Origin of the sequence: Planctomicrobium aquicomposti, from assembly GCF_051466325.1 — a bacterium.
GTDB lineage: Bacteria > Planctomycetota > Planctomycetia > Planctomycetales > Planctomycetaceae > Planctomicrobium.
On record NZ_CP195792.1, the window covers coordinates 1,933,873 to 2,049,215 of the forward strand.

Consider the following 115,343-nt stretch of genomic DNA (forward strand, 5'->3'; position numbering starts at 1 on the left):
GTGGCCTGAAGATCTGCATGTCGACAGTGTCGGCCGCCCGGCTGATTCGGAAGAGTCGAGGCCCGTCTTCGAAGAGTGGAAAGCTGACGGCGGGGTCTCCATCGCCACGATCTCTGCACAGGAAGAAGTTCTGGCAGAGGCAATGCCGACAACGCGACACAACCTCACCAGCTTCCTCCTCCACTATGACCCGCCGGGTGAACCGGTTGTTCCCGCCTACGACAGCGGAGAAGAGAGTGAGTTTGACCGGGAAGGCCAGATTTCCTTCGCCGGAAAGATCGTGGGCCTCATGTGGCGCGACCAGACACTGGCCGCGACTGATGCTGTTGCGGGAGCGGTCCACACGGCCTATTGCACGGGAATGGGGCTGCACCGCAGCCTGAGTAAAGGGAGCACGATCGAAGTGTCGCCGGACCAACGCACACTGAAGTTCAAATTCCTCTCCCGCAAGGAATCACGAATTGCCCTCAAAGGGATTGATGAACTGAGGATTCTCATCGAGATGGACTCTGATGCTGTCAATCAGAGTCCGGTATCGCCCTCGTCATAACGATTACCGAGTTCGCTGGACCCCTCCCCTGAACGGGAGAAGTTCGGCTGAAAGACGCACTGCGACACAGCCCAGACCGCGCCAGAGCTGCGCTCACGTGGATGCGGACTGTCGCCAAGCTGTCACCACATTTCTTGATCCACTTCACGATCTGTTCGCATTCTGCGGAGTTATTGCCATTTTGTGTTCCGGAGAGTTTAAATGAAGCCCCTCAATCGTCAGCGCTTAGGTTTTACCCTCATCGAACTTCTAGTGGTCATCGCGATCATTGCCGTGCTGATCGCCTTGCTCCTGCCGGCGGTACAGCAGGCGCGAGAAGCAGCCCGCCGCTCGCAGTGCAAAAACAACCTGAAACAGATCGGGTTGGCCATGCACAACTACCATGACGTGTTCAACCTGTTTCCACCTGGCCTGATCATGCAACGGGCCGACCCGGACTACACCGACGGGGGAAATGACAAGAACGTGGAAAGCTGGGCCTGGGGCGCGTTTTTGCTTCCCTATGTGGAGCAGGGAGCGTTGTACAACCAGCTGGGAATTGGGAACGGGACCCGTCTCGACACGATCATCAACAACACGGATCTGGAAAACACGCCGCTTGCCGTCTACCGCTGTCCGTCTGATATCGGTCCGGCAATTCGTGAGTATTCGGGTTATGCCCAGTGGGCCACCTCGAACTACAAGGCTTGCACCGGACACCGTCGCGATGCGCTGACCCTCAGTGTCGTGCCGGAAGCCCGGAGTGGAATCTTCTGGCAGGACAGCAAGATCGGTATCCGCGATGTGACGGACGGAACGAGCAATACCATTCTTGTGGGTGAGATCGCTTACCAGCGAGGAGTTCTCCTGCCCCGGGCCGCGGTGTGGATCGGTTCGCTGCGGGCCTGTGGAGGCAATTCCGCCAAGGACGTGTTTGCCAACGCTCGTGGTGCCATCAATCACTCCAACAATGTTTCAAATGAGCTGAACGAAAGCTTCAGCAGCGTGCATACCGGCGGAGCCCAGTTTGTCTTCGGAGACGGCTCGGTCCGGTTTATCTCCGAGAACATTCACTATGTGACCAACGGCTCGAACAACACCAGCGTCGTCGACAGCACGTATGAGCGATTGACGGCTCGCGAAGATGGCCAGCCTGTCGGCGACTTCTAGTGCAGGCGGCATGGTGTTTTTCCCCGGACTGCGCGACTGATCGCTGCGCAGTTCCGAATCAGAAGGAAACAGAGGACGGTGCCGGAGTGCAGTACGTGCATGTCCGGCACGGCCACCTCGATTCTCCGGATCTGGGTGGAACTCGGTATCCGGAGGGCCCCTGTCTGAAGGGCGCAAGGGAAGACATGACGGGCATCGCCCGCTTACGGAGCGATGCCTTTGAGAGCAGATTGCTCTTCACCCTTTCCCCCGCAGTGGTCGTCCCGGTTGTTCAGGAGCCCGACTCGCCCCGGTGGAAGCGGGCAGGCAAATATCAAGTGCAATGGAAATGTTGGGGAGGTGCCAAGGTGTTCAAGGTTCACGGAATCCGTCGCCTGCTGGCGAGCGTCATGCTGCTGGCACTGGTGGGGTGCGGCAGGGGAGATGCCCCTGATGTCGCTTCAGTCGAAGGAACGGTCACACTGGACGGTCGCCCGCTGGAAAGAGCGACGGTGACATTCCAGCCCGAAGGGGGGCGACCTTCCTTCGGGACTACCGATGCCGCGGGCAAGTACCGCATGGTCTATACCATGGATAAGAGCGGAGTGATGCTCGGCCCGAACAAAGTCTATATCCGGACCCGGTTCGAAGATGACAACGGCCGAGTTGTTCAGCAGGAATTTCTGCCGGCCAAATATCATGACCGATCGGAACTCACCGCCAATGTGGAAAACAAACCGAACGTGATTGATTTCGCCTTGACCAGTAAATGATCCCGCACTGGTTCAATCGCTGAACCAGATTCTATCTTGTCTCGAACTCGCCGAGAGAAAGTGAGTCTCCTATGTCGAAGGCACCCCTGACGCCTGATCGCCGCCAGTTTTTGCAGACCCTGACCGCCGGTGCGGCGCTCAGTCCTTCATTGCTGCTCTGGAATCAGCAGGCCCGGGCAGACAAGCCGACTTCGCACCTCGTCACGGGTGACATCGTGCGAACGAGCGGAGAGCTCTCCGCAGACGGTTCGAAGCTGATCGAGTCGCAACGGGAAATTCCCGTCGCGGGAACGACCGACGTCATCGTCTGTGGCGGTGGACCGGCCGGAATCGGTGCTGCCCTGGGTGCTGCGCGGGCCGGCGCCAGCGTGCGACTCATTGAGATGGCGGGCTGTCTGGGAGGAGTCTGGACCGCAGGGTTGCTCACACGTATTATCGACGGACACAGCAAGTCGGGTGTGATGAAAGAGATCCTGAACGGTCTGGCCGAACGGGGAAGTGACGTCGCCAAAAAGTCAAAGGGCGAAATCTACGACCCGGAGCTGTGCAAGCTGCTCCTCGAGGAAATGTGTGTCAAAGACGGAGTCAAGATTCACCTGCACACGCATCTCGTCGGCGCGGTTCTGAATGACCGGAATCAGATTGTCGGCGTGCTGACCGAATCGAAATCGGGTCGTCAGGCCTGGGTCGCGCAGCGGTTTGTCGATTGTTCGGGCGACGGTGATCTGGCAGCACAGGCAGGCTGTTCCTTCGACCTGGGAGTCGGAGAAAAGTGTGAATGCCAGCCGATGTCGATGATCGCCCTGCTGACCGGTGTTGATCCGACCAAGATCACGGAGTTTATCCGTGAAACGGGTGAATCGGCCAAACCCAAGCTGCGGAAACTGATGCAGCAGGCAGGCGTTGATCCCTCGTATTCAGCGCCGACCCTTCGGCATCTTCACAGCGGCATCTATTCGCTGATGACCAACCACGAGTACGGTGTCTCCGCGATGGACGAAGGTCAGATCACAGAGGCCACGATCCGTGCTCGGGCCGAGGTGCATCACATCGTGAATACGCTCCGCAAGCTGGGTGATCCGTGGACGAACCTGGCTGTCGTGGCGACTGCCGAGCAGATCGGCGTCCGCGAGGGTCGGCGGATTCGAGGTCGGTACACCGTGACGGGTGAAGATATCGTGGCGGGTGCGACTCATCCTGATTCGGTCTGCCGCGTGAATTTCGGATTCGACGTCCACAACGTCTTCTCCGACGGCAGCAATCCGGTCGACGTTGCCAAGTTTCGCAAAATGGGATCGAAGCCCTATGACGTTCCGCTCGCTGCGCTGATTGCGGCCGATGTCGATGGCCTGCTGATGGCTGGTCGCTGTATCAGCGGAGACTTCATTGCCCACTCCAGCTATCGGGTCACCGGGAATTCCGTTCCGATGGGAGAAGCCGCCGGGAAGGTGGCGGCAGTGTCCGTTCAGAAAGGTGTGATGCCGCATGAAATTTCGTATGCTGAGTTGGCTCAGAACGGATGACCTGGACTGAAGCGCGGTTCAGCGAGTCGAGAGTCGAGTCGTTTCGAAAAAATCAGGTCCCACCGGTGATTCGTCATCGGTGGGATTTATTTCGTCAGTGTGTCACGTCACAGGGAGCGGATGATGAAATCTTTCTGCCGGCGATTGTTTCCAGTGGTCTTGGCATTCCTGACTCTCTCACTGCGACCTCACCTGTTGCCTGCGCAGCAGACATCGCTGACAACGCCGGTCAAGAGTGCCGATGTTGTCATTTATGGGGCGACACCGGGCGGGATTGCAGCAGCGATTGCCGCCGCTCGAAATGGTCATTCGGTGCTCCTGCTTGAGCCGACATCGCGAATGGGTGGAATGGCCACTAATGGGCTGTCGCATCCCGATTTTCGGACACTCGAATCGCTGTCGGGCCTGTTCCTCGAGCTGAACCGCCGGACCGAACAGTATTACACCAGGGAGTACGGGGCAGATTCCCAGCAGGTGAAAGATTCGTTGCACGGAACACATGCGGAACCCAAAGTCGCCCTCCAGCTGTTTCGCGAAATGCTGAAGGAGTATCCGAATCTGCAGGTGCAGGATCACAAGCTGCTGACAGGCGTGACGGCTGAGAAGACGGGTGAAGGGTTTCAGATTTCGCGCCTCGCTTTGAAAGATCGTGATGGCTCGGAATTCGCCGTTTCGGGGAAGATCTTCATCGACGCCACCTATGAGGGAGATCTGCTGGCGCTGGCAAAAATTCCCTACAGCCTGGGCCGTGAAGGGAAAGCGGAATATCAGGAGGAGCTGGCGCCTGCGCAGGGGGATTCCGAGGTTCAGGGTTACAACTTCCGGTTGTGTATGACGAGCAATCCCGAGAACCGCGTCTTGCCGGAAAAGCCCGATGGCTATGACCGTGAGCAATTCACCGGGCTCCTGGAACTGATTCGTCAGGGAACCATTAAACAGGCCTGCTTCATTGCTTCTGGCGGCTCGAATCCGTCGGCCATCTACAAGATTCAGAAGCCGGTTCTGCCGAACCTCAAGCATGATGTGAACGATATGTCACGCGCTCCGGTCAGGTTGTCACTGACCAATGTCAGTCATGACTGGGCGGAAGCGGACACCGCTCGACGTGAGGAACTCTTCCAGGATCTCGTGCGACATAACCTGGGGATGCTGTACTTCCTGCAGAATGATGAGGAAGTGCCTGAATCGATTCGAATCCCCGCCCGGGAATTCGGCCTGTGCCGGGATGAGTTTGTCGACTCCGGATTTCTCCCCGTGCAGATCTATGTCCGCGAAGCCCGACGCATGAAAGGCCGGCATGTTTTCACGCAGCACGATGTTGCAGCCTCTTCTGACGGCGTTAGAGCCAAATTTCAGCCTGATGCCATCGCCATGGGAGATTATGGGCTGAATTGTCATGGCACCGGCCACCAGGGACCCCGATTTGGCGGGACTCACACCGGAGAGTTTTATCAGGCGACCGCTCCGTACCAGATTCCCTATGGAGTTCTGCTCCCGCCGGACCGGGGAAATCTTCTCGTGCCGGTGGCGATCTCCTCATCGCATATCGGTTTCTGTGCACTCCGTTACGAGCCGATCTGGATGGGGCTTGGTGAAGCGGCCGGCACGGCAGCGCATCTTTCTCTCAAGCATCATCAACCTTTGGACAAGATCGATCCGGCGGAGATCCGGCAATCGCTGCACGCCGCAGGCGCTGCCACCATCTATGTCAGTGACGTCTTGCCGGATTCACCGGATTTTGTCGCCGTACAGTGGTGGGGCTCCGCAGGAGGTTTGCACCATACGGAAGCTGCTGCAGGCAAGTACGGAACGCGTGGAAAGTCCTACACCGGCCAGTACGCGCATGCCTTTCCATGGCATGAGGCTCAATTGAACAGGGACCTCGCACCGGAATTGCGGGAACGCTGGCTGAAGCTGGCGGCTGAACTGAAGATCGATGCCGGAAAACTGGAGCAGTCCCGGACCCGGGGCGACTTCATCCGGACCGCGTACCAGCTGGCTCATCAGCGTGAGAAATCCTCTCGCCCCAATTCTGACTGAAGGTCCGGAATCAGTTGGGTCAAAGTTCTTCTCCCCCGGTAATGTGCAGCAGTTCGCCGGTGACGAAATCCGCCTTGAGCAGATAGAGAGCCCCGAGTGCGATGTCTTCCGGGGCTCCGGTTCGCTTGAGAGGATTTCTCTCCGCGAGAGCTTCAAACTGCTGCTGTGTCTCTCCGGGAGCCGGAAGAATGGGGCCTGGGCAGATCCCGTTGACCCGGATCCGCGGACCGAGTTCCTGAGCGAGTAATTTCGTCTGCGCCACAAACGCTGCTTTCGCCTGTGTGTAAGCGGCCTGACCGGGAATCGGACGTTCTCCCCGCCAGTCGACGATATTGACCACCGCGGCGGAAGTGTCAGGAGGAAGCCGCTTGACCATCTGCTGGGTGAGAAAGAAAGGGGCCTTCAGGTTAATGGTGAAATGCCGATCCCAATTCTCCTCGTCGGTCGAGAGGAGTGTTCCCTGTTCAAAGATCGCTGCACTGTTGATGAGAATGGTGATCGGTCCCAGTTGCTGAGTGGCGGCCTCGAGCACATGTGCCGCAGCTCGGACCGGTTGCAGCAGTTCCGCCTGAACAGCACAGGCCGAGACTCCCAGTTGCTGGAATTCCTGAACGGCTTCAGACGCCTCCGTGGCCGATGTTCCATAGTGCACACAGACGTTGACCCCTTCCCGCGCCAGAGCGCGTCCGATCTCTCGACCGATTCGGATGGCGCCACCGGTGACAATTGCTGATCTGCCCGCCAGAATCATATGAAGTCCTGTTGCGAATCATCCCTGGCCTGCGAGCGGCCTTCTGCTTCCGTTCGCGGATTGTAGCCGTTTCAGTTGCGGGTTCATGTCTCACGCCGATTCCAATCAGCCAGTCTCCGGGAGGCAGGTCCCGCGGCGGCTCGCCTTTTGTATCACCGATCTGGATCCGGGAGGGGCTGAACGGGCACTCGTGCAGCTGGTGCAGCATCTCGACCGCCGGGAATGGGACCCGATCGTCTACTGCCTCGGACCCGAGGGTGAACTGGCGGCTGTTTTGAGAGGGGCCGGTGTCCCGGTGGAGTGCTTTGGCGCCCGGCCGTCGCAATTGGTTTCGGTGATTCGGCGCCTTAGCGGGCGGCTGAGAGAGTCCCGGCCCTGTCTGCTGCAGTGCTTCCTGTTTCACGCCAACATTGTGGGACGTATCGCCGGTCGTCTGGCCGGAGTTCCCGTCATCGTCGCGGGGCACCGTGTGGCGGAGAAGGATCAACGCTGGCACCTCTGGCTCGAACGCTGGACGAAGCGCTGGGTCGATCATCACGTTTGCGTGAGTGCGGGAGTGGCGAAGCACATCGAACAGCAGACGGGGGCGACTGCGGACCGGATCAGCGTGATTCCGAACGGGGTCGAAATGCTGTCGCCAGGGGGATTGCTCCCTTCGCTCCGGCAGGAACTTGGAATTCCGCCGGAAACGTTTCTGCTGCTGGCGGTCGGTCGGCTCCATCGTCAGAAGGGCTTCCTCCTGCTGCTGGAGGTCATCCAGACGCTCGTTTCCAAGGGGCGGAACATTTGTCTGGCGGTGATCGGTGAAGGGCCGCAGCGGGCCGAGCTGGAGTCCAGAATCGCCGATCTGGAAATCGGCGGGTCGGTCGTCCTCCTCGGTTATCGATCGGAAGCCAGGCGCTGGATGGGGGGAGCCGACGCGTTTGTCCTGTCGTCCGAATGGGAGGGAATGCCGAACGTCGTCCTGGAGGCGATGGCAGCCGGTCTGCCCGTGATTTCAACGCCAGTGGAAGGGATCTCTGAACTGATCCGGGACGGGGAGACGGGGATCGTCGTAAGTCCAGTAACGGTTGAGCACTTCGCCCAGAAGATTGAACAACTTGTCGACATGCCCGACAGGGGCAGGAAGCTGGGGGACAAGTCGCAAGCCTCTGTGCAGGCGTTGTTTACGTGGTCATCAGTTACGCGAAGCTACGAAGCTCTTTACCGCCGGTTGTTGTAGGAATCGGACTCGGCGTGAAACTCAGATGGAGGCTGTTTTCAGTGCCAAACAGCCATAAAAAATTCAGAAACTTTCAATTCCATATGCCATTGGAGCCTACGACACAATCGACCGGATGAAGCTTCGATGGGGGGGCGGTTCCGCTTGACGCGAACGGGCTGGTGCGTATCTTTTGAGGCCGTGTGGGGATCGAAAAGGGGAGTGTGAAATTGGGGCGTCAGCCCTCCAACTCCCGGTGCGGACAATGTCTGAACTTGATCCGGATCCTCGGCTCGGCCGAAGCCTGAACCTGCGCCCATTGCTTGGGTTGCATCGTTCAGGGGACGAACTCAAGGGCTTGAGCCTGCGAAGTCGTTGCGACCTGACACGACCAATAGAATCTGCTGCTCCCGGATGGAGCACCGACCCTGTTTTGCGCAACAGGGTTCCCCCAGGACTTGGGGAATCTGCAGTGAGAACTGCGGGACCGCGCGCCTGAGACACGCCGGCAGGGAACCCTGTTGGTGACCACGGACGAGAAGTCATCGAGAGCTTCCGCTTGCTACCGGGCTTGCGGATACAGCAGCCAGGATGTGCTGCTACCTTTCGGGCAGCTGGGATTGGCTCCTTCCTCGCCAGTCTGCCAGCCTTTCGCCCCCAGATGACGCTGCACGGACGCGGCGTGGGGGCGAAGGGCTTTTTTTCATTCTCCGGTGAATCTCCCGTGTCCCCCTTGTGGAAGCGATCCCCTGAGCGGCCCGGACCTGCCTTGTGGGGAACGCCAAAAGGCCATTGAGCCATTCCGTCACCTCTCGCTTAACGTCACTGCCGGGTTTGATTCTCTGGCAGACGATTCCCGGGCCATCCACAACCGAGACGCTCCAGGTTTCAAATTCATCAAAAGTCACGTGCCGTCACGGACTTCTCCTCCCGCACTTTCACCAAGACCAATCGCCTGCGGATGAGCCGTGGCGGTGGGATTGCAAGCAATGTTCGGGAAAGAGAATGCGCTGTGCGGACAGACGGAGAGCTGTGTCGGCTCGCCCCCTCCAATACATTGCGAAACGCGAACACAAGCCCTGCGTTCCGAATAACGCTCCCCCCTCAGCTCAATTCAGATTCATCCCTCCGGGACAGATCAACTGTCGGAAGCGAAGTAGTCGATCAGAGAGACGTCCAATGCCACCGAGACAACGCATCAAAGTGGATCGATTGACGGCCTTCGATTTCAGGCGAATTCCGGGGAAGGGCTTGGATTCACGGATTTTTCTTGGTAGCTTCATTTCAGCTGTGACGCGAATTGCGCTATTTGGTTGGGGAATCGAAAGCAGCAAATTGCATCAGCGACCGTGCAAGGGAAGTGCACGGATTCAGTGAGGTTCGTGGTTGGGGTCGCCAGCCGGCGTCGCCTGTCTTTGCGCATGCAGAGCGGGATTGTGTTCTCAACAATGTGAATGAAACAACGACTGTTTCAGATTGTTCAGGACGGTCACCTGCAGGTTTCATGAATGGAAGAGTTTTTACTCGGGTATCAGGTCAACCCGCCGACATGGTTCTACCTGTCGACGTTGTTGATCCTTGCGGTCTATTTCCGGTTCACGCGATTTCTTTCGCTCCGGAATGTGGACTTGGTGCTACTGCTGTCAGCTTCGCCCGGGCTGATTTTTGTGAACTCCCAAAGCAGCGGGACCCAGTCGATTGGCCATGCATGGCTGTTCGTCATGGCCTGTCTGTTTCTGGTTCGCCTGTTTGTTGATCCATTTCTGAGTCGACGTCCTTATCTCGGCCAGAATCTGAATTCGCAGGGAATGGGATTTCTGTGCGTGGCGGCGTTCGCCTTCCTGACCGCGCAGGCCATTACCAGCTCACTCCCGAAAGCGACTCAGGACACGCTGGAGCGGGGGGCGAACATCGTTAATCGGACTCCTGAGAGCCCCGATCCCCAGAACCAGCCGAGCGCCGGCCCCGCCGCGGCAGTGATCGCCGCATCTGTAAATTTTGTCTTCGAAGATCTGGCGGCCCGCATTCTGGCGATTCTTGCCCACGCTGCCGTGATTACCGGACTCTGGTTCGTCGGCCGGAATCTGTTCGCCGACAAGTCGCTGGGGCTGGCGATGGCGACCCTTTACCTGCTGCTCCCCTGTACCGCGTACAACGTCGGCCAGTTCAATCACGTGCTCCCTGCCGCCCTGATTGTCTGGGCCTTTGTCTGTTTCCGCAAACCGGTCGTTTCCGGTGTTCTGCTGGGGCTGGCTTGCGGGACAACCACGTTTCCGGTCTTCCTGCTCCCCATCTGGGCCAACTACTACGGCCGTCGGCAGGCACTTCGCTTCGTGATGGCTCTCTGTGGTGTCGCCATTGCTCTGCTGCTGAGCATTGCCATGACCTCTACCGATTCCAATTCATTCCTGCAGCGGACGATCGGTTCCCTCAATCTGGCACTGGCGGCATTTTCCGGCGTGCAAGTGAACACCGGATTCTGGGGAGATATGAACTATCTGTCGGTCTACCGGTTACCGGTGATCGTCGCCTATTTCGTCATGCTGTTCGTGATGGCACTCTGGCCCAAAGTCAAAACGCTGGAAGTGCTGCTGGCCTGGTCGACTGCAGCGGTTGTCGGGACGCAGTTGTGGTATCCCCAGGAAGGGGGAGTGTACGTACTGTGGTATCTCCCGCTGCTGCTGATGGTGATGTTCCGGCCCCGACTGGTGCAGCTGGCGAGCAGTTCCACTCCCGGTGATCTTTCGGAAGCAAGCAGTATCTCCACCGGAAAGTCAGGACAGCATCCGCTGATGACACGAACCTCGGCCAATCGCAATCTGCAGATGTATCGCTGATGCGAGGTTTAATTTCGCTGGGACGCGTTCGCCCGATCGGGTGCCTTGTTTTCCTGAGTGAACAGGACGGAGTGCGTTCTCGCTCGGTGCCTCGGTGAACAGCGATTGTGGTCTTGAGGGCAGGTTGCTCGTTCCACTGTCCGCGCGCAGCAGGCGTTTCGTGCGGTGCAATGCTCGCTTCCACGTGGCGAGAACGGGGACATCGAACGCGAAGATGCGTTAACGTGCATCCCGAAGGACAGCCGCGAACCATTGCGGAGACTCCGGTCGCGCAGATTCACTGCGGTGAACAATCTGCAACCGTGTCTGATGCTCCAGCCAGTCGCGGACGGCGTCCCGCTCAAGGTCTCCCCCCGCGTGTCCCGGATAGGCAATCACGGACAGCAATCCGCCCGGCTTCAGCAGAGCGGTCGCGGCCATCAGAGCTTCAAGAGTCGATTTCGATTTGGTGACGACCTCTTTGTCGCTCCCCGGCAGGTAGCCGAGATTGAAGAGCATCACGTCGATCTGCTGATGGAACGGAAGAGGAATGATTCTCAGCAGCTCGGCGTGGTTCGCCTGAAGCACGACCGTGTTCATCAGTCCCGCCGATGCAATCCGCTCACGTGTGGCCGAGACTGCCGCCGATTGAATGTCGATTGCAAAAACGTGTCCTTCGGGCCCCACGAGCTGCGCAAGAAACAATGTGTCATGACCGTTGCCGGCGGTGGCATCGACCGCGATCCCCCCCGCGGGCACAGTCTGACTGACCAGTGCGTGGGCTTGCCGTGTCAGCGGAACCATCGAGCCACATCTCCCTCAACTGGAATGGCTTGATCGTTCAAGAGCAGCTGGACCAGCCGCGTACTCCACGTCGGCGCCAGGAGTGATCCCTTGGCACCCAACCCATTCAGGATCCCGACCTGTGGCAAGTCCGGATGCAGGCCGACGACAGGGTGGAAATCCCGAATCACGGGGCGAACCGCTCCCCGCTGATCGACCACCTTGAGTGGAAGGTCAAGAAGCTGTGCACTCTTCTGCAGGAGTTCGGTCCGCCCAGCAGTCGTGGGCTGATTCGTCAGGTCGTGCCATTCGAATGTGGCACCGATCCGGAACAGCGGCTTCTGCTCGGGGGCGATCCAGATTCGGTCGTGGATCGCACGGTGCTCGTGCAGTTCCGGAATACTGACGGTCAGGATTTCGCCTTTGGCAGCGCGAAAGGGAACGCGGGCAAACCCGCAGGGAAGTTCGGGGACATATCCCTGGCAGAGGATCAGCCGGTTTGCCGTCAGATTCAGTTTTGGAATCTGAATCGCTTTCGCATGAAACGTCACGTCGACCGGCAGGTTGAGGTCTCCATGAAAATACAGCTGTTCGCTTTCGAAAAATTTGCGTGAGGTTTGCAGATACGTGCCGACATCGAGTCGGGCTGTCGGCTTCATCACAAACCCACCGAAGGGTGCCCGCAGGGCGCCACCGAGGCGGAGATCGCTGGCGTCCACGCGTGCGGCGAACTCGGGTTGTTGCAGCCTGCGCTGGAACAAATCCCGTTGAGCTTCATCGGCAAACAGACGGATCGATTCTCCGACCCGGAACAGGTCGACCTGCAGTAACTGCTCGAGCTGTCGATAGAATTGCAGCGCTGCAGGCCACAACACTTCCCATTCGTGCGTCTTCGCCAGTCGAGGGCCGGTAATCGGGGTGATCAACCCGGCGGCCACACGGGACGCTGTGTCTCGCTCACCACGATCCACAATCGCAATCCGCATCCCCGCTTCCCGCAGCTGCCAGGCGAGCGTGGTGCCAGCCAGTCCTTGCCCCACGATGATGACGTCATAATGGGAAGGTGAGCCAGCCATCGGGGGATTATAAAAGACGTCGTCCGGTTGGCGAAGTGACTCCCCACACTGGGCCGGAGTGCCGGTCGAGCAAGTCGATCGCCATCAACAGGTTATCAACAGCCGCCACGGCAGGCTTCTTCACAGAGAAACCCGACAGGAATTGGACGACTCAGCGGGTGACTCCCCGCCCGCCGCAATGACGCCCTGATCTCCAAAACGGCAGATTCGCAAACTTTGACGTGGAGGGAATTGTTTTTCGGCGGACCTCAGTGCGAACGGCGTGGTGTGTTTGATCCGCCGTCTGAACTCCAGTATGTTCAATGTTGCTGGACTGGATTCGAACGATCCAAGCCGGGGAGACCACTTCCCGCTCCTGCTGCCACACTCCGCTACGGCTTCGAACCATATGTCTTCATCGGCGTTCTCCAATAATCACGACATTCTCAGTTCTCCCTGTCTGCAGGGTGAACGTGTCGCCTTCACGGGGACGCTGGCTTCGATGACTCATGCGCAGGCAGCCGCCCTCGTGGCGGAGCACGGAGGGACCGCAGCCGAACATGTCAGCCGCCAGATCACGATGCTGGTGATTGGCGAAGAGGGGTGGCCACTCGAAGACAACGGACAACCGTCGGTGAAGCTGCAGCAGGCAGAGCGCTGGCGCGAAGCGGGTGTGGAAATTGAACTCCTCAACGAATCGCAGTGGCTGGGGCTGCTGGGGTTGAATGATCATCGTGACGAAGTGCACCGCCTGTACACGCCGGCAATGCTGTCATCCATTCTCGGCGTCAATGTGCATGTGATTCGCCGCTGGGCCCGCATGGGGCTGATTCGTCCGATCAGGCACGTTTATCGTCTTCCTTATTTTGATTTTCGCGAGGTCAGCTCTGCCCGCAGGTTGAATGACCTTCTCGAATCGGGAATTCCCCGCAAGGATCTGGAAGAGAGTCTGCGGAGACTGCCGGCAGTTCAGCGGGGGAACGAACGTCCGTTGGAGCAGCTGCAGATTCTTGCCCATCATCTCGGTGTGGTGGTTCGGGATGAACATGGACTGGTGATGCCCGGGTCCGGGCAACGACTGATTGATTTTGATGGTGTGACGGAAGAGGACCCGGTGGAAGAGACGCCGGTCAACGAACTCCCATCGATTCGTCTGGTTCCCAAGGCGTTGTCCTCGGACGAGCCTCGTGACTGGCTGATCGAAGGTTGCCGTCTGTATGACGCTGGCCGGCTGAATGATGCTCTGGAAGCCTTCAGGCTGGCGGCGCGCTCCTCTCCGGGGAGTGCGGATGTCCATTTCCAGTTGGGCGAGTGTCTGTACCGGATGGGGAATACCGAAGGCGCAATCGAACGCTACTACTCGGCCGTGGAGCATGATCGCGACTTTCTCGAGGCGTGGACGCAGATTGGCTGCCTGCATCGAGAGCTGAATGCGCCGCAGGCGGCTCGCGGTGCGTTTCAGATCGCTCTGGATCTTCTTCCTGATTATCCGGATGCCCATTTTCACATGGCGGAAACGCTGCACGATCTGGGAGATGAACCGCAGGCCCGCATTCACTGGCAGGAGTACCTGCAGCACGACTCGCGCGGCCCTTGGGCGGACATTGCCCGCCAGCGTCTGGATGGCGAGGACGCTTCCTGAACGTCAGACGCTGTCGTCTGCCTTGTTTTGATGGAAACGCTGCCCGGGTGACCTGACCCTGTCCCCGTTGGCGTGGCTTGGGGAACGTTTTTTCGGCCCCGGTCGTCGATTTTCGGCAAGGCGATTACAATAGCGCCTCATGAGCACGCCCTCCGAATGCACGCTGACCGCCACTGAGCCCTGTCCGACACCTCTGGCCTGGCAGGAGGTCTGTCACTCGGTCTCTGAGTCGGCAGAATCGCGAGTCATTGAATTTGCTGGCGGTGAGGTGGAAGTGGTGGAGTTCGGGGCGGGACCGCCGCTGGTGGTGCTCCCCGCACTGGCAGCCAGTCCACGGCTCTTCTTTCTTACAGCGTGGCTGCTCAAGGACGCGTACCGCGTGGTGATGCTGGGGCATCCGGTCTGGAAGAAACGCCCCCCGGTCCAGCGGCTTTTCGATGAGACCGTCACGATTTCCGCCGCTGCGATCCGCCACCGATGTCCGTCAGGAGCGCCGGTGTACGCCTCTTCCTGGGGAGGCCAGGTAGCGTTACGGATGATGAGCCGTGAACCTCAGCTGATTCACCGGCTGCTGCTGCAGGGAACGTGGGGATTGCGGGAGTTCAGTCGCCTCGAATGGCTGCTGCTGCAGGTCGGTCGGCGCTGGCCGGGACGACTCCGCCGACTTCCCTTCTGGACGGCCACCCAGTTGCAAAATCACCGCCGCTGGTTTCCCCCTTTCGATGAAACGCGGCTGGGATTTCTGCTCAATGAGCTGGGGGTGGTGCCGGTCCGTGATGCCGCTGCCCGACAGCTGGCTGCGGCGGTGGACCTGCGGGCCGACCTGTCAGCGGTGCGTCAGCCGGTCCTGGTTCTCCGCTGCGAAGGGGACGGTCAACGGACCAGCGCCGCCAACGACGAGTTGCAGTCCCTGCTTCCGCAGGCTCGAAGCGAAGAAATGTTTACGTCCGGACACTATCCTTACCTGACTCACCCGCATCGACTGGTCAAGATCGTGCGGAACTTTTTGACATCACCTTCAACCTGATGAGATCATGAGCGCCACGACTTCCCAGCTGCCGGAACCTCTCGATGTCATCGCCGTCGGCGCCCATCCCGATGATGTGGAAATTGCGGTGGGAGGAACGCTTGCGAAGCTGGTGCGGCAGGGATATCGGGTCGGGATTGTCGATCTGACCGATGGTGAGCCGACTCCCAATAGTCCGGGTCCGGAAGTCCGCTTGGCCGAAGCACAGGCCGCAGCCCAGGTTCTTGGAATTCAGTATCGCAAGACCCTCGATCTGCCGAACCGGAAGCTGTTCGACTGTTACGAAGCCCGCGTGGCGTTGGCAAAAATCCTGCGGACCTATCGTCCCAAAATTGTGATGGGGATCGCCGATAAAACCCCATTGGCCTCTCCCGACCACTGGCAGGCGATGCAGATTACCGACGCAGCGGTTTTTTATTCCCGCTTGACGAAATGGGATGGCGAATTCGATGGACTGCCGGTGCATACCATCCGGCAGCTGCTGTGGTATCCGCTCAATTTCGGCACCAGCTGGATGGCGGAGGCGGCCGGGTCGATGGTGGTCGACATTTCCGACACACTGGACCAGAAGCTGGCTGCCGTGCGGGAATACAAAACACAGTTCCCGCCCGCGAAAGACCGCGTTTTTCAGATGGTGGAAAGCCAGGCTCGAGTACTGGGACATGCCGCTGGGGTGCAGGCTGCTGAACTTCTGATTGCTCCCAAGCCGGTCGTGATTCGCGATCTGGTGGAGACATTTACAGGAACAGCCGCGCCCCGCACCAATCTGGATGAAAGTACGCAGGCCGTGCGCTGATCCGTCATCTCGTTACTGATCGCCGTGGGAAGAGCTGCTCGCCCCGGGACGGAGTTCGATTTCCTGTCCCAGTCGGGCACTTTCCTCGGCAGCCTGCAGCAGCGCCTGGGCACGAACGACGTCGCCAATATCCGGTACCGGGACCAGCCCGCCCGCCAGACGACGACCGAACAGATCGATCATCACATCTTCGGCAGACCGATCAGACGTCAGCGATTCCTTCTCGACTCCCCGGCCTGTCTGCCATTCGAGCGTCTCTTCGCCGGTGATGTGAATCCGGCCGTGTCGGCAGGTCACTTCGCTTCCGCAGATCGGGAATTTCGTGAGGGGGCCGTCTTCGATGGTCAGCCGGACGGAGACCGGTCGCCCTTCCCGATTCATCCGGCGAAACCGGATCACCAGCTGCTCGCCGTTGGTGCTGCTCTCTACCGATCTCGCCTCAGACTGCATGACGTTGCAGCACCAGTCGATGGCCATCAACCGGGGAAAGGGGGTCTCCGCCGGCAGTCGGCAGACGACTTCCATCTGTTCGATGGCCCCCAGTTGCGTGGCGGTCAGCTCCCGGAGCCGGAGGGTGGAACGGGCCCACCGGTGGGCGAGTTCCGGCATGACGAGTGTGCGGGTGAGGAACGCGAAATGTTGGAGCCGACTCAGGTCGAGCGCTGCGATTTTCTCCAGAACCGAGGCCAGAACCAGTGAGGGACGCTGTGAACCGGCCGATAGAATCATCGGCTCGACACCCATCCACTTCACTTCGGCGACGACGACTCCCCGTGATCGCTTCAGCACGCCATCGAGGCTGGCGGACGGCGTCATCATCAGGCGACGGGCTTCTTCGGCTGCGTCGTCGAGACAAGGATCGAACAGCTCGCTCAGGCAGAGTCTGCGCTGGCGCAGCACCGCATTAACGGCTGGACTCCGGGTCGCCGGCCCAACACCGATCAAACCAACTTGAATGACGGCAGCCCCCATGTGCAGATACGGATTCCCTTCTCGTCACGGGGTCAGGAAGTGCTCATCCAAATGTCCTTCAGCGGACAACTTTCGGGAAGATGCTCCCGAAGCCGGATGCTATCGCCCCGGGAAAGAAAATGAAACCGCCGTTGGGATGTCCTGGGTGGGTGAGGGAAATTCCTCTGGGCGGCTGCTCTTTCCTGTCCACTCCCAGCAGATGATTTCGTCAGCTGAATGGCTCATCCGTGCGTGGCGGGAACGGGGCGATCAGGCGACAGCGTCCTGCTGTTGGAAGCGGACTGCAAACCCCGACCTCCCCCAAGATGCGGAGTGTGTGTTGGAGTGGTGGTAGCGACTGTAATCATCAGGCTGCTGATGTCGAAGCGGGAGCAGCGACGCGGCCTCGGTCGAGGTAAGTCTCCGCAAGTTGAGCAATTCTGCATCAACTGGACAGAAAGCGAGGTAGCATAAACGGACGCTGCCTTCGGCTCTGTGGGTGTACGCTCCGGAATCCTCATGGATTGCCGTGATGAGGTCCCGGCCGGTTGGGCAGATTGATTGTCGGTGATGCCAGAACTCGTCGTTGTGATCCAGTGGAATTCTTCAGGAGGCTGAAATGTTACATGCAGTGTGTCGGCGTTGGTGGGTTCTGCTGTTGCGCGGATTGTGTGCGATTGCACTGGGAATCAGTGCGATTGCCTGGCCCGGTATCACGCTGGTCTCCCTGATGCTGGTCTACGGGGCCTTCTGCCTGGCGGAAGGGATCACCGGGATCATGATCGGCGTCGGCTCGGGGCCGCAGGGACGAGTCTGGTGGCCGATGGTGCTGTTCGGGCTGGTGTCAGTCGCAGCCGGGATCCTGGCGATCATGAACCCGCCGGCGATGGCCCAGGCGCTGATTACTGTTCTGGCAATCGTGTCGATTGTGCGCGGGGTGCTGGAGATTTCCTCAGCAATCGCCCTGCGCAAGGAGATCGACGATGAATGGGTGCTCATCCTGTCGGGAGCGCTCTCCATCGCATTCGGGGGCTTGCTGCTCGCGAAGCCGGGAGCCGGAATTGAAGCGATGATCCTGCTCTTCGGATTCTATGTGACGGTGATCGGGGTGACGGCAGTCGCACTCTCACTGCGACTGCGACGCCTCGGCCGCAAACATGGCGACCCGACGGCCGAGACGGTGTGATCTCCAGCGAGTCTTCTGTCCGTCGAAAAGCACGAGCCCGCTCCTGCACAGGTCCGCGGGCTCTGTCCGTTTCACCGTGACAGCGTGATCCGCTTCCGCTGCAGTTCCTGATTGTCGCACCGGAGGACCAGGTCGTAGTCACCCGGTTCGAAGGCTTCGAGCATTGTGTAGTAGAACGTGGCGCGGGCCTGTTCGCGCGGAACGACGTCGCCCAGACGTTCGATAACACGGTTGTTGGCGTCATGCAGATTGACTTCGACCCAGATATCTTCGTGCGGCTGAACCAGTCGACATTGAATCCGCACGATTTCGCCATATTTGAATTTCGAGCAGCGGTCGGCCAGCACACCGCCGACCAGCGTTGTTCCGACATCGTATGAGAAGACCTTGTCCCGGGGGGAGACCGCAACGTCGTTCCGGAGCAGTTCCGCAGCCCGCTCGTCGGAGAGCGCAGGGAGCTGCATTTTTCCCTGAGGACCACGCTCGCGGAAGGGGTCGCGTGTGGCTTCCGCTGCCACGCCGAGCGAAGAGACGACAACCAGTACGGCAGCAAAACCCGGAATGGTTCCCAGCACTCCGAGCCAGCCTCCACGCGCGGTGGAGCCGGGAGCCGTGGTGGCATCGGCCAGTCGGCCTGTCAATTTCTGAAGGGCTCGACCGCGTCCAGCAACCCATTCCCCGATGCCGCGCGCTTCACGCTCGGAGAGGAAGGTGCTGTAAGTGGCGATGAAGATGAGCGGGAACACCACCAGCCCCAGCGTGAACATCGTCATCAGGTGAAAGACAATTCCCAGACTGATCATGATCACGCGGGACCAGCCACGCCACGCGAGAAACAAAAATGTCGCTTCCCACAGCAGAGTGACATAGCACATCACCACAATCAAAGCGGGGAATAGTGTCAGGAATTCTCCCAGCGGATTGGCCATGTTCACGTTGGTCAATAACCAGTACGACAGTTGGTCACCATTGAAATAGCTGGGCGTGTGCAGCTTGGTGGCCGCTGCACCGAGATAGATCAAGCCGAGCAGCATCTGCACGAGGCGACGGGGCCAGCGTGGGGAGCGGAGTTCGGATTCGGGAACCGGCCCGCGCAGCCAGGCGTCGATCGACCAGACTTTCCCGCAGTCGGAGAGTGTGAGCAGAAACAGAAAATGGGTTCCTGCGATGGTGAACTTCGCCATCGTCCCCAGCGCATCGAGCAGACCGAAATAAGGATACAGAAGGGCCGACATCGCCAGACAGAAACGGGTCTTCCAGCCGAGCATCGCCGAGGTCAGCACAAACACGAACAATGTGTAGAGGGCGACCGCTCCCCAGCCGGGAAGAATCGGCAGCAGATCGGTATGCCCATAGCCCTCCCAGAAGGGGGCGGGGATGCCATCGGTCGAGTACAGTTCGCGGGCGTGAAACCAGCGGGGAAGCACGCCGAACATCAGTCCAAAGGGAACGAGAATGCGCATCAGCGCCAGTGCGTAAGGAACCTCGGGGGCGTAGAACCAGTTCTCAACCCGCTGCAGATCGCGCCGGATGCGTTGTTTCATTGTGGAATCGGTCATAGGAGCAACCTTGCTGGTCCCGTATCAGTCCGGGGAAGTCGCGAGTCGGCACTCTGAGAGGGGGAACGAAGTCTGCGCGTCAATCGTACAGTGTCTAAGGATCAGCAGCGGGCACGCTGTAATTGACCGGCTCAACCGAGTTGAAGCCCCGAGCCGAAAACGACTGCGTATTCACGTACGACTGCCCGCGGGCGACATCTTCCCGTAAGCGGGGGTTATTGATGATCGAGCGATGGGCGAGGAGTGCCGCCCAGGAGATGTTCCGTCCGGTGCATTCGCCGTCGGGTTCGTAGACTCCTCGCAGGTAGTAGTAGGACCGCGGATGACGCGGCTCATCGAAACGCCGCTTCCACACGGCATCGGGCATGTTGTATTTCTTGGACCAGGCTTCTTCGACCAGAAAGACGCGCGTGATCGGCTCATGCTCGGTATGGGCAAGCGTATGTGCGGCAAAGCGCCCGGCATAGGCGGCGTTGACGTCGTAGTGATGGCGACGGTCAGCCCCATAGGGAATGAACTCGCCCCACGGGGGCGCGGCATCGTAGTACTGGCCGCTCATCCCTTCGGCCACCAGATGGCGGCGCATTTCAAAGCTTTCCCAGCCGCAGAACATGTCCCAGACGATGAAGTACATCCCCAGGTGCGCGTTCTCTTTAAAGCCGATGGCGTGGGCAAAAATTCCCCAGCCAATCGCCGACAGGTAACCTGCAATCAGCAGGTGCGTCCCCCAGCGTTTCATCGCAGCCTCCTTGCTGCCGAAGTCAACGGGACGCGCTCAGCACTTCAGCGGCCGACAGCCCGCCCCATCAGGACGGGGAAACTATCGGGAATGGCTGAAATCGGGTCAAGATGAGAGTCGGTGTTTGCCGAGGGCGAGACGCCCGTCCGCCATTCCGAGCAGGGCGCCGCTGCTTACGGGGCGGCTGCGGCGGGCATTTCTTCTTCGATTTTTCCCCCCGGCTGGACTTCTTCATCCATGCTCATGACGTAAACAACCATGCCGATCAGCATCAGTACGATCGCCAGAATGAACAACTTGCTCTTCCCCTTGCCTTGCGGCGCCGGGTGCGAAGAGTGCCCATGATCGCTGTGGTGATGGCCGTGATGTTCGTGATGCTGATTCATGGGATTGAACTGGTTGATTTCGACGATGGGGGTCAGAAGTGCAAGTGTAGCCCACACTGGGGATTTTGTGCAGGGATTCGTAAGACATCTGCCCGGCAGTGGTTGGACCGACCCGGAAACACAGTGCAGCGTGACTGATTCCTGCAGACGCTGAAACCCGGGAAATCAGGGCAGGCGGCACGACTGATGCAAAGGCCCGGGCCTTCCCTTTCACACAGCCGCCAGACCGTCCAGATCGGGCGCGGAGATTGACACCCTCCGACGATCGGATCAAGATGACATCATGCCGCAGCGGGTCCGCCACCCGAGTGACGGAGCATCTGCGGCTGGCGGTCGTTGCGCCTCGCGGAGAAGCCCTCGGTGTCGCAGTGGAATGCCAGAAAATCTCAGTCGTTCAGGACAGTGATCCCGGGTGGACAACAGTCGGACCATGCAGCGTGAGCCAACTGATCCCCTGGATGCGCTCCTGATCCTCGGGACCTATCAGCTGCGCGGCAGTTTCTCGCGTGCGTTATCGCTGGCCAGCCGCCTTCCTCCGGAGCGGGTCAAAATCCGCCTGCTCAGCACTGACCCGGTGCAGGTGACCACGCAACGTGGTCAGCAATTGAATTCGCTGGCGTACCGTTCTCTGCTCTGGCCGGGACTGGGACGATTGACACGCCGCTGGGCCTGGTCTGATCTCCGTCGCGATCCTCCCGATCTGATCGACATTCAGCATCGTCGGATGTTACCGCTCGGAAACTGGCTCGCCAGAAAGCTGCAGCGACCCTACCTCGTCACCGTTCACGATTACCTTCGCGAGCGAGAGAGGTTTATCGTCGATTTGCAGTGGTGCCGTCGGATTATCGCTGTGAGCGAGTCGGTCAGAAGTGAATTGCTCGACCGGACCCGCTTGCCGGAAGAACTGGTGACCGTGATTGCCAGCGGTGTGCAGCCGCCCGAAGAATCTCAGCTGCTCCCCATCCTTTCTGCCGGGCGAAGCCCTGTGATTGGAACGGCCGGACCGCTGGAAGCGGGCAAGGGGCTGCGGCATTTTCTCCGTGCGGCTGCCATTATCCTGAAACAACAGCCGAATGCCATGTTCGTCGTTGCCGGTTCGGGACCGGAAGAGAGTTCACTCCGCCGGCTGGCAATGGAACTGCAGATTTCCCAATCGCTGACAATTCTTCCTAACCTGCATGATTTCAGCCCCGCTCTGCGAGCGATGGACATCTTTGTTCTGCCGGCGCTCAAACAAGGATTGGGAACGACGATGCTACAGGCGATGTCCTGCGGATTGCCGGTGATCGGAACAGAATCAGGAGGGGTCTTCAGTGTGGTGACGGATGGAGTCACCGGCCTGCTGATTCCCCCCTCCGATGAAGAGAAACTTGCCGAGCGCGTGTTGCACCTGCTGACCCATCCGGACGAGGCCCGTCAGCTTGGAAGCAATGCCCGGCAACGCGTGATGGAACATTTCCACGTGGATCAGATGATCAATGCGACAGTGGAGCTGTACGAGCACATTACGGAGAATGTGACACCGAGCAGCTCCACTCGAACCACTTGAGCCTGTTTGGACTTGGTTCCGTCTCAGTCAGCCCGCTTTCCCCGAAGGGAACAATCACGGAGCTGAAGCGGAGGGATTCGGGTCGCGGCCAGAAGTGTTACGCAGCGCGGCGTTCTTTCCGCTGATCCGCCTGTGTGGACCGCAGTCGATCCCGCCAGCCGTTTTCGTGTTGTTCACGCAGCCGCTGCAGACCTTCTGACAGCAACGGCATCGGCACGCAGAGGGCCAGGCGGATTTTCTTGGTCTGCAGGGAACATTCCCCTTCCGCGAAGCCTTGCGGAAGTTCGCTCAGGCTGGATTCTTTCCGCATTGCGAGCCAGCGGAGGTCGAACAGGTCGGCGAGCCGCTGTGCAAACTGCAGGGGGCTGGATCGTTCCGCACCGGCGATGTGATAGATCCCGCTGAGCTGCTCGGTGCAGGCCCGTTCCAGAATCAGGGCGAGATCAGTCGCCAGAATCGGTGTCGAATGACGAATATGGTCCTGCTGAACGATGCGCCGGGTTTCCACGTCCTTCAGCATGGTTTCGATCCAGCCGGCGTCACCGGCGGGAGACCAGCCGAAGGCGTTGGTCCGGATCACAAGGGCCTGCGGACAATGTTCCAGAACCTGCATTTCCGCCGCACGAATGGCCTGTGACGGATAGCTGGCACAGAAGCCCGGACTCTCTTCATCGTGGAACATCCAGGGGCCGGTGAAGACGGCGTCGGATGAGATCATGATCAGTCGCTTGCCTGCTTCGCGACAGGCAATCGCCCACTGATGGGCGTCACCGACCATTTCGTCCTTAATCAGTGATTTTGTATTCGGTTCCCAGGCGGAACGTGCGGCTGCACCGCAATAGACAATCCAGTCGGCCTTCGAGCTGTCGATCGCCTTGCGCGGGGCATCGGCGGGGTCGAGGGCGTTGCAGTTGGCGATTTCATATCCCGATTCAGGCGCCCAGGTCGTGACGTTGTACCGGTCTGAGAGAGTTGCCGCGAGATTTGCGCCGACGATCGTGTCGACTCCAACCACTAAAAAGCTATCCACGCGGTGCCTCCATGCCTGGCGTGTAGAAAACTGATCGCGCCCGTCGCAATCGTTCGCGTCTCTGCCCTCCGGCTGAGACGGGGCGGAGTATATTCCTCCCCCAAAAAATCAGCCAAGATCAATCGGCAGGAATTACCGATCGTCAGGCGGTACCCTTGTACTTCTTGCAAAGTCGCACTCACAGCTTTCCCTGTTTATCATTCTGTGAATCTGGCTCAATTCAGCAGCCTCACTGCCACATTTATGGACGAAGGGTCTCACTCAGTGACGCTGACACTTGAACAGGTTGCCCAGCTGGCCCCCGATGAGCAGGTGCTTACCTCAGCCCGTCAACTACTGGCGGTACGCTACTGGAGTTCACTCGGCCAGAACCTGCAGGCGCTGTGGGGCCTCTGTCAGGGGAGCGCGGTTTATCAGGTCACGGTCGATCTCCAGCAGTTTGCTTATCGCTGCAATTGTCCCAGTCGAAAACGCCCCTGTCGGCATGTCATCGGACTGTTGCTGCTGGCCTCCCTGACTCCCGAATTGTTGCCCAGTGGTGATGGACCGGCGTGGGTGAACGACTGGCTCGAGCAGCGGGCTGCCCGTCGCGACAAGGCTTCACGAGCCTCTGAAACCCGCGAAGAGAAGACCGTCGACACCGCTGCACGTCAGAAACGAGTTGACCAGCGGATCGGTCGCGTCCGCGGTGGTGTCGATCAACTCAAGCTCTGGTTGTCGGATCTGGTACGACAGGGATTGGGGCGTCCGGAGGTCCGGCAGGCGGAGTTCTGGGAGAATCAAGCCCGGCGGCTCGTCGACGCTCAGGCTCCCGGTTTGGCAGGCCGACTCCGCAGCCTGTCGGAGATCCCGTCATCCGGAGGAGACTGGCCGGAGAGGCTGCTCGCCGAACTCGGCCGACTCATACTGCTCCTGCACGCTTTCGATCGGCTCGAAGACCTCGAGCCCCCGCTGCAGGCGGAAGTTCGTCAGCTGATCGGCTGGACCGTCAGTCAGCAGGAACTGGAGCAGACGGGTGAACCGGTGAGCGACCGCTGGTTCGTGCTGGGGCAGCGGGTCACGGATGATGACCGGGTACAGACGCAGCGCTCGTGGCTGTTAGGACTTGAGAGCCAACGGACAGCATTACTCCTGCAGTTCGCCCCGGGATCGCAACCATTTCCAGAATTCATTGAACCGGGAACCGTGCAGCCCGCGGTCATGATCTATTACCCCGGAACGTCACGGCAACGCGTGCGCCTGCAGCAACGCCTCGGTGACAGCCAGCCTCTCAGTGAAGATCTCCCCGGACAGCAGTTGATCGCCGACTGGTTAGATCTCTATGCAGAGGGACTGGCGAGAACTCCCTGGCTGAACTCACAAGGTGGTGTTCTCAAGGGAGTGCAGTTGTCACAACGGGGAGACCGCTGGTTCGTGCGCGATTCCGCGGGGGACTCACTGCCGCTGGGAGTCCGGGAGCCGTGGGAACTGTTAGCGGAGAGCGGCGGCGCTCCCTTCGATCTCATGGCAGAATGGAACGGCGATCAGCTGCTGCCTCTCGGCAGGTTGATCAACGGTCGCTATCGCACGATTGATGCTGCGGCGCCAACGGCCCCGTTGGCCGGAAGTCGAGGGGGGGGACGATGAATCCTCTGGCGAAGGCGGCACTGGTCGGGACGGCACGGCATCCGGAAATTCCGTTGGATGTGCACGATGGCGGAGAGCAGTTACTGGTGGGATCCCCCTTCGCGCGCGATGATTTGTTCCTGTTGCTCCGGGCTGGGATTGCAGCCACGCGACAACGTGCGGGTTATCGGCCCGATAAGATTCCTCCGCTGGAACCGGCACCGATTGATCCGCAAGAGGTACAAGAACCCGCCAGACTGGAGATGCTTCGAACAATCTTCGCGCTGGGGAAAATCGAACTGATCCCGGAAGTCTCGCTGATTCTGCAGCAGCAGAACCTGACTTTCCCGGCCGAGTTGCTGCCGACGCTTTTGAATCTCACGGAACCGAAACTGCGGAACGCAGTTCGAGGGGCGTTAGGAAGTCGAGCCGCCTGGCTCAGCCGGTTTCACTCCGGATGGGAATGGATCACTTCGGATTTGGCGGTGATTGATCCGGTCCAGTTGCGACAGACGTGGGACGAAGGATCGCTGGCGGAACGTGTCGCAGCGTTGAACCGACTCCGGGAAGTCCCGGAACAGAGCGCGCACGCGCTGGAGGGGCTGCAGGAGACCTTCAACAGCGAGAAGGCGGAATCACGTCGGCGATTGCTGGAAGCTCTGCGGTCGGGGCTCTCGGCTGCGGACCTCCCGTTTCTGAAAGAGGTCAGAAAAGATCGGAGTGAAACGGTCAGAAAGTTCGCCCAACAATTGGAGCTTCTGATTCCCGAGAGCGAGCTGGCCCACGAATTATGGCAAACCGCCCGCACACTCCTGAGCAGTCGAGCCGGCATGCTGGGGGGAAACAAGATTGAGGCGGTGCTGCCCGAACAGGATTCGCCGCTGGCCGACAGGTCGGCGACTGGCGCTGCGCCGCAGGGAGTTGGCGAGCGCGCGTGGTGGCTGCGGAACTGGTTGTCTCTCGTGTCACCGCAGCTCTGGGTTCAGCAGTTTCAACTTGCGCCGGCCGACCTAGTGAGGGGCGCGCTGAAGGGGGGAAATGCGGAAGACCTTCTTGCCGGATGGACAAAAGCGGTTTTGCGATTCCACAACGTTGTCCCGCAGACGGAAGCCTGGCTCCTTCCGCTCTGGGAGGCGTGGATGTTCCTGTACCAGTCGCCTCAAGGGTTCAGTGCCGACATTGCCGAGTCGATCACCCAACTGAGTCGACTGTTGTCGACAGAACAACTGACGCCCGGGCTGATGCAGCTGTTGAAGAAACTGCGCGAAGTCAACAGCCACTTCGTACCGAACCTGCTTGAACAGATTGCACGCCCCTGGTCGCTTGAACTCTCCCGGGCGTATCTGCATCTGACGCGGGAAGTCTTCAAGCGACACAACGATTCGGCGGCGATCCGCTGGGCGGCCACATTGTCATTTGCTTCGGTCGCACTTGCGCCGCAGGCGCTGGAAGAGGCACTGCAGCCCTGGACGATGCCTCCCGGAAATCGCTTCCTCGCGGCCGCCTCGCTGGAGAGGGAACTGCAAAAGTTCGGCGAGGTCGTTCGGCTGCGTCGGGACCTTCATCAGCTGTTTCAACCCGTTTGATCGAAGCCATCATTCCAGCGGCATCACCGGCAATTGCCTGGAGGCTGCGAACTTGCGGGTCGTCAGAGTGATGGATTTGCTCTCTTCGTTCAGAGAGACCGCCATCTCCTTCCCGGCTTCCTGATAGTTTTTGACTATGGTGAGAATCGCCTGCTGCGCGGGGACCCGTCCCAGGTTGATGGTCTGCGGCATATTGCGTGTATAACCGGCATCCTTCAGGGCATCGCCATCGATGACCAGCTGCAGCTTGATTTCATCACAGAGGTACTGCATCGCCTGTTCGAGGGGCATGTTTTTGAACTCAGCGTCGACCGGCAATTGCAGACGCTGGGCGGCGCTGTCGGGAAGGGCCGGGCCTGCCGAGGAACCGGGCATGGCGGCCACCGGAGTGAAATCAGTGCGAGCGACTTCATGAATCGTGAAGAGGGTCGCCAGTGCCAGATTGGGGGCCGCCTTCTCCGGCAGGACTGTTGTCAGCACAAGGAGTTTGGGCTGCGGATTCAGCACGGTCGCTTCCCGGACCGCCTCCAGCATCGCCGGGAAACGTCCGATCAACTGGCGGAACCGCAACTCCTGAGGCGCGAGCTTCAGGCAGACTTCTTTCCACATGGATTCCGGGAGTTCTTTCAGCCGAGTCTGCATTTCTTTAGCCAGACGAGAAGCGTCGGAAGTGCTGGCCGGTCGTAACTGCACTTCAGAATGTAGATAGGGATCGTCGTGGATCGACCAGCTCACGGTCTCCACATTGTCACCGAACCAGTCGAGCACTTTGCCAACCGGCTGTGCGGCGACCTGCGGAAGAAGTGCGTCGGCGTGGATCCGGAGATCGTCCAGGTTGCCGACCACACTGAACAAGCGCAGCTGGTCCGTGTTCCCGAGCAGCTGTGCCATTCCGGCGGTCACCTCAGGGTTGGGGGTCTCGGTCCAGTTCAGCATTTCGTCGGCCAGTGCCACCGGACCGATCGCCATTGTCCGGTCATCCCTGACCAGATAGGCCCGATCCCCCGCTTTCTGAATTCCTCCCAGCGAGTTGCCAACGTTGATGTCCGGGAACCTCTCCGCATAACTTTTGAGCTGGGCGGAAGGAGGGAGTCGCACCACTGCACACAGTTGCGGCTCAGTCCCCCGGGCTCCGAGAATCAGTCCGATGGTCAGCTCATCAATCTCTCCCGCGGGGATTCGGCACAGGTCTTCAATCCGGGTGGCGAGCCAGTTTGTCACGTCCTCGGTCAGACTGGCCCGCAGCGTGCGGTACTGAGGGGCCTCCGACCAGAACAGTGCGGGGCGGAGATGCACCAGCAGATTGACTCCCCCGGGCATCAACAGCAGCTGGATCGGTTTGCCGTCGGTCGGCTGGAATTCCTCGACCAGTTTGAAGTTCTGCTGTAAATCTTTCCTGGAATACACCTGCAAATCGGTGACGGGGCCCGCGGCCACTTCCTGGGGCTGTGGTTGGGGGAGAGCTGCGACGGGCTGACTTAAAAAGCGGAAGAGCAGTCCTCCGATCATCAGCACGGCGACGACTCCTCCCGCGATCAGCGCCGGTCCGGTCCAGCGAGGGGAGGTCCGCGATTTGGACTGTCTCGCGGTCGTTGTCCGTCGGGATTCCATCTGGGCCAACTGCTCGAACAGGTCCCCTGCCGGAGCGGGAGCGGCGGTCTCGGGAGGGGCGAGCGGAGGTTCGGGCGGGGTGGGGGACGGGTCAGATCGGGGCCGTTCAGGGGGAGACACGCGGCCTGTCGTCGATTCCGCTTCCGGTTCGGCCAGAACAAAGGGCTGGCTGCAACCGGGGCATTTCACCTTTTTCCCCAGCAGGGAACGATTCTCGATCTTGAGGCGTCGCTGACAGTGGGGGCAGTGAATGGAGAGCGGTGAACTCGTCATGTGGCCAATACACGCATGAATTCAGGGGGCGTCACTTGGGGAACGTCTGGTGATTACTTTACACTGCGGCCAAGGCAGCTCACCACGGATCCACGGGAATCGATGATGACACTTTCCACTTTTGCTCCGATTGAACCTCCACGTCGAACCCTGATGGGGCCCGGTCCCAGTGACACTTCGCCGCGCGCGCTGGCCGCGCTGGCGGCTCCGACCGTCGGACATCTTGATCCGTACTTCCTCAAAATCATGGATGAGACGCAGCAGATGCTGCGGAAAGTTTTCCAGACCGAGAACCGGCTGACGCTGGCGGTGAGCGGGACTGGCAGCGCCGGGATGGAAACCTGCTTTGTGAATCTTCTCGAACCGGGTGACCGGGTGCTGGTCGGCGTCAATGGAGTTTTCGGCGGACGCATGGCCGATGTCGCTGCCCGCTGTGGAGCGGAAGTCCGCAAGCTCGAACGGCCATTTGGCGAAGTCTTCAGCCCCGACGAGGTCCGCGCTGCTGTCGAAGCGTTTCAACCCAAGCTGGTGGCCCTCGTCCATGCGGAAACTTCGACTGGGGCACTGCAGCCGCTGGAAGAGATTTCAGAAATCGTGCACCGCAACGGCGCGTTGCTGCTGACTGACCATGTCACCTCTCTGGGAGGGCTACCGGTCAAGATCGACGAATGGCAGATCGATGCCGCCTATTCCGGCACGCAGAAATGTCTCAGCTGTCCTCCGGGACTCTCGCCGGTGACATTCAGCGAGCGGGCTGTGGCGGTGATGGAGGCGCGGAAAACAAAGATTCAGAGCTGGTATCTCGACATGGGAATGGTTCGCAACTACTGGAGCAATCTATCGCGGGCTTACCATCACACCGCTCCGATCAATATGAACTATGCGTTGCATCAGGCACTCCGCGAAGTGCTCGAAGAGGGACTGGAGGCCCGGTTCGCCCGGCACCGTCGCAATCATCTGGCGCTGCGGGCGGGCCTCGAAGCGCTGGGACTGCAGTACGCAGTGGCAGAACAGCACCGCCTGCCGATGCTGAATGCAGTGACCATTCCTGAAGGGATCGATGACAAGGGAGTGCGGGGCCGGTTGCTGAGCGAATTCGGCATCGAAATTGGTGCCGGACTCGGACCGATGGCCGGCAAGACTTGGCGCGTCGGTCTGATGGGAGAAACCTGCCAGCCGCGGAACGTCCTGCTGTTCCTGGCGGCACTGGAAAGCTGTCTGGCGGAACAGGGTCGTCCTGCTCCGGCGGGTGCTGGAGTGGCCGCCGCCAACGCCGCCTATGCGGGAATGAAGTAAGCCCGTGAGAACCGCGGGAAAAGAGTCTGCGATCCGCCACTGCCCGGTCGCAGAAGAGAAGAGATGTGAAGTCACGATTCGAATTTGAACGAAAGAAGTCTGATGTCCGTTGAAGCTGCTGTCCGCGATGCCGCCGGTGCCGTGCTGGATCCTGTACTGGGTCAGTCCCTGAGCAAACTCAAATTTCTGAGCGGAGTGGATGCGACACCCGAACGGGCGACAGTTCAGGTCGACCTCCCCACCCCCGCCTACCCCGCGCGGGAAACGTTGAGCGCAGCGATCCGGCAGGCGGTCACCGCCAAGGTCCCTGAACTCAAAACGGTCGACGTCAACTACCGCGTTGTGGTGAAAGGCAAGCAGGCCGGAGGCAACATTGGCCTGTCGATCAAGAACATCATCGCGGTCGGAAGCGGCAAGGGAGGCGTGGGCAAATCGACTGTGGCGGCCAGCATCGCTTACGGCCTGCAGCAGTGGGGAGCCAAAGTCGGTCTGATGGATGCCGACGTCTACGGCCCCAGCGTGCCGCATCTGTGTGGCGTTTCCGGGCAACCCGAAATCCGCCAGTACCAGACTCCCGATGGACGGATGTTCGAACGGATTCAGCCTATCGAAGCCGCCGGGCTGAAAGTGATGTCGATGGGCTTCATGGTGGAAGAAGATCAGGCTGTGATCTGGCGGGGACCGATGCTGCACAAGGCGCTCAGTCAGTTCCTGCAGCAGACGGAATGGGGCGATCTGGATTATCTGATCATCGATATGCCCCCCGGAACAGGAGACGTTTCGCTGACTCTGTCACAAATGGTGTCACTGGCCGGAGCGGTAGTGGTCTGCTCACCCCAGCAGGTAGCCCTGCTGGATGCGGGGAAGGCCATTACCATGTTCAACACGGTCAAGATTCCGGTGCTGGGCATGGTGGAGAACATGACCGGTGAAGTGTTTGGCCGGGGAGGCGCGAAGGCCAAAGCCGCGGCGATGGGGGTGCCGTTTCTGGGTGAAGTGCCTTCCGATCCGATCATCCGCATTCGAGGCGACGAAGGGCAGATCCACGCCCTCGTGACGGAGCCGAACCCGGTCCGCGATACTCTCATGGCGATTTCGAGCGCGGTGGCGATGCAGCTGGCCAAGCAGCTGATCGAGAATCCGACCATGCCGACGCTCGAACTGCTTTAGAGAAATTCACCCCCAGCGACCGCGGTTGATTTTTGCCCATCGGGCTGATGCCGGGGCCTCACAATGTCAGTCAGAACCGGTGGTCGGGGAGTCTCCCGACACCGGTTTTTCTCTTTAAGGGGGGGGGGCGACTTTCCGGGGCCCGTGCTTCGGTCAAGAATCCCAGCCCGCTCCAACGAAAGCGGCGGCATCGGCGGCGATCGTCATCGGGAGGGGATCGTCTCGGGGGCGGACGCCGGTGTCGAACTGCCGACGGGGGGCCGTCGTTCAATCAGCAGCCGGGCGAGCTCCAGCACGTACGACTCCAGTGCGTCGTAGTATTCGTCTTCGGTGAGCAGGGATTTCCGCGAGCGGAGCAGGGCCATTTCCTGCTCGATCTCGCTTCGTCGTGCGATCTGTTCCGGTGTGAGTTGTCGATCAAGATCATTCGGAATCAGGTGCCACTGATTGGCGAGCAGACCGTCGGGCAGCTGATTCGGCACTTCTTTGTACTGAACCGGTCGCGTTCCCCGGAATGCGGTAGCGGGAAGGGGGCGGGCATCTCCATTGTCGTCGATGACCGCGTGCTCAGTTGCGAGTCGACCATCGGCTTCGTAGAACGCTTCTGTTTCACGAGCCGCAAAGAGAAAAGCTTCGAGCAGGGAGACTTGTTCATTTTTGTCGAGGTCTGCCAGCGGATTGGACAGAGCACTCGCCATAAACCCACCGAACCGGGAAAAGTTCTCTTCATTTCCGGATTGCGTGGCGGTGATGACGACTCGTCCTGGTCTGGCCACGGGGCGCAGGAACGGAGCGCTGCTGGAGAAACAGTCGATGACCGCCATCGGCCGGTCGAACGGTGTGAGCAGTCGACCCAGTTCATCGGCTTCGAGGTCGGGGCCGGGCAGGTTGAATTTCGGGAAGCGGCCGTCGAAAGTCCCATGCCCGATCAGCACGATCCACAACGGACGGAGCGAATGAGGGTCGAGTGCTGCGAGTCGCTCTCGAAAGGCGTCCAGCGTTGCAGGGGCATCGGGAGTGAGTCCTATTGCGTGAACGGACAACTCCCCGCGCGCTGCAGCTTCCGCCCATTGCCTGCCCCACGTTTGGAACTGCTCGCCGTACTCGGGAGTACCGGCAGAACCGACCACGAGAATCAGATCACCGCGCGATGCCGGTTCCGGAGGGACTTCGAATGCCACCGTCGATAGAAATAGCCACCCCAGCCAATTCATGCGAACCCCCTCCAGCGGCGCAGTCCCCATTCCGTGGCGAGCAACATCATGACGAGCATTAACAGCCAGGGCTGATGCCACAACGGAGTTGTTTCCGTCTGCATGACCGGAAGATCCTGTCGCAGAAGTCGAGTGCTCAAATCGTCCAGCTCACTGAACCGCACGACCTCTCCATCCGTCTTTCGGGCCAGTGTTTCCAGCAGGGGCACGTTCAGGCCAACCTGTCGGAACTCTTCCCGGAGCGGATCACTGGTCCACCCACTTTCCTGCTTCATCGGGGGGAGGCCCTCATCACCCGGCAGGGAAACCCGTGCGAGATACGGACCGGCCAGACGGGAGACCACTTCCACTTCAAAAAGTCCCGCTTCATTCAAACTTGGCTCCGCGGAGAGCGGGACCTGTTTGCCGTCGGGCTGTTCAACAAGAATGTCGAGCCGGGCGGAATCCTGCGGCTGGAATTCGGCATCCCTCACCCGGATTTTCAGCAGTGTGGCGGGATAGATCCCCCGAGTCACGGCTTCGGTCGTGAGTTCGAGCCGTCGGGGAACATCCCCCACCAGCCAGCGAATCATCTGTCGCCACGATTTCCCCGCATCGTCAGGAGCTTCGGGAGTGGAACGCATCGACCATTTCCAGAGATCCCCTCCAAGAACAGCGGCCGATCGACCGCGTCCGTACTGCTGCACGACAAGTGCCGGATAGGTTTTGCCGTCCGCCGACTGGACCTCTGCCATCAACCTCGCCCCGGGTTTCAGGCTTCGAGTCGCATTCAATTGAGTCAGTGCTGCGGTCTCTTTGAGTCGCTGCCGTTCCTCCACTTCGTTGTCGCGCAGGCGGAACGAAGGTTCCAGCCAGCCTTCACGCGTCAGGTTCCACTTCAGCGGTCCTTCGGGAACCGCATCGGCTGCATCGAGGTAGACCGGCAAGGCATCGGCGACAGGCGTTCCCTGCCAGTGTCCATGCCGGTAGGTGTCGCGTCCCCCCAGCATGAGCAGGCCCCCGCCCCGTTCGGAGACAAACCTGTCGAGCAGCGACAGTTGGTCGTGTGTCAGGAAGCTGGCTTCAACGTCATCCAGAATCACGGCGTCATACTGAAAGAGTTCTGCGCGGGTTTTGGGAAACCCGCCCTGGAGTTCCCGTTCATCGCGGGTATTGAGCCGGATCAGCACCGGCTGGTCATAGGCTTCGGTCTCTTCATCCGCTTCACCCTTAAAACCGCGGAAGAGGGGATTGCTCGATTCTCCTACCCGTCCCCGAAAATCAAAGCGGGCTTCTTTGGTGGCAATGCGAATCAGACTGATCAGCTGCAAGCGCGGATCTTCCGCGAGGGCTCGATTGAGAAACTTGTGTTCCCAGTTCGGACGCCCTGCGAGATACAGGATGCGATGTACCCGTGAGTCTCGATTCACCGCGACCAGTCGGTGATTGTTCAGCAGCGTGGCCTCCTGGTTCAGGCGGGCATTCTCGCGGGAACCGGGAGAGTGTGTGAACGCGACGGAGAGCTCATAAAACTGCACGCCGGGGTGCTGCGGTTTGATCTGGAATTCCGCCGTCGCCTGACCGTCACGTGTGGTGACCTGTCGAAACTCGATGTGAGGCGATTCGGCCTCTGCCCCTGGAGGCCGCAGGGTGACGATCACCTCTTCGGGAGTGAGGAGGGTGGAACTGATCTCTGCCCGCAAGGTGACCGGCGCATCTTCAAAATTCGACTGGCTCACGGAAACCTGACGAATCGCGAGGTCTGCAAGCTGCCGATTGTCATCGGGAATGGCACAATAAAGAGGGACACGATGGTCATAGCCGGTGAGTTCATTTCCACTGGTCGGATTGCCGTCGGTGAAGAGCAGTACCGCCGCCAGCGGTTTTCCGCTGAATCGCGACGTTAATGTCGCGAGAGCCTCTTTCAGATTCGTTGCGGGACTCTCGAAGGTGAGATCCTGAAAACTTTCCACGCGGTCCAGTGAGGCTCCGAAGCAGTAGCGCCTGACATCGAAGTCCTGAGCCATCCGGACCTGCCATGATGCATCCGGCTCTGTCAGAAAATTGCGAATCACATCGCCGCGGGACTCTTGGGAATTTGGACTCTGTCGTACCTGCTGGCTGGCACTCTGGTCCGCGAGCATGACAACGATATTCTCCCCCGGGCGGGCACGTTGGCTGGTCGAACGGGGATCAAGCAGGCAGAGGGCCAGAATTGCGAGGGAAGTCGCTTTCAGGGAAAAGAAGAGCCATTTCCAGAATGGCGGGAGAACGCTGTTCCAGCTGAGAATGACGAGTAAGACGAGACTGAAGACCAGAGCGGAAAGGACAACGCCGCTCCAGCTTGGATTTCCCAGGACGATCGCGCTGCTCGTTGCTGCCCAATGCAAACGCAGTTCTCCAAATTCAGTCGGCTGTCCGGACCACGTCGCCGTGACGGCCTCACGTTTCAGCGTGAGTCGTCAGCGTCAAAAAATCCTTCACAGGACATCTCATGCAATCACTTCACGAGCAGGACTCCCCCGGAGTCACCTGACACCATATGCTGGCTGGGGACAGGTCGCAAGTTTGACGCCGGTGCCCGCTCACCTGCCGAGACTTACGGGACTCTCGAAAACGTCTTCGACTGGTATCCCGCCCATCGAGTTGCCATCATGCGGGACCTGGCAATTGCGGCGCGAACCCGAAGGTCCCGGAGGGCTCCTCTCCACATGCGGTCGTGCTCTGTTTTATGGAACCCTGTCCGCGGGGGGACGGGTCTGTCAATTCATTGGAAGTCGCAGATTCAGAAGAATCCCGGGCGTCGCGGAAGGATCGGTCATGGCGTGGGTGTTGCTGGTGATTGCAGGTCTGCTCGAGACCGGGTGGGCCATTGGTCTGAAGTATACGGAAGGCTTTACACGCCTTGTCCCCAGCATCCTGACGATTCTGGGAATTATCGCGAGCATGTTTCTGCTCGCGGTCGCTGCCAAAACCCTCCCCATCGGAACGGCCTATGCCGTCTGGGTGGGAATCGGAGCGGCCGGGGCGGTGATTCTGGGTATCGTGCTCCTCGGTGAGCCTGTCAGTCTTCCCCGGATGTTCTTTCTGGCGCTGCTACTCGTCTCGATCGTCGGGCTCAAAATGACTGCGAAATGAGTCGAGCAACTGCTGCAGCGGATTTTCGGGGGGTGGCGGCGGAGTGCAAACTCTCAGCTTTTGCGGATGCACGATCACGTCCAGCGGCGTGTGACCGATCGTGTCTCCATCGGCCGTGAGCGGGAGAGGCGGATGGCCTTCGATTCGGATGGTTCGACCCTGCCGAAACTCGATCAGATCGTGATTCAGGTAATCCGAGAGCAAATAGTCGGCGGTGAGGCTCGCGATTTCGACCGGTTCTCCATCGAGAATGAGGACCACGTCCGCCAGACCGTCATCAATTTCCGCCCGCGGCGAGACCTGCAGTCCACCGCCGGACATTCGACCATTCGCCAGGAAAAGATTGAGGACCCTGAATGTTTCCGGTGATTGGCCGTCGCAGGTAAGCCGCACCGTGAAGGGCTCCATATTTTGCAGCACGTCGACCACTCCCCGTAAATAGGCGAGTGCTCCCCACCGTTCCTTCATCTCGTCGTTCATCGCTTCGAGATACTTGCCGGAATTACCGCCGGTGATCATGTTGGTGACCCAGCGGGTTCCGGAGTCACTCCGGCACTCCAGAACATCGACCCATCGGGTTCGCTCCGGGTCGAGCGCTGCCACGGCGGCGGCGGAATCAAACGGAATCCCCAGAGTCCGGGCGAAATCATTCCCAGTCCCCAGCGGCAGCACGCCGAGTGGGACCGGTTGTTCGAATCGCAGCAACGCTTGAACGGCGGCGCTGATGGTGCCATCGCCTCCGGCGGCCACAAGCACGTTTCCGTGTCGCTGTGCTCTTTCCACGGCTCGCTCAAGTTCCGAATGATCGTGTGTTTCGATGATGTGAAACCGCGAGTCCTGCTGCAGCAGCGGCAGGATATCGGCAGCACGGTCCGCGGACGCTGTGGAGGGATGCCAGATCACGGTCATCGCATTCTGCTGGGAATCACGATTCGACACGCAACGCTCCTTCGCTGGAAGATGTCAGTGCGCTGGACTTTCTCAGGAAAGGGAGTCTGTGGTTGGATTGTCGAGCTGTCGGGCTGCGTCGACGAGCAGTCGCAGCGTCTGCTCCAGCTGCTGCTGGTTGGCGATCACACTGCGAAGTCGAAGAGTCAGCCGATTGCCGGAAAGGGTGAGCTGGTCGTACACATCCTGCTGGACCAGATGGAGAAAACTCCGGCGGCGACTTTCGTTCCAATAGGAAAGTGCTGCTGGTCCCGTGTCGCTGGTGAGATGGACATTACGGTCGAACTCCTCATCACCGGTCAGCAGTCGCTCTTCCGCAAGATTGGAGAGATCGCCGATCAGTCCCGGAGCCGCCTCCGCCTTCAGTCCCTGGGGAAGGTTGGCCAACTCCACTTCCATCAGCGTCAAAACGACTCCTCCATTGGCGTCGGAACTTTCATCGGAATTGCGAAGCGTGACATGCCGGCCGGCGAGTTGGCCGGTCACCTGCGGGCCCTCTGCTGTCTGACGAAACGTCAATCGAAGTCGCCGCGACAGCTTTTGCCATTCGCTGGCCCGTTGCCGACGCAATAGCCGGACAACCCCGATCGTTCCGAGGAAAACGAACACTGCCAGCAGTCCCCAACCGCAGAGCTGCTGCCAGGAGATCGCCAAGAGTGCGTTCATGTTCCGACCCAGACCGTTTTGATGTTCACGAACTCCCGAATGCCAAATTCCCCGAGTTCCCGCCCATATCCGGAGTTCTTGACTCCTCCGAAAGGGAGGCTGGGATCCGACTTGACGAAGTCATTGATAAAGACGCAGCCCGACTGAATACTGGCTGCCAGCGCCTCAGCCCGCTGGACGTCGTCTGTCCAAAGACTGGCGCCCAGTCCGTACGACGAACGATTCGCCACCGCGAGGGCCTCGTCGACCGAGCGGAATGAGGTCACCGCCATCACCGGACCAAACGTCTCCTCCTGAAAGGCTGTCATCTCGGGGGTGACATGGGTGAGAACAGTCGGCTCGTAAAACCACCCTTCGCGATCTGGTCGGCTCCCCCCGGTGGTCAGCTTGGCACCCTGGTGAACGCTGGACAGCACCTGCTCGTGCAGCGTCTCCCGGAGGTCCTCCCGTGCGAGTGGTCCCATCTGGACCCCCTGGTGTGTGGGGTCGCCGATTTTCAGGTTTCGACAGGTTTCCGTGACTCCGTCAATGAATTCACTGGCGATCCGCGCATCAACCAGAAAACGTTTCGCCGCGATGCAACTCTGACCGTTATTGAGCGTGCGGGACTGGACCGCCTGTGAAATGGCCCTGTCGAGATCGGCGTCGGCCAGCACGATGAACGGGTCGGAACCCCCGAGCTCAAGAACACATTTTTTTAAATGTTGACCAGCCACTTGTGCGACCGCTCTTCCTGCCCCCTCACTTCCAGTGAGTGTCACCGCCCGAATCTGGGGGGCGGCGATCACTTCTGAAATCGCATTTCGGTCCACAAGCAATGTCGTGAATACACCGGGGGGAAACCCTGACTGCTCAAACAGCTGTTCAATCGCCACCGCGGAGCCGGAAACATTGGCGGCGTGTTTCAGCAGGCCGACATTCCCCGCCAGCAGACCCGGCACGGCAAACCGCAGCACTTGCCAGAACGGGAAGTTCCACGGCATCACCGCCAGCACCGGACCGAGTGGATCAAACCGGACCGAGCTGCGCGCTGCCTTGTTGCCGAAGACCCGTTGCGGACGCAGGAAGTCAGCGACCGTCTCGCGATAGTAATCACACAGGACCGCACATTTCTCAATTTCTGCCTGGGCCTGCGCAATCGGCTTCCCCATCTCAGACGTGATGAGGTGGGCCAGCTCGGCCGTCTCTTGACGCAGCCTCTCTGCCAGTTGGCCGATCAGCTGCCGTCGGTAATCAAGATCTGTCCGAGACCAGTCAGCGTACGCGCTGTCTGCAGCTTCGAGCTTCATGCGAAGTTCGTTCGACGAGAGAGTGGGATACGTTGCCAGCAGCGCTTCTGTCGCCGGATTGATCGACTGCAGCACCTTAGACATTCATAAGTCTCCTGCCGCGGTTTTCAGAACCGTGATATTCAGGGAGGGCATGAAGCAGGTGACGGTTGAGCAATTGACGTACCACGAAAACGTGCGACGGGCGGTCAGGATTGCAAGTCATTTCCGAACGCGTCCGGATCGGCGTCTCCTGTCTCTCTGCCCAAGAGACCGTGTGAATCAGACCGCTCCTCCAGTTCGCGGACGACGACGCGTTGGCTGCGGACCGCAATGATTTCGACCGCCTTGCCCGATTCGATGACCATGCCATCGCTGACGGCATGCAGCCGTTCATCTCCGACTTTCACCAGTCCGCCCGGGGTCATGCGGTTCAACGCGGTCCCCTGCTGCCCGATCAGGGACATCAGATGTTCCTGTTCCCTTGAAAACGGAATGACGTCTTCCTCTTTTGGGGCGGAGAGAAGAATTCCGTCTCCCAGAGAGGTGCGGGCAAGAAGCTGAAATGCGCCGACAATCGTCGCGGGGATCAGAAAGATGACGCTGCCTAAAAAGATCCACCAATGCCGGGGAGAGGTCTCATGCCAGGTTTGCCAGGCGAAATAAATCGATCCCCCCAGGCAGGCCAGGCTGAGAATTGCAATGATTCCACCGGAAGGGACGAACAGTTCGGCAAAGATCAGACCGAGCCCGACAGCGAGCAGCACAAACACAAGAATTTCATGATTCATAAAGGGGTTCCGATTGGGTTCGGAATTCATCCTCGCTCAGTTTTCGATCCAGAACATTCACAGTTTAGAGCGTCCGCTCCATTTGTGCAGCGGAACTGAAGTTGGGAGAGAAGACGTTTCTGAAATGGAGAATCGGAACAGGGAAATCTGAATTCCGTGACGAATTCCGTCGTTACTCTCGGTGCTCACGCCGGAGTTCGGGCGATCGGTTTCAATCATCGGGAGTTCCTGCGTCGGCCGCCGGGAACGTCTCGTGCTCCGATTCCGGGATTTTTCAGGCTTTTGCCGTCATTTCCCGTTACGGTTGAACCGGAATGCGGTCACCATCAAGATAGCCGCAGTCGCCAGCTCTGCAGAGCCGGTGACCCTGACACCTTTTCGTTCTGCCGAGTTCGCGTCCCGTTTTTCTTGTCGAAAGACCTGTTGTCCGGACAGTGGCATGAGCTGCCCGCTCAGAAGCAAATGATCAGCCCCTTGAGCACCGAATCCGCCCCTTCCCCTTCCAGCGTCGACAAGTCCGGTGACCGCGTTCAGCGGATGTTCGGCCAGATCGCCGACCGCTACGACCTGATGAACCATCTGCTTTCGGGAGGTGTTGATATCTACTGGCGGTCTTACACCGTCAGGACGGTCGCCCCCCGCGGGACGGCTCCAATCCTCGACGTCTGTACCGGCACGGGAGATCTGGCACTCGCCTACTGGCGGGCAGCCGGCCGGCAGGTGGCGGTGACCGGGACCGATTTCACTCCCCGGATGCTGGAGCTGTCGCGCGAGAAGTTCGCCCGCATTCAGCGCGACAGCGGAACGGCGGCAGTCGAGTTCATTCAGGCTGACACCCAGCACCTCCCTTTCCCGGATGATCAGTTTCAGATTGTGTCGGTCGCCTTCGGGTTGCGGAATGTCAACGACACCCGGGTTGGGCTGAAGGAGATGCTGCGGGTCTGTCAGCCGGGAGGACGGGTTGCCATCCTGGAGTTCTCGCAGCCGACTCTTCCCGGCCTGGCGGGACTGTACCGGTGGTATTTCCGCAACGTGCTGCCTCGAGTCGGACAGCTGTTTGCCAAGAATCGCGAAGACGCTTACCACTACCTCCCCGCATCGGTTTCTGAATTTCCGTGTGGGGCGAAGCTCGCGGCGATCATGGAAGAATGCGGCCTCCGTCGAGTGACGTTCACGCCCCTGACCTTTGGGATCGCCACGCTGTACGTGGGTGAGAAGCAAAGCTGACACGACGGTCCGCAGCTGTCCCCGGGCGAAATCGCAGGGGACGCGAACGTTCTGCCGGCTTTTCCAGGCGTGCAGAAAAAAAGAACATGCCCGGCGATTCAGAAGAAAGTGGCTTCCTTGCCGCGTGCCATCCCTGGTCACCGAGTGTGGGGCTCGGGGTGTGTTGAGTGTGCGCTTTCTTTTGGTCGCCGGGCATGTTCGAAACCCGGTTGGTTGTGGGAATTTGTCCCCTGGGACGGGTCTGCACAGCTGCTCTTCCCTGGCAGGCTGTGAAACCGTGAAAGCATGTTTGACGTCGCAGCTTCCCTGCTCGCATGCAGCGTTGTGCTGTTCCTCCGTGAAGCGACAGACCGCTGAGCTGCAAACTGCGCGGGACGGGTGAGAGCAGGTTGCTCTAACTCGAAAGATTGCGGAACAGTTCACCGAATTCCGGCATATCGGATTTCAGCTGTTCCAGCCAGGCCCTGGGGTTCCAGATCTCAACGCAGATCACCGCGCCGACGACCATGACGTCACCCCCTTTGTCCACGTCCAGAAACTCCCGGAATCCCTCGGGAATCAGCAGACGGGAACGATTGGCCAGCGTGACTTCTGTGGACCGTGTGGAAAGAAGCCGCCCGAGACGCTGGACGTCGGTCCATCGCTGTTCCATACGCCCGGCGCGAATCTTCTCGCGGATGAGTGACACTCCATCGTTCATCCGCTCTCGCCAGTCGCCTGCTTTCCACAGGCTCAGACAACCGTAGCGTTCCTTCGCGACGATGGTCTCACCAGCTTGATCCGTGATCCCTTGTGCAAGTTCCGTCGGAAGCGTCAGGCGGAAGCGGTCATCGAGCGTGCGTCGAAATTCTCCGGTCAGGAAGGATTGAGGAGTTTCGGGCATCGCACTGCGGCCGGCTGAAGATCTGTCACATCTGGAACTACACTACTGGGTTCAATTCCCACTTTCAACCGGGTTTTAAAAGAGCGTTTGGGCGTGTTTCCCACGAGCAGGATGATACCCGTCCAGGCCGCACGGTCAATCCGGTTGTGCTGGTTTTCAGGAATTTCCGCAGAAGTTCCTCAAGCAGTTCGCGTGCGCAGGAATTTAGCCTCAAGAATTGGGCAGCTTTCCCACTGCTCAGCAAAGCACGAGTGTTGCTCCCGGGCGGGTCTTTCCACGCGAGATGAGAATGCTCTCCCGCTGCGGTGTGACGCCCAACGTTTGCGCACCTGGCGGACGGATCAAACGCCGTGCTGCGCGGCGTCAACTCGACCTTCAAAACACAAATGGCACGCTGATGCAGGATCAGCGTGCCATCGTGAAGATATCGAATGAGTCCGTCGCGGAGGCTTCCGCGGATTACTTCTCGAGCTTGATGAAGGCCAGCGCGTTGTTGCTGTTCATCGGGATCACCAGCTGATGCTGCTTCGAGTCGTAGCACATCGAAGCGGCGCTCGGGATGCCCGCAGCGATGATCTTCGCTGCCTGGCCCGGGCGGATTTCGGAAACGCTGCCGTAGCGGACACTACTGACGTACTTCGTGCCATCAGGCAGCACGACGACACCGTCGTTCCCGCTTTCCACGGTCTGTTCGGTTTTGAGCAGCTTGCCGGATGCGGCATCGAATGTCAGCACATTGTTGTCGCCGACGTTGACGACCACCACGTGGCCGTCATTGTCGATGGCTACTCCGTTGGGATTGATCAGCGGAGCCCCTTCCACAAACTTGGAGACTTCGCCGGCGGGGGTGATCTTGTAGACAATGCTGTCCGGGCGTGTGTTGGAGACGAAGATGGTTCCGTCCTTGCTGACGGCGATGCCGTTCAGCACTTTGGCCCCTTCAACGGGATACGATTTCAGAGGCTTGCCCGATGTCAGATCGAACGTTCTGACGACGTCGATGTCTGCGGCGTACAGCACGTTCCCCTGAATGGCACTGCCGAGCGGCTGGTTCAATGTCAGGCCGTCGCGACTGGCGCCGATCCATTTGGACGTATGCACGGTCCCGTCCGGATTGAGCAGGGAAACATAGCCGTCGTTCTCTTCCTGGTTCTGTGGAACCCCGGCATTCATGACGACGATCAGATTTCTGGCAGGGTCGAACGTGCAGCTTTCTGCAAAGCGGAAACTCCCGTAGACCTTCACATTGTCTGAGAGTGGAATGAACTTCCCGGCTTCGTTTTTCGAGCCGAGTGGCTTGCCCGCTTCAAATCCCTTTTTCCCATCCTTGTTGGGATTCTGGGCTGTCGCCAAGTTGCTGCAGAGCGAAATCAGGCACGTCGCGGCTACAAGTTTCAGTTTCATTGTCGGCTTTCTTCGGGCGGGAGTCACTGCATAGGATGATCATCGCTGGGGAACTCGACAGGTGTATTGGAATCGACGGGCCTGTTCAAGGATCAGCAGCGATTCATGCATTCGGGGAAGGCGTCGCTGCTGAACGCTGGTCTGAGAGTGTCAATCCGACAAGCCGTCCGCTCGTCAGTGCCCACGCAATATGCAGCCCATGTCCCCAGAGAATCTGTCCCCCCAGTCCCACCTGTCCGACGGCATACAGTCCCGGGATGGGCTGGAGACTTTCATTCAGGACCTCCAGTCGGCGGGAGATGGCGGCACCTCCTTCGGTCGTCGTGAAGTAAGCCCGGGCGGGACCGAGCAGAACCCACTTTTCTCCGAGCAGCTTGATAGGCAATCGCGTTCGCCCCCACGGATCTGAGGCCTGTTCTTCGACAGTCTGGTTGTATTGGGCGACGGTTCGGAGCAGGGACTCTTTCGGCAGCCCCGCTTGCGGTGCGAGTGCCTCCAGCGACTTCGCGGTAACCGAAATGTCGGGACGTAATTTCAGATAATCCGAAACGTAAGCATAGGCAATGCGTGGAGCTGTCGAAATAAACTTCGGCCACGCGCTGTAGAGTTGAATGAGTTGCTCATCGAGCAGCACATAACACCGCTTCTCCGGTTGCCGGGCAATGGCCAGGTCCCGCTCCGTCGCAGCACATTCGTTGCAGAAGCGTTCGCCGCGACGGTTGACGAGAATCGCACCGTCGTGGAACAGAGAATCTTCCGGATGCTGCCACGTCACCAGCAGCTGCTTGATCACGGATCGGACCAAGAACTGAGGAACGAGCGGCAACAGCAGACCGAGAAGCCGATTGAGTCGTGGGCTCGAGAGGCGCTGAATCAGGCGCGCTCGTGGGGGAGGTTCGAACCGGAGTTCCGGACCATAGGTGACATCCATATTCAGGAGTTGTGCTCCGGCCTGTCGGGCCAGCTCGTGCCCATCCCCCGTTGCGGTGGGGTTCACCCCTTCGATTTCGGCGTATTCCGGCCCCTTAAACTCCGAGAGCAGTTTCTGCCCGCTTGCGTAATCTCCCGTGGCCAGGACGACTCCCCGACGGGCCTGCCAGCGGCGTTCGCCGTCCGTTGTCTCGGCGACGACACCCGTCACCTTCCCCTCATCGAACTGCAGCGAACGGACCCTCGTCTGGCACAGGATCTCTCCTCCAAGTGCTTGCAGCCGGGCCCGCAGCGTGGCGATATAGGCTTTGGCGTTGGGAACGACATTGTGCATCCGCTGCACCCGGTTGGGTGGTTCGGGATTCGGCCCCTGAAAGACCAGCCCCAGAGATTCCAGCCAGCTGTAAGTCTCCGCGGTCTGTGTCAGGAACCAGCTACGAAGCTCTTCATTATTACGGGCCTCGATCGGAGCCGGCGCGAATCTGCCGGCGTCGGTCTGATGCCAGTCAACGTGATCGGCAATTCCCTGGCGCTGTTGCAGCCCGGTTCCGGCCGCCGTAAACGAACCGATGGCAATGGCTGTCGTTCCTCCCGGTTGCGGATTCTTCTCCAGAACCAGGACCTGCAAGCCCGCTTCGGCCGCACTGACTGCTGCCGCCAGTCCGCTCCCTCCCGCGCCGATGACGACGACATCGTAAACGATCCGGTTGAGCGAGGTTTGCCCAGCCATGTGAATCTCCTGACGGCAGAATGAGAGGTTCGTTGTGGCCGTGAGTTTCACAACCACGAAGACAACAGGTCGACAGCCGGATTCCGGCGCGTTGTCCCGAAAGACAATGAGAACAGCGTGAAAAGTTTTGCCGGATCGCGGACTTCAGCGATCCGGGTCTGCAATGCCCACGAGCGAATGTGTCGTCCCCAGGAGCATCGAGACGAAAAGCAGCGAGCGAATGGGCGTGGATTGTGCCGAGGCAATCTCGGCTGATCAAGTGAGTTGGTCGGCCATTCTTCAGCGAAACTTTACTCCGCCTGCGGGCCGCCCGGCGAAGGGATCATCAGGCGATGTCCGTATCTGCCGATGGGAAAAACGCTTTCAGCACGAGATGGCCCGTACGGGTTCGCGCTGCGAGGGCATCGTCTGGCGGCAGGTTGCAACACCGCCGCTGGTCTCAGTGCGGCTGCAGTTTGCAGTTGAGAATTTCGTCCGGAAAAATTCGGAAAAAGATGTCCAGAAAAACGGGCGGACTGTTCAATGTGTATCACCAGTTTATCAGGGCTCATCGATGCGAGAAGACGCTCAAAGTCAATTCGTGATGCTCTATCTGAATAGTCAGCATTCCATTCGACAGATCTTGCGTCTGTTGCTGCGCGATCATCGCCTGCTGGATGATGCCTGTCAGGCGGTTGCGATGCGCCTCTGGGAGTTGTTCGAGACGTACGATCCGCTCAGGCCGTTTGATGTCTGGGCCCGGGGAGTTGCGGCGAAAGTGGTCCTTGAACTGCAGCGAGGGGAACGCCGCGCCCCCTTTCCGGTGGCAGAGGAAGCTGCCCAGGCGCTGCTCGAAGGCTTTCAGCGGCACCGAGTCAGCTCTGTCCCCCCGTCCAGGCAACTGGATGCGCTGGAGGCTTGTCTTGAGATTCTGCCCAGTTCGACCCGACAGCTGGTTCTGAAACGTTATGAACAGGCACTGCCTGTTGATGAGGTCGCGATCCAGATGAATCGGACTGTTGAAGCGACTTACAAGGCCCTGCAAAGAACATTGCGTCAGTTGGGAGATTGTGTGCGCACCCGCATGTCGGTTGATCCTCCCGAAGTCAGGGGGGCCCGGCTGTGAATTCCCGTCAGGAACTGATCGTTCGGGCACTGGAAGGTTCGCTCTCTGAAGTCGAGCATGAGTCCCTGCTCGGGGAGGTGGCCCGCGATCCCGCATTTGTGGACGAGCTGCTGTCTTGTGTGCTGATTGACGATTTGCTGCAACAGCGGCTGGAATCGAGTCGGGGAGCGGTTCATCCGGGGCGGCTCAATGGATTCCTTTCCGCAGCGCGGGTCGACCGCCAGGGAGCTGCGTCTGCGTTACCGAAAAAGTCGGGGGAGCCTGCGCGTCCCGCGCGGGGGGCGTCCTTCGCGTTGGCGGCACTGCTGGGAGTGATCCTCGTGCTGATGGTTCTGCCCCTGTCGTGGCCGGGTAATCATGGCCGTGCGAGGCCGACACGGACGATGCCGCTTCAGCCTGTCGCCCGGTTTACGCGGTCGGTCAATGTCGAGTGGGCTCCGGGTGCCCATCGCTGGTCAGTCGGCGACATTCTGACTGGGGCGGATGTGGTGGACATGATTGACGGTCGGGTCGAACTGACTTTCGAGTCGGGTGCCATCATGATCCTGGCCGGGCCGACGACAGTCGAAGTCCAGACACCCCTGATCGCCTCGCTTTCAAAGGGAACGGCGACTGTTCGCGTCGATCATCCTGAAGCTCTTGAATTTCGCGTCGTGACTCCCTTCGCTGAGGTGGTTGACCTGGGAACGGAGTTTGGTGTGCGGGTCGGGCCCGAGACCGAAGAGACAGAAGTGGCTGTGTTTGAGGGGGCAGTGGACCTCAAAACGATAGGACACGACCAGCATAATCGGCAGAAAGCACGGACCCTCACCGTGGGGGAAGCGGTTCGGGTGAACAAAAGCGGGGATCTGGACCGGCTGGTCTCTGTGGAGACGGACGCGTTTCCGGTGGGCAATCAGATTTTCAATGTGCTGAGAAACCGGCCTCCTCTCATTGTGGGGGTCTCCGATGACTTTCGCACTCCTGAGGCCGCCAAGTTCTACCGGATCTCCCGGCAGGGATTACGGGAAGATGTGCGAGCGTTCGTCGACCGTCCACACGAATGGAACGGTGTCACGGCGGTGGGAATCCCAGCGTTTCTCCGGGGAGCCGATTACATCGCCACGTTCAATGCGGACAAGTTTGAATCTCCCTCGATCACTGTGGTCCTCGCGGAGCCGGCGAACCTGTACGTTTTCTACGACGATCGACTCCATTCTCCGGAGTGGTTGAAACGAGACTTTGAGAAGACTCCGTTCAAAATTGGTCTGGATGAAGCTCCCGGTTGGGGGCCCCGGATCACAGGGCTGGGTGTCGGTCCCGGCAAGAATATCGACAGTCTGTTCTCAATCTGGCGGAAGCGGGTGCATCAGGCGGGGCCGGTGACCCTGGGGCCAATGGGACCACAAAAGATCGAGAACCGCGGTTGCGCGATGTACGGGATTGCTGCAACTCCCCTGTCGGTTGAGGGCGAGAATTGAATGCGGCAGGAGTTTTGGGGAACTGCCCGGCTGCAAATGGGTTCATTGTCTGTCATTGAAGTCTTCGCACTGCATTTGTTCATCAAACCGAGGGGCTGTGATGAGGTTTCGCCGTCAAGCGTTCACATTGATCGAATTGCTCGTTGTTATCGCCATTATCGCGGTCTTGATCGCACTGCTGTTGCCGGCTGTGCAGCAGGCCCGCGAAGCGGCCCGGCGCTCTCAGTGTAAGAACCAACTGAAGCAGATCGGGCTGGCGATGCACAACTACCACGATGTTTACTCCACACTTCCCATGGGGATTCAGACGGCCAACGCAGTGAAGAATGCTCCCGGCGCTCTGGGACGGGGAACCGGGTTTTCCTGGACAGCCGCGATCCTCCCGTACGTCGATGCGACGACGGTTTACAATCAGTTCGACTTCAACTATCCGATTGCGAACACGGCGTATCCCCAATCGGTCGCCAACGCCAAGGTGGCCGCCACTCCCCTCCCCTGGGCTCGCTGCCCATCGGACATCATCCCGGAGACCTTCGACCGTGGAAACGCAGGCGATGTCGGAGCCATCCCGGCGCACGCCACCTGCAGTTATAAGGCCAATATTGCTGGCTACACCGGGGTCGGTGACTTGGGATCCAATCAGGATCGCCGGAATGGTGTGTTTCTCGAAGGCTTCGGACATCCACTTCGCAACCTGACTGACGGCACGTCCAACACCATCATGGTGGGGGAAGTCACGTGGACGATCTCGAAGCATGGGGCGCTCTATGGATACGTGAAGCTGAGCGGCTCAAATGCCGGATTTAATACCTCCAGCCAGACCCGCTGTTGTGTCAGCTACGGGGAAGTCCCGATCAATCCTCCGGTTGTTTCCGAAAACCCCGGGGATAACGACGATGCGGATGGCTCATTCCATAGTCTGCACGAGGGGGGGGCTCAGTTCCTGTTCTGCGACGGCTCGGTCCGGTTCATCAGCGAGAACATCCAGAACACCAAGATGCAGTGGAGCAGCAGCAACCCCTATGACCGGAATAACGGTGGGGTTGGCTACGGGATTTACCAACGACTGTTTTCGAAAGCCGATGGGTTGCCTGTCGGTGAATTCTGATGGTCGCGGCGGGGGACAAGTCTCCCCGGTGAACTGCCCAACGGCCGTGTGCCAGAATCGAATCTGCAGGTGATGTGTTGCCTGGTCCTCATTCGACCTGTTCTGATCGTTATTGGAGTCCAATGTCCTCTGGAATTCGCGTGCTCGCGCTGCTGGTGTTGGTCGGCGTGATGACTGGCTGTCAGAAGGGGCCGGAACTCTCCCGAGTGAGAGGAAAGGTGACGCTGGACGGAAATCCGCTGCCGATGGCAACAGTGGAATTTATCCCTGACAATGGCCGTCCCGGACAGGCCCAGACCAACGCCGCGGGGGAATACGAGATCCTGCATACCCGGAATCGCCAGGGGGCACTGGCGGGCAGACACAAGGTCCGCATTTCAACGTGGCGACAACCGGAAGTGGATGCGCAGGACCGCGTGACCCATCATCCAGAGACACTGCCGGCCCGCTACAACTATGAATCGGAACTGACGTTCGATGTCCAGCCGGGACGCGATAACATCGCTAACTTTGATCTTAAGTCGGGTGGAAAAATTGTACAGCCGCCGAAATAACCTGACCGTAGCGATGTTGCAGTGTTGCCACCGTACGACATCAGCCAGATCCAAGTTGGCGTGACATCCCTCAGTCGATCCCTTGTCAGACTCCTCCTTACTTGCTGCTAAAAAGGTCGGAAGCATGCTTACCCGCCGCCTCGCGCTTCGGATGATGTTGACTGTCGCTGCTGTCTGGGCAATTCCAGCCGATGCGGCTGAACCGCGTCGTCCGAATGTTCTGTTTATTATGGCCGATGACCTGAATTGCAACCTGGGTTGTTACGGAGATCCGCTGGCGGTGTCGCCGAATATTGATCGGCTGGCCCAACATGCTGTCCGGTTTGATCGGGCCTATTGTCAATATCCCGTCTGCAACGGATCGCGATCGTCGATGCTGAGCGGAACCCGGACCGATACGACCGGCATCAGCAATAATGCGACGCCGACCCGGGCCAATCTCGCGCAGCATGTTTTTCTGCCGCAGGCCTTCCGGAATGCCGGCTATCGAACGGTGAAGTTCGGAAAGATCTATCATGCTGTCTTGAATTCGGGCGATCTATTTGAAGATCCCGCCAGCTGGGATGAAGACCTGCGGGAAGATTCGTCTGCCAAAAATCCCCCTGAGGAGCAGATCCGCGAAACTTATAAGAAGCTCTCCGCGATCCGGCTGAAGTGTGCTGACGAAGTGGCCTGGGATGGCAAGATCGCCCGACTGGCGGTCAAGGCTCTGAATGATCTCTCCGCAAAAGATCAGCCGTTCTTTTTAGCAGTCGGCTTCCGTCGACCCCACACGCCCTATATGTCACCTGACAGCTATTGGGATCTGTTCAATCCGGAGAACCTGCCCGGACCTGTCGAGCCGGAAGGGCACGTCAGCCTCATTCCTCCCTCGGCTCTGAAGCAGAATTCCCCCGTCACCCGGCGGGGAATTGACGAGAAGGACTGGCGACAGATCCGTCAGGCCTACCGTGCGGCGATCGCTTACATGGATGCGCAGGTCGGTCTGCTGCTCGACGCGGTCGACAAGCAGAATCTGTGGGACAACACCATCGTGGTCTTCGTCAGCGATCACGGATATCACCTCGGGGAACATGGCGGGTTGTGGCACAAGGGAACACTTTTTGAGGAAGCGACGCGGGTCCCTTACCTGGTCGCCGCGCCGGGGGGAAAGAAGGGGGTTGTTTCGGAAGCGCTGGTGGAACTGGTTGACCTGTATCCGACGTTGACCTCCCTGTGTGGAGTTCCGGCTCCTTCTTCTCTGGAAGGTTCCAGTTTTGCTCCGTTGCTGAAAGATCCGGAGCTGCCGTGGAAAACGGGTGCGTTCACGGTCGTGGTCCGTGGCAATCAGGAGAGTAGCCCCAAGTTCTCTGAACCAGTCAGTGATCCTCAAAAGTTCGCGGAGAAGAGCCGGAAGAAAAACGAGGATCGCGGTAGCTCAAGTGTGACCGGCAGAACCGTCCGTACGGATCGCTGGCGGTATACCGAATGGAACGAGGGACGCGACGGAGTTGAGCTGTACGATCACGACAATGACCCGCGCGAATACCGGAACCTCGCCAACGATCCCGCCTCGGCACAGGTTCGTCAGGAGCTGAGTGCCCTGTTGAAGAGTGGCTGGTCCGCGTGCGTTCCCCCGGCAGCAAAATAAACTTCAGCCGGGACGGGGGACGTTCCACTCTCCCGTCCGGGAGCACGTGAAGCTTCCCCTCGTGACAATTTTTGCACGCGATTCCCGGACTCCCTCCTGTCTGGCACGGGGGGATTGTCCAGCGGAATGCTCCTGGTCGGTCTCGGCGAGAATCGTGATTCAGCGTTGAGCGGCATGGCCACTGTCGGATCGGCGGTGGCTTCGAATACCTCTTCCTTCGGAATTCTTCATGAGACTTCACAACCGCCCGCTTGTGTCCGGGCTGAGCCTCCTCTGTCTGGTGCTTTATTCAGGCGGACAGCTTCCGGCTGCAGAACCCCGGATTCAGCAATTGACGCAAGGTCCGAGGCATCACTTCTTCGGGTATATTGGCCATGTGCGCACGACACCCTGGAACGCGAGCGGGCGATATCTCCTCGGCCTCAGCACGGAATTTCAGGACCGCATGCCGACCGGGGAAGATGTCGCGGAGATTTTTCTGGTCGACACTCAGAATGGCAATGCGTTGATTCCCGTCGAGAAGACGCGTGGCTGGAACTTTCAGCAGGGGACGATGTTCTACTGGAACCCTCAGGCCCCGGAGACCGAGTTTTTCTTTAACGACCGGGATCCCGCCAGTCATGAAATCTTCACGGTGCTCTACGAGTACAAACCGGGTGAGGGTCGACGCAAGAAAGAGTACCGCTTTCCGGGACGGACGATTGCCAATGGGGGCGTTTCCCCTGTCGGCGGTCGTTATGCCGCGATCAACTATGGAAGGATGGCCCGTCTGCGGGAAGTGACTGGCTATCCCGGAGCAGCGGACTGGACGAAAGACGTTCTCCATCCGAAAGATGATGGGGTTTTTGTGGTGGACGTCGCATCGGGGAAAGAGAAGCTGCTCGTCTCGTTTGAGAAGCTGGCAGAAGAGCTGCGCCCTTCCCGGCCTGACATCGACGGCATCGGCCTGTTCATCAACCACACTCTCTGGAGCCCTGACGGAAAGCGGTTGTTCTTCTTCTGTCGAGGGAATTTCGATCAGAAGGCGAGCCAGATTAATGTCCCGTTCGTGATCAACGCCGATGGGACCGGTCTCAAGAGACTGAAGCATCACTTCGGTGGTCATCCCGAATGGCTCGACGATCACCGCATGATCGGCAAGTGGGACAAGCTGCAGGGGATTTATGATGTCGACACACAGGACTTCGTCGGCAGCATCGGCGAGGCTTCAACTTTCGCCGATCCGGAGGGAGATGTGGCGCTCTCCGCCGACAATCGCTGGTTCGTCAACGGCAGCAGTCGGCGCAACGGCGAAAACCGTTATACGTTTTATCGCATGGCCGATGGACTCACGCTGCGTGCGGGGCCCCTTTCGCGGGGGAAGTGGGTCTCCGGCTCGCTGAGAATCGATCCGGCCCCCACCTGGAACCGGACAGCGTCCGCCGTGCTGGTGACCGCCATCGCCGATGACGAACAGCAGACCCGGCAGATGTTTCTCATTGAACTTCCGGAAGAGGCAGCCAGCAGCCGCTGAACATTGCCGATTCCCGGTTGTGTCAGTGCAACGCTCTCTGTGGATCGGTCGCTGGCAGCTGTGCGGCACTTCCCAGGACCCTCACGAGTTCTGCCGGGGTGGTCTGCCCGTTGGTGACGGCGATCTCGCCACGTTGCCTGAGCGGGATCATCCCGGCCGAGATGGCGAGCTGTTCGATCTGTTCGGAGTCGTCCCGATTCAGAATGGCGCGGCCCAGCCCCTTCAGGTTGGGCTGCAGCAATTCGGCTAGCACAATTCGTCCCCGGTAACCGGTGTGGCGACATTCCGGACATCCCTGCGAACCCTGTTGCAGGCAGGGGCAGGATCTCCGCATCAGTCGCTGAGCGAGGAGGGCACTCAGCCCGCTTCTGAGGACATAAGGTTCGATCTGCATGTCGGAGAGACGTGCGATGGCGTCTGCTGCGGTTGCTGAGTGAAAGGAACTCAGCACCAGATGTCCGGTCAGAGATGCCTGAAAGACAATTTGGGCTGTCTCACGATCACGAATCTCACCGACCATGATCACTTCTGGATCCTGCCGCAGCAACGAGGCGAGGCCCCGCTGGTATGTGAACTCGCCGTCTGGCTTGACCTGCGACTGCGATGTCCCCGGGAGCAGCGCTTCAATCGGATCTTCCAACGTGCAGAGACTTCGTCGCGTCGGGGATTGCTGCTGGATGTGTCGCAGACAGGCATAGAGTGTCGTCGTCTTTCCGGAACCTGCCGGCCCGCAGACAATCAACAGGCCGGAGGTGTCGGAGAGAATTCCCTGAATAGTAGTTTCGACTTCCCGGGGAAGCCCCAGGTCTCCGAGCAGTCGATAGCTTCCGGAGCCGACAAAGAGCCGGACGACTCCTTTCTCACCGTGAACCGTCGGGAATGTGCTGACCCGCATTTCGAGTTGCTCTTCGCCGGTCCGGATTCGTCCTTCCTGGGGAATGTCGGTCCGGTAAGTGAGCAGGTGGGCGAGCACCTTCAGCCGCGTGACCACATTTCCCGGGAGATGGCGGATTTCCGTGAGCGGATGCAGCACGCCATCGATCCGCAGCAGGCATTGCAGCTCCAGCCCGCCGTTTTCGGGAATCAGATGGAGATCGCTGGCACGATGGCTGCGGGCGAATTCCAGCAGCCGATCGACCACCTGAACCGGCTCGTTGCGGAGGGGAGCCGGGATGGCCTGTTGCAGCCGGTCGAACTCTTCGCGAATGGAAACGCTCATAAAACCCCGGAAATGTCAAATTAGGCGCTCTGATGATCGGCAGACTTGGCCGTCCCTGTCAACGAAAGTGTGCCGAACCGGAGGTCTGCCTGCTGGGGATCTCTGATTCATGTTAGAAGCCCGCTGTTTGTCTCGTTCCCTCGTCAATGTTTCGCGATAGCCAGGATTCACGCACGTGCGCAGCTCCAGAGTGATTCTATTGGCGGGCCTGGCGTTCCAGTGGTTTACGACCGGAAATGCCATTGCCACTGAACCAAATCCCGGTAGTGGCTCAAATCTTCCGAATTCTTCGGCCTTGGGGACTGCCCCCGCTGCCGGAACAATTGTCCCCCCGCCCCCCGGCCCCCCGGCTGTCGGGGTGACTCCGACTCCCGCCCCGTCGGCTCCTGCACAACCTCCGGGAGCCGTCCCCGCTCCGGGAGCACAGGTCACTCCACCCGCCGTCCCTGCTGCGACACAAGGGCCGGCACCGGCGGTGGTTCCAGCTCAGGTGGTTCCTCCGCCTCAATCGGTCACCCCGACAACTCCCGCTGCAGGGACCCCAGTACCGACCCCGTCACCGGTCCCCGCACCTTCCGCTCCTGTTCCCGTGGCGGCGGCCGTCCCCGCTGCAGCCAGCTCCAATCCGACTGCGATCGCTCCCCCCACCGGAGCAGCAGCCTCCGCGCCGATTCCCGGAGCTCCCGTCTCCCCTGTCAGCCCGAATGGGGCCGCCCCGGCCGCATTGCCTCCGTCTGCAACCGGGGCGAACGTTCCCGCGGCCATGACGATCGAAGAGGGCTTTGTATCGCTCCTTTCTCCCGCAGGGCTGGCCGGCTGGATGGTCCACGATGGGCGACAGCAGGCCTGGCAACGGGAAGAGAATGTGATCAGCTGCGTCGGTGTCGGCGGTGGCTGGCTGCGGACAGAGAAAGAGTACAGCGATTTTGTTCTGCGTCTGGACTACCGGATTCAGGAAGGGGGAAATACGGGAATCGGAGTTCGGACTCCGCAGGCAGGCGATCCCACTCTTTCCGGACTGGAGATTCAGCTGCTGGATGATTCCGCTCCCAAGTATGCCAATCTCCGACCGGACCAGTACACCGGGAGCCTGTACTACCATGTCGCTCCCCGGACTCGGGCCCGGCTCAACCCCGTGGGGGAATGGAACAGCTGCGAAATCTGTTGCGTGGGAGATGACCTGACAATCGTCATTAACGGAGAAGTCGTTAATCAGATCCGGCTTTCGCAGGGGAAAGCTCCGCAGGGGACGGAGGGAACTGCCAAGGCACAACCGAATTCGCTGTCTTCTCGTCCCCCTGTCGGTTATCTCGCGCTGCAAAGTCACTCGAGTCGAATCGACTTCCGCAATCCGCGGATCAAGGATCTGACGGTTCAGACCAAATCGGGCCTGCTGTTTGTCGACATTGCCCCCGGAAATGGCGAAGAGGTCGGCCCGCAGGCGACGGTGACGGTTCACTACGTCGGTCAGTTGGCGGACGGCAAGCGATTCAGCGACACCCGTGATTTCGGTGAGCCGGTCACGGTTCCCCTGGCAGCGGTGATTCCGGGCTGGCGAGAGGGGATCGGCGGAATGAAAGTCGGGGGGAAACGACGTCTGATTGTGCCGCCGGCGCTCGGTTATGGCAGCGCGGGGGTGGAGAATTTAATCCCCCCGGACGCGACTTTGGTATTCGAAGTCGAATTGTGTGGATTCCAGCGGTAAGGTAAGTGCAGGGCGAAAGTTGACTTTCGTCCCTGAAACATCTCATGATTAAGTGTTGCGAGACTGGGCCCCTCCCGCCGGGAATTCGCTCCGGCAGAGGCTCTGTTCCCTTCGTGGCATTTCATTGAGCGTTTGACCGCTTCACCGTTTCAGGAAAGTCCATGAGTCAGTCGTCAGCCAAAGAAGCTCCCTGTCCCGATTGTGGCGAGATGGTCCGCGTGAACTCGCTGCGCTGCTGGAATTGTGGCGCGTTCATGAATCGGGAGCTGGAACAACGCTATTTGGCCATGCAGGCGAATCCGGCTCCCACGATTTTCAGCGAACTGCCCGCCGATGAAGCACATGCCCTCGATGACGTGAATAGTGGCGAGGATGACGATTTCGAACTCTCGCTTCCGGTCGCCAAAGCCGCTCCCAAAAGCGTGGCGGTGAAGCCGGCTGAAGAGCCCGAAACATTTGCCATTGCTCAGGATCCCGAGGAGCCGGCAGCTTCTGAATCTGCCGCTCAACCTGCCGCCAAACCTGCCACCGCGGAAGCATCGCGTTCAGCTCCCGGCGAACCGGATGTGGCTCACTCCGTCGCGACCGGCGGTGACGCCCTCCTCGATATTGCGATCCAGGAAGAACGGGATCAGAAGAAACGGGGCAAACTGCGTCGGCCGGCGGGAGGGATGCGGACTGCCACCGGTGGGCTGATCATTTACTGTCCTTACGGCTGTAAGGTGGAAGTCAAAGACCAGCATCGAGGCATGACGGGTAAGTGTCCGCGCTGTGGAGCTCCGTTTATCGTGCCGATCGACCCTCCTCAGTACAAGAAGCAGGAGGAGACCGCTCCGACTCCCGAACAGGCGGCCGCTGCGGCTGCTGCTCCCGGCGCGATTCAGATTTGGATTCCCGATCTGCATCTGCACATCGTGAACCCGGCGAATCTGAAGCTGAAGCCGGACAGTCTGCTCAAGGATTTCACCGAGGTCGATGTCGGTTTTTCGAAAGAGAAGCTCTTTGTCGGTGCGCTTGCGAAGAAGGCTGCGGGACTCTTTGCCAAAGGTCCCAAGAAAGACGAAGTCCGGGCGGCGCTGCTCGCCTACGCACAGGAACTCAAGCCGCTGGCCGATGCGCCGGTCGACCAGAAGTATCTCTATTCCAATGATCAGGTCGGACAGATCAAAGTCGTGCAGCCGGCGGCCTCGCGGGCCAATTCGCTGTTCCACGGAGTACTGGTATTCGGCGAAGGCCGGATCGCCATTCAGCTGCCCGAGTCGGATCAGGTCAAGGATCTGGCCTATCTGTCGATGGGACTGACTCAGTTCTGGAGCTTTGCCAAGGCACTTGAGAACATTTACGGCGTGTCAGGATTGGGGGCCGATTGCGGGATTCCGATGGAGGCCCGTTATTCGCTCTATAAATGCCACTATCTCGACGTGCCGATCAAGGCGCTCGAAGATGTTGAGTACTACAAGGCCGACCCGAGTGCCCAGCTGGAAGTCGCGGGCTATCGCTGCGGCTCGTGCAAGCTGGCTGTGAGTGAGACCGGACGCAAGAAGGAAAACCTCGGCGGCAAGTCTCCCAAGGGAATCGCCAAGGCGAAGTGCCCGAAGTGCAGCAGCAAGATGGGCGAGCATCTGCTGTACAGTCTCAAGTCGGATATCGCCCAGCCGTCGATGAACGAGTGATCAACCTCGTCTGGCTGTGCTCGAAATAACCTGAAGAACCTGTTTCCTGGCTGCGGGGGACAGGTTCTCTTGACGTCACCCGTTCCAGTCGCGACGCTGTTCGTCAGCGAGGCCGGAGGCCATCGCTCCGGTTGAGCCCGGGTTACGGTCTCGATCGGAGTCTTGCCCTTCTCTGTCGCTGTGAATGTTGAACGTTGTTCCCGGTCACCGCTCGAGCGGTTGGTCCGCAATTCCAGAGAAGTCTTCGAGTCGCCAGAGCTGCAGATTCCGTCAGATAACCGGTTTGCCGGGCGACAGAAGGATCGATATGCCACTCCCCGATCCCCCCGATGAGATCTCGCCGCAGCAGCTGGAGAAGTGTCAGCTGATTCTCGGGCACCGCTTCCGCAATCCCGGATTGCTGCTCCGCTGTCTGACCCATGCCTCGGCGGCTCGTACGCGACTGGAATCCAATGAGCGGCTCGAGTTTCTCGGTGATGCCATTCTCGGTGCCGTTGTCTGCGAGATGCTGTTTCAGCGGTTTCCGGAGAGTTCTGAAGGGGAGCTGACCCGCATCAAGTCCGTGGTCGTCAGCCGCTCGACCTGTGCCCGAATTGTGCAGGAACTTCGTTTGCAGGAGTTCTTTATCCTCGGCAAAGGGATCGCCACGAATGCCCAGATGCCGACCTCGATTCTGGCAACCGCGTTCGAAGCGTTGATCGGCGGCGTCTATCTGGATGCCGGTTATGAAGCTGCCCGGGAATTCATCCGTCGCATGATTCTCGATGAAGTCGATGCGGCGGCGGAATCGGCGATCGGCGTGAATTACAAGAGTCTGTTTCAGCAGCGGACGCAACGGACATTCGGCGAAACTCCGCTCTATCAGGTTCTCGACGAAAAAGGGCCGGACCACTCGAAATGTTTTCAGGTCGGTGCAGTCGTCGGCAATCGTGTGTTCCCACCCGCCTGGGGTTCGAGTAAAAAAATTGCCGAGCAACGGGCTGCGCATAATGCGCTTTCCGATCTCGATGGCGAGCCGCTGCCGCATGTGAACACGGATTTCGAGGGGGACGAGGCACTCGAAGACGAGGAAACGCCCGCCTGATTCATGACCTACCCTGCAGGAAGGTCCTGAGAAATCTCTGCTACTGAAAGATCAGCAGCGTCGGCACCGGGCTGTGCATATCGTCCGTCCACAGGACTTCCTTGCGTCCCATCGGCGAGGCGATCGCCTGGAATTTCGGGTTCTTCAGGGAAGCGGAATCTCGCGACAGCAGAACCCAGCGATTGGTCAGAATGCTTTGTCCCAGATTATTGGGCTGATTGAGGTTCAGCGATTGCAGTCCGAGTTCACGGGCGAGTGCGTTCAGAGGGAGCCGGAGGTCGAAAAACTTGTTAGAGATGTGGACCGCCAGAATGCCGTCAGGCCGCAGATGCTTCAAATAGACGGTCAGAGCTTCCCGGGTCAGGAGGTGCGCCGGAATTGCGTCTCCGGCGAACGCATCGAGAACAAGAATGTCGTAGTTCTGCGGCGGGAGATTTTCGAGGCTGAGCCGGGCGTCGCCCGGAATGACCTGCACCTTGCCTGCCGCCTGATCGAGACAGGTAAAGGACTCCTGTGCCCATTCCGTGACCAGAGGATTGATTTCGAAGAAGTCGAACTCGTCTCCCGGTCGGGAGTAAAGGGCCAGTGTGCCGATCCCCAGTCCAATGACACCGACCCGACGGGGCTGGCCGGCATGATGGTCGGTCAAGGCGATGCCGATGCCGCTCCCGGTGCCATAGTAAGTTGAGGGGACAGCCCGCAGTTGCTCTGCGGTGTGCTGTCGACCGTGGAGGATATCTCCGTACCCCAACTCGAGGTAAGGCCCCAGCGGATGGTCGCTCCCTGCCAGCCGAAGCCGAAGCGGTCCGTAAAAATTCCGCCCCAGCATGTAAACACTGGAATACTCCAGCCGCACATCCATCAGCAGTCCGAAGAAGATCCCCAGTCCGAGTGCCACCAGTCCGTACCACGGGCCGCGGTTGTCCCAGACGTTGTGCAATCGGGATTGCGGGTCCCGCCAGCAGGCGACGAGGAACAGAAGATAACAGCCCATCAGGCCGAGATGGAGTTCGAGGTTCAAGTGAAAAATGCGGGGGGCAATCAGGCCCGTGAAAATCCCTCCCAGTGCTCCCCCTGCCGCCACCCAGAGATAAAACTCCGTGAGGCGGGCAGCCGGCGGTTTGATCCGGACCAATTCACCGTGACACGTCATGCAGCAGCTCAAATAGAGCAGCAGGTAGATCCCCAGCTTCATTCCGAAGGTGACCGAGCCATAAGTGGCGATGCTCATCGACCAGCAGGTCAGTCCGAGGCTCAGGACGAGCAGCGTCCCCCAGACCCGGCGGTGATAGAAGCGGTCGCCTGAAAAACAGACAATCAGGGTGACAAGGTAGATTGTCAGCGGAAGGATCCACAGAAAGGGAAAGGCTCCCAGATCCATGAACAGTTTGCTGGTGATCGCCGGCAGCAGGAGTGTGGGAATCAGCGCGAGCAGCAACCACATCACCCGGGTCCCGACGAAGACCGAGGGAGCGGATTCCTGCAGCCGGGGAGCTGCGTGATCGGCACCATTCCAGACACGTCGACCGCACCAGGCGGTCGTGAGCACATAGGCGACAAAGCTCCAGTACCAGAGGCTCGCCTGTCGTGAAGCGGGAATCAGCCACTCGATCACGAATGGATAGGTGACCAGGGCCAGCAGCGAACCGGCATTCGACAGGGCGTACAAGCGGTAGGGAACGATTCCAGGCGACAGGCGTCGAAACCATTCCTGCAGCAGCGGGCCGGTTGCGCAGAGCAGGAAGTAAGGCAGGCCGATGTGGTAGAGCAGGACCGTCAGAATATGCAGCTCGGGGCTCTCCGTGCCGGTCGGCTTGAATTCCGGAGAGAGCTTGACGGGAGCGGTCACGCAGGCGAGCACCAACAGCCCGAGGTAAGTGACCACCTGAGCTCTCAGCGATGCCCAGCGGGCGAGAGCAAAGGCGAAGGCGTATCCAAAAAACAGCAGGGTCTGGAAGAACAGCAGGCAGACGGTCCAGACCTGCATGCTCCCCCCGTGCCAGGGAAGAATCAGCTTGCTGATGACCGGTTGAATCTGGAAGACCAGCCACGCCCCCAGAAAAATGGGGAGGGAAAACTCCCGAATTCCAGACGCTGGCTCTGATTTCGTCTGTGGCACCTGGTCGGCCATGCGGCAATCCGAATCAAAAAATGCGAAGGGAAGGAAGAGTGTAGAACCTTCCTTCATATCGGGTCGGAGGTCGCTCAGCAAGACGCTCAGACGTGTCGGGCGTCATTCGTCTCGCGGTCAGATTTTGAGGAATATCTGACGTCGGTAGAGGAACCTGCAAATCATCAGGACCAAGCCCATGGACACCAGTGCGGTCAACAGTTCCCCGGCGCCAATTCCCACATGCTTTTCCAGCAGTCGATGAATCGGCCCGCCTGTGATACGGAATGCCAGTCGATTGAAGTTGATAATGTTGGTCAGCAGGTAAACCGTAATGGCATTGGCCCCGATCCAGATAAAGGGGGTTGTCCATTTCCGGAATCCCCCGACATCCACCACAAGATAGAACAATCCCAGCAGCAGCAAGCTCCAGCCGCCTGCAACCAGAACGAACGAACTGGTCCAGACCTTTTTGATGATCGGGAATTGATAGGACCACCCCCACCCGGCGGCCAGCGCCAACGCTCCCGCCAGCAGAAGAAAGAGAACCTTCTGCCCTGGTTTCAGTGTGGGATTTCTGAGCAGTAGTCCTGCAAAAACTCCCAGCAGGCAGGTCGCGACTGCCGGAAATGTGCTCAGTAAGCCCTCTGGATCGTAATGCCGGTTTCCATGCTTCGTCATCGGGAGGTACTGGGCATCCACCCAACCGGTGATGTTGTCTTTCTCGGAGAATCGCTCTGCTCCCTCCGGGAGTGGAGCGAAGGACATCACAGCCCAGTACGTGACCAGAATTCCGACGGTCCAGAGGACGAGTCCGCGGGTCCGGAACGTAGCGAACAGTATGGACGCAAACAGGTAGGCCAATGCAATCCGCTGGAGCACCCCCATGAGTCGGGGTGCGCTCTGACCCTCGCTCGACCACCCTCCGTTGTAGATCATTCCGAGAATGAACAGGATCGTCGCCCGGCGGAAGACTTTGATCAGTGTGGCCCGCTTTCCCACGGTTTCAATTGAGCGCGTCAGCGAGAAGACGAGTGACGTTCCGACCAGAAAAACAAACAGCGGAAAAATCAGATCGTAGAAGCGAAAACCTTCCCATTTCACATGGGAGAACTGTTTTGTGAATTGCTGCAGGGTCGGGTGAGAGATCAATTTGCCGAGGGCATTGATGATTTTCTCTCCTCCCGCAATCCAGAACATATCGAAGCCTCGCAGGGCATCGATGGAGAGCACACGCTGGCCAGGCAATGAAGGGGTGGCTGCCGCGGTCGCTGAAGAGGGAGTGACCAGGCTGGGAAGAACAGCGGCGGACGACGTCATTTCGACTCCTGAACTGAACCGGCGGGGATCATAGAGAAAGTTTCAACAAAAGTCGCGTGATCAATTCGAGCGCCGGAAAATGTCCGGCTGCCACCGCGGGTCGTGGAAATTGGATGAAATCCCGGCTTCCCGATTGGCTTGTTCGCGAGGTTGCGTTACTTTTCTCTCATCCACTGCAGTTGGTGAATATCGGAGCGGCCGTGAGCTAACAGGTCTGCCTGTGGTGGATGCCCCCCTGCTGAGATCGGGAGCCAGAGATGCGAGTGTTAATGGCCAGCTCGGAAGCCGTCCCTTTCGCCAAGACGGGCGGACTGGCGGACGTCGCCACTGGACTGGCAAAGGCGATGTCGGACGCGGGACATGAAGTCTCGCTGATCATTCCCTGCCATCGCCGATTTATTCCCGAGCATCTGCGGGGAGAAGCGGTCGCCCTGATCAGCGTGGAACTGGGAAATACGATCGTCAAGGCGACAGTCCGCCGCACGTTGCTGAAGGGATCGCAGGTCGAAGTGCTGCTCATCGACCAGCCGAACTTTTTTGATCGCCGACAGCTGTACACCGAGAACGGGACCGACTACGCCGACAACGCGGAACGCTACCTGTTCTTCAGTCGGGCTGTGGTGGAGATCGCTCAGACACTGACCCGCCCTCAGGTCATTCACGCCAACGACTGGCAGACGGCCCTGATCCCTGCGCTCGTGTCTTACGACCGGTTACGTGGCGGACGGCTCTCCGGCGTCGGCACAGTGCTCACCATTCACAATATGGCGTTCCACGGTCAATTTCCCTCGTGGCAGATGGAACTGACCAGCCTTCCGCAGGACTATTTCAACTACCATCAGCTGGAATACTATGGCCAGCTGAACCTGCTCAAAGGGGGAATTGCCCTGGCCGATATGGTAACGACGGTCAGCCCGACCTATGCGCGGGAAATCTGTCGGCCTGAATTCGGCGTGGGCCTCGATCCGCTGTTGCTGGATCGTGGTGATTCGCTTGTCGGCATCCTGAACGGTGTCGACATGACGGAATGGAATCCAGCGACAGATCCGCATCTCAAGCATCGCTACACGGCAGCGACGGTGCATCAGGAAAAGCCGAAGTGCAAAGCGGCTCTGCAGACCGAACTGGGGTTGAAAACCGGCGGGAACTCATTGCTGTTCAGCATGGTTTCGCGGCTCACAGATCAGAAAGGTCTCGACCTGATCACCATGAAAGCCGATGAAATGCTGAAGGCCGATCTGCAGCTGGCGTTTCTCGGAACGGGGGAACGCTGGTGTGAAGACGCGCTGCAGCAACTGGCGGAGCGCTATCCCGGCCGTGTGGCGGTGAAGATCGGCTTTGATGAAGGTCTGGCACACCGGCTGGAAGCGGGGGCGGATGCTTATCTGATGCCGAGCCGATTCGAGCCCTGCGGCCTGAACCAACAGTACAGTTTGATCTATGGAACCGTTCCCGTTGTGCATACTGTCGGAGGGCTGGCAGATTCCGTCGTCGATGCGAATCAGGAGAACATCGCCAACGGGACGGCGACCGGTTTCCAGTTTCGGGATTATCACCCGGACGCGTTTCTGGAAGCGGTCTGGCGGGCCGTGGGACTTTACGAACATCATCAGGACGACTGGAAGCAGGTGATGCGCAACGGCATGACACGCGACCTGTCCTGGCGAAACAGCGCACTACAGTATTTGCAGGTTTACGAACGAGCGGTTGCGCGAGCGCAGCAGTCGTAATCGCCTTCACGCGCCGGAGCCTCTCCGGCTGAATAACGAAATATATTGATCCCATGCAGCCAGTGGCTCTTGCATTATTCTGGCATCAACATCAGCCCTACTATCCCGATGATGTCACGGGAGAAACGCTGATGCCCTGGGTCCGTCTGCACGGCACCAAGGACTACATCGGCATGGCTCTGCACGTAAAAGAAGTGCCGGAGTTCCGCTGCTCGATGAATCTGGTTCCCAGTCTGTTGCTGCAGATTGAGCGTTACCTCAATGGGGGGAGTGATCGCCAGCTGGATGTCTCTCGTCTGCCGGCTGACAGCCTCTCGCAGGCGGATGCGTACTATCTGCTGGATCATTTTTTCATGGCCAACGAGGCGACCATGATCCGGCCGTTTCCCCGTTACCATGAACTGTATCAGCGACGGGCGCTGGGGCGCGAAAGTGCCGCCGAAGCCTTGCACCGCTTTAACGCTCAGGACCTTCGCGATCTGCAGGTCTGGAATAACCTCACCTGGATCCACGAGCTCGTTTTCGAGCGGGATCACGACCTTCAGGAGTTTCGCCAGAAGGGACGGGACTACACCGAGAAGGAGAAAACGTGGTTGCTGAAGCGGCAACTCGAAATCCTCGGCGATGTCATTCCCTTACATCGGGAACTGGCCGAAGGAGGACAGCTGGAACTGACCACGACTCCCTTCTATCACCCGATCCTTCCGCTGCTGTGGGACAAGAAATGCGCGCGTGAGGGGATGCCGGGATGTCCCCTTCCCAGATACACGCAGGCGTATCGTGAGGACGTCGCCCGACACATCCAGAAAGCGGTGCAGTACCACATCGAGCTGTTTGGGATTCCGCCGCGGGGGATGTGGCCTTCGGAAGGTTCGGTCTCGCAGGAGATCATCGCTCCCATTGCGGAAGCCGGCATCGAATGGATCGCCACCGACGAGGAAATTCTCACGCATTCCACCGACGGGTTTGTGCATCGCGATGGTGCCGGACTGGTCAATCGCCCGGAGATGCTCTATCGCCCCTGGCGAGTCGAACAGGAAGGAAAGCCGCTCCAGATTCTCTTCCGTGATCATGGCCTCAGCGACCTGATCGGCTTCCATTATCAGCGGAATGACGCTCGCTGGGCCGCCGGGGACCTGCTGGGGAAAGTCAAGGAAATCGGTCGCAGCGTGGCGACGAGTTCTCCTGAGCGGCCGGCGCTGGTTCCGATCATTCTCGATGGGGAGAACTGCTGGGAATATTACCCCGACGGGGGTGTCTCGTTCCTGCGGAATCTCTACCGTCAGGCGGCGCACGACAAGGACATCGCGCCGATGCGGGTCAGCGAATACCTGGCCAAATATCCTGCGGTTCACAAAATTGGCCGGCTGTTTGCCGGCAGCTGGATCAACCACGACTTCTACATCTGGATCGGTCATCAGGATGACCGCGATGCGTGGGATCTCGTGCACATCACGCGAGAATTCCTGATCAAGGCGGAGAAGAGCAACAAGTTTTCCAAGGAAGTCGTCCAGCGAGCCTGGGACGAAATGATGATTGCCGAAGGGAGCGACTGGTTCTGGTGGTATGGTGACGATCATAACTCCGCACAGGATGCTCTGTTCGATGAACTCTTCCGTCGACACCTGCGTAACGTCTACACGCTGTTCGGAGAAGCTCCCCCATCCGCATTGCTGAAGCCCGTGGCTCGCGCGGAGCGGCGACACATCCACACGAGTCCCCGGGCCTTTGTGAATGCCCGGGTCGACGGGCGGATTTCCTACTTCGAATGGCTGAATGCCGGACATTACGAAGCGGGGAGCGAGCGCGGCACCATGACCATGGTGAGTGACGGCACGATTCGCCACATTTACTTTGGCTTCAATCACGAATCATTTTTTGTCCGGATCGATACTCCGGCGCGGGCGGCTATGGACCTGCAGGAATACGATGAACTCAAGCTGCGGTTCATCGAGCCCTATGGAACCGAAATTCACGTCCGGTTCAACGCTGGGAAGACCCCGACGGTGGCAGTCACGATCGACCACAAAGATGTGAAAGCTCTCAATTGTCAGGCATCGCTCGATAAAGTGCTCGAGGTGGCGGTCCCCTGGAAGGCACTGGGAGTGGATGTCGGCCAGAGACTGCACATGGCAGCCGAGCTTGTGAAAGGGAACGAAGTTCTGGAGCGAACTCCGAGCGAAGGAACCATCGACCTTGCGGTTCCTTCTCCCGATTTCGAGATGCACATGTGGCAGGCGTAACCGCACGCTTCGTGCGGGCGCTTGCACGCCAAGGAAACGAGCGACCTGACCTGCGTGTGGGCAGGTCGCTTTGTTCCGGACTTTAAGGGGTTGCGCCAGCGAACGGCAGAACGGACCGCGAACACGCGGACTTTGGCCTGACCGGTTCCCGTCGCGAGGAATCGTTCTCTTTTCGAGCCGAAACCCGCGCTCCGTGCGCCGTAGCAAGAGCAACCGGCGCTAGACAACCGGCCACAGGTCGCCGAGAATCTTCCGTTGAAACGCGGTCAATTCGGCGATTCCCTGTTCCGCGAGGTCGAGCTGGGCATTCAGTTTCTTCCGGTCGAAGACTTCACGTTCCGCCGTCCCCTGGACTTCGATGAACGAGCCTTGGCCGGTCATGATGACATTCATGTCGACGTCAGCCTGGCTGTCTTCCACGTAATCGAGATCCAGAGCCGGTTCGCCCTGCACCACGCCGACGCTGATCGCCGCCACGCTGCCGCGAAACACTTTGCGGAAGTCGAATCCCGGGGCGGTCACCGCGGCGACGGCATCGACAAGTGCGATAAACCCGCCTGTAATGCTGAGTGTCCGCGTCCCCCCGTCGGCTTCGAGGACATCGCAGTCGACGGTAATCATGCGTGGTCCCAGTGCCTGAAAATCAACGACGGCACGCAGACTGCGACCGATCAGACGCTGAATCTCCGTCGCCCGTCCATCTGTACGGCGATCTTTCCGGGGTGCGGTGCAGCCGGGCAGCATGTTGTACTCGGCGCTCACCCAACCGGTCGGATTCAATTCCTTCTTTTTCCAGGGGGGGAGGTCTTCGCTGACACTGGCGGTGCAGAGAATGGTCGTTCGGCCCGCCCGAATCAGCAGCCGTCCGGCCGCTGCTCCGTAATAGGGACGTTCAATGTGCAGAGGGCGCAGCTCGTTCGCCGCGCGGCCGTCGTGTCGAGGCATGTTCAATTCCGATGTTGAGAGAGTCGTGACGGATCGGAGTGTAGGGGGGACGAGGAACGGTGAAAACCGACTCGAGCGCCGCCAGATCCACCAGGAGCTGCAAGGTCCGATTGCGGCAACTGCGGGAAAACGTCACTTCCCTTTGCCAAGGAAGGTGCGAATCGAATCGTAGATGCCGTCCTTGTTGTCAATCTCACTCAGCACAAGATTTTCATGCTTGTCCACGAGTCGCCGCAGATCCTTGATGTACTCACCACTCCCATAGGGGCTTTCCACCTGCCCGTAACAAAACAGATTGCAGACCGACAGCAGCTTGTCAGTCAGGAACTTTGAACACTCCTTGCTGTCTTCCCCCCAGTTGTCGCCGTCGGAGAACTGGAAGCAGTAAATGTTCCACTCGGCGGGGGGAAAGTCGCGGCTGATGATCTCGGCTGTTTTCTGATAGGCCGATGAAATTCGCGTCCCTCCAGATTCACGCACGCGGTAGAACGTCTCTTCATCGACTTCATGAGCGACGGCATCGTGTACGACATACCGGCGCTGAATGCCGTCGTACTGGCTGCGCAGCCAGGTATCGATCCAGAAGGCTTCAATGCGGACGATCTCTTTCTGGTCGTCGGTCATGGAGCCCGAGACATCCATGATGTAAATGATCGCTGCATTGGCTTGCGGTTCTTGCACCGTCGTCCAGCTGCGAAACCGTTCATCTTCCTTGTTGGGGATAATGATGGGCCGTGCCGGATCGTAGCTGCCGCTGGCGATATTGCGTTTAAGAGCTTCCTTGTACGTCCGCTTGAAGTGCCGCAACGAGTCCGGACCGGAGCGGGAGACGGTGTTGTACTTGTCTTTCTGCGATTTCAGTGAGTCTTTGCCTTTGGGGACAATGTTGGGGAGCGCCAGTTCCGCTCCAAGCATTTCGGCAAGTTCCTCCAGCGTGACTTCCACTTCGCGGACATGCTGACCCGGTTCACTGCCTGCCTGACCTGTGCCATCGGCGGGGTCTTGTCCCTTGCCGATCGGCTGGCCGACCTTGCCTTCTCCCTGACCGGTTCCCCCCGAACCTTTCTGCCCATGCTGAAAGTGGGGAATGTCGATATTCGGTACGGGAATGCTCACCGTCTCGCGTCCTTTGCGGCCGAGCATCTCGCCGTGATTCACGTAGCGCTTGAGGTCCTTCCGGATCTTGCCACGGACGATTTCGTTAAACCGGCGAAGCTCACGGTCGATCGATCGAGTCATGGAATGCACTCCCCGAGTCTGGAAACTGCAAGGCGGGCCTGCTGCCATTGTACGCCGAACCCGCAGCAGCGGTCACGGTCGATTTTCCGATAAGGCCCGAACTGTCCGACCCAGATCCAATTTTCAGGCGTTTCCACCTTTTGTGGTTTCGGTCTCGTCCGGTGGCCGTGTGTGTTTCGACACTCAGAGGATGCCGTGGACCGGAACAGCGAATGTTCAAACTTTTGTAGGGAGCGGGTGAGATGTTCCCACGACGCGACCGTTGAAGAAGTGTCGTAGGGTGACAGTTCAGCGCGCGGGGAAATAGCGTCTGCAGAGCGGTGCCCACAGACGACCGATGAGGCCTCGCCAGCGGCCGGAAGCGAACGTGTCGTTCAGAATCAGAAAGCCAAAAGCGACCAACGTGATCAGCGTCCACTGGCAACGGGTGCGAAGGTTGTCATCGGTGACAAGGAGTTCAATCCAGGCGGGGACGGGACTCGGTTCCGCAATGGCAGAAGTTGTGACGGCTGTTACGGGCTGGTGCGGATGAAAGTCGAGACCATCCTCGACGACCAGCAAACTGCTCGGCCGCTCGCCACTCAGTTCCGTCCGGATCATCCGTGCCACGAAATCGGGATCGGTCTGGAGAGCGCGGGCCACCAGGTCCAGCTGCTCCACTTCCTGTTGCAACAGCGAGAGTTGATGGGCATTGCGATCGAACTTGTCTTTCAATCGCTGTGTGGCGACATAGCGGGGGGACAGGCAGATGATGGCCAGCAGAAAGCCGGCAGCATAGAGGGACATCCAGAACAGTAGCGTCCAGCCCCAGCCTAACCCGCCTGCGGCCTCATCGGTCAGCGCATCGTCTTGCTCGATGTCAGGCATGGGAATGGCACTGAAACACGACCTCAGGCTCGCAACGTCACGTGCACTTTACTGCGACCACGGAGGGTGGCTCGCCACGGTGGTCACGAAGTTGTGCGCGGTCTGCAGAAGAATGAGCCCCTTGCCAACGATTAACGGGCCGTCGGCAGCAGTGCCCCGTTCAGAGAGGCGTTCTCTGAACGGCTGTTCGAGCCAGCCGAGGCCTGCATCTGTTCGACGATCTTCAGGTTCTCGGCGAGAACATTCCGCATTCGCACGTACAGGTCGTCCAGCTTCTTTCGCAGAACGTCGATCTCGGATAACTGCTTGTTGCGACTGGCTTCATGTTTGCGGACGGTCTCCACCAGTCCGTCCACGATTTCCGGAATGGTTCCGGGGATTGCCGCCGGGTCACCATTCAACTCGACCATCCGCTGATCGAGTGCCGCCTGCGACTCCTGATTCTGCTTCTGCACCACGCTCAACTGGTTCTTCTGGATGTCGAGCCGGGCCTGAGCAATCACTGTCTGGGCTTCAAGGTCACCAATCGTGCTGAGCCAGTTACCGGGCAGAGTCTGACGGATGTGGTACTGGCCACGGGGCCAAGCGTCCATTTCTCCCGGATAGGGAGCACGAATCAGCTGCGCAGCACTCCGACCGGCTGCAATGTCGACCAATTGGAATTCACCGAGAAACCGGGTCTGCCCGGAAGGTTCTGAGCCGAATACGAAAGCCACGGGCCGGGCCGATTTTTCGAGGTCCGCGGGAACCCGGATTCCGGAGGCCGTGCCGACTCCAATTTCTACGATTCCGTCACTTCCCGGCTGGGGGCCGGAATTGTTCGCGACCCAGACATCACCCCACTCGTGGACGAGACGCTGCCGGTCGGCTTCAAGGTTTTGCACCTTGCGACGCAGGGCTTCGAGCTGTTCCGCATTCTGGCGGACCCGGGTCTGACGGGTTTCAACCTCTTTGAGCCAGCGGTGCCGGATATCCAGCAACTGTGCCGAAAAAACGACGGCGACAAGCACCAGCAGAATGCACAACCCAAGGAGGACTTTTCCCAAAATATGCATCAGCTTGGCCCACCTTCGGGGTACTGACCGAACGTCAAAATACATGCGCAGACGCGCTGCAGTCTGACATCGACACGCGTCTGCTCCCCTCCCCAGAACTTTGGAAATTGGACGGAATCTGCCGGTTATCCGAGTTCAAGGGAGTTCCTTGATCCTAAACCCGATCTCCGGCGACGGTCAAGCTGCCGGTCGGGCGAGCAGGAGGGAATCGTCAAACTGCGGAGGATTTTAGGGATGCAGCCACAGAGTTCGGCTGGGATTGTCGGAGCGATTCTCCCGTTGGCAGCAGTCATGCCCTCCCCCGGCAGTTCGCTGACGGGATCACGCAGCGGTCCGAATCTCTCCGTTGTCGCGGACGTCGTCAAATTTGACGGCAATCCGTTTCGAGACCCCCGCCTGCTCCATGGTCACGCCGTAGAGGACGTCGGCTGCCGTCATGGTCCGCTTGCGGTGGGTGATGACGATAAACTGCGTCATCGAGACAAACTCTTTGAGGACGGTCACATACCGATCGACGTTGGCTTCATCGAGGGCGGCATCCACTTCGTCGAGAATGCAGTAAGGGCTGGGTTTGCTGCGGAACATGGCGAACAGCAGACCGACCGCAGTCATGGTTTTTTCACCGCCGCTCAGCAGCGACATGGACCGCAATTCTTTTCCGGGTGGACGGGCGACGATATCAATTCCGCACTCCAGCACATCATCCGGGTTTTCCAGAATGATATCCGCATCTCCCCCGCCGAAGAGCTTGCGGAAGAGTTCCTGAAAGTGGCCCCGAATCGTTTCAAACGTCTCGATAAAGATTCGTTTGCTTTCGTGGTTGATGCGACGAATGATTTCCTCGAGCGAGCCCTTGGCTTCCTGCAGGTCCTTCAACTGGGTGCTGAGGGACTGATAGCGGTTCTCGAGCTCTTCGAGGCTTTCGAGAGCGTCCGTATTCACGTTCCCCATCATTTTGATCTTGCGACGGAGCCGATCGACGCGGGCTTCGAGTTCCGGACGGACTTCCTCGAAGGAAGGGACCAGGGCAGAAGTTCCCGCACTCTCTTCCGTCTCGAGTGCGGGTTCGCCCGCCTCTTCAATCACAGCCCGGCTGGAGGCGCTGCCGTACTGCTCGACAAGGAATTGCTGGTAGGCGGAGACTCCCGAGTTCGCCAGTTCTTCAAGCGACAGCTGAAACTCTTCGTAGATCCGGTCGGACAATGTTTTCAGCTGATGCTGCTGTTTTTGCACCTCGAATTCGAGCGCATGCTGGCGATCGACGAGAAGACGACGCTGCTTGTGGTGGGTCTCCTCCACGCGGGCGGTTTCGCTGCGGTTTCGACGCAGCTCGTCCCGCTCCGCCAGAAACCCGCGCAGTCCCTGTGCAATGGCTTCCAGCTTTAAGGCATGGAGCGCCTGTCCTGCCTCCGCGGCCAGGATCTCGAACTCGGCTTTCTGCCGGCTACGTTGTGTCTCCTGCAGTCGACGGGAGATTTCGTCCACCTGCTGCTGCCGGCCCTGTTGATCCCGTGCGAGACGTGACTGGGTATCACGCAGACTTTTCAGCCGTTCCTCATGCTTGGCCAGTTCCAGTTGTTCGGATTTCATGCTCTGATGAGTCTGTTGCAGCAACGCGGTCACTTCTTCCATGTGCTGCTGGTCGGCATCGAGAGCGGCGACCACTTCCTGTTCGGCCAACTCCAGCGCCGCGATCTTCTCGTCGGCCTGCTGGCGTTCTGCTGCCAGTTGCTCGGAACGTTCCGCCAGCTGGGCCAGCTGCGCAGCCAACTCGGAGCAATCCCGTTCGATGCGGTCCACTTCCTGAGCCTGCCCGGACAGACGCGTGGCACACTCGGTGACGGCGTTGGAAAGCCGTTGCAGCTCGGCTTCCAGACTGGTCAGTTCTCCCGAGCGATTCTCCAGATTCTCTGTGAGAATCGCGTGGCGTTCGGTCGCCGCTTCAATACTCCGATGCAGCTGCTGGATTTCGTTCTTCAGCTGTCGCAATTCGCTCTTGCGGGAGATGATCGAGGACTCATGGGGCATCGTCCCGACGAACAATTGTTGGTCGGCTCCGATTAACTCCCCCTGCAGCGTGACGAAGCGTAAGTGAGGGGGCGATGACTCCATGACCCGGCAGGCGACGTCGAGCGTCTCCACGATCCATGTGTCGCCCAGAACACTTGTGGCGAGCCCTTCCGCCGGTTCCCGTTCTTTGACCAGCCGGTCGGCCCGTCCATAGACTCCTGGAGTTCCTGTCAGGTCGTATTCGTTCAGCCGTAGCTTGAGCACGCGGGAGACGGAATTCTCGGGCTGGAAGGGGGCAATGGAGACAAAGCCGACCCGGCCTTCAATCGGGGGAGCACCTCGATTCAGGTACTCGATCATTGAGTCCAGTGAAGAGACTGCGATCAGCTGCGCGCGCTCTCCGAGTGCGGCATCGATAATGGGAGCAAGGTCCATCGGAACTTCGATCAGATCCCGGACCAGCCCCAGGACCTTGTTCCACGGGGGATAGTGGGAGGTCTCCGATCGCTTCAGAATCTCGCGAACACCAATCGCGATGCCTTCCTGCTTTTGCTCCAGTTCTTCAAGGACGGTCAAGCGGGCTTCCGCAGCACTGCGGCGTTCACGCAGATCGCGGAGACTGCGGGTCGTTTCATCACGTTGCTGAATCAGTCGGGTGCGGGCTGTCTGCGAGTTGCTGAGCAGATCCCGATGCCCCTTGAGCGCCGCCTCGGCGAGGTCCAGCGCGTTCTGCTGCGATTCCCGCTCCTGCCGTGCGGCCGCCAGAAGCTGCTGCGCGGTTTCTCGACGCTGCTGCAACTGATCCTGATTCTGCAGGAGTGATTCCGCCTGCGATCCGATCACGACGAGCCGCTCTCCCCAGCGTCGACGTTCGGCCTGGGCAGCGGCCAGTTCTCGCCGTTGCAGGGAGATGCGCTGTCGACGTTCTTCAGCCAGCTGGTCCAGCTCACTCAACTGGGATTCGCGTTGATTCAGTTCCACCTGCGAACGGAGGAACTGCTCTTCGAACTCCGCGAGCCGTTTTGATGTTCCCAGGAGTTCGATGCGGGCGAAATCGACCTGTCTGACCAGTTCGAAGCGTTGCCGTCGAAGACGTCCGAGCTCGATCTGAATTTCTTCGCAGCGCGCCGTCTGATGACGAATCGTCGCTTCGTGTGCGGCGATGACGGTTTTCTCAGCCGCGAGTTCCCGTTCCCGCCGCCCGACCTCGTTTTCGAGCCAGTGCAGTCTCTCATCGGATTGACGTCGACCCGCTTCGAGCGACTGAATGTGCCCTTGAACTTCGTTGAGCTGTGCGGTCAGTTCTTCGATTTCGTTGAACTGAACGTCGAGATTGCGTGCCAGCAGTCGGCAGTCATCGGCGGCAAGTCCGGTCCAGGCGGCTTTCAGCTCGACCGAGAGTTCGCGAAAGCGTGCCGCTTTCGTAGCCTGCGACCGTGTGGAGTTCAGCTGGCTTTCCACCTGATCGACAATATCCGTCAGTCGCAACAGGTTCTGTGCGACCCGCTCCAGCCGACGCTCGGCGTCAACCCGACGCGATTTGAATTTGCTGATCCCCGCCGCTTCTTCGAACACCAGTCGTCGGGTTGTCGGATTGGCTTGCAGGATCTGATCGACGCGACCCTGTTCGATGATGCTGTATGCCGCGGTCCCAGCCCCTGTTCCCATAAACAGGTCGCGGATGTCCTTGAGTCGGACAGAGGCCCGGTTCAGCAGATATTCGGAATCGCCACTCTGGTACAGTCGGCGCCCGATCTGTACCTGTGCCGCATCGATCCCCAGCAAACCGTTCGCATTATCGAACGTCAGCGTGGCTTCGGCGAATCCGCTGCCCCGGCGACCGGCGGCACCATTGAAGATGACGTCCGACATCTCCTTGCCGCGCAGGCTTTTGGCGCTCTGGTCACCCAAAATCCACTTAATGGCATCGACGACATTGCTCTTGCCGCTCCCGTTAGGGCCCACGACGCACGTAATCCCCGGCGAAAACTCGAACAGCGTTCGGTCCGCGAAGCTCTTGAAGCCGAACAGTTCCAGGGACTTGAGCATGGGAAAACAACGCCGTTGTCACCCTGCCGCCCGAAGACAGCAGGGTGACCGTTCGATGACTACTCCAGGGAGGGGGTAAACTCGACTCGGCCCGCTTCCGCAGCGGTTTCGACCGGCTGCGGTGGAGGTTCTTCTGTCGAGGGAGCGGGATCTTCGCTGAGACCGGCGGGAGGTGTCCAGCCGGCATCCGCCGACTCGGATTCCGGATTCTTCGCCGAGCCTTTCTTTTTCGGTTCCTTGGTTTCCAGAAACGATTTGAGTGGCGGCGTCTCGTTGGGTGTGGCGACCTCTTCTTCCTCGGTCTGCCGACCCTCAAACATATTGGGGGTCATTGCCGAGCCACCAATCTGGACCGACTCTCCGGTCGCGGCTTCTCCCGAACCGGAATCTGCTGCTTCGGTTCGGGCGGGCCGGGTATAGGTTCTGCCCGGTCGCGGGAGCGCGTCGATCGCGACTTGGCCCTGAAGATTCCGTGACTGTTGAGCCTGCACCAGCAGCTCGACGATGTCCGGATAAGTGGCTCCCAGTTCGGTGGCGGCCCGAATGACCTGCAGTACATTGGCCGAGACTGTCCGGCTCTGTTCCGGTTCATTGGCGGCGATTCGGCGGAGAGTGACCATCTTGGTGCGAGGATTCCCCTGCACGAGAATGCGGCTCCCTGCACGGGCGACCATCGGCATCTGGAATTCCTGCTCGTCGCCGAAGACGACGATTTCCGCCTTCTTGTGACGGGTGATGTGCACGAGCGGAATGCCTGTCGATTCGATCGGATGCAGGGTGAAGTTCCCGGGCATCTCGACTCCCTGAACGACTGGATCGTTGGGGGACATCGTGGAGAAGGCGCGGAAGGCTCCATAGCGGGTTTCCACGCTGTCGACGTTCATCAGGTCTCGCAGAGCCACTCCGGCCGCACCGTCTTCGAGGGCCGCCAGGGCAGCGAGTGCAAAGATACGGAATGCGGGTTCCTTCTCCGCAGATTCCTTCAATGCGGGAACACCGTCAGTGTTGCCGAGGTAAGCGAGGGCCATGCCGGCGTGGAAGCGTGCTTCCAGATCGGGTGAAGTGAGACCGGTTTTCAGCGTGGGAATCGCTTCGGGGCCAATCGCCTCCAGCTGGAGGGACGCCTTTTCCGCCGTCGGGCCAAACTGGATCTGCTCAGCTAGCTCCTGCAGGCGAATGTGCCGTTCCACCGGCGTCTCTTTCAGACGCATATGGCGGATACACTGCAGGTATCGCTGATAGTTGTCGCGATAGCGGTCGGCCACAACAAGCTCAATGGTCGAATCGGTTTTGGCTTTGGCCAGGGGCCGCTGGATTCCATAGTCGTCATAGTCATGAAACCGCCGACCAATGCGGTTGGCGATTTCCGATGACATACGAACGGTGGCGTAGTCGCTGCGGATGGCGATGGTGAGATTGCGATCGTCGGAGTTGTAGGTTGCTCCGGCGGGAATGCGACCGCGGCGGCGGCCCTGGGTCTCGGACGCTTTGGAGTCGTTCCCCAGAGAGTCGACCAGAATTGGACCGGTAGCGATGGCGATTTCGCGGCCTTCATGAACGGAGCCGTCGATCAGGGCATGTTCCTGCAGGTGGCAGGGCATCAGCCAGCCTCCGGCGAGGCTGGTGGATTCCGAGCCTTCCGGCAGAGTCACTTCGACGTCGAGCTTGTCACCTTTGCGGACGATGGGGGGGACCCAGGCGGTCACAATTACCAGTGCTGTGTCCGCCGAACGCAGCTCCTTGTTGGGGTCTTTGACACCCTTCTTGCGCATGTCTTCGAGGAGCTTTGCGCGCAGCGGCGAGGCTGGCGGGTCTTCTCCTGTGCCGTTGAGCCGGGAGACCATCGCCACGCCCTGAATCTTGATGGCGCCGAGTGTGGAGTCGGCGATCTTGATATAGTCGCCGATCAGACGCGAGTGGCCGTTCTCACCCTGCAGAGCGCCACGGACTTTTTTCTTGAGAACGTCTTCTTTCTTCTCGAACTTCGAGACGAGATTCAGTTCGTGACAACCGTGGAGAAGTCCGGCGAACAGAAAGAGGAACAAGCTGAGGCGTCTTGCCTGCATGGCGAATCACTCCCGGCTGAGAATCGCGGCCATCATGACCGCAGTCCGTCGCTTGGGTGAGAGATGGGAGGGGGAAGGGATGTTCAGGAAGGGATCCGGAACATAGGAGAGCGGGAATTCGAGGGTCAAGAGGGATTGAGCCCATCCTCCTGCGGCGGCCGAGATTCGGGCAACTTTGAGCCAAAGGCTGATATATAGTGATTCGCCTGAAAGCCCCGTCGGTGAAATCTGCCGGTTCCAGCCCTGTGGGATCGGAGGAACCCGCTGCGAATCCACCAGGAGCGAAACGCGCTGAGCGGATCACCGCCGGGATACAGGGACGGACCGGGGCCGGAATTGTCAGTCCCTCCTCTTGCTTCAAAATGTGATTTCGTGCTATCTCTCCGCGCCTCATCTGCTGACATCTCCCCTTATCCCTTCCCATCACTCCCCCCCCCCGCGACAGTTTTCATGCTGGTCTGGCAGCCGTCGTTGTCCCTGTGTGGACCGCAGCTTCCCGTCGAACCAGTTCAGAATGCCAGTTCGTGAGCGGCATGCAGGATCACCGGACATGTGGTGTGAACACTGCCTGACTGATATCGCAACAGAAGTCTCACAGGACGGACAGAATCTGCTCTGTACGACCTGCGGAAATGTCGTTCACAAGGTGCATGTCCCCAGCCTGCATCCGGAGACCCGGTCCGCTCGGGAAATTCTGGAACGCTGGGCCAAAGAGCAGCAGGCGGTGAAAGAAGCCCGCAAGTCCTCACCGACCGATGCGGAGCTGCAGGACGCTCTGGCCAATGTTCTCAACCGGCCATTGGCTTCCAAGAGAGAGGTCAGCAGAGCGCAGGAACAAACGAGCCATTCGCTGCCCGAAGTTCCCCGAGAACCTGTGATCCTCAGTCAGCCGGAGATCAAGCCACCCGCAGCCGATCAGAAAATCGAAGTTCCGCCCGCAGTGCCGGTGTTGCCGACCGTTCCGGTGCCCCCACCGGCAGAACCTGCCGTGCAGCCCGCCCTCGAGACGCCGGTTTCCACTGCAGACAAAGTGATTTCGGAAGCGGCCACGGTCACCTCGCTCCCGACAGAGTACGAAGGCAAGAAGCTCCGGTTCGACGTCGAGCATCAGGCTCCCGAAGGTCCGGCCAAACCGCAGCGGGAAAGGAAGCGTCGCCCCCGGATGCTGGATAAGATTCCCCAGTCCGCGGTCCCCGTTGAGGCAACCTCCCCCCCAGTTCCGGAAATTCCGCCGGCATCCCCTCTTCCTTCCCCTCAGGCTGCCGCAATGCGACCGAATTACACGTTGGATGAGTCTCACGCATCGGTTCCGGATCCACACTTCGACATCCGGAAGGCAGCTCGGCCGTCGACATCCTACCCGGGTCGAGCCGAAGCAGTCTGGGGCCAGTTGCTGGCCTATGGCGGCGTCGGCCTGCTGACTGTCGGCACGGTGCTGGTGCTGTGGGGATACTTTGGAGGAATCGAGAACTATGCCTCGACCGGCTGGCTGGTGGCCACGGCCGGCAACATGATCCTGCTTCTGGGAATCGTCACGCTGGTATCCGGCGGGATGCAGCAGACGACACATGAAGTGTCCCAGCGGATTGAACACCTCGGGGGCCGGATGGTCCGCATCGAAGAGTCAACGGATCGCATTCTCAAGGGGCCACATTTCCGTCGTCGCAAGAGTCGGCGCGGCAGCGCCGCCACTCGCGAGCAGAAATCGGATGCAGCCTGAACGACTGTTGTCGGAAAACATCATTTCCGACTGATCCCCCTTTCCCGAAGAGATTGAAATTCGAATCCAAAAACCTGACCGATCTGCTCTGGCCCCGTTTGAAGTTTCAATGTTATCTTGAGTCTCCGCAGAACTATTTTTCCGTTTATTCCGTTCGATGGAGATTTGAGACGATGGCCGGAACCGTGCACACGGGATCCAACGACAAGTTCCGCAGCGGCTGGGATGCAATCTTTCAGAAGAAGAGTTCCAAGTCGAAGACTGGCAGCCAGGCTGCCCCCGCGGCAGCAGCCAAGAAATCCAAGAAAAAATAGCTCACAGGAAGTGAGCTCACCTAGACAGTGGAGGTCTCGAGTATGCCTTTCAACGAACACCAGTCCCCAGAAGATCAGAATCTGCTTTCTATTGACATGGCCGAAGACGATTACGAAGTCATCACCAGTGAAGATGTCGATCGCGTGCTCGACAGCCTCGATCAGCTGATTGCCTCCACAACCAGCGAAAACATTCGTGTCTTTCTCGAAGAAGCAGCCGACAACATCTACTCGCTCGTCTATTCCGACGAAGAGCTGGATGCCGACGGCAGCGAAGAGCAGGACGAAGCCGCCTAGACCAGGCTGCTCTTCCCATTGCGTGCAGCCAGCATTTCAGGGTATGAAATGCGCACCTCCGCGTGGCAAGGCAGCTCTGAATCAGAAATGATTCACCGACCTGAAGTCAGGCTGAAAAGAAAAAAGGGGCCACCATGACTGGTGGCTCCTTTTGTATTGGAGACTTGCTCTTTCGCCTCCGCTTCAGGCGGGGCATCGGCGACCGCCACGTCTTCACCGTTTCGCTGGACTTCTCAGCCGTACTTCACCGCGTCGCAACGAATCGCCGAGTGTGCGGATGCGAATCAGGCAGCCCCGCGGGAGAGCGGGTGTTCTCCCATCGGCGGGCTGCGTTCAATTCGCTTGCCGAAAAGCCGCAACGTCAGGCTGCTGGCGCACTCTGCATCCCCTTGCGAATTTTCAGGTTGACCAGTTCCACGCAGAGAGCAAAGCCCATCGCGAAGTAGGGGTATCCCTTGCCGACATGGAAACCGGCCGATTCGATCACAAGAATTGACCCAATCACAATCAGGAAGGCCAGGGCGAGCACCTTGATGGTCGGGTTCTGTTCCACAAAGCGGCCGACCGCACCCGCGAAGAACATCATCACCCCGACAGCCGCGATCACGGCCGCCATCATCACCCACAACTCATCGACGAGTCCCACGGCGGTGATCACGGAATCGAGCGAAAAGACGATGTCCAGAATGGCGATCTGAACCAGCACCTTCTGCAGACTGATCTTCTCCGGCACTCCGCGATGGTCCTCCGATCCGTGGATCATGGCGCGGATTTCCTTGATACTGCTGAAGACCAGGAAGGCTCCGCCAATCAGCAGAATCAGATCCCGTACGGAGACGTCATCCATCTCATTGACGATCCGTGTTTCAGTCTCGGTTTCAGGAGTCGGCCGCACCGCGTTGTCGGAAGTCCCCTCCAGAGGGATTTCTGTCGGGGCCGTGCCGTCCTGTGCGTGAGGAATCTCCGGGGCCGCCTGCACGGCTCCGCTGGCCACCCATGACGGGGGAACCCCCAGATCCGTGAGGTGGATAATCGGCTGCGTCAGCCCCATGATCCATTTCAGTGAACAGAGGAGCAACAGGCGGGTGATCATGGCCGCGCCGAGTCCCAGGCGACGTGCAAACTCCCTTTGATGGGCAGGCAGCTTTCCGCACAGGATGCTGATGAAAATGATGTTGTCGATGCCCAGCACGATTTCCAGTGCGGTCAGAACGACAACTGAAATGATAACCTGCATCAAGCTGCCTCAAGATTTCTGGTCGAAATTGGATTTGACAGGGACTGACTCAGCGAACGGGGAGAGACGAACACGAGATCATCAGATCCGCGCCGATTGCCCCATTCGATGAAAGTTTCTCGAACGACGGCAATGAGCGCGGATCACGCTGCTGAGTCACACCTGCCGGATTATTTCTTCACAAACTTGTAAATGCCCCGTCCATTGGGAGCGACGGTGCAGAAGTAGGTTTCCCCGTTGGCGTCCTCACCGAAGCTCAGGATCGGAAGTCCGTTGCTGGGCACGCTTTCATTGGAAATCACGACGTTCTTTTCCGTGTCGTACTTCAGAGCCCAGACCAGCCCCGTGACATAGTCGGCGTACAGGTATTTGCCTTCCAGTTCGGGACGGGCCTTGCCGCGATAGACATTCCCACCGGTGATGGATTTGCCCAGCAGGTGGTCGTATTCCCAGATCGGTTGTTCGAGCTTTTCCTCGCGGGCGATCTTGCGGTTGTAGAAGGGGTGTTCCCCTTCGACCATGTTCCAGCCGTAGTTTCCACCCTTCTTGATCAGGAAAATTTCTTCCCAGAGGTTCTGGCCGACTTCGCCGCACCACAGGTCGCCGGTCTTGCTGTCGAAGGCGATCCGCCACGGATTGCGAACCCCGTAAGCGTAGATTTCCGGAGCCGCCGAGGAGTCGCCGACAAACGGATTGTCTTTCGGAATGCCGTAGTTCTGACCCTCAGCCGGATGGTCGACGTCGATCCGCAGGATCTTGCCGAGCAGGGTATTCAGCTTCTGGCCGTTTCCGTGGGGGTCACGGCCTGAGCCTCCGTCACCCAGTGCAATATAAAGGTTTCCGTCCGGTCCGAAGACCACGGTCCCCCCATTGTGATTCCAGAACGGCTGATCGATCCGCATGATTTCCAGTTCGGATTTTGGATCGGCTTTGCCGTCCTTGACCGTAAAACGGGAGACGATAGAGATCAGGCCGGGCTTGGCGGTGTAATACAGATAGACGTAGCCGTTCTTCTTGAAATCGGGATGGAAGGCAATCCCCAGGAGTCCCTGCTCGTTCGCCCTGTCCGAATACTCGACCTTGTCACGGATATCGAGTACGAGCTTGGCGTTCTCAACGTCGGGATGGTTGTCGAACGAGTACACGGCTCCCCATTGATCCCCGACGTAAATCTTATTGCTGTCGTCATTCGGGGAGGCGAGGAAGATTGTGCGGAAGGGACGCGGACGACCGTCGGCGTCGACCGGTTCCCAGCCTTCCAGCTTCAGTTTGGGAAACGCCAGTTCGGCTTTCAGGTCGAGTGTGGCATCAGATGGATTGGGGACAGCACCGTTCTCCAGTCGTGGACGAATCTTGATGTTCCGGAAGGCAACTTCGTCGCCGTGGTCCTGCAGGCAGATGTGGCCCTTCAATGTCTTGCCAAAGTTGGGCCAGGATTTGAATTTGCTGTCGGCGATTCGCTTGTTCCAGTCATCACTTCCAATCTGGAATGTCTCGTAGGGAATTCCGTTCATGTAGACTTCGCACTGTTTCGGTCCGATCGCCAGGAACAGCGAATTCCATTCACCAGCAGGGCGAGTGGCGTCGATCACTCCCCCATTTTTGTCTGCCTTGGGGGAGTACAGCTGGTACAGCCAGCCTGCTTTCTGCTTGTCCTTCCCCTTCTGATTGTCCTGGATCTGGATTTCGGGACCGGTCTGGTACGGCTGGGGATCCGTTTCCTGGACCATAAACATCACTCCGCTATTTCCCCCTTCGGAGATTTTGTATTCCAACTGCAGGTCGAAGTATTCGTACTTGTCCTTCGTAATCAGGTTCCCCGCCTTGTCTTTGCGAACCAGAGCCCCGTCCTCGACCACCCAGTTCGGGTTGGCGGCTTCTTCCTTGTAGTTTCTCCAGCCGTCGGTCGTCTTGCCGTCGAACAACAGCTTCCAGCCCCCCCGCTTCTCAAAGGCGTTTAACTCATTGGGACCTTCGGCGAAGACGATTCCGGCCTGCAAGAGGGTACAGAATGCGATGGCTGCGAATAGGTAGTTCTTCATGTCCGTCTGGGTTCCTGAGTGAGTGGTGAGGCGGGTGTGGCCCGCCCGGGGGACCGGGTGGGTAGACGCGGGATCTCATACCTGGGACGAAAACGAATCGCGATACTATCGGAGGCATCCCTGATCCGCAAAGCAACTGCCACCGATCTGCTGTAAACTGTTTTGTGAGGAGCGGTCGGGGGCGAGGCGCGGAACCCACACCCTTGTCGCTACCCGCATTGCGGTTCGCATTCGGGAGAATCCCGGTTCGAATCCCGGAGCCGGTCACTGTTGCTGGATGCGGTTTCGCCCTAAAGTGGGAGCGATCACAAATTTTGCGTGGGTAGATGTCGTGGCCAATGAGAGTGAACTGATCACGCAGCTTTTGTCGCTGACCGTCACCCTGCCGCTGGTCGCCAGCCTGATCTTCTGGGTCTGGGGGATGCGGCAGCTGGTTCAGGGAAGGCCGCTGCTCCCCGCCCGTTTCCGGAGCCCGGACAGGACGGTCCCTCCTGCAATCATCGTGTTTACCGGTCTGTGGATCGTGATGAACCTGGTGCAGTCTGCTCCTCCGCCCGGGGACTTCGATTCCGGCCAGATCCTCGCCAATGCCCGAGTCCAGTTCTATTTGATGTGCGGACTGGCGGGGACATTGCTGCTGCTGTTTACTCTCCTTTGTCGTCGACCCTTGCAGCTTGTCAAACTCGGATTTCGAGTGGACCATCTGACAGAGCAGGTGTCAATCGGTGTCATAGGGGCGATTGCTTCGCTTGTGCCTGTGCTGCTGACCCTGTTGCTGACGTATCCCCTGAGATCCGAAGAGACAGTCCATGCGTTGCTGCGGCTGCTGGCCGAGCGGGGATTTACGTCGGAGATGATTCCGATTGTCGTGCTGGCGGTGGTACTGGCTCCCCTGCTGGAGGAACTGATGTACCGCGTCACGTTGCAGAACTGGCTGGTCGATCATTTGAACCCCGTCGGGGGGATTGTCCTGACCTCGCTGATCTTTGCCTGCGCCCACGGATTTCCGGATTCGATCGGAATCTTTGTTCTCGCCCTCGGGCTGGGGTACGTTTATCACCGGAGCCGAAGCGTGCTGGCCGTCATGCTGATGCACTCGCTGTTCAATGCCTACAATGTCTGGAGCGTTCTGGTTTCCCAGTTGCAGGAGTCCGGAGCCTGACCGTCGCGGGAATCGATTCGACGGCGAATGGTGTGGGCGAGAGTTTTGACCGGCCACGGGTGTCAGATCTACAGGGGACTCTGCTGCTGATGTCGATTGTTCCGACTGCTTTTCTGTTTCGATATACCCTCCCGGTCCAGCGTGTCGATCGACTGCCGCGTGCGAAAGCGCCGCTGCTCGCCCTCCCGGAGAGTTGCCGCGTTCCCTGGCCTTCCCAACTGGATGACCCACAGCAGTTTGCTGAACTGTCACTGGCTTGGAATCCTCAGGGACTGGCCGTCCAGGTGACGGTCACCGGCAGCCAAGAAGCGCCGATTGGCCTCCCCGAGACGGCGAACCCTTACGACGCGGTACTGGTGTGGATTGATACGCGCGACACACAGACACTGCATCGCGGTACCCGCTTTTGCCATCACTTCGGTGCGATTCCGACGGGCGGGGGCAAAGCCGGTGACGAACCGGTGATGAAGCAGGTGTCGGTTCCCCGGGCTCGTGAAGAAGCCCCGGCAGCTGATCCCGATTCCTTCCTTGTGGAAGCGGATGTCCGGCCGGACGGGTATCGGCTGAGCCTGTGGTTTTCGGCAGACGCGTTGCACGGTTTTGATCCTGCCACGCAGCCGCGACTCGGCTTTTACATCACCGTCCACGCCCGGCATCAAGGGAAGCAGGTTCTCTCGGTGCCGGATGATTTCCCTTATGAGGCAGACCCGAGCCAATGGGTCAGCCTGGAACTGAAAGACGTCTAGCGGGCTGTCTGGCGGGGGGCCGACCGGAGAATCGGTCCGTGCGAACGTTGCCAGCACCTGACGGCGGGGGCACTCTCCCGAGTGGAAGGCCCCGGGCTGTGACGGCGCCTGCGAGACTCTGCCGCTCAGGGGACTGTCGGAGCCGTGGCGAGCAGGTCGTCAATCAGCCGCAACAGGACTTCCTGCGTCACCTGAATGTCGACCGCCTGCCGGCCCGGATGTCCGGTCGTCGACTGGTAACGCTTCATGACGAAATGACCCGATCCGGAAGAGGAGAGCATCATCTCGTAGTACTGAGTGCCGCTCGATTGCTGTTGCGGCGGCGTGGAGCGGATCAGCACATGGCCTGCCGCAGGATCGAACTCCAGCGGGCCGATATTTTCCAGCAGATAAGTAATTTTTCGGCTGAGCGCTTCCGCCCATTTCTTCAGGGCATCAAAAGGCGAATTCTGAAGCTGCGGGACAAAGAGGGCCAGCTCCGAGAATGCGCAGCTCAGCGTATCGACGGCGGTCAACTCAATGCGCAGACTTAACCCGGACGGTTCACTGACCTGCAACGAAGTCGGCATCGCCGTTCCCGCTGCACGCAATGATTTCAGTTCGAGTTCAACCTGGCTGGATAAACCCATTCGAGAAACTCCGCAGCTTCAGATGCCGCTCTCAGAAGCGCCCGTTGTGAATCTCGCTCTGTTTTCAGAACAGAGTGCGAACTCACTATTCTATTCCCGCGGCAGCACATCAGGCTAGAGCAGGTTGCTCTTGCGAAGTGCTGGGCCATGTGTTCTCGATTCATCAATGGCACACGCCCCGTGGTGAGCACGTGGTGATTTTCTCCCGAAGCGGGGGTGCGGAGCCCCGATTTTCACCACAGAGGCACGGAGGACACTGAGAAAAGCAGGGGGCAACCTGCGCTTCCCGCGATCTCAGGGTTTCCACCTGCTGTCCCGTGACCCTCGTGGTGAAACCGCTTGAAAGCATCTCGGAATTCACGAGAGGGTTTTGACTTTTGAGGCCCCGTTCTTGCCTCGCGGAATTGAGCATTTCATCACACGAAACGCTTGCTGGGCGGTCACTGGAAAAAGCAACCTGCTCTAGCGGATCGTTTTTGGAGCGATTTGCCCTTCCGGAATGAGAGTCTTGTATTCGCGCTGGTCCATCCGGCGATCGAAGTCCGCTTTGGCTGCCGCGCGCAGATCGGCATCCTGCAGAAGTTGGATCGCCGTCGTAGCCAATGTTTTCGCGGCGTAAAGAGCACCCTTCTCGCCGATCGAGGACCCGGCATAGGAGACAATCTGCCAGCTATGACCTGGAGCCTCAGCACCCTGGCAGACTGCATAAAACCCGCTCGTCGGAATCTTCCAGCTGATGTCCCCCACATCGGTCGAACCACGCGATCCCACGAGCCCTGCCGCTTCAACATCTTCTTTCAGGACCTTGGAAACGGGTTTGGAGTTGCCGTTCAGAGAAAGTTCCTGAATCCTGGTGGCGAATTCATGTTCCTCCGGAGTGAACTGCGGCGCCCCGAGCTTTCTCAGGTTCGAGTCAATGGCTTCTCCGATGGGAGTGTTCCCAATGACTTCATGGCAATCCGTATCGATCTGGACGTCCACACGAGTCTGGGTCATTAAAGCCGCTCCCTCTGCAATCTGCTTCACCCACGCGAAATTCTCTTCGACGGTTTCATGCGCATTGGCGCGGATGTAGTACCAGACAGTGGCCTCCGGCGGAACGATATTCGGCTGTCCGCCCCCGTTCGTGATGACGTAGTGCAGGCGGGCATCTTCGGTGATGTGTTCCCGCATGTAGTTCGTCCCGACATTCATCAGTTCGACGGCATCGAGTGCACTGCGACCTTGGGTGGGAGTTCCCGATGCGTGCGAGGCGGTTCCGTGAAACGTGAACTTCACAGAGAGCGCTGCCTTGGCTCCGCCGGGGTTGGCGGCATTTCGTCCACCCGGATGCCAGTGGAGGCAGGCATCGAGATCGTCGAACTGACCGTCGAGCAGCATGTACACCTTCCCAATGAGTGTTTCTTCCGCCGGCGTCCCGTAAATTCGAATGGTGCCGGGAAGCTGGTGTTTGTCCATCGCCTCCTTCAATGCCAGACCCGCGCCCAGACTCGCGGTCCCCAGGAGGTTGTGCCCGCAGCCATGCCCCGGACGTCCCTCTTCCAGGGGCTCACGATAGGGAACGGATTGCTGGGAGAGTTCAGGGAGTGCATCGTACTCCGCCAGAATTCCGATGATGGGAGATCCTGACCCATAGGTCGCCACGAAGGCGGTCGGCATGTTCGAGACACCGGTCTCGACGGTGAATCCGTTCTGCCGCAGTTTCGCGACAAGCAGCGCGGCAGACTGTTTTTCCTCCAGTCCGACTTCAGCAAACTTCCAGATCGAGCGGCTGACTTCTTTCAACTCTTCCGCCCGTCGATCAATTTCCGAGAGTGCCGTTTGCTGCGGTTCGTTGAACGGTGGGGAATTGGGATCGTTTGCCCAGACAGCAGACAGGAACATCGCGAAGTACAGTGAAAGGAAAGCGGCACGGACAAGTCGCATAAGTCAGAAGCTCCCGCAAACCAGCATGAAGAATGAATGCTGTCGGGAGTCTAATCTGTCAGTTGTCGTTGCGACAGCGAGCATTGTGGACGTAAGGCGAGCGCGAACGTTCGTGAACCCCGCACGGCAACGGCATCGATGGCTTTTAGAGGCTGGCGAGGGCCGTGTCGAGATTGCGGGTTGCGAGCATTACCCGATTGCGTCCTTCACGCTTGGCGGCGTAGAGGGCGGCATCGACCTGGCTGAGCAGGTCGCCTGCGGTGACACCGTGGAGCGGGCAACTCCCCACACCGACTGAGACCGACATCTGGAGAGAGTAATCTCCGATGGAGACCGGTTGTTCATGAACCGCGCGAAGGACTTCATCTGCCATGCGCTTGGCTCCTGCCAGGGAGACTTCCGGCAGAAGCACGGCGAACTCTTCACCACCAAAGCGTGCCACCAGCGGTCGATCTGCGACACGGCCCCGTTGCACAGTGCGCTGAATGATCTGGGCGATAGCCTTTAAGGCGGCGTCGCCGGCAGGATGGCCATAGGTATCGTTGACCGACTTGAAATGGTCGACGTCGATCAGCAGCAGACTGCAGGCCTCGTGAGAGAGCTCACACTGCCGCAGCAGCTTCCTCAGTTCCTGATCAAACGTGTGGCGATTCGCCACCTGGGTCAGGGCATCGCGCCGGGCCCGGTCTTCGAGCTGCATACGGTTCAGTTCCCGCTCCAGCGTCTGCATCAGAAACTGGGTCGCCCAGAGAATCAGTTCCTCGTGGACCTGTCCGGCGCAGACCTGATCGCGACTGGTGAGAATCAGCAGGCCGGATTGGTTGGAGAGGTGATTCGCGGGAGCGAACACGACCGTCTGCAGCAGCAGTTCCCCCTCCGAGGGAATCATGCCGGTGAGATTCAGATTCAGTAAACGGGAGGGTGGGGCGTGCCTTGCAATGAGCAACTCCTCAAGCTGCTGCCAGCGGGCAAAGGTATGGGAGTCGACGGACCGGCCACCCGTCGCGAAATGACTGACGGGCAAGGCGTCGACCCGGTCATCAAGGTACAGACTCGCCCGCTCAAATCCGGTCAGGGTCGCCAGACGTGAGAGAAATTCTTCCAGCAGTTCCCGCGGCGAACTGAAAGCGATATCGGTGACCGTCCGCAATTCCAGCATGTCGCGGACAAGGGCCGTTTCCTGCGGAGTCCAGTGATGCTGCATGGCCACGGGCCACGACATTCCCTGGACCAGCCGCGCCAATTGTTCGCAGTCGTCGTGATCCGAGCCGCTGATGCAGGGAATCCCCGAAGTGACCAGAACCGGATCAAGTGGCGTGCCTTGGCCACATTGGAACGCGAACAGCTGCCGCCAGTCTCCCGTCGGATGGGAGGGGGTGATCTGAAAATCACTCTGGTCGGCGGAGAGCTCCAGCCAGGAATTCTCCTTGAGTCTGCGGCCGACAGAACGGGAGAGCGTCAGCGTGCGCCGAGCGGCTCCTTCCTTGGAGTGGTTCTGCAGCGTCTGCCCATTCGGAGAGATGAGCCACGCTTCAAAGTTGCCTGCATAAGCGGTGGCGTCCGTTAGCAGGTGAACGACCGATTCCCAGGAATGTTCCCGATTCGACGTGCTGCGCAGCCAGGCGATTTCGAATCGCTGGGCGGCATTTTCGCGAGTCAGTTCGATCAACCGCGCGGCAGCGGGCGGATCTGTGCTTTCATTGGTGGACTGTCCGCGGTGCATCCTTTCCACGGTCAGCCAGTGCCGCAGGAAACTGATCCCTGCGGTCAACAACATGAGTCCGCCGACGACAGTGGCGGAAAACGCAACGAACTCTGACACGGCAAATCCTTTAGACAAAATCAGAGAACTGGAGAATAAAGCGAGAGAATGACTTCTGGGGAGATCTGCAGAACGAATAGCTGGAAAAATCGATGTTGACGGGACGCAACGTCTCCGTCCGATTGATACAATCGCTACGGAATCGGACATGGGGCAATGAATCCGGAGTTCTCGGGGAAATCAGACCTCCTGCCGGGTTCACGGATTGCATCACTTTGAGGGGAGAGATACCGCTCAATGACCACATCGACACAGCCGGGTGATGACCGGTCCCGTCTGCTGTTGACCCTGCTGTTGGCGCTCGGCATTTTTGCCGTGGGGTTTCTCATTGACCGTGCTATCGTGTCATGGCTGCTGTTCGTGGCCCTGCAGGTGCTGGCGCTGACGCTGAACCGGGGCCGCATGGTGTGGCGGTTCGCGTTCCTGTTCATGGGATTGTGTCTGATTCAGTATGCCTGGTCGGAACACACTTGGAACGACAGGGAATTCGCAATCATCACCAATCTGGCGCTGTCGATTTTCGTCATCTGGACAACTGCGTTTCTGGGAAAAAACTGGGCAACGACACAGGACCGGATCCTCGCGGCGAACGAGACGCTCGACTTCCGGATTCGCGAACGGACCCGGGAGTTGCAGCAGGCTGTCGACGATTTGCAGCGGGAAGCCTCTCACCGGGAGCAGACTCAGGCCGCACTGGCTTACGAGAAGATTCTGCTCGACGGGCTGATGGACGCAGTTCCCGACAATATCTATTTCAAGGACCGGGAAGGACGCTTTCTGCGCATTAACCGGGCCAAGGCGGTCCGCTCCGGACTCTCTTCTCCGGAAGAGGCTGTCGGCAGGACCGACTACGACTTCTTCCAGTCCGAGCACGCCGCAGCGACGATGCGTCTGGAAGCAGAGATCATCAGCAGCGGGCAACCTCTCATCAATCATGAAGAGCGTCTGGTCTGGCCGGACGGGCGTGTCTCCTGGGCTTCAACGACAAAGGTGCCGTTGCGGCATCCCGATGGCACGGTGCTGGGCACACTGGGGATCTCACGCGATATCACCGAACTGCACGAAACCGGTGAAGCACTGCAGGTGCAGCGGGATCGCCTGCGGACGCTGATCGACCATCTGCCGGACTATGTGTTTATCAAAGATGCAGATTCTCGGTTTGTGACCGTGAACCGCGCCCACATTCAGATGTTCGCCGCGCAGAACGAAAGTGAAATCATCGGCAAGGACGACTTCGATTTCGTCAGCCGGGAACAGGCGGAACAGTTCCGCGCCGATGACAGGCATGTGATGCAGACCGGGCGGACCTTGTTCAACCGGGAAGAAGGGCAGGTCCTTCCCAACGGTGAAAAGCGGTGGGTCATTACGACGAAGGTTCCGCTTCGCAATCCGGAAGGGCAAATTGTCGGGCTGGTTGGAATCGCCCGCGACATTACGAATCGTAAACGAGCAGAACAGGAATTGCGGGCTGCCAAGGAAGCCGCGGAGGTCGCCAATCGGGCCAAAAGCGAATTTCTGGCGAATATGAGCCATGAAATCCGCACCCCGATGAACGCCATCATCGGTATGTCGGAGCTGGTACTCGACACCAACCTGACCGCGCAGCAGCGGGACTATCTGGAAACAGTCATCAATTCCGCTGAGTCGCTGATGGGAATCATCAACGACATTCTCGACTTCTCGAAGATCGAGTCCGGGCGGTTTGAACTCGACGATTACCCGATCGAGGTGCGGGAATGGCTGGGAGATTCCATTAAGCCGCTGGCGATTCGCGCGCACGCCAAGCAGCTGGAGCTCGCCTGTCACATCGCACCGGACATCCCGCGATTCATCCGCGGGGACGGATTGCGACTGCGGCAGATTGTGGTGAATCTGCTGGGGAACGCGATCAAGTTTACGCCGGCTGGTGAAGTCCTGCTGGATGTGCGACTGCAGTCGATCGAGGATTCGCGGCTGGTGCTGCATTTTCGCGTTTCCGATACGGGCATCGGCATCTCGCCGGATCAGCAGGAGCGGGTCTTTGAGGCGTTCGAGCAGGCCGACATGTCGACGACCCGCAACTACGGCGGGACTGGTCTGGGACTGGCGATCTCGTCGCGGCTGGTCAAGCTGATGGGAGGACAGATCTGGGTCGAGAGTGAACTGGGAGCGGGAAGTACGTTCCATTTCACTGCCAATTTCGGAGCCGTTGATCCCGAGGAGGTTCCGACCCGCAGCGAAGACATCAGTGCTCTGGAAGGTCTGAAGGTGCTGATCGTTGACGACAACGAGACCAATCGCCGCATTCTGGAAGAGATGTGCGAGAACTGGCGGATGAGACCCGCCACCGTCAGCGGCGCGATGGACGCCATCGACGCCCTGCACACAGCATTTGATAGCGGCGAACCGTATGATCTGGTGATTACCGACGCGAGCATGCCCGAAGTCGACGGGTTTGCCATGGCGGAATCGATTCACCACGATGACCGCATCGGCAGCACCCTCGTCATGATGCTCAGCTCGATGGACCGGCAGCACGATATCGCCCGCTGCGAGGAACTGGGGATTCGTTCCTATCTGACGAAGCCGATCAAGCAGTCCGATCTCTTCGACGCGATTGTTTCTGTGCTCGACCTGTCTGTCATCCCCGACGCTCGTCCGCTCACGACCAGCAGCCAGCTGCCGCAAGTGCGGCCTCTGCGCATCCTGCTGGCGGAAGACAGTCTCGCCAATCAGAAGCTGGCGGTCGGCCTGCTCTCCCGCTGGGGCCATCAGACCACGGTGGCGAATAATGGACGTGAGGCCCTGGAGGCGGTTCAACGCGAGCCGTTCGATATCGTTCTGATGGACGTGCAGATGCCGGAAATCGATGGACTTTCGGCGACGCAACAAATCCGGCAACTGCAGTCGACCGGAAAACTGCGGCCTCTCCCGATCGTCGCCATGACAGCCCATGCGATGAAAGGAGATCGCGAACGGTGTCTGGAGGCGGGGATGGATGACTATGTCTCCAAGCCGGTCCGGCCGCTCGATCTGGCGAGCGTGCTGGCTCACTTCTGCGGTGAGGACTCCAGCGTGCAGGAGAGCAGGACTCACCTTCCCGAAACGGATGAGGCGAGGGCGTTTGAGAACTCGGATTCAAAGGTGCCAGAGAATCACGAAGCGAGCGCAGGAAATCAGGAACCAACGCGGTCCTCCATCAACTGGGGAACGTTCCTGAAAAATGTCCAGGGAGATCAACAATTGGCGCGCGATGTGGCGCAGGCATATCTGGAAGAAACCCCAGGCTTGGTCGATCAACTTGCCCAAGCGCTGCTGCAGTCCGATGACAAGACTGCCCGGCGACTGGCGCACACGATCAAGGGATCGCTGCGAACGCTCGGGTCTCCCTCGGAAACGAAGCTGAGTGAGCTGGAGCAGCTGCTCAGTGTTCCGGACTGGGAGGCGGCACAAAGGATGTTTGCTGCGCTCCCCCTTGAACTGGAGCAGGTGGAAGCCGCCGTCCGTGCGCAGCTGGAGCAGTCAGCCTGACCTGCCATGTCCGGTGAGTTTCTGGCTGCGGGAAGAGACCCAGGTGTTCGCGTGACCCCGAATCGGTTCCGGTCCATCGCTCAACCCCGCTCCGTGAGGTCGACCGGAGTTTCGCGGATTCCGTCGATCACACGCTGTAAGGGGGCAGCGGGAGCCGGTTCCTTTGCAGTAGCCGCTTGTGAGGGGCGACTCGCCGGTGCCGGCCAGTGATGGGGCCGGAAGTCGCGCATGGCCACCAACCGGTGGTGGGGGGATGGCTCCCCGCCTGTCGTCTTGTCCCCACCGGTATACTTTCCGCGAGTCATTTCCTTCCCGGGATTTCCCAGCGCCTGCCGGATCTGTTCGCACGCCTGTTGAGCGTCAACGTAGGGAAAGAAATCGTTCAGTCGGCTGCCAGGAGTGGCACTGATCAACGACAGCCCGGCCAGCGCCATCGCCCGGCGGCAGAGACGGAGATACTGCACGACGCGGAAATAATGGAAGTCCGTTTGAATGGCGGCGGCGAGCGGCTTGACTTCATCGAAATGATACTGCGGCGAGGTGCCTGCCGATTCGAGGGAGGAGCGGCTGATGCCCGCCCGTTCACACCGTTTCACCAAGTCTCCCAATAATTCTCCGGGCTGCGGTCGAATGTCCGACTTCGCCGCCAGAGTCAGGAGCGATGTGGAAGGAGCGACCCTCAATTCGCAACCGGCGAGGTACAGCGTACGAAAGCCCAGTTGCCAGGCAATCACGATCGCCTGGATCAGCGAGTCCTGCCAGTCCGTGATCCCGTCTGCACTCGTCAGAAAGTCATGGAAACCTTGTTCTTTCCGCCGCTCAAAAAAGAACAGCCCCGGAGCCTCGCAGACTTTGTAGGTCGTGTCGGGAATCAGATCCATCGCCCGGCAGCCATGCACGAATTTGATAATGGCGGGATCGAGATAGATCGACCGTTGAAATCGGGAGGTCGGGTCGTAGCTTGTCCAGAACTGAGGACGAAGCAGCCCGGAGCCCGCCAGATTCAGTGCGAATTTCGGCCCCGGAGTGGCCACCATCTCGGCAATGGGGAGCGTCGCCAGTGAGGGTCCTCCGCCAATGATCCAGCAGGGGGTGGCTGTCGGCCCGGCAAACAGATTCCCGAGCTCAATCGCGAGACGGGTCCCGTCGGTCTGCTGTCGATAGAACATGTCAGGGTCCCCTCGTTCCAACTTGCCCGGACAGAATTGACTGACGCGAAATGCAATTCACGTGCTCAGTCGCTCCAAACGAAGGTCAGCCCTTCGGAGCTGTCACTCGACTGCAATGCAGAGGACATCCCGCCGCTGGAAGGGGGCAGGCCGCTCGAATCACTTTCTCCCGAGGAACCCCCGCTGCTGGAGCCTCGCTCGGGAGACGAAGCCCCTCCCGACGAACTCTCGCCGCTTTCCGGGAAGCTGCCCGATGAATCGCTCAGTCCCGAGGTGATTTTTCCATCCGATGAACCCTCGCTTTCTCCCGAAAGGCCCTCCCCGGAAGACCCGTTGGTTCCGGACAAATCTTCGTCGCTCGACTCATCGATTCCGGAGGAGTCGCCCGAAGACGCGGCATCACCGGACGACGCTCCTCTGGACGAGTCTGGCGATGAGGATTCGGGCCAACTTGAAGCGCCCGAAGAACTGGCCCCGATGGCTCCCGAGCTTCCTCCCCCTGAGGGAAGGTCGGTCGATTCCGTCGCTCCTTCTGAATCTGTGCCTTCAGAGGTCAGGTTGTCCGAGGATGCGGATTCCGGACCGCTGGATTCGTCCGGTTCACTGTCGGTTTCACCGCTGGAGACTTCACCGGAAATACCGGACTCTCCCCCCGATGAGCCGGTCGAGTGATGAGGATCGCTCCCATTTCCCCCGGAATCGTTGTTGTCCCCTGAGGAGCCGGAGTCCGCCGAGTCGCCTGGACCATCGTCATCGGGGAGTGATGACGGGAGACTGACGGGGCCACCGGCGAGCACCTGTTCCGGCAGTTCCCAGCGTTCATCCTGGGGAGGCTCCGGCCAGAGTTCCCGGGGGTTGTCCGGTCCCAGCTCGAGTCGATAGCGGACCGTATTCTCAAACAGCACCCGCACCGTTTCGAGTCGAGCGGTGATCAGCTCATTCCCGAGACGGTCTTCCAGGCGAATTCGTCCTTCCCATGGACGCAGCAGCGCCGATTGGGGAACGGTCTCCAGCAGATATCGGCTCAGAGGCTGGGAGTAAATCCGGAAGAACTCGCGGGCGAAGGCAAGGGAATCCTCCTGCGTTCTGATCCAGGGGAGCCAGAGCCGAATCCGGCGATCCCCATAGTCTTGCCGACTGAGGGGCTGCACGTAGTTTCCCCGCCAGCGGTAAGAACGTCGGGCGATCATGTCGGAATGCTCGCGCTGGTCGTAGACGTAGTCTCCTGTCAGGAGGATGCGATTGAACAGAGTCTCGGAATCACGGATTTCAGTCAGAGCCACGAGATCCCGCTCTTCACGCAGCGTGGCCAGAACCTGCTGCCGCGGTCGGAGAAAATAGAACTTGCCGGCGGCATCCACTCCCCAGGTTGCCGACTGCGCACGGATGGCGAGATCCTTGATCAGAGCGCGGATCGATTCTTCTCCGCGGAGCTTCAAACTGGAAACGGGGGCGGCGAGCTGAGGGACCTCAATCAATCCCGGGGTGTACTGGATGTGTGAATCGGCCGCGTACTGGGTCAGCAGCAGGGCCACGACCTGTTCGGCGGAGGTGACGGCGTCGACGGTCTCGCCGGGGTAATCGGGATCCAGACCGAAGAGATCGGTCGCTCCGTAGCGATGAGGCTTGCGCCCCTCGGCCGCTGCGCCAAAACCTCCCGGGAAGATTTCGTTCAGTTCGATGGCCATCCCTTCCAGTCGCAACCGGATGCGGGCCGGGAGTTCCGCTCGTCGTTCTTCGACCCTTCCGAGATACCAGCGCACGCCGGCTTGGGCCTCGAAGCTGATCCAGTCGCCGATTTCGATTTCGGCGCGCAGCTCGAAGTCGTCGCTCAGCACGACCTCTGCGGAGCCGCACCCTCCCTGCCGTCGAAGTTCAAACCAGCAGGATTTGACGGCCCGCGGCGAGATGATCTGGGAGGCCCCGTCGGGTTGGGGACCATGATGGAGGAGTCTTCGCTGGAATGTCATGGCGGACTCGATCGGAGACAGGGACCGTAAGAGGGCTCGTTCTGCCCAGCTTGGTGATGGAGGCGGGCCACTACTCAGGGGAGCGGGCCGTCGTAGAGGACGGGATCAGCGGCGTGAATGACCACCGCATACGAGTAGATCCGCTGGTTGGAGAGATCGACCTCCAACCGCATCGTCGAGCATTTGCGAAAGTGCCGCACGTCCTCTCCCTCCGGCGCGTGGTACAGAGCGAGTGTGTAGAGGCTGTCCGCTCCCCCCTGCAGCGCCCCGCGCAGTTCCACCAGCGATTCCAGCATCGCTTCTTCGGTCAGTTTCAGTTCCCCTTCGTGACTGCCGATCTGACCTTCCAGCGTGATCTCGACCCCATCGAGGGAGACTCCCGAGATCAGGTCGCCATCGACGCGGGGGATTTTGAACTTCTGAAAGTCCCAACTGTCCCGCAGTCGACAGGTCAGGATGGGACGGGGGAGTTCAAGGATATGGGCGTCACGGACGATTGCCGGTTGAAATTCAAGCATGGACTCGCTCGTCAGGGAAAGTGTGCGTTCGAGAATGTTGTGCAGCACGGTGGAAACTTGCTCTGATGCCGAGTCAGAGCCGACTTCGCACGCGCGTTCTGATGTTCGTGCATCGACATGGGCACATCACGAGGACGGGAAAGAGCAACCTGCTCTAGCCGCGACGCGTTCTCAGCCCGATTCCCTGTCGCCGCAGATCGTCGACCAGCGAGCCGACATCGGCCGACTCACGGACATGAATCTCGATCCCGCCGAAGTGGTTGGTCGTGGCTGGAGAGTGAAGTGCAGAAGAGAGATGCGGTTGTCGGTGAGGGGGATTCCCGGGGCGGGGGATGGGGTCGGGAGCAGGCCAGCCACGCAGGGGCGGACCTGCGATTCCCAAAGGGTCCGTGGCCGGCAATGTCACGAAAAGTTGAGGAACTGGCTGGGGGAGCTTCGGCGGAGCAGGGACTCTCGGATCACGGACATCCTGTCGCGATCCGGAAGAAACGGAATGAACGGAGCTGTTGAGCGTATCGAGAAACGGCGTTCCCAACTGAGCGACAGCTTCGCGGCTCAGGACATATTCCCCTGCGGTCAATCGCGTCGAGACCTGGTCGATCCCGGTCGGCCCGCTGACCAGCCCCCCTGTCGCATATCCCCGGGGTGCGGACGCCTCACTGACGATCGATGCCGCTGTGGCGGTGAAGTCCGGTGCTGACGGGGCCCTGTTACTCCCCCAACCTGCCAGCGACAGCCCCTGCAATTGCAATGCCGTTTGCTGGGCAGCGGCCATCAACTGCTGCAGTGCGGCGAGTGCCGGCTGCACGTTCAGTGAGATCGGCACTTGCGACAGACCCCCCAGCTGCTGGCGAAGCCGTTCGACCTGCGTCCCGAGGGCCTGCAATGGACGGGAGACCTCGCTCAGCCGACTGGCGTTCTCATCGACCCCGACGTTCAAACCGGATGTCTGCGACAGTCGACTCTGAAGATCCTCCAGTAAGTCGGCGACATCTGTCAGTTCCTGTCGCAGCTCGGAGCTGTCACCGAGAATGCGGACCGTGAGCGACTCGGTAAACGACATGGGCATCGGCTCCCGCGAAGTGGATGGAGAGGGACTCGAACTCCTGATTCCCCCGGTAGGCACTGCCGGCCTTAGAGCAGGTGGCTCGTTCCAGTGCCCGCGCAACAAGCGTTTCGTGAGCTGAAATGCTCAGTGCCGCGTGGCAAGAACGGGTCGATCAAAAAACAAAATGCCTCAGCTGGAGATCCGCGAGATCGTCGGCGCGATCTGGAAGGCCTTCCCGGTGAAGGCAATCAAATTGGCGTCATCTCCTTCGGAAAGAGTCAGGGATTCGCGGTAGACCTTGGCAAACGTCACTTTTTCGGAGGCGACTCCCGCCGGATCAATCACCGTGAACTCCAACGTCAGCGTCTGCTGCTCGCCCGCGGACGAAGTGCTGACGACACCGGCGCCGGATTGAAACGTCAACATCTCGTACAGCTGCAGCGGATCACCGGAAGAATTGGCCTTGCCCACCAGTTGGGTCCATTTGGCGGTGAACGTCAATGAGACGGACTCCTCATCCCCCTTGCGGGTATGCCCCGCCGAGATGGAACCACGATCCTTCACTTCAATCGTCTGAGTCCGCTGCGTCCAGGAGAGGTCTCCTTCATCAAGCAGCACGGTCAGGGTGGCCGGCGACTCCGCACCATCTTTGATTTTCAGCTCGCCATCGCGCAGATTGCGGGTGATGTTGGAAACTGCCATGAAGTCGGTCCTTTCAGAATGAGTTGCTTCAAGAAAAATCGGTCGCCATCAGAGCGGCATCGGCTCCGGGGAGCCTGGTCAGGGTTCAAAGGGAACCGCTTCCGCCACCGCTGTGAGGGAGACGACGAGGTGTTGCAGCGTCAGTCGCGAGTCTCCTTCCTTCTCACGGCTGAGATCGCGCAGCTGCGATTCTCGCAGTCGCAGAAATCCTGCGGTAAGCGGTGGAGTGTCACCTGTGAGAAGTGGAAACTTCTGCTGGCAGAGCCCTTCGCGAATCTGGTCCACCAGTTCCATGACGCGAAGCTTGTTCGCGCTCCGGGAGAAGCAGTGGACATCGACGAGCAGACGCATCGTTGTCGCCCCTGGAACACGTTGTGGTTCTTCCTCTGCGGCGGTGATCCAGAACTCGTACCAGCAATCCAGTCCCGCGGCGATGAGCGGGACACCGGGAAACTGGGTCGGAACTCCGGCCGGTGCCGAAGCCGCCCAGAACTTTTGCAATTCTCGGGAAATGAGAGTGATTGATAACATGCGGAGTCCAGTGGAAATCGCGACCGGTCAGAACTGTGGACGCGGGAGCGTTTTTGGTCGGCTTGAATCCAGGTGACAGGCCGGTTCAGCGGCCGAGTCGAAACCAGCCTGCAATCGTCGGCATGATCTTGAGCAGGCCCCGTCGAACCATCGCAGCCGGGGCTCGACGCTGCGTGCCATATTCAAGAAGTGAGACATACTGCACCTGGTTGACCGCGGCCGCTTCCGTCAGATCGGCCTCGTCGCTGCGAAGCAGTCCCCCCTGTCGGCGTCCCTCGGCCGTGGCGGTGGGATGGTCCCCTTCCCAGCCTGCGGGGGCGGTTCCTCCCAATTGTTCCAGTGACGAGACCCAGGCGGCGCGGCTCCGGGCCGTATCGACCGGGTTCAGAGGAATGATCTGCCGCAAGGTATTTCGCAGGATGGTCTCGACGAGTTGACGGCGGTGAAGCGGGAGGTCGTGGGCCAAGCTGCGCAGCCGGGGAGAAGCTCCGTTCTGCACGTCGATGCGAAGATTCATGCGAGGTGGCTCCGTGGCAAGTGACCCGAATTGGCAGGGCGTGTCGGGCTTGAGATCATCTGCTGCAGCGAAGGAGTCGCTTTGAACAGGCCTACGACATCCGCTCTCCCCGGCATTCCAGCGCGAGAATTCCGGGAAGACTGGAATCGACAAGTGAGTGGACTTCGACGGTGAACTCCCGCAACCTCAGTCTCGCTGATGTCAATGCGATCTGCCGGGGCAGGTCCGCTTCACGAACCAGTAAGGTCACTCGCAGGAGAGGCGCGTCGGCCACAGGCTGTTTCCGTTCTTCCGAGCTCCCTTCCAGGACGAGCACCGGCAACTCTGTGGCAAACTCTGATTCTTCCAGCTGTCCCGTTTCCGGGTCATAGTAGCGCGAGACCTCCACCAGCATGGCTGGTTCCGACCAGTCCGCGAACATCTGCTGTGTCGAAGCCAACGCCATCTGTTGAATTGCGGACATCGTTGTTCCTCGAGAGCATGCTGATGTCGGTGAGGGCATTTTGACTTTTGGTGTCTCCGTCCTCTCGCTGCGGAGCGGTCGGTCGGATCAAGTAGCGCGTTGCCGGGACCAGCGGGCTCAACCGCGCCTTGAACGCTGGACGAGTGAGGCGGTCCCTACAGATACTTGTCGAGTGCAGCACTGACGACCCCCCCGAGAATAAAGGTCATCATCGCCAGGAACGGAGTCAGGTTCTGCTGCCAGCGCTCCACCGCCCGCAAACGTTGCTCGTGATCCAGTTTGATTTCCGTCAGTGCGCCCATCGTGACCCGCAGCCCTTCCAGATGGGCATTCACCTGACTCAACGATTCCACCAGCCGGTCCAGCGATTCATCAGCCATCGGACAGCACACCTGTTGTCGTTGCGGGCCCAGTCGATTTGACGTTACAGAGAGAATTTGGAATGCCCGCGGACCGCGATCATGTTGATTTCACGATGCAGAGTTCCGAAGATGGCGACTCGCATCGCCCGGCTGAACCTTGAAACTGCTGCCGATCCAGCCAGTGGGCTCCCGGGAATCAGGTCGATCCGCAATCGCAATTGGCCTGGGACACGACCCATCCGGGGCGTTGATTTAACAGCTGTTGGTAGTGATTTCTCGCTTCCAGCAGTGCCTGCAGATTGGCGCCTCGATCTGTTGATTGGCCAGCACGTCCGCCAATCGCGTACTTGAGTGCCGAAAGCTTTCCATCCCGGACCAGGTTCAGGATGTCGAGGTCGATCTGCTGCAGGATTCCCTGAATCTGTTCGTTCGTCAGCTCGGTCCCCGTGACCGCATTCAGATTGTCGAGATCGCTCACGTTTCCGTTCCTGATAGAGTGGCCGAATCGGAATCGTCTGTCGCTTCCGGATTGGGCTTGAAGATGAATTCGATTTCGCGGCCACGGCCGCCCGGTTCTTCGGGAATGTGGTGCGGCCCCAGGCCGTCATCCGACGTTACAATTCTCAGACGGAATGGCTCACTTCGGCGAGTGGCCAGCCGGTCCATCACAGGTCAAAATGCTCGGGCCGAACGCACTCTTCGTGCTGGCGGAGTTGCTCGTACGCCAGCAGTCGCAATTGATCCCCGTAGTCCCGCTGGGAAAAGTCTTCTTCTGCGAGATGAAGGCGTTCACACACCCGCAGCACGTGATAGTTCAGAGTCCGCGGTAGACGCAGACGTTCCTTCAGCTCGACTCGTTCTCCGCCTGCTGCGAAAAATTTTGCTGCGCGTGTGCCAAATGCTCTTCCAGCAGATTGCTGAGCCGGCAAACTTCCCTGCATAGCAGAATCAGATCACCCGCCGTGAAGCCGGCCTGTTCCATTTCAGTAAACAGGTTGTCGGCGTAAATCGGCCAACCTTCCGCGCTGACCGGAACTGGGGAGTCAAACGTGAGGCAGGGGTCCCCCCGCAGCGACTCGGCCACCGCCAGCACCGCGACCCGCTGATGATAACGATCCAGATCGCGCCGGAAGTCGGGTTGATTCACGTCCTGCAGCGTCACCGCATTTCCCTGCGCATCACGCTGCGGCTTGCCTCCCGCATCACGGGCAATCTTGAGAGGCGGCACCGGCAGCACGATTCCCCGCTCCCGCAATCGCTGGTGGAAGCCCAGCGACAGCGGCTGCAATTGCAGCATCAAGGGGTCTCCTCCCACTCGGGGAAGAGCGTAAGTCCGGACCAGAGTGTTCGTCAGCGGGGCGCCATTGAGTTTCATGGAGAGCGTCGTTGCAGGATCGAAGGTCGTTTCAGGACTGAGCTTCAATCAAGCAGCGAAGGTTGCGCAGGAAATCGTTCTGGAATCGTCAGCAGGGGAGGCAGACGTGAAACCAGAATTCGCAGCGGACACAGCTTCGGCCGACAGTTTGGGGAGACACGGCGGCGAGTGTTTTGACTTTGTCTCTGCCTCGTGCCCGCCGTGGGGAGCGGCGCGTTCGATCAATCGCGACGCCACGAATTGCGGCAGCTGGAAAGACGGCGCTAACCAGCGACGTCCGGTCCGGAGCGCGAACTCAGGCGGGCAGCGAGTGCCTGCTCGGCAATGCAGACAATCGCCAGCAGCACCAGCAGGAACCAGCGAATCTCGGAGCCGGGAGATTCGCTCCGGATCCAGTCAAAGTTGCCCGCCGGTTGAATTGTGATCGATGTCTTTTCACCCAGTTCGCGGAACAAGGCGGCATCATCGGCGATGGCCAGTGATCCTTCCGTGGCAGGAACATTGAAGGCATACAACTGCCGGTCCTGCTTCTGATCCTGACCAGTTAGAATCAGCGAATAGATCCCTGGCCGCCCGGTTTCTGTGAAGGTCGTTCGCATCTCCACCGAATCTCCCTCGGCCACAGTCTGGCTGTCCCGTTCCGCCTGGAGATGAGTCACCTGATCGTCGGGATTCATGACCTCGACATCGGGCTGGTACAGCGCCTGGTTGAACGTCATCTGAATCGGGGTGCCGGTCTCGAGCTGAGGGAAGGCCCGATCCTTGCGGATCAGCCGTTTGGCGAGTTCGAGCTGCAGCACGACAAAACTGAACCCTGCCGGACCATTGGCCCAGTTCGACCAGACGAGGCCATCAGAATTCTGTAACGGTCCCGCTGCGGTCAGACAGGTAAAGACCATGCCTTTGCCTAGTTTGTGCTCCAGCATCAGGGGGCGACCGGCGAGGGTCGCCACCACGTTGACGTCACGAGCCAGCGGCGCCAGATCCCCTTCGCTCGCAGCCAGCGGATACATCAAATTGATGAACACCAGATCGAGGATGGAAACTTCACCCCCCGTCATCAGGCTGAACAGGGGATGCTTCGCCGGAGCGATCGAGGGACCGATCGCAGTCGAACCGGAACGCTCGATCTGCACCGGTGCGGAACCGAGCCTCGCGGGGAACAACCCCTCGGCCGGAGAGAACAGCTTGTCGTTGTAGAAGACCGGATTAACGGCATCTCCCAGATACCAGATCAGGCCCGCCCCGGCACGGACTTCCTTTTCGAGCGCTGCCACAGCATCCGGCTCCAGCTGCGGCACGTTGATCAGATAGATGAGATGATAGTGATCCAGCGGGATCCGTCGCAGATCTTCAGGACTGCGGATCTCCGGAGCGAATCCGGTGATCGACTTGTCCGCAGCCAGTGCGTCGGCGATGTATTGAGCCTGTTCGGCACCGGGCGATCCATCCACGATCAGCACGGGATTGTCGGCGGGGACATCGACCGCGAGAAAACGCTGATTGTCGACCTCCAGGGCATCATCTCCGATCGTCAGTCGCACCTGATGCGGCTGAGCCGTGTCGAAGACAACGTCGAATGTCTTGACCGATTCCTGCCCGGGGGCAATCGTCTGGAAATCGATGGTCCGGGGGAGCCGAACACCGTCAATCAGCACCGAAGCGCGAATATCCGCCGCTTCCCGCGTTCCCCAATTCCGGACCGTGGCGGAGAGAGTCACGGGGACACCGGCCGCTGCGACTTCCACAGCTCCTCCCAGCTGGACGATGCCGAGATTCTCGTGAGCATCGGCAATGCAGCGGACCAGATTCAGCCGCATGCCTGCCTGGTCCATACTCTGCAGGGCAGACACCGACCCTTTATTGTCGAGCCAGTTCACGGCCCGGAAGTCGGAAAGAATATGCACGTGACGGACGGACGAACGGTCATCCGCCAGTCTCTGCCGCGCCGCTTCCAGGACCATCGCGGGATCGGCCGACTGATAGCTGCACTCCAGCCCTGCCAGTCTTTCGGTGATCTCCGCGAGGAGTGACTCGTCGACAATGCGCTCACTGAGTCCCGCCACCGTTTTGTCGGGAGCCGACATCAGTAACAGAGAGAGCACCTGCGAACCAGGCCGCCGGGCCCCTTCCGCAGCAATCCGCCGGACCACTTCTTTGGCGGTCTCGAACACGTTCCCTTCGCCCGCGCGGTCCCGCATCGATGCCGTGTCGTCGAGAATGACAAGGTGATGCGAACGCGCTCCCTGAAACAGCGAGAGCTGTTCCGGATCGATAATCAATCGCGCCAGCAGGGCAACCACCAGCAGCATCAGCGCCAGCCGCAGCAGCAGGAGCAGCAATTGCTCAAGCAGCACGCGGCGGCGATTCCGCTTCTGACTGGCCAGCAGAAACTCCATCGCCGCAAAGCGGACCCGTCGATAATTCAACCTGTTGATCAGGTGAATCAGGATGGGCGCTGCCAGCAGCGCCATGCCGGGCCAGAAAAAAGCAGGATTGAGGAAGTGCTGCAGGATCCAGTTCGACATCTGCGTTCGGGCCGGTTATGCGGATGGGGGCAATCGAGTGTAGTCGATCGACCCGGTGGCGTCGCCCGCAACCGAGGCGGTTCGAACAGTGGCCCGCAAATTCCCAGTAGGCCAGTACCGAAGACTGGAATCCGAAAATTGGCTGAGAGGACGATCCTTCATGGCGATGCTCATCAACTTCATGTTGATCGCGACATCTCAGGCAGGGTGTGCCGGGAGGCATTGTTCTCAACGAAACCTTGCTCTGCACATTCAGGTGACTATCCCGGGCCTGTGTGATAGCCTGACCTGCTTAGCCGGCCAGCAAACCAGGTTTGCGGGTCATGAGGGTGTTCAAGTCTTTTCAGAGGGTCAACGTGATGTTGCGAACATGGTCAGTTGTTGCTGCCGCAGCCTGTCTGCTTCCAGGAATTACGGCAGCAGCCCCTCCCGGCTTCAATTACGATGAAGCCAAAGTTCCCCCTTACGAGATCCCCTCAGCCCTGCAGACTCTGGATGGCCAGCAGATCACGACCGCGGAAGAATGGGAACAGAAGCAGCGTCCCGCCCTGTTGAAACTCTTTACGGAACAGGTCTACGGCAAGCTGCCTCCTGCTCCGCCTGCGTCGGCCATTGAATACAAGGTGGTGGAATCGAGCGACAACGCGCTGGATGGCAAAGCGATTCGCAAGCAGGTGGAGATTACGATCGCGAAGAAGGAAGGCCTGCCCGACAAAAAGGTCATGCTCCTGCTGTATATCCCCAAGGCCGACCGTCCTGCCCCTGCCTTTCTCGGCATGAGTTTTACCGGCAACCATGCCGCTATTGACGATCCCGATGTGATTCTCAACGAGAACTGGATCCGCAATAACCCCAAGGTCAAAATCAAAAATAACAAGGCTTCAGAAGCAGCGCGCGGGTCCGGTTCCTCGCGGTGGGCGATTCGAGAAGCGATTGATCGCGGCTATGCCGTCGGCATGATTTTCTATGGCGACACCGAGCCAGATCGCAACGACGGCAATGAAACGGGCCCGCAGCCCTACTTCTTCAAGCCGGGCCAGACGGAGTTGGAGGCGGATGAATGGGGAGCCATCGGAGCGTGGGCCTGGACCCTCAGTCGGGCCCTTGACTACCTCGAGCAGGACCCGGATATCAACGCTAAACAGGTGGCTGTACTCGGACATTCTCGCCTGGGTAAGACGTCGTTGTGGGCAGGAGCCTCCGATCCCCGTTTCGCCCTCGTGATCTCCAACAACTCCGGCTGTTCGGGGGCCGCTCTGAGCCGGCGGATCTTTGGTGAAACCGTGGGACGCATCAATTCCTCGTTCCCGCACTGGTTCTGCAAGAACTACGGGCAGTACAGCGATAATGAAAATGCATTCCCCGGCGACCAGCACATGTTGCTGGCGCTCATCGCCCCGCGTCCACTCTATGTCGCCAGCGCGGAACTCGATCTCTGGGCAGATCCCAAGGGAGAATTCCTGTCCGCGGTGCATGCCGACCCGGTCTACCGCCTGCTGGGGAAACCCGGATTTGGAGGAGACTCCGCTCCGCAGGAGATGCCTCCAGTCGATCACCCTCTGAAAACTGGAACGATCGGCTACCACGTCCGGTCTGGTGATCACGACATCAACGCGTACGACTGGGCACAGTACCTTGATTTCGCCGATCTGCACTTTCGGGGAAAGGCCCCGGCATCTGCTTCGAAATAGTCCTGTTCGGTTGCTGTTCCTCACCGTTTGAAGTGGTGAGCCGACATCACCAAGCAGTAAAAAAAGACCCCGGGTTCCCGCGCACGGCAGGAACTCCGGGTTTTTTAATGCGCAGTCTGTTCTGGTTGATCAGTTCGCGGCTATGCCGTACGGCGGGCTGCCTCGGCGAGGGGAACAGACAACGGGGCATTGAGCTGCGGGGCGACCCGTTCGGGCAAGGCTTTCCGTGTCCATTTCAGCACTGCGGTGCGGGGGGCCTGCAGTGCTCGCAGACGCTCGATTCCCACCCATTCCGCAAAGACCTGCCAGACCGGCGTGCTGGTTGGCTCGTGAATCAGACTCACCAGCCCGACTGCGACAAATCGCAGAAGGATGCTGACCAGAAACAGCACGTGGTAGCCGGTCACCAGGTGGCCGGAAATCGTGGTCTGCCAGCCGGTCATCGAGGCCAGCCAGATCCCGGATGCGACAGAAGTCACCCCACCCACAAGACCCGCAACTGCGGTTCCGGCGGCGATGTACGTCGTCCGGTTGGCGGTCGGGGAGTTTTTCAGCAGATAGCTGTTCGTGGCAATGGCGATCCCGGTGTTGAGTGCCATGTCGAGCATGAAGATCGGTCCGAGCAGCCAGAACACTAACCCGGGGCGCTGCGGTACAAGAAGTAGCGCGATCATGTTGATGGATTTCAGGGCGATGGACAGAATCATCACAAACCGGCTGCCATACCGCTCTGCGGTGCGACCGATCCAGGTAGAGCAAAGTGCCCCTCCAACCCAGGAAAAGACCCACAGCCACAGCAACTGATCCGCAGACATTCCGACATAATCCAGCAGATACATGGAGATAAACGGCGCCCCGATCATCGAGGCCAGATTCCAGAAACTGGTGAACCCGATAAAGGATCGGAAGCCGGCATGACGGAACGGCGCGGACAGCAGTTCCCATAGACCGGCATCCGGCACGCGGGTGACCGGCGGTTCTTTGATCTTCAGGAACAGCAGAATGTCGATCACTCCCATCAGGGAGCAGACCAGCATGATCATCGCGAAACCGTCCCGAATGTTGCTCGCGTAAAACCGCAGGTAATACCCCGCAATGATCAGGGAGCCGGCAGCCGCGAGCTGCATCCACAGGTAGCGCACACCCCAGTAATGACTCAGCCCCCGATGCGGGAGATAATCCCCCATCCAGGAGAGCCAGAGCGGGGAAGCAAAGTGCTGCACCGCCTGAGAAACCGCCCAGACCCCGATCAGCGTCCACAGCCAGACGTTGTCGGAGATCTCCGGAAACAGCCAGGCTCCTGCGACAGCGGGGATGCACATCAGTCGACCGACGATGTTGCACCAGAACCAGACCGGCCGGCGATAGGTCAGCCGGTTTCCCAGCCATGCAGCCAGAAACTGGACGAACAGCATCCCCGTCGGCAAGGCACCAAGCAGGCCGATGTGCAGCCCGTTGCCTCCGAGTGAGCGGGCATACTGAATCGAGGCGGAACAATTCATGAGCTGGGTAAACGCCATTCCCAGACAGCCCCCGATGACAATTGCCACCCGGGCCTGACGCAACGTCCACACCGACATTCCTCTGACCTCGATCCCTTTCCAATGAGGCTGCTGTTGAATTCCATCCGTTCCGCACACGTGGCGGGGATGAAAGCAGCAGTAGACACCAGACACGCTCGGCTGGTTCAGCGCTTGGGCGAACTCAGCGACACAGACACGACACATCTCCAGAGCACGATGTGTCAACGAAATTTCTGGCTCTCGCGTGAACCCCTGTCGAAGTTAAAATTCAGCCCGCTTGAATGGGTGACAGATTCTACCAGGGAACTTCCATCAGGCCAACAATTTGGCGCGCCAGCTGGTCCACCGCATTCTGGGTGGCCGTGGCTTGCGACTGGCCCGGTTCCGGAGCAAAACTCGTGTTCGCGATCGCATCGGCCACCAGTGCTCCGACCGGCATCTGACGCTGCGCCAGGATGGTTCCCGTTCGCAGATCTTCCCACGTCACTTCGATCGCAATCGAGAATTCGTATTCGCGACCGTCGTCGTATTTGTTCTGATTGATATTTCGCTTCCCGACATCGATGATGCGGCCCGACAGGCGGGTGTCCGCCTGGTCCGGCCCCACCAGCTTGAACGGCGTTAAGGCGATCTGCTTCTGAACAGCCTCCGTCAGCCGCAGTTCGTAGCCTCGTCGAAAGGTCTCATTGGTGAAGGTCGGCACGTGGACGGTCCGCACTTCGGGGCCCATCGGGTTCCCCATGAGGTACCCGCAGCCACTTTGGATTCCGATCAGCCAGAACAGGCCGACGGCCAGTAAAGTGCGACGAGACAGAATGTTCAGCAGACGACTCACGATTTCAACCTCAATCTCCCCTTGCCAGATTCCACCTGGCTCAGGACTTCATTCCATCGGTCAGTTCTCGAGCGATGCACGCCCGGGGAACGTCTGATCATTCGTCGTGGGAATCTGGATATCTTCCTCGTCCGGCTCGATCCGCTTGAGATCCGGCTTCGTTTCCAGTTTTCGAAGGGGATTCCACCAGCCCCCTTCCTTCTGACCTTTTTCAGGCAGGGGAACCATTCCCGGTTCCGTGGTTCCACCATTCGGCAGGCGCTGAGGCTCACCCTGCGGGGCTGCAGGAGGAGTTTGCGGCTGCGACGGCGTGGCGGGCTTCTGCTGGGGCTGCGGTGCTGCAGCGACTGCTCCGCGTTTCCGGGACCAGGGCCAATTCGAGTCTTGCCGGTTCCGGTACTTTTCGTCCAGCTCCGCCAGTGTTTGGCGGGCCCTTTCGGCGTACTGGGAATCGGGATAGCGGTTGATAATCAGATTGCAGTGCAGGGCAATCGCTGGATCTTGCCGCTTGGCTTTATAAAACTCCACCACTTCCCACAGACGCGCGACCTTGGCGTCTTTCAGAAGTTCCATTTCCCGTTCCACCTGCTTGCGCTGTTCGGGAGTCAGATCCGCGAACACCTGCAGCATGGTCGCCTTGAGCTCCATCGCTTCATCAAGAGTCCGACCGTCGTACGCCGCCCCCTGATACGAAGCCAGCGACACCGCAGACCCAAGGTAAAAGGCATCTTTCAGATGCGGACTGTCCGGGTAGTTTTCCCGCAGCATGGAGTACAGGCGTCGTGCCTCGACGAAATCTTCAGTCCGCAGGTTGTGGCTGGCGGCGAGCATCAGGGCATCATCCGCGAGTTTCCCCGTCGAATCATGCAGCCAGATTGACCGCAGGGCCTGTTCTCCCCGACCGTAAGTATCGAACAGGGGCCGGGTGGAATCGGTCAGATTCGGGAGGACCGGCACACGGGTCGTCGCGGAGGGCTTCTTCTTCGGCTGTTCCGTCGCGGCCAACTGGTCGTTATTGGCCAGTTTGAGTTCTGCATCGCCGCTGGGGCCGACATCTTCTTCGAAGTCGAGCCAGTAGCGGGCAATCTTGAACAGGCTGCGGGTCACCTGATCCAGATGCCGTGACGAAGGATAGCGCGTCAGCAGATCGTCGTAGCTGTTCTGGGCGTCGGGATATTTCTTCTGGGAAAACTGCGACTGAGCCGTCATGAAGATGGCATCTTCTTCGATCGGGTCGCCAAAGCTGCTGTAGGGGTCGTACTCTTCCTTTTTCGACCAGCCCATATTCCGCTTGAATTTTGCCATGCCCGACTCGTATTTGGCACGGCGGTCCTTGGCGAGCTGGCTGAACTCCTTTTCCGCTTCTGCGAATTTTCCGGCATCGTACTTTTCCTGTGCCGCATCAAAGCGGGCCAGTGCCGCCTTGGTTTCCGCATCGCCGTTCTTGGCCAGTTCTTCGCGGTTCCGTTTCCAGAGAGTGCCGTTGAGGGCCCGTTCGGTCGGCCCTCGTGTTCCTTGAATCGAGTAGCGCGGGTCGGCGTCGATCGCCGCCATTTCCTCCGCTGCCGAGCGATGAAACGGAGAGAGCGAACCGCAACCGGCAAGCAGGCCAGTCCCAGCCGCCAGCGATAGCGTCAGAACGCTGCGCAGCTGCCACTTTGGGGCTCGCGTTGGTCGTAACATCAAACCACTTCCATGTGGAGGATGATGAATCGGCGAAGGGGGGAATCGGGCTTCAGGACAGGTGAAAACCGAGAGCAGGACAGTTTTCTATTATCGGCGGTTTTGTGAGTCGCGAATTTCAAAATCGATCAGGGGGAGTGTTTTCGGTCGTCGCCCGCAAACGTGTGAAATTGCTGCGGTCAGCAGCCGTCGAATCTCTTTTCGTTGTTGTACGGAGACCACAATCCGACCCGTGACCTCATCCTCGGATTCCAAAAGTTTCCGCAGGATGACCAGCGAGCCGGAGTGGAATTCGGAGGTTTGATAATCCGAACGCCCACAGCTTGAACAGATCAATCCGCTTTGGGAGACCCAAAATCGGGCTGCAGCGTCCGGTTCGATCAGATTCTGGCAGATTGTGCAGGTGTCAAAATCGGGGAGCTGGCCAATCTCGCGAAGGACGGCGAGTTCAAAGCGGCTTACAGCAACGAATGCGGATTCGTCGATCGACAATCGATTGAGCGCCTCAACCGCCGCAGCGTACAGCTCCGGGTGAGGATCATGCTCTTCGGTCAACGAGCTGAGCAGCTCTGCAACATAATAGCCTGAATAGAGATGCGACAGACTTTTGTTGAGAGGCTGAAACCGTCGGACGAGTCGGGCTTCGGTGAGCAGATCGAGTCCTCCCGTCGATTTCTTCAGAAAGACGATGTCGCATTCGGCCAGCAGATCCAGCGAAACCTCGAAGGAGCTTTTCAGCCGTTTGGCCCCCTTCGCCAGACACGAAATTTTGCCGAAATCCCGGCTGAAGAGAGTCACGACCCGGCTCGATTCACTGAAATCGGCCTGCCGGATGACGATAGCCCGCGATTTTTCTGTCGACATGAAGTTACTGGGGAGAGGCTGCTCAAGCGGTCGTTCGTCCGCAAGGGGCTTTCAACAAGAAGGCTCCCGGCACAGACTCTGACAGCAATGACGGAGCGGTTTCAACCTGGGGGACGCGGATTTCGCCATCAAGCGGGAGTCCGCACTGAAGGCGGCGCTCCGCTGCGGCGGGAGGTCATCCATGCCGCCAGCTTCCCAAGGTAGGCCTCTCTCAGTTTTCGTTCAATGGTCGGGTTGACGCCCCCTGGCGGAGTGCGTTCAGGCCCCCTTCTGCGAAGAAGCGATTCAGTTCGACGACCGCCGGACCCATCAGAAACAGAAACACCGCCGGCATCAGGCAGATCACCGTGGGAAACAACAGCTTGAACGTCGCCGAGTTGGCCTTTTCGTCCGCCCGCTGCCGCAGACTTTCCCGCATACTGTCGCTGTAATCGGCGAGTGCCTCGGAAACACTGGTTCCCATCTGCTCGGTCTGAATCAGCAGCGAAGTGAACGAGTGGACGTCCGGAACGTCGACCCGGCGGCTGAAGTTGGAGAGGGCCTGCGAAAAGCTGCCGACGCGAGCCTGATCGGTGACGATGCTCAATTCTTTGGAGAGGGCCGGGTAAACCGGCTTCAGTTCCCGACCGACGCGGCCAATCGCCGTCGGCACGGTCATCCCCTGCGAGACACACATGTTGAGGAGATCGAGCATGTCCGGCATGGCGATCTCGATTTCGTGCAGACGCTGCCGGGCCTGCCCACGAATATAGAGTGCCGGAAGTGCCCACCCGAGAATCGGTCCGACGATCAGACCGATCATCATCAGCGGCTCCAGCCGTTCAGGAACGACCACGAGCAGGAGACCGAAAAACAGGATCGGCAGAATGATTCCCAGATAGCGCAGCGCGGCGAAGTTGCTCCACGACTGCACGGAGTAGTGCCCCGCGTTGAGCAGCGCTTTCTGGAGCTCGCGGCGGCTGTTTTCAGAGGTCGGGCTCAGCGAGGCCAGCACGGGCGTCACGGTGCCGAACCGGTAATCGTCCGGATCGGCATAAGGAAGTGTTTCGTCGAGCTCGTGCGGACGCACATCGCTCGCTCCCGGTTCTGCCGGCCAGAAGCTCTTGAAATGACTCGTCGACGATTCAAATCGGGTATAGGGAACAGCCGGTTCCAAAGGCGAGGGGGCTGGACGGGGTGCAGCCGCTTCTTTGAGAATGGTCGCCACGGGTTGCTTCTCGGCAGCCGCTGACGGGGCTTTGCTCTCGGCTTGCGGCACCTTTCTCGAAACGGCGGACGTCTGTGTGGGTGAAGTCCGCGGACGCATTTTCGGCGCGGACTGCGAGTCGGCGGCCCGTCGCCGCCGACGTTGAATCCACTTGTAGAGCAGATACACGCCAATTGCGATTCCGGTTCCGATCGCCATCTGAATGAGCTGGTTCGTATCCATTTGCCACTTTCACAAGCGTTGGGAGATGAGGCTGCCGATGACGTCCAGGCACTACACCTGACGGCTCTGCGACAGCACACGGATCACCCAGATGGCTCCGATGAATTCCAGGAAGAAGGCCGCAAGCGTTGTTCGCAGGCCCCAGCTGGAATTCAGCAAGGTGTTGAGATAGTTCGGATCACGGAAGACGAAGAAGGCGAGAATCGCCGGCGGCAGAGTGATCATCAGGATCGCCGTCGCACGGCTGGCTGCGGTGGCGGCTCTGAGGCGTCCCTGAAACTCCATACGATCCCGCAATGTCTGGGATAGACGCTGCAGCACGCGAACGAGGTCTCCCCCGGTCTGCCGATGCACCGACAGGGCCGTGGAAAGAATACTGGTTCCCACCAATCCGGTGCGAAACGGCAGGTCTTTGAGAGCCGCATCCACATTCATCCCCAGCGCGAGTTTGCGGGTGCAGATCCGCAATTCCGATCCAAGTGGGCTGGGGGTGTCGTTCGCGACCATCACCATACAGTTTTCCAGACTGCGGCCGGTTTTGGCGGCACGCGCCAGTTCATCAATCATGGGGGGAAGCTGTCGGGCCATCTGCCCCTGTCGACGCGATCTCCAGAACATGGCGAAGACCGTAGGGATCAGGAAGCCGACAAACGCTCCCATCGCCGTGGTCAGAAAGTTTTCCTGCAGAACGAAGATCAAGCCCCCCAGCGTCAAACTGGAGCAGATTGACAGCGCCAGCATCATGGCCGGAGAGATCCCCATCCCCGCCTGAACCATCAGGGTGTCGAACCAGTTGTTCAGCTGATTGCCGGCCGAACGATCCCCTTCGACGGCATAAGTCTCGTCGACGCGCAGGATGTCGGCGTAATCGCTTCGTGGTGTCAGAACAGGAGGCGCCATGGCACATTCTTTATCTGATGCGGAGGTCCGGTCGAGCAGCTCAAGAACCCGTTCAGCTCTCTGCCCGAGTGGCGGCCGCGGTCTGTTACTTCAAAAACTGATCGGTGTGGTACTCAACGCCGGTCTTCAGTTCGCGCGCGGCGAACATGCGAGGATTGAGGTCGTAGCCTTTGGCGGCCATCCGCCGCAGGCAGGTCGGCTCGTAGCCCGTGGCATAAAACGAACCGAGCGTTTTTCCGGAGCTGTCCACGCCCGCCATCCGGAAGACAAAAATGTCCTCCAGGTCGAATTCTCCATTGCTGATTCCGACCAGTTCGGAAATCCGCATGACTTTACGTTCCCCGCTGCTGAGTCGAGCGATGTGCACGAAAATCTGGATGGCAGCGGCGATATACTGACGGGCCACATGCGGCGGCAGCTCGGCTCCCGACAGGGCGATCATCAGCTCCAGTCGGTGCAGGGCGTCGCGGGTATCGTTGGCGTGGACGGTACTCATCGAGCCATCGTGACCGGTGTTCATGGCCTGCAGCATATCAAGCACTTCACCACCGCGGGCTTCCCCCACGATGATCCGGTCCGGCCGCATACGCAGACTGTTGCGCAGCAGATCGCGCGGCGTCACGAGCCCTTTTCCTTCCACGTTGGGAAGTCGTGTTTCCAGTCCCACCACGTCCGCCTGCTGCAGCTGCAACTCGGCGGTTTCCTCGATGGTGATGACGCGTTCCGACGCGGGAATAAACCGGCTCAGGTTATTGAGCATCGTCGTCTTTCCCGCACCGGTACCGCCGGACAGCAGGATGTTCAGTCGGGACCGCACCACATGCAGCAGGAAGTCGGCCATCTCCGGGGCCAGCGTGCCGCTCTGCACCATGTCTTCGATGCGGACAATCTGGGTCTTGAAGCGGCGAATGGAGAGTGTCGGGCCACGCAAGGCGAGCGGCGGAATCACAGCGTGAAGACGGGAGCCGTCCGACAGCTTGGCGTCGACCATCGGTGACACTTCGTCGATCCGGCGGCCCGCCTGTCCGACTAGCCGCTGAATGAAGTGCAGCAGGTGGGCATCATCCGCAAAATGGACGTCGGTCCGTTCCAGCAGACCGTTCCGTTCAATGAACACCGAGTTGTAACCGTTCACCAGCACGTCGCTGACCTCAGGATCATCCATCAGCTTCTGCAGGGGGCCGAAACCATAGATCTCATCCAGCAGTTCGTGGGTCATCCGGGCGCGGTCCCGGTCTGACAGGTTGGCTTCGGGATGTCGCGACACCAGATGCGATGTCAGCGACTCCAGCTGCCGGCGAAATTCCGATTCCCCCAGCTCTCCCGCCTTCGACATATCGATCGAGTCGACAATCTGGCGATGCAGCTGTGTCTTGAGCTGCTGAAACTGCAGCGAACTCTCTGCGGGTTTGTCTCCGATGGCGACCATCGTGTGGATCCTCTGGGCGGGATGAGAACCGGACCGATCCTATCCCAAGGCAAATTTTGACCTGATGTTTCGACTTACTGAGTCACCGACAGCTTGTAGATATACGGATTGCCGACGGCGTCTTTCTGGTACAGGGCGTCCTCGTCCAGCACCGCAGTTCGTGTGGCAACGACCGCTGCCTGCAGCACAATTTGCAGCCCCTCTTCGCCGGAATGGACTGCCATGATCCGACCGGCTGCCAGGCGGACACACTTCACTTTCCCAACTCCCTGATCGTTCAATTCCTTCAGCGGCTCGTAGAGCACGATGATCCGGGGGATACCGATCTGATTTTCCAGTTCGGCCTGCGGCATGCCGGTGAAATCGTTGGTGCAGTCGACGGGCAGCGGCCCCCCCTGCAACGAGAATTCACCCCCGAATGACTCCAGATCTTCCAGCCGCCAACCGTCGTGGAACTGCCGCTGCAGAATGTCGTCGCGCAGTTGGCTTCCGATGTCGACGATGACGGCGTTACCCGCTCCTTCTTTGGGACGCGGCACCAGCGTGATTTCCGTCAGCCCGTCTGCCTCTTCGAGAACCTCGCGGGTCTTTGCATCCCACGCGTAGTTGTCGGCCCCCTGCCGCTCTTCGATATCGCGCTTCCAGGTCGGTTGACGGGGATCAGCACTCTTTTCGAGCACACCGATCGGCCACGCCGGCACAGCAGCCGCGGCGGGGGGATGAAGACCTTTGATCCGGTTCGAGATTGAGGCTTCCGCTGTGACATTCACGTTGGCGGTCGGCTGCCCCATCAGATAGGGGAGAAAGACCTGCACCGGATTCTGATGATTCTCGTCGCGGTGGCTGATAACAAGTGCTGAGGTCGGAAACTCGTCCGTTTCCTCGCTCTCCTGATCACCGGTGGAGGGATCGTAAGTAGTTCGCCCCAGTCGCAGATCCAGCAGCGGTGCCTGTCGACTTGAAAGTGCGCGGCGGGTGAGCGGATCATCGGCGAGCATTTCATCCGCCCGTTCCCGCGCCGCCTGAGCGGGCAGCGTTCCATCGGGTGACGCTTTCAGCAGTTCATCGCTCGCCAGGCTCTGTGCGGCAGAGAGTGCGACCGCCTGGGCCAGAGTTCGCAGCTCTTCCTGTGTCGAACTGAGCCACAACAGGTTCAACACCCAGGCGAGACACCCCCCAGCCACCAGAATGGCGATCGCATACGCAGGCAGCAAAGAGCCCGAGCGCGGATGCGGCGCAATGTACTGGATGCGGGAATTCATCATGTGTCAGCCATTCCCGACGCGGGAGGTTTCACTCGAAGTTCACGATGGATCGTGCCTGGTTCCCCTGCGGCAGTCGATGGAACGCCCGCCATTCTGGGGAGTGGGCATGTCTTCCTGTGAGAAGTCATGCCCTCCTCCTCTTTGTGAACCGACCCGCACACGCGGATTCGGCAATTCTCTCGCGACCCTGAATCAATAGGTCGCCCGATCTGCGGCGGCAGACGGTCCGGGAACCGTGTTGGCACGGCCACTCGGTGGCGGACCACCCCGGGATCGTCCCGAGCCTCCGCTCGTGCTGCCGGTTTCAGGATTACCGGAACCGACGCCTACGGCGGCATCACCATAACTCCGGACGCCATCCTTGAAGCGAATCACTTCGCGGCTGGCACCCGGATAAATTTCCGTGGTGAAGGGAGGAGTCGGTGCAGGTTCTTCCGGTTTAGGACCGATTCCCAGAATCTGGTACAGGGTGGCCCGGTTCTCATCGCCGACGGCGACGACTCCGGTCCCTTTCCCTTCCCCAGTGTAAACCAGACTGAGGCTCCCTTTGTCTTTGGCCAGCAGCACGATGTTGGCCTGCTCGGGAGTCAGTTCCAGCGTGACGGTGGTGGTCCCGCGGGAAGAGGAAGACGTGCCGGTCGACAGACCGTTCTTGGCAAGGACCTTGACCCCCTTGAACAACGTCAGGATCAGTCCCCCATTGTCATCGGAATCGGGATAGCTGGATGGAATAAAGTGGACATCGACATACTGCCCGGGCTGCACGCCGTCGTCACTGCTGAGCGAAATCGTGACCGCTCGCATTCCCGGCTCGAGTGCCAGCGGAGGACCTTCTCCCGGCGGATAAAGATCGTTCGTGCTGATCGGCTGCGCCGAAGCAATGGGAGATTTCACAATGCGTCCCAGCAGCACGCGGTTCGTTTTCACGATATCGCGTGTCAGCTTGGATTGGCGAATCGGCCCCAAACCGAGGTGTGCCTCGGTAATGCGGGTTCCCGGCTTCAGCTCCGCGAGTGCCATCGGCACGTTCACGACAGGGTCCTGCGGAGCCTCTTCGCGCGCCAGCAGTTTCTTTCCAAAGTACATGGCCACCAGAAGTCCAATGACTCCCAGCATGCCCATGGTCAGCAGAGCGGGTGACAAACGTCTCACTGCAGCGTCTCCGGTTACCGCGTAACGGCCGTTGTTTCAATTACTCTTTCAGGACTCGACTCTCAGAGATGATCTCGCGTCCCTGCAGGTTGTAACCAATGGCCCACAACAGATTGGGAGCGGCAGCGGTCATCGGGACACGCACCGCCACGACCACTTCATCGCCGGGAGCCGTCCCGAGTTGTGATTCCACGGAGTAAGAGGTGCCGAACCGGCCCCCCAGAGTCTGTTCCACTTCCAGTTCGATATCTTCTTCCTGAACTCCATTGAGAGCCGCGAGTCGGGCTCCCGCGCGGGCGGCCTGCACAACGTCTCCACGGGCCGCAAACAGGAAGGAGAACTCGAACAGTGCCGCAATCAGCAACAGCAGGATCGGCAGGGCCAGCACGAGTTCCATGCTGATCATTCCCTGCCGTCGGTCTCTGCCAGGCTGTCTGCGTGATGATCTCATGTCCCCTCCACCGTTGAGGTGCTGGTCGGGACTGACGTCACCCGTTCCGCTTTCAGCGAGTTGTTCAGCTTGGGCACGTTCCACAGCACCACGATCCATGTGGCAATGGCCATGGGAGTCGCATAAGCCATGACGCGACGTTTCAGCTTGTCTTCACGTGATTCCGGTGCCTTGCTGGTCACGTTCTTGCCAGTTGCCAGAAACTTAGAACGCGTTTTGCGGAAGCCTTGCGTGATGACGTTCCAGAAGACCACGCCGACGGTCCCGAACAACACCAGCAAGGTGCTGACCAGCAGGACCCTTAATGTCAGATGGAAACCGAGCCAGACGCTGAGGGCCCCCATCAGCTTGACGTCACCGCCTCCCCCTCCTCCGACAAACCACAGGATAAACAGCAGTCCGAAGCCCGCGAGAAAGCCCAAAGCGGCGGAGCCCAGGTGTTCCCAGCCATACAGCAGAGACATCACCAACTGATAGACCCATCCGGCAAAAAACATCGGAATGGTCAGTTTGTTGGGGATGCGGCAGGTCCGAATATCTGAGAATGCGGCGACGGCGGTGAACACGCCGACGGCAACAACGAGAACGAGAATCGCGGGACTGAGATCGAACATGCCGATAGCCTTTTGGATCACACTCGGAAA

92 protein-coding genes (1 of these 92 running past the window's edge) are annotated in these 115,343 nt (G+C 59.4%); 35 read left to right on the forward strand and 57 right to left on the reverse strand.

Translation table 11 applies throughout. The features are described from left to right. The 5 genes from SH664x_RS07390 to SH664x_RS07410 all read left to right on the forward strand — a co-directional run. On the forward strand, window positions 1–550 hold the 3' portion of the coding sequence (locus tag SH664x_RS07390) for a hypothetical protein (RefSeq protein WP_437206336.1). 1,025 nt of this gene lie to the left of the window's left edge; the window shows 550 of its 1,575 coding nt (coding positions 1,026–1,575); its start codon lies beyond the left edge, outside the window; the stop codon is at window positions 548–550. A gap of 201 nt (window positions 551–751) precedes the next feature. Beyond that, window positions 752–1,699 carry a DUF1559 family PulG-like putative transporter gene (locus SH664x_RS07395; protein WP_437206337.1) on the forward strand — a complete coding sequence of 316 codons (948 nt, stop codon included), beginning with the start codon at window positions 752–754 and terminating at the stop codon, window positions 1,697–1,699. Window positions 1,700–1,884: 185 nt separating this feature from the next. Further along, complete coding sequence (locus SH664x_RS07400; RefSeq protein ID WP_437206338.1) at window positions 1,885–2,451, forward strand: carboxypeptidase-like regulatory domain-containing protein; 567 nt, start codon at window positions 1,885–1,887, stop codon at window positions 2,449–2,451. A 71-nt stretch (window positions 2,452–2,522) separates the two neighbouring features. Then, on the forward strand, window positions 2,523–3,974 hold the full coding sequence (locus SH664x_RS07405) for an FAD-dependent oxidoreductase (protein WP_437206339.1): 1,452 nt from the start codon (window positions 2,523–2,525) through the stop codon (window positions 3,972–3,974). Window positions 3,975–4,094: 120 nt separating this feature from the next. After that, window positions 4,095–6,014: an FAD-dependent oxidoreductase gene (locus tag SH664x_RS07410; RefSeq protein ID WP_437206341.1), complete on the forward strand. Its 1,920-nt coding sequence runs from the start codon at window positions 4,095–4,097 to the stop codon at window positions 6,012–6,014. A 19-nt stretch (window positions 6,015–6,033) separates the two neighbouring features. On the opposite strand, the gene SH664x_RS07415 is transcribed toward SH664x_RS07410, so the two are convergent. After that, a complete protein-coding gene (locus SH664x_RS07415) occupies window positions 6,034–6,765 on the reverse strand; it encodes an SDR family oxidoreductase (RefSeq protein WP_437206342.1) in 732 nt (243 codons plus the stop codon). An 85-nt stretch (window positions 6,766–6,850) separates the two neighbouring features. Between SH664x_RS07415 and SH664x_RS07420 the strand changes: the two genes are divergently transcribed. Together SH664x_RS07420 and SH664x_RS07425 are read left to right on the forward strand one after the other, a co-directional pair. Beyond that, window positions 6,851–7,987: a glycosyltransferase gene (locus tag SH664x_RS07420; protein ID WP_437206344.1), complete on the forward strand. Its 1,137-nt coding sequence runs from the start codon at window positions 6,851–6,853 to the stop codon at window positions 7,985–7,987. A 1,487-nt stretch (window positions 7,988–9,474) separates the two neighbouring features. Then, a complete protein-coding gene (locus SH664x_RS07425) occupies window positions 9,475–10,803 on the forward strand; it encodes a hypothetical protein (protein ID WP_437206346.1) in 1,329 nt (442 codons plus the stop codon). 219 nt (window positions 10,804–11,022) lie between these two features. On the opposite strand, the gene SH664x_RS07430 is transcribed toward SH664x_RS07425, so the two are convergent. Both SH664x_RS07430 and SH664x_RS07435 read right to left on the reverse strand, forming a co-directional pair. Beyond that, window positions 11,023–11,586 (reverse strand): class I SAM-dependent methyltransferase, encoded by a 564-nt coding sequence (locus SH664x_RS07430; protein WP_437206347.1) that lies wholly within the window; start codon window positions 11,584–11,586, stop codon window positions 11,023–11,025. Next, complete coding sequence (locus SH664x_RS07435; protein WP_437206349.1) at window positions 11,574–12,641, reverse strand: NAD(P)/FAD-dependent oxidoreductase; 1,068 nt, start codon at window positions 12,639–12,641, stop codon at window positions 11,574–11,576. Before SH664x_RS07435 ends, SH664x_RS07430 begins: the two co-directional genes overlap by 13 nt. A gap of 295 nt (window positions 12,642–12,936) precedes the next feature. Here SH664x_RS07435 and SH664x_RS07440 point away from each other — a divergent pair, with 295 nt between their 5' ends. From SH664x_RS07440 to SH664x_RS07450, 3 genes are all read left to right on the forward strand, one after another. Then, the gene (locus tag SH664x_RS07440; RefSeq protein ID WP_437206351.1) at window positions 12,937–14,262 is read left to right on the forward strand and encodes a tetratricopeptide repeat protein; all 1,326 of its coding nucleotides are present in this window, start codon (window positions 12,937–12,939) and stop codon (window positions 14,260–14,262) included. 139 nt (window positions 14,263–14,401) lie between these two features. Next, entirely contained in the window at window positions 14,402–15,289 is an 888-nt protein-coding gene (locus tag SH664x_RS07445; RefSeq protein WP_437206352.1) for an alpha/beta fold hydrolase, read from the forward strand. Between the two features lie 7 nt (window positions 15,290–15,296). Then, complete coding sequence (locus tag SH664x_RS07450) at window positions 15,297–16,085, forward strand: PIG-L family deacetylase (RefSeq protein ID WP_437206353.1); 789 nt, start codon at window positions 15,297–15,299, stop codon at window positions 16,083–16,085. A 12-nt stretch (window positions 16,086–16,097) separates the two neighbouring features. On the opposite strand, the gene SH664x_RS07455 is transcribed toward SH664x_RS07450, so the two are convergent. Beyond that, complete coding sequence (locus SH664x_RS07455; protein ID WP_437206355.1) at window positions 16,098–16,904, reverse strand: hypothetical protein; 807 nt, start codon at window positions 16,902–16,904, stop codon at window positions 16,098–16,100. A gap of 751 nt (window positions 16,905–17,655) precedes the next feature. Between SH664x_RS07455 and SH664x_RS07460 the strand changes: the two genes are divergently transcribed. Continuing rightward, window positions 17,656–18,222, forward strand: coding sequence for an HdeD family acid-resistance protein (locus SH664x_RS07460; RefSeq protein ID WP_437206357.1), 567 nt, complete (start codon window positions 17,656–17,658; stop codon window positions 18,220–18,222). A gap of 71 nt (window positions 18,223–18,293) precedes the next feature. On the opposite strand, the gene SH664x_RS07465 is transcribed toward SH664x_RS07460, so the two are convergent. The 3 genes from SH664x_RS07465 to SH664x_RS07475 all read right to left on the reverse strand — a co-directional run bounded on the left by SH664x_RS07465 (window position 18,294) and on the right by SH664x_RS07475 (window position 20,963). Then, window positions 18,294–19,781 (reverse strand): HTTM domain-containing protein, encoded by a 1,488-nt coding sequence (locus SH664x_RS07465; RefSeq protein ID WP_437206358.1) that lies wholly within the window; start codon window positions 19,779–19,781, stop codon window positions 18,294–18,296. Between the two features lie 94 nt (window positions 19,782–19,875). Further along, window positions 19,876–20,520 (reverse strand): hypothetical protein, encoded by a 645-nt coding sequence (locus SH664x_RS07470; protein ID WP_437206359.1) that lies wholly within the window; start codon window positions 20,518–20,520, stop codon window positions 19,876–19,878. A 173-nt stretch (window positions 20,521–20,693) separates the two neighbouring features. Then, the gene (locus SH664x_RS07475) at window positions 20,694–20,963 is read right to left on the reverse strand and encodes a hypothetical protein (protein WP_437206361.1); all 270 of its coding nucleotides are present in this window, start codon (window positions 20,961–20,963) and stop codon (window positions 20,694–20,696) included. A gap of 373 nt (window positions 20,964–21,336) precedes the next feature. On the opposite strand from SH664x_RS07475, the gene SH664x_RS07480 reads away from it, so the two are divergent. After that, entirely contained in the window at window positions 21,337–22,455 is a 1,119-nt protein-coding gene (locus SH664x_RS07480) for a glycosyltransferase family 4 protein (RefSeq protein WP_437206362.1), read from the forward strand. A 97-nt stretch (window positions 22,456–22,552) separates the two neighbouring features. On the opposite strand, the gene SH664x_RS07485 is transcribed toward SH664x_RS07480, so the two are convergent. Next, the gene (locus tag SH664x_RS07485; RefSeq protein ID WP_437206364.1) at window positions 22,553–23,485 is read right to left on the reverse strand and encodes a sugar nucleotide-binding protein; all 933 of its coding nucleotides are present in this window, start codon (window positions 23,483–23,485) and stop codon (window positions 22,553–22,555) included. A 264-nt stretch (window positions 23,486–23,749) separates the two neighbouring features. Between SH664x_RS07485 and SH664x_RS07490 the strand changes: the two genes are divergently transcribed. Further along, window positions 23,750–25,111, forward strand: a complete 1,362-nt coding sequence (locus SH664x_RS07490) for an SWIM zinc finger family protein (RefSeq protein ID WP_437206366.1) — start codon at window positions 23,750–23,752, stop codon at window positions 25,109–25,111. Further along, on the forward strand, window positions 25,108–26,676 hold the full coding sequence (locus tag SH664x_RS07495; protein ID WP_437206368.1) for a DUF5691 domain-containing protein: 1,569 nt from the start codon (window positions 25,108–25,110) through the stop codon (window positions 26,674–26,676). Before SH664x_RS07490 ends, SH664x_RS07495 begins: the two co-directional genes overlap by 4 nt. A 9-nt stretch (window positions 26,677–26,685) precedes the next feature. On the opposite strand, the gene SH664x_RS07500 is transcribed toward SH664x_RS07495, so the two are convergent. Continuing rightward, entirely contained in the window at window positions 26,686–28,560 is a 1,875-nt protein-coding gene (locus SH664x_RS07500) for a hypothetical protein (protein WP_437206369.1), read from the reverse strand. 105 nt (window positions 28,561–28,665) lie between these two features. Here SH664x_RS07500 and SH664x_RS07505 point away from each other — a divergent pair, with 105 nt between their 5' ends. Both SH664x_RS07505 and SH664x_RS07510 read left to right on the forward strand, forming a co-directional pair. Beyond that, complete coding sequence (locus SH664x_RS07505) at window positions 28,666–29,856, forward strand: pyridoxal-phosphate-dependent aminotransferase family protein (protein ID WP_437207192.1); 1,191 nt, start codon at window positions 28,666–28,668, stop codon at window positions 29,854–29,856. Between the two features lie 102 nt (window positions 29,857–29,958). Then, the gene (locus tag SH664x_RS07510) at window positions 29,959–31,026 is read left to right on the forward strand and encodes a P-loop NTPase (protein ID WP_437206371.1); all 1,068 of its coding nucleotides are present in this window, start codon (window positions 29,959–29,961) and stop codon (window positions 31,024–31,026) included. A 203-nt stretch (window positions 31,027–31,229) separates the two neighbouring features. On the opposite strand, the gene SH664x_RS07515 is transcribed toward SH664x_RS07510, so the two are convergent. Beyond that, the gene (locus SH664x_RS07515) at window positions 31,230–32,240 is read right to left on the reverse strand and encodes a hypothetical protein (protein WP_437206373.1); all 1,011 of its coding nucleotides are present in this window, start codon (window positions 32,238–32,240) and stop codon (window positions 31,230–31,232) included. Beyond that, window positions 32,237–34,609, reverse strand: a complete 2,373-nt coding sequence (locus tag SH664x_RS07520) for a glutamine amidotransferase (protein ID WP_437206374.1) — start codon at window positions 34,607–34,609, stop codon at window positions 32,237–32,239. The genes SH664x_RS07515 and SH664x_RS07520 overlap by 4 nt, the downstream gene beginning before the upstream one ends. Before the next feature lie 430 nt (window positions 34,610–35,039). Between SH664x_RS07520 and sugE the strand changes: the two genes are divergently transcribed. Continuing rightward, entirely contained in the window at window positions 35,040–35,357 is a 318-nt protein-coding gene (gene sugE / locus SH664x_RS07525) for a quaternary ammonium compound efflux SMR transporter SugE (protein ID WP_437206376.1), read from the forward strand. Here the strand turns inward: sugE and SH664x_RS07530 are convergent. The 4 genes from SH664x_RS07530 to SH664x_RS07545 form a co-directional block, all read right to left on the reverse strand. After that, window positions 35,316–36,296, reverse strand: a complete 981-nt coding sequence (locus tag SH664x_RS07530) for a diacylglycerol/lipid kinase family protein (protein WP_437206378.1) — start codon at window positions 36,294–36,296, stop codon at window positions 35,316–35,318. The two genes, sugE and SH664x_RS07530, sit on opposite strands and share 42 nt — an antisense overlap. A gap of 42 nt (window positions 36,297–36,338) precedes the next feature. Continuing rightward, entirely contained in the window at window positions 36,339–36,971 is a 633-nt protein-coding gene (locus SH664x_RS07535; protein ID WP_437206379.1) for a hypothetical protein, read from the reverse strand. Further along, a complete protein-coding gene (locus tag SH664x_RS07540) occupies window positions 36,968–38,344 on the reverse strand; it encodes an NAD-dependent succinate-semialdehyde dehydrogenase (RefSeq protein ID WP_437206381.1) in 1,377 nt (458 codons plus the stop codon). The genes SH664x_RS07535 and SH664x_RS07540 overlap by 4 nt, the downstream gene beginning before the upstream one ends. 104 nt (window positions 38,345–38,448) lie before the next feature. Beyond that, window positions 38,449–39,030 (reverse strand): NfeD family protein, encoded by a 582-nt coding sequence (locus tag SH664x_RS07545; protein WP_437206383.1) that lies wholly within the window; start codon window positions 39,028–39,030, stop codon window positions 38,449–38,451. Window positions 39,031–39,504: 474 nt separating this feature from the next. Here SH664x_RS07545 and ubiE point away from each other — a divergent pair, with 474 nt between their 5' ends. Next, window positions 39,505–40,257: a bifunctional demethylmenaquinone methyltransferase/2-methoxy-6-polyprenyl-1,4-benzoquinol methylase UbiE gene (ubiE, locus tag SH664x_RS07550; protein WP_437206385.1), complete on the forward strand. Its 753-nt coding sequence runs from the start codon at window positions 39,505–39,507 to the stop codon at window positions 40,255–40,257. A 394-nt stretch (window positions 40,258–40,651) separates the two neighbouring features. On the opposite strand, the gene SH664x_RS07555 is transcribed toward ubiE, so the two are convergent. The 3 genes from SH664x_RS07555 to SH664x_RS07565 all read right to left on the reverse strand — a co-directional run bounded on the left by SH664x_RS07555 (window position 40,652) and on the right by SH664x_RS07565 (window position 44,204). Next, window positions 40,652–41,140 (reverse strand): division/cell wall cluster transcriptional repressor MraZ, encoded by a 489-nt coding sequence (locus SH664x_RS07555; protein ID WP_437206387.1) that lies wholly within the window; start codon window positions 41,138–41,140, stop codon window positions 40,652–40,654. Between the two features lie 459 nt (window positions 41,141–41,599). After that, a complete protein-coding gene (locus SH664x_RS07560; RefSeq protein ID WP_437206389.1) occupies window positions 41,600–42,544 on the reverse strand; it encodes a beta-propeller fold lactonase family protein in 945 nt (314 codons plus the stop codon). A gap of 103 nt (window positions 42,545–42,647) precedes the next feature. Continuing rightward, window positions 42,648–44,204 carry an FAD-dependent oxidoreductase gene (locus SH664x_RS07565; RefSeq protein ID WP_437206390.1) on the reverse strand — a complete coding sequence of 519 codons (1,557 nt, stop codon included), beginning with the start codon at window positions 44,202–44,204 and terminating at the stop codon, window positions 42,648–42,650. 553 nt (window positions 44,205–44,757) lie between these two features. On the opposite strand from SH664x_RS07565, the gene SH664x_RS07570 reads away from it, so the two are divergent. The 5 genes from SH664x_RS07570 to SH664x_RS07590 all read left to right on the forward strand — a co-directional run bounded on the left by SH664x_RS07570 (window position 44,758) and on the right by SH664x_RS07590 (window position 50,061). Further along, on the forward strand, window positions 44,758–45,309 hold the full coding sequence (locus tag SH664x_RS07570) for a sigma-70 family RNA polymerase sigma factor (protein ID WP_437206391.1): 552 nt from the start codon (window positions 44,758–44,760) through the stop codon (window positions 45,307–45,309). Beyond that, window positions 45,306–46,769, forward strand: a complete 1,464-nt coding sequence (locus SH664x_RS07575) for a FecR family protein (protein ID WP_437206393.1) — start codon at window positions 45,306–45,308, stop codon at window positions 46,767–46,769. Before SH664x_RS07570 ends, SH664x_RS07575 begins: the two co-directional genes overlap by 4 nt. 100 nt (window positions 46,770–46,869) lie before the next feature. Further along, the gene (locus tag SH664x_RS07580; protein ID WP_437206394.1) at window positions 46,870–47,877 is read left to right on the forward strand and encodes a DUF1559 family PulG-like putative transporter; all 1,008 of its coding nucleotides are present in this window, start codon (window positions 46,870–46,872) and stop codon (window positions 47,875–47,877) included. Between the two features lie 122 nt (window positions 47,878–47,999). Further along, on the forward strand, window positions 48,000–48,431 hold the full coding sequence (locus SH664x_RS07585) for a carboxypeptidase-like regulatory domain-containing protein (RefSeq protein ID WP_437206396.1): 432 nt from the start codon (window positions 48,000–48,002) through the stop codon (window positions 48,429–48,431). 124 nt (window positions 48,432–48,555) lie between these two features. Then, the gene (locus SH664x_RS07590) at window positions 48,556–50,061 is read left to right on the forward strand and encodes a sulfatase (protein ID WP_437206398.1); all 1,506 of its coding nucleotides are present in this window, start codon (window positions 48,556–48,558) and stop codon (window positions 50,059–50,061) included. Between the two features lie 1,207 nt (window positions 50,062–51,268). Here the strand turns inward: SH664x_RS07590 and rhlB are convergent. Next, window positions 51,269–51,643 (reverse strand): ATP-dependent RNA helicase RhlB, encoded by a 375-nt coding sequence (gene rhlB, locus SH664x_RS07595; RefSeq protein WP_437207194.1) that lies wholly within the window; start codon window positions 51,641–51,643, stop codon window positions 51,269–51,271. Continuing rightward, the gene (locus tag SH664x_RS07600) at window positions 51,597–52,793 is read right to left on the reverse strand and encodes a GspE/PulE family protein (protein WP_437206399.1); all 1,197 of its coding nucleotides are present in this window, start codon (window positions 52,791–52,793) and stop codon (window positions 51,597–51,599) included. Before SH664x_RS07600 ends, rhlB begins: the two co-directional genes overlap by 47 nt. Window positions 52,794–52,968: 175 nt before the next feature. Between SH664x_RS07600 and SH664x_RS07605 the strand changes: the two genes are divergently transcribed. The 3 genes from SH664x_RS07605 (at window position 52,969) to rnc (ending at window position 57,255) form a co-directional block, all read left to right on the forward strand. After that, the gene (locus SH664x_RS07605; protein ID WP_437206400.1) at window positions 52,969–54,498 is read left to right on the forward strand and encodes a family 16 glycoside hydrolase; all 1,530 of its coding nucleotides are present in this window, start codon (window positions 52,969–52,971) and stop codon (window positions 54,496–54,498) included. A 161-nt stretch (window positions 54,499–54,659) separates the two neighbouring features. Beyond that, the gene (locus SH664x_RS07610; RefSeq protein WP_437206402.1) at window positions 54,660–56,171 is read left to right on the forward strand and encodes a hypothetical protein; all 1,512 of its coding nucleotides are present in this window, start codon (window positions 54,660–54,662) and stop codon (window positions 56,169–56,171) included. A gap of 307 nt (window positions 56,172–56,478) precedes the next feature. Further along, window positions 56,479–57,255: a ribonuclease III gene (rnc, locus tag SH664x_RS07615; RefSeq protein WP_437206404.1), complete on the forward strand. Its 777-nt coding sequence runs from the start codon at window positions 56,479–56,481 to the stop codon at window positions 57,253–57,255. Window positions 57,256–57,295: 40 nt separating this feature from the next. Here rnc and SH664x_RS07620 read toward each other — a convergent pair whose 3' ends face one another. Together SH664x_RS07620 and SH664x_RS07625 are read right to left on the reverse strand one after the other, a co-directional pair. Next, complete coding sequence (locus SH664x_RS07620; RefSeq protein ID WP_437206406.1) at window positions 57,296–59,386, reverse strand: spermidine synthase; 2,091 nt, start codon at window positions 59,384–59,386, stop codon at window positions 57,296–57,298. A 117-nt stretch (window positions 59,387–59,503) separates the two neighbouring features. Then, window positions 59,504–60,685 carry an acyltransferase family protein gene (locus SH664x_RS07625; RefSeq protein ID WP_437206407.1) on the reverse strand — a complete coding sequence of 394 codons (1,182 nt, stop codon included), beginning with the start codon at window positions 60,683–60,685 and terminating at the stop codon, window positions 59,504–59,506. 257 nt (window positions 60,686–60,942) lie between these two features. Between SH664x_RS07625 and glgA the strand changes: the two genes are divergently transcribed. Together glgA and SH664x_RS07635 are read left to right on the forward strand one after the other, a co-directional pair. After that, complete coding sequence (gene glgA, locus SH664x_RS07630; protein ID WP_437206409.1) at window positions 60,943–62,415, forward strand: glycogen synthase GlgA; 1,473 nt, start codon at window positions 60,943–60,945, stop codon at window positions 62,413–62,415. Between the two features lie 53 nt (window positions 62,416–62,468). Continuing rightward, window positions 62,469–64,658, forward strand: a complete 2,190-nt coding sequence (locus tag SH664x_RS07635; protein ID WP_437206410.1) for an alpha-amylase/alpha-mannosidase — start codon at window positions 62,469–62,471, stop codon at window positions 64,656–64,658. A 219-nt stretch (window positions 64,659–64,877) separates the two neighbouring features. Here the strand turns inward: SH664x_RS07635 and rph are convergent, their stop codons facing one another. From rph to SH664x_RS07665, 6 genes are all read right to left on the reverse strand, one after another. Next, window positions 64,878–65,603 carry a ribonuclease PH gene (gene rph, locus SH664x_RS07640; RefSeq protein ID WP_437206412.1) on the reverse strand — a complete coding sequence of 242 codons (726 nt, stop codon included), beginning with the start codon at window positions 65,601–65,603 and terminating at the stop codon, window positions 64,878–64,880. Window positions 65,604–65,735: 132 nt separating this feature from the next. After that, window positions 65,736–66,842, reverse strand: coding sequence for a DUF444 family protein (locus tag SH664x_RS07645; RefSeq protein ID WP_437206414.1), 1,107 nt, complete (start codon window positions 66,840–66,842; stop codon window positions 65,736–65,738). A 288-nt stretch (window positions 66,843–67,130) separates the two neighbouring features. Next, entirely contained in the window at window positions 67,131–67,709 is a 579-nt protein-coding gene (locus tag SH664x_RS07650; protein ID WP_437206416.1) for a hypothetical protein, read from the reverse strand. A gap of 131 nt (window positions 67,710–67,840) precedes the next feature. Next, window positions 67,841–68,764 carry a hypothetical protein gene (locus tag SH664x_RS07655; RefSeq protein ID WP_437206417.1) on the reverse strand — a complete coding sequence of 308 codons (924 nt, stop codon included), beginning with the start codon at window positions 68,762–68,764 and terminating at the stop codon, window positions 67,841–67,843. A gap of 321 nt (window positions 68,765–69,085) precedes the next feature. Beyond that, window positions 69,086–72,823: a chromosome segregation protein SMC gene (gene smc / locus SH664x_RS07660; protein WP_437206418.1), complete on the reverse strand. Its 3,738-nt coding sequence runs from the start codon at window positions 72,821–72,823 to the stop codon at window positions 69,086–69,088. 59 nt (window positions 72,824–72,882) lie between these two features. Next, on the reverse strand, window positions 72,883–74,889 hold the full coding sequence (locus SH664x_RS07665) for a flagellar basal body P-ring protein FlgI (RefSeq protein WP_437206420.1): 2,007 nt from the start codon (window positions 74,887–74,889) through the stop codon (window positions 72,883–72,885). Between the two features lie 550 nt (window positions 74,890–75,439). Here SH664x_RS07665 and SH664x_RS07670 point away from each other — a divergent pair. The 3 genes from SH664x_RS07670 (at window position 75,440) to SH664x_RS07680 (ending at window position 77,220) form a co-directional block, all read left to right on the forward strand. Further along, a complete protein-coding gene (locus tag SH664x_RS07670) occupies window positions 75,440–76,609 on the forward strand; it encodes a hypothetical protein (protein ID WP_437206422.1) in 1,170 nt (389 codons plus the stop codon). A gap of 173 nt (window positions 76,610–76,782) precedes the next feature. After that, window positions 76,783–76,923 (forward strand): hypothetical protein, encoded by a 141-nt coding sequence (locus SH664x_RS07675; protein WP_437206424.1) that lies wholly within the window; start codon window positions 76,783–76,785, stop codon window positions 76,921–76,923. A gap of 42 nt (window positions 76,924–76,965) precedes the next feature. Beyond that, window positions 76,966–77,220: a hypothetical protein gene (locus SH664x_RS07680; RefSeq protein ID WP_437206426.1), complete on the forward strand. Its 255-nt coding sequence runs from the start codon at window positions 76,966–76,968 to the stop codon at window positions 77,218–77,220. Window positions 77,221–77,581: 361 nt separating this feature from the next. On the opposite strand, the gene SH664x_RS07685 is transcribed toward SH664x_RS07680, so the two are convergent. Together SH664x_RS07685 and SH664x_RS07690 are read right to left on the reverse strand one after the other, a co-directional pair. After that, window positions 77,582–78,457 (reverse strand): TerC family protein, encoded by an 876-nt coding sequence (locus SH664x_RS07685; RefSeq protein WP_437206427.1) that lies wholly within the window; start codon window positions 78,455–78,457, stop codon window positions 77,582–77,584. 170 nt (window positions 78,458–78,627) lie between these two features. Then, window positions 78,628–80,499, reverse strand: coding sequence for a PQQ-dependent sugar dehydrogenase (locus tag SH664x_RS07690; RefSeq protein WP_437206429.1), 1,872 nt, complete (start codon window positions 80,497–80,499; stop codon window positions 78,628–78,630). A 277-nt stretch (window positions 80,500–80,776) separates the two neighbouring features. Here SH664x_RS07690 and SH664x_RS07695 point away from each other — a divergent pair, with 277 nt between their 5' ends. Beyond that, entirely contained in the window at window positions 80,777–81,661 is an 885-nt protein-coding gene (locus tag SH664x_RS07695; RefSeq protein WP_437206431.1) for a CPBP family intramembrane glutamic endopeptidase, read from the forward strand. 89 nt (window positions 81,662–81,750) lie between these two features. Further along, window positions 81,751–82,407, forward strand: a complete 657-nt coding sequence (locus SH664x_RS07700; RefSeq protein ID WP_437206432.1) for a hypothetical protein — start codon at window positions 81,751–81,753, stop codon at window positions 82,405–82,407. Between the two features lie 125 nt (window positions 82,408–82,532). On the opposite strand, the gene SH664x_RS07705 is transcribed toward SH664x_RS07700, so the two are convergent. The 3 genes from SH664x_RS07705 to SH664x_RS07715 all read right to left on the reverse strand — a co-directional run bounded on the left by SH664x_RS07705 (window position 82,533) and on the right by SH664x_RS07715 (window position 86,784). Beyond that, entirely contained in the window at window positions 82,533–83,036 is a 504-nt protein-coding gene (locus SH664x_RS07705; RefSeq protein ID WP_437206433.1) for a hypothetical protein, read from the reverse strand. A 462-nt stretch (window positions 83,037–83,498) separates the two neighbouring features. Continuing rightward, window positions 83,499–84,962 carry an amidohydrolase gene (locus SH664x_RS07710; RefSeq protein ID WP_437206435.1) on the reverse strand — a complete coding sequence of 488 codons (1,464 nt, stop codon included), beginning with the start codon at window positions 84,960–84,962 and terminating at the stop codon, window positions 83,499–83,501. Between the two features lie 145 nt (window positions 84,963–85,107). Next, window positions 85,108–86,784 (reverse strand): GGDEF domain-containing protein, encoded by a 1,677-nt coding sequence (locus SH664x_RS07715; RefSeq protein WP_437206437.1) that lies wholly within the window; start codon window positions 86,782–86,784, stop codon window positions 85,108–85,110. Between the two features lie 237 nt (window positions 86,785–87,021). Here SH664x_RS07715 and SH664x_RS07720 point away from each other — a divergent pair, with 237 nt between their 5' ends. After that, complete coding sequence (locus SH664x_RS07720; RefSeq protein ID WP_437206439.1) at window positions 87,022–90,294, forward strand: response regulator; 3,273 nt, start codon at window positions 87,022–87,024, stop codon at window positions 90,292–90,294. Window positions 90,295–90,374: 80 nt separating this feature from the next. On the opposite strand, the gene SH664x_RS07725 is transcribed toward SH664x_RS07720, so the two are convergent. The 13 genes from SH664x_RS07725 to SH664x_RS07785 all read right to left on the reverse strand — a co-directional run bounded on the left by SH664x_RS07725 (window position 90,375) and on the right by SH664x_RS07785 (window position 101,477). Continuing rightward, a complete protein-coding gene (locus SH664x_RS07725; RefSeq protein ID WP_437206440.1) occupies window positions 90,375–91,463 on the reverse strand; it encodes a hypothetical protein in 1,089 nt (362 codons plus the stop codon). A 65-nt stretch (window positions 91,464–91,528) separates the two neighbouring features. Continuing rightward, window positions 91,529–93,433 carry a hypothetical protein gene (locus SH664x_RS07730; RefSeq protein ID WP_437206441.1) on the reverse strand — a complete coding sequence of 635 codons (1,905 nt, stop codon included), beginning with the start codon at window positions 93,431–93,433 and terminating at the stop codon, window positions 91,529–91,531. Window positions 93,434–93,507: 74 nt separating this feature from the next. Then, entirely contained in the window at window positions 93,508–93,951 is a 444-nt protein-coding gene (locus SH664x_RS07735) for a hypothetical protein (protein ID WP_437206443.1), read from the reverse strand. Between the two features lie 154 nt (window positions 93,952–94,105). Then, window positions 94,106–95,014 carry a hypothetical protein gene (locus tag SH664x_RS07740; protein ID WP_437206445.1) on the reverse strand — a complete coding sequence of 303 codons (909 nt, stop codon included), beginning with the start codon at window positions 95,012–95,014 and terminating at the stop codon, window positions 94,106–94,108. A gap of 174 nt (window positions 95,015–95,188) precedes the next feature. Continuing rightward, complete coding sequence (locus SH664x_RS07745; RefSeq protein ID WP_437206446.1) at window positions 95,189–95,701, reverse strand: hypothetical protein; 513 nt, start codon at window positions 95,699–95,701, stop codon at window positions 95,189–95,191. A gap of 78 nt (window positions 95,702–95,779) precedes the next feature. Continuing rightward, window positions 95,780–96,232, reverse strand: a complete 453-nt coding sequence (locus tag SH664x_RS07750; protein WP_437206448.1) for a hypothetical protein — start codon at window positions 96,230–96,232, stop codon at window positions 95,780–95,782. An 85-nt stretch (window positions 96,233–96,317) separates the two neighbouring features. Further along, window positions 96,318–96,749 (reverse strand): hypothetical protein, encoded by a 432-nt coding sequence (locus SH664x_RS07755; RefSeq protein WP_437206449.1) that lies wholly within the window; start codon window positions 96,747–96,749, stop codon window positions 96,318–96,320. Between the two features lie 91 nt (window positions 96,750–96,840). After that, window positions 96,841–97,212, reverse strand: coding sequence for a hypothetical protein (locus SH664x_RS07760; RefSeq protein ID WP_437206451.1), 372 nt, complete (start codon window positions 97,210–97,212; stop codon window positions 96,841–96,843). A 155-nt stretch (window positions 97,213–97,367) separates the two neighbouring features. Beyond that, window positions 97,368–97,592 (reverse strand): hypothetical protein, encoded by a 225-nt coding sequence (locus tag SH664x_RS07765; protein ID WP_437206452.1) that lies wholly within the window; start codon window positions 97,590–97,592, stop codon window positions 97,368–97,370. A 178-nt stretch (window positions 97,593–97,770) separates the two neighbouring features. Then, entirely contained in the window at window positions 97,771–98,052 is a 282-nt protein-coding gene (locus tag SH664x_RS07770; protein ID WP_437206453.1) for a hypothetical protein, read from the reverse strand. 187 nt (window positions 98,053–98,239) lie between these two features. After that, window positions 98,240–98,371, reverse strand: coding sequence for a hypothetical protein (locus SH664x_RS07775; RefSeq protein ID WP_437206455.1), 132 nt, complete (start codon window positions 98,369–98,371; stop codon window positions 98,240–98,242). 47 nt (window positions 98,372–98,418) lie between these two features. Continuing rightward, window positions 98,419–98,949, reverse strand: a complete 531-nt coding sequence (locus tag SH664x_RS07780) for a hypothetical protein (protein WP_437206457.1) — start codon at window positions 98,947–98,949, stop codon at window positions 98,419–98,421. A 263-nt stretch (window positions 98,950–99,212) separates the two neighbouring features. Next, the gene (locus SH664x_RS07785; protein ID WP_437206459.1) at window positions 99,213–101,477 is read right to left on the reverse strand and encodes a BatA domain-containing protein; all 2,265 of its coding nucleotides are present in this window, start codon (window positions 101,475–101,477) and stop codon (window positions 99,213–99,215) included. A gap of 359 nt (window positions 101,478–101,836) precedes the next feature. Here SH664x_RS07785 and SH664x_RS07790 point away from each other — a divergent pair, with 359 nt between their 5' ends. Next, a complete protein-coding gene (locus SH664x_RS07790) occupies window positions 101,837–103,168 on the forward strand; it encodes a glucuronyl esterase domain-containing protein (RefSeq protein ID WP_437206461.1) in 1,332 nt (443 codons plus the stop codon). Between the two features lie 140 nt (window positions 103,169–103,308). On the opposite strand, the gene SH664x_RS07795 is transcribed toward SH664x_RS07790, so the two are convergent. From SH664x_RS07795 to SH664x_RS07845, 11 genes are all read right to left on the reverse strand, one after another. Continuing rightward, window positions 103,309–104,748, reverse strand: coding sequence for an MFS transporter (locus tag SH664x_RS07795; protein ID WP_437206462.1), 1,440 nt, complete (start codon window positions 104,746–104,748; stop codon window positions 103,309–103,311). Window positions 104,749–104,986: 238 nt separating this feature from the next. Next, complete coding sequence (lptE, locus tag SH664x_RS07800; RefSeq protein ID WP_437206463.1) at window positions 104,987–105,526, reverse strand: LPS assembly lipoprotein LptE; 540 nt, start codon at window positions 105,524–105,526, stop codon at window positions 104,987–104,989. Window positions 105,527–105,586: 60 nt separating this feature from the next. Then, window positions 105,587–107,209 carry an outer membrane protein assembly factor BamD gene (bamD, locus tag SH664x_RS07805; RefSeq protein WP_437206465.1) on the reverse strand — a complete coding sequence of 541 codons (1,623 nt, stop codon included), beginning with the start codon at window positions 107,207–107,209 and terminating at the stop codon, window positions 105,587–105,589. Window positions 107,210–107,299: 90 nt separating this feature from the next. Next, on the reverse strand, window positions 107,300–108,073 hold the full coding sequence (gene recO / locus SH664x_RS07810) for a DNA repair protein RecO (protein ID WP_437206467.1): 774 nt from the start codon (window positions 108,071–108,073) through the stop codon (window positions 107,300–107,302). Window positions 108,074–108,284: 211 nt separating this feature from the next. Further along, on the reverse strand, window positions 108,285–109,502 hold the full coding sequence (locus SH664x_RS07815) for a type II secretion system F family protein (protein ID WP_437206469.1): 1,218 nt from the start codon (window positions 109,500–109,502) through the stop codon (window positions 108,285–108,287). Between the two features lie 51 nt (window positions 109,503–109,553). Then, complete coding sequence (locus SH664x_RS07820) at window positions 109,554–110,402, reverse strand: type II secretion system F family protein (RefSeq protein WP_437206471.1); 849 nt, start codon at window positions 110,400–110,402, stop codon at window positions 109,554–109,556. Between the two features lie 85 nt (window positions 110,403–110,487). Beyond that, window positions 110,488–111,831, reverse strand: a complete 1,344-nt coding sequence (locus SH664x_RS07825; RefSeq protein WP_437206473.1) for a CpaF family protein — start codon at window positions 111,829–111,831, stop codon at window positions 110,488–110,490. 74 nt (window positions 111,832–111,905) lie between these two features. Beyond that, a complete protein-coding gene (locus SH664x_RS07830; RefSeq protein WP_437206474.1) occupies window positions 111,906–113,096 on the reverse strand; it encodes a hypothetical protein in 1,191 nt (396 codons plus the stop codon). 192 nt (window positions 113,097–113,288) lie between these two features. Beyond that, complete coding sequence (cpaB, locus tag SH664x_RS07835; protein ID WP_437206475.1) at window positions 113,289–114,248, reverse strand: Flp pilus assembly protein CpaB; 960 nt, start codon at window positions 114,246–114,248, stop codon at window positions 113,289–113,291. Window positions 114,249–114,288: 40 nt separating this feature from the next. Beyond that, entirely contained in the window at window positions 114,289–114,645 is a 357-nt protein-coding gene (locus tag SH664x_RS07840; protein ID WP_437206477.1) for a TadE/TadG family type IV pilus assembly protein, read from the reverse strand. A gap of 50 nt (window positions 114,646–114,695) precedes the next feature. Further along, the gene (locus SH664x_RS07845; protein ID WP_437206478.1) at window positions 114,696–115,313 is read right to left on the reverse strand and encodes an A24 family peptidase; all 618 of its coding nucleotides are present in this window, start codon (window positions 115,311–115,313) and stop codon (window positions 114,696–114,698) included. Between the last annotated feature and the right edge of the window lie 30 nt (window positions 115,314–115,343).

Excerpts from the sequence above, each read along its gene's own strand:
- SH664x_RS07395 (WP_437206337.1), top strand. The coding sequence starts at position 752 with ATGAAGCCCCTCAATCGTCAGCGCTTAGGTTTTACCCTCATCGAACTT.
- SH664x_RS07400 (WP_437206338.1), top strand. The coding sequence starts at position 1,885 with ATGACGGGCATCGCCCGCTTACGGAGCGATGCCTTTGAGAGCAGATTG.
- SH664x_RS07405 (WP_437206339.1), top strand. The coding sequence starts at position 2,523 with ATGTCGAAGGCACCCCTGACGCCTGATCGCCGCCAGTTTTTGCAGACC.
- SH664x_RS07410 (WP_437206341.1), top strand. The coding sequence starts at position 4,095 with ATGATGAAATCTTTCTGCCGGCGATTGTTTCCAGTGGTCTTGGCATTC.
- SH664x_RS07415 (WP_437206342.1), bottom strand. The coding sequence starts at position 6,765 with ATGATTCTGGCGGGCAGATCAGCAATTGTCACCGGTGGCGCCATCCGA.
- SH664x_RS07420 (WP_437206344.1), top strand. The coding sequence starts at position 6,851 with ATGTCTCACGCCGATTCCAATCAGCCAGTCTCCGGGAGGCAGGTCCCG.
- SH664x_RS07425 (WP_437206346.1), top strand. The coding sequence starts at position 9,475 with ATGGAAGAGTTTTTACTCGGGTATCAGGTCAACCCGCCGACATGGTTC.
- SH664x_RS07430 (WP_437206347.1), bottom strand. The coding sequence starts at position 11,586 with ATGGTTCCGCTGACACGGCAAGCCCACGCACTGGTCAGTCAGACTGTG.
- SH664x_RS07435 (WP_437206349.1), bottom strand. The coding sequence starts at position 12,641 with ATGGCTGGCTCACCTTCCCATTATGACGTCATCATCGTGGGGCAAGGA.
- SH664x_RS07440 (WP_437206351.1), top strand. The coding sequence starts at position 12,937 with ATGTTCAATGTTGCTGGACTGGATTCGAACGATCCAAGCCGGGGAGAC.
- SH664x_RS07445 (WP_437206352.1), top strand. The coding sequence starts at position 14,402 with ATGAGCACGCCCTCCGAATGCACGCTGACCGCCACTGAGCCCTGTCCG.
- SH664x_RS07450 (WP_437206353.1), top strand. The coding sequence starts at position 15,297 with ATGAGCGCCACGACTTCCCAGCTGCCGGAACCTCTCGATGTCATCGCC.
- SH664x_RS07455 (WP_437206355.1), bottom strand. The coding sequence starts at position 16,904 with ATGATGACGCCGTCCGCCAGCCTCGATGGCGTGCTGAAGCGATCACGG.
- SH664x_RS07460 (WP_437206357.1), top strand. The coding sequence starts at position 17,656 with ATGTTACATGCAGTGTGTCGGCGTTGGTGGGTTCTGCTGTTGCGCGGA.
- SH664x_RS07465 (WP_437206358.1), bottom strand. The coding sequence starts at position 19,781 with ATGACCGATTCCACAATGAAACAACGCATCCGGCGCGATCTGCAGCGG.
- SH664x_RS07470 (WP_437206359.1), bottom strand. The coding sequence starts at position 20,520 with ATGAAACGCTGGGGGACGCACCTGCTGATTGCAGGTTACCTGTCGGCG.
- SH664x_RS07480 (WP_437206362.1), top strand. The coding sequence starts at position 21,337 with ATGCAGCGTGAGCCAACTGATCCCCTGGATGCGCTCCTGATCCTCGGG.
- SH664x_RS07495 (WP_437206368.1), top strand. The coding sequence starts at position 25,108 with ATGAATCCTCTGGCGAAGGCGGCACTGGTCGGGACGGCACGGCATCCG.
- SH664x_RS07500 (WP_437206369.1), bottom strand. The coding sequence starts at position 28,560 with ATGACGAGTTCACCGCTCTCCATTCACTGCCCCCACTGTCAGCGACGC.
- SH664x_RS07505 (WP_437207192.1), top strand. The coding sequence starts at position 28,666 with ATGACACTTTCCACTTTTGCTCCGATTGAACCTCCACGTCGAACCCTG.
- SH664x_RS07510 (WP_437206371.1), top strand. The coding sequence starts at position 29,959 with ATGTCCGTTGAAGCTGCTGTCCGCGATGCCGCCGGTGCCGTGCTGGAT.
- SH664x_RS07515 (WP_437206373.1), bottom strand. The coding sequence starts at position 32,240 with ATGAATTGGCTGGGGTGGCTATTTCTATCGACGGTGGCATTCGAAGTC.
- sugE (WP_437206376.1), top strand. The coding sequence starts at position 35,040 with ATGGCGTGGGTGTTGCTGGTGATTGCAGGTCTGCTCGAGACCGGGTGG.
- SH664x_RS07535 (WP_437206379.1), bottom strand. The coding sequence starts at position 36,971 with ATGAACGCACTCTTGGCGATCTCCTGGCAGCAGCTCTGCGGTTGGGGA.
- SH664x_RS07540 (WP_437206381.1), bottom strand. The coding sequence starts at position 38,344 with ATGTCTAAGGTGCTGCAGTCGATCAATCCGGCGACAGAAGCGCTGCTG.
- SH664x_RS07545 (WP_437206383.1), bottom strand. The coding sequence starts at position 39,030 with ATGAATCATGAAATTCTTGTGTTTGTGCTGCTCGCTGTCGGGCTCGGT.
- SH664x_RS07555 (WP_437206387.1), bottom strand. The coding sequence starts at position 41,140 with ATGCCCGAAACTCCTCAATCCTTCCTGACCGGAGAATTTCGACGCACG.
- SH664x_RS07560 (WP_437206389.1), bottom strand. The coding sequence starts at position 42,544 with ATGAAACTGAAACTTGTAGCCGCGACGTGCCTGATTTCGCTCTGCAGC.
- SH664x_RS07565 (WP_437206390.1), bottom strand. The coding sequence starts at position 44,204 with ATGGCTGGGCAAACCTCGCTCAACCGGATCGTTTACGATGTCGTCGTC.
- SH664x_RS07570 (WP_437206391.1), top strand. The coding sequence starts at position 44,758 with ATGCGAGAAGACGCTCAAAGTCAATTCGTGATGCTCTATCTGAATAGT.
- SH664x_RS07580 (WP_437206394.1), top strand. The coding sequence starts at position 46,870 with ATGAGGTTTCGCCGTCAAGCGTTCACATTGATCGAATTGCTCGTTGTT.
- SH664x_RS07585 (WP_437206396.1), top strand. The coding sequence starts at position 48,000 with ATGTCCTCTGGAATTCGCGTGCTCGCGCTGCTGGTGTTGGTCGGCGTG.
- SH664x_RS07590 (WP_437206398.1), top strand. The coding sequence starts at position 48,556 with ATGCTTACCCGCCGCCTCGCGCTTCGGATGATGTTGACTGTCGCTGCT.
- SH664x_RS07600 (WP_437206399.1), bottom strand. The coding sequence starts at position 52,793 with ATGAGCGTTTCCATTCGCGAAGAGTTCGACCGGCTGCAACAGGCCATC.
- SH664x_RS07610 (WP_437206402.1), top strand. The coding sequence starts at position 54,660 with ATGAGTCAGTCGTCAGCCAAAGAAGCTCCCTGTCCCGATTGTGGCGAG.
- rnc (WP_437206404.1), top strand. The coding sequence starts at position 56,479 with ATGCCACTCCCCGATCCCCCCGATGAGATCTCGCCGCAGCAGCTGGAG.
- SH664x_RS07620 (WP_437206406.1), bottom strand. The coding sequence starts at position 59,386 with ATGGCCGACCAGGTGCCACAGACGAAATCAGAGCCAGCGTCTGGAATT.
- SH664x_RS07625 (WP_437206407.1), bottom strand. The coding sequence starts at position 60,685 with ATGACGTCGTCCGCCGCTGTTCTTCCCAGCCTGGTCACTCCCTCTTCA.
- glgA (WP_437206409.1), top strand. The coding sequence starts at position 60,943 with ATGCGAGTGTTAATGGCCAGCTCGGAAGCCGTCCCTTTCGCCAAGACG.
- SH664x_RS07635 (WP_437206410.1), top strand. The coding sequence starts at position 62,469 with ATGCAGCCAGTGGCTCTTGCATTATTCTGGCATCAACATCAGCCCTAC.
- rph (WP_437206412.1), bottom strand. The coding sequence starts at position 65,603 with ATGCCTCGACACGACGGCCGCGCGGCGAACGAGCTGCGCCCTCTGCAC.
- SH664x_RS07645 (WP_437206414.1), bottom strand. The coding sequence starts at position 66,842 with ATGACTCGATCGATCGACCGTGAGCTTCGCCGGTTTAACGAAATCGTC.
- SH664x_RS07650 (WP_437206416.1), bottom strand. The coding sequence starts at position 67,709 with ATGCCTGACATCGAGCAAGACGATGCGCTGACCGATGAGGCCGCAGGC.
- SH664x_RS07655 (WP_437206417.1), bottom strand. The coding sequence starts at position 68,764 with ATGCATATTTTGGGAAAAGTCCTCCTTGGGTTGTGCATTCTGCTGGTG.
- smc (WP_437206418.1), bottom strand. The coding sequence starts at position 72,823 with ATGCTCAAGTCCCTGGAACTGTTCGGCTTCAAGAGCTTCGCGGACCGA.
- SH664x_RS07665 (WP_437206420.1), bottom strand. The coding sequence starts at position 74,889 with ATGCAGGCAAGACGCCTCAGCTTGTTCCTCTTTCTGTTCGCCGGACTT.
- SH664x_RS07670 (WP_437206422.1), top strand. The coding sequence starts at position 75,440 with ATGTGGTGTGAACACTGCCTGACTGATATCGCAACAGAAGTCTCACAG.
- SH664x_RS07675 (WP_437206424.1), top strand. The coding sequence starts at position 76,783 with ATGGCCGGAACCGTGCACACGGGATCCAACGACAAGTTCCGCAGCGGC.
- SH664x_RS07680 (WP_437206426.1), top strand. The coding sequence starts at position 76,966 with ATGCCTTTCAACGAACACCAGTCCCCAGAAGATCAGAATCTGCTTTCT.
- SH664x_RS07685 (WP_437206427.1), bottom strand. The coding sequence starts at position 78,457 with ATGCAGGTTATCATTTCAGTTGTCGTTCTGACCGCACTGGAAATCGTG.
- SH664x_RS07690 (WP_437206429.1), bottom strand. The coding sequence starts at position 80,499 with ATGAAGAACTACCTATTCGCAGCCATCGCATTCTGTACCCTCTTGCAG.
- SH664x_RS07695 (WP_437206431.1), top strand. The coding sequence starts at position 80,777 with ATGCGGTTTCGCCCTAAAGTGGGAGCGATCACAAATTTTGCGTGGGTA.
- SH664x_RS07700 (WP_437206432.1), top strand. The coding sequence starts at position 81,751 with ATGTCGATTGTTCCGACTGCTTTTCTGTTTCGATATACCCTCCCGGTC.
- SH664x_RS07705 (WP_437206433.1), bottom strand. The coding sequence starts at position 83,036 with ATGGGTTTATCCAGCCAGGTTGAACTCGAACTGAAATCATTGCGTGCA.
- SH664x_RS07710 (WP_437206435.1), bottom strand. The coding sequence starts at position 84,962 with ATGCGACTTGTCCGTGCCGCTTTCCTTTCACTGTACTTCGCGATGTTC.
- SH664x_RS07720 (WP_437206439.1), top strand. The coding sequence starts at position 87,022 with ATGACCACATCGACACAGCCGGGTGATGACCGGTCCCGTCTGCTGTTG.
- SH664x_RS07725 (WP_437206440.1), bottom strand. The coding sequence starts at position 91,463 with ATGTTCTATCGACAGCAGACCGACGGGACCCGTCTCGCGATTGAGCTC.
- SH664x_RS07730 (WP_437206441.1), bottom strand. The coding sequence starts at position 93,433 with ATGACATTCCAGCGAAGACTCCTCCATCATGGTCCCCAACCCGACGGG.
- SH664x_RS07735 (WP_437206443.1), bottom strand. The coding sequence starts at position 93,951 with ATGCTTGAATTTCAACCGGCAATCGTCCGTGACGCCCATATCCTTGAA.
- SH664x_RS07740 (WP_437206445.1), bottom strand. The coding sequence starts at position 95,014 with ATGTCGTTTACCGAGTCGCTCACGGTCCGCATTCTCGGTGACAGCTCC.
- SH664x_RS07745 (WP_437206446.1), bottom strand. The coding sequence starts at position 95,701 with ATGGCAGTTTCCAACATCACCCGCAATCTGCGCGATGGCGAGCTGAAA.
- SH664x_RS07750 (WP_437206448.1), bottom strand. The coding sequence starts at position 96,232 with ATGTTATCAATCACTCTCATTTCCCGAGAATTGCAAAAGTTCTGGGCG.
- SH664x_RS07755 (WP_437206449.1), bottom strand. The coding sequence starts at position 96,749 with ATGAATCTTCGCATCGACGTGCAGAACGGAGCTTCTCCCCGGCTGCGC.
- SH664x_RS07760 (WP_437206451.1), bottom strand. The coding sequence starts at position 97,212 with ATGTCCGCAATTCAACAGATGGCGTTGGCTTCGACACAGCAGATGTTC.
- SH664x_RS07765 (WP_437206452.1), bottom strand. The coding sequence starts at position 97,592 with ATGGCTGATGAATCGCTGGACCGGCTGGTGGAATCGTTGAGTCAGGTG.
- SH664x_RS07780 (WP_437206457.1), bottom strand. The coding sequence starts at position 98,949 with ATGAAACTCAATGGCGCCCCGCTGACGAACACTCTGGTCCGGACTTAC.
- SH664x_RS07785 (WP_437206459.1), bottom strand. The coding sequence starts at position 101,477 with ATGTCGAACTGGATCCTGCAGCACTTCCTCAATCCTGCTTTTTTCTGG.
- SH664x_RS07790 (WP_437206461.1), top strand. The coding sequence starts at position 101,837 with ATGTTGCGAACATGGTCAGTTGTTGCTGCCGCAGCCTGTCTGCTTCCA.
- SH664x_RS07795 (WP_437206462.1), bottom strand. The coding sequence starts at position 104,748 with ATGTCGGTGTGGACGTTGCGTCAGGCCCGGGTGGCAATTGTCATCGGG.
- bamD (WP_437206465.1), bottom strand. The coding sequence starts at position 107,209 with ATGTTACGACCAACGCGAGCCCCAAAGTGGCAGCTGCGCAGCGTTCTG.
- recO (WP_437206467.1), bottom strand. The coding sequence starts at position 108,073 with ATGTCGACAGAAAAATCGCGGGCTATCGTCATCCGGCAGGCCGATTTC.
- SH664x_RS07815 (WP_437206469.1), bottom strand. The coding sequence starts at position 109,502 with ATGGATACGAACCAGCTCATTCAGATGGCGATCGGAACCGGAATCGCA.
- SH664x_RS07820 (WP_437206471.1), bottom strand. The coding sequence starts at position 110,402 with ATGGCGCCTCCTGTTCTGACACCACGAAGCGATTACGCCGACATCCTG.
- SH664x_RS07825 (WP_437206473.1), bottom strand. The coding sequence starts at position 111,831 with ATGGTCGCCATCGGAGACAAACCCGCAGAGAGTTCGCTGCAGTTTCAG.
- SH664x_RS07830 (WP_437206474.1), bottom strand. The coding sequence starts at position 113,096 with ATGATGAATTCCCGCATCCAGTACATTGCGCCGCATCCGCGCTCGGGC.
- SH664x_RS07840 (WP_437206477.1), bottom strand. The coding sequence starts at position 114,645 with ATGGAACTCGTGCTGGCCCTGCCGATCCTGCTGTTGCTGATTGCGGCA.
- SH664x_RS07845 (WP_437206478.1), bottom strand. The coding sequence starts at position 115,313 with ATGTTCGATCTCAGTCCCGCGATTCTCGTTCTCGTTGTTGCCGTCGGC.